This window comes from Cupriavidus sp. P-10 (assembly GCF_003402535.2).
Lineage (GTDB): Bacteria > Pseudomonadota > Gammaproteobacteria > Burkholderiales > Burkholderiaceae > Cupriavidus.
Genome location: NZ_AP025173.1, coordinates 342,369 through 426,976 on the forward strand (window position 1 = coordinate 342,369; position 84,608 = coordinate 426,976).

Here is an 84,608-nt window from a genome sequence, read left to right on the forward strand (position 1 = left end):
GGCGCTCAGCGTTTGGACGAGGCCGTGTAACCCGGCCCGCAAAGAGGTGGAGATCGCCATCTCAGGGACGTAGTGCATGCATGCGACCGACGTCACCCAGACGACGCGCCCCCAGCCGCGCTCCTCCATCGATGGCAGCAGCGTGCGAACCAACGTCAAGGGTGCGGCCCAGAGCGTTTCAAATGCCTCAAACCACGCGCTCTCAGGTACCTCGGCAGTACGCCCCTTGGCCGGGCCTGGCCCATTCAGCACCAGAATGTCCGGGCGGATCCCAGCTCGCTCCAGTGCCTGAACACATCCCGCAATCGAGCGTCTGTCCGTGAAGTCGAGATGGGCTACGCCATCGACCACACCGGCGGCGGGATTCGCTCGCGAGCTGGTGGCGACCACGCGCACACCTTGATCCCGCAAAGCCTGCGCGACGCCGCCGCCAAGCCCTCCTGTCCCACCGCATACGAGTGCTGTTCTTGTCTCCATGGCATGTGCCCCTAGTTCAATTGCATTGCGGCAAATGGTAGGAAGGCGCATGGGCCAGTGCGAGTCGGGGGTGCTTCTATCAGATATGAGCGCCCCTTATAACTGAACGCGACGACTGCGACGCCCCTCGGTGTTCTCGGGCACCCCGCGCTGCATCGCGCCAGATATTGATTTCAGAAAAGTCCGGTATGTCCCCATCTGAAGGACAACCGGGCCCGCGCCTCCTAGAGTGATGCACTCCAAAACACACTTCGGAGACCCGGATGAAAGCCTATGTGCTCGCATTCATTGACGTGGAAGACCCGTCAAGCTATGCCCCCTATGCAGCAGGCGCTCCCGCAACGATCGCGGCCCATGGCGGCAAGTACCTCATCCGCAATGGCGCCAAGGAACTGCGCGAAGGCACACTTCCGGCCGACCGCCTCGTCGTGCTGGAGTTCCCATCCGTGGCGCAAGCCCGCGCCTGGTACGAGTCACCCGAATACCAGGCGCTGGTACCGATTCGCCAAGGCGCCTCGAAAGGTTCGCTGGTGATCGTGGAGGGCTTTGGCGAAGCGCCGTGACATCGGCTTGACGATCCTCAGGTTCACGTCCACGCCCGTACCACGCGAAGAAGGATTCCTGCGTCCATGCCGGTCCTTGACACCATAGATCGGCGCATCCTCGCTGCCTTGCAGCGTGATGGGCGGATCTCGAACAACGATTTGGCCTTGGAAGTGGGGCTGTCTCCTTCTCCCTGCCTGCGCCGGCTGCGCATGCTGGAGGACACAGGAGTGATCCGCCGCTACACTGCCGTGCTGGCTCCATCCGAAGTGGGCTTGCCTCACACCTTCTTCGCACGGATCTCGCTGCGAGCGCAAGACGGGGACACCACCCAGCAGTTCGCCGCTGCGATGTCGGAACTGCCCCAGGTGCTGGAGTGCTATCTGATGTTCGGCGACTGCGATGCGCTGTTGCGGGTCGTCGCCAGCGATCTCGAAGACTATCGACGATTCCTGGCCCAACACCTGACCCCTGCCAACGGAGTTCGGCGCGTCCAGACCGAAATTCCCTGCACGGTGGTCAAGCAAACGCTTGAACTACCGTTGCATTGGCACGGAGCCCCTTCAGGCGAGGGGGGCCGGCAGCCATGATTTCCTACCAGCCCGCGACGTTCAACGCAACTCACGAAGGCTTGCCTTCGAACCTCGCCCTGGCTCTAGCCTTCCATCTCTCCAGGTTTGGCGCCAGCCCCAAGGTCAACCTTCGACATGCCATCATTGAGCAGGTTGATGTGGTGCAGCAGGGCGATCTTGTCGTCGAAGCGAAAGCTTGCAACCGCCTGGCGATAGAACTCGTAGATTCTTGGCTGGATATCGCTCCAGAACGCTCGCCCCGAGGGCAGCAACACCACTTTTTTGGCACGCCTGTCGGCGGGATCGACGACGCGCTCCACGTGCCCCTCACGCTCGAGACGCTTGAGAACCCCATCCAGACTTTGACGGCTCACGACCAGATAGTCCGCGAGATCGGAAAACGACATTCCGTCCTTCACCTGCGGGCGCGACAGAGCCCCCAGCGTAGCCCACTGAACTGTCGTGATGCCAAGCTCCTTGACGGACTGGCGATCCAAGGTATTGCCAGCCTGGAACAGGCGAAAAAACAATCGGTTGTGAACCGCGGAGACCGATTGATCGTAGTTGTCGTTATCGGATATGGGCATGTATGTATTCAGACAGTTTCAAAGACTCTGACAGGTAGGGCCAACGTCAGCTTTATCCGTCTGCGTGGAAACCTCAGTTTCTAGATCCTGAACACCTGGAATCCGAGTCAGATGCTCGATCTGGAACTGCCGACACTTCCCAAAAGCGGCGGCCCCCACTCGGAGCATGAAAGTTCAGGCCTCAGCCATCAGGTAACAGATCGCCGCACGCGGACGACGGATGGCCACCGTGCCGCGATTCATCGAGGCGCGTCTCGCCTATGCCCTGCGAGCATCGACAGCCCCTCGCTCATCTTAGCGGCATTACGCGAGGATATTGACATAATTTTTGACGCATTTGAAGGCCACGCCCTAAGCCCCGCCAGGTGCTCGCCCAGCCATTCAGCGCTGCTCATGCCGCCGCGGCGGCAGCCCAGATCGCCGGCGTTGCCAAGGTGATCCACGCCGACGGCGCCAGCCTCAAGGACGGCCTGGCCGAAAACCTGGCCGCCCAGGTGCTCGCCATCGCCAGCGGCTACAGCCATGTCCTGTTCCCCGCCACCGCCTGCGGCAAGAACGTGGCCCCCCGCGTCGCCGCCAAGCAGACGTGGCGCAGATCAGCGACATCACCAAGGTCGACAGCGCCGACACCTTCGAGCGCCCCATCTACGCAGGCAACGCCATCGCCACCGTGCGGAGCAGCGACGCCGTGAAAGTCATCACGGTGCGCACCACGGGCTTTGACGCCGCGGTCCCCACGGGCGGCAGCGCCGCCGTCGAAACCGTCGCAGCGGCCGCCGACAGCGGCAAGAGCAGCTTCGTGGGCCGCGAAGTGACCAAGAGCGACCGCCCCGAACTCACCGCCGCCAAGATCATCGTCTCGGGTGGCCGGGCCCTCGGCAGCGCCGAAAAGTTCACGGAAGTCATGACCCCGCTGGCCGACAAGCTGGGCGCGGCCATCGGCGCGAGCCGCGCGGCCGTGGACGCGGGCTACGCCCCGAACGACCTGCAGGTGGGCCAGACGGGCAAGATCGTTGCGCCGCAGCTCTACATCGCTGCCGGCATCTCGGGTACGATCCAGCACTTGGCGGGCATGAAGGACTCCAAGGTGATCGTGGCGATCAACAAGGACCCCGAGGCGCCGACCTTCTCGGTGGCCGACTACAGCCTGGAAGCGGATCTCTTCGAGGCCGTTCCAGAGCTCGTCAAGCAGTTGGGGTAGCGTACGATGGGCCGCCTGGCCTGCGCGACAGGCGGCAGTAGTCCTTGCATCCGAGCCGAGACTCCCTCGGCCAGTACTCGGGCGGGAGCTACATCCCCGCGTAGTTCGGCCCGCCACCGCCCTCGGGTGAGACCCAGACGATGTTCTGGGTCGGATCCTTGATGTCGCAGGTCTTGCAGTGCACGCAGTTCTGCGCGTTGATCACCAACTGGTCGGCTCCGTCCTTGTTGACGAACTCGTACACGCCGGCCGGACAGTAGCGGCTTTCGGGGCCGCCGAACTTGGCCAGGTTGACGCTGACCGGCACGCCGGCATCCTTGAGCGTCAGGTGCGCGGGCTGGTCCTCGGCGTGGTTGGTGTTGCTGATAAACACGCTGGAGAGCCGGTCGAAGGTCAGCACCCCGTCGGGCTTGGGATAGCTAATCTTGGGGCAATCGGCCGCCGGCTTGAGGTACAGGTGGTCGGCCTGCGTGCGGTGGATGGTCCAGGGCGGGGTACTCACGCCGACCTTGGGCAGGAACCACTGCTCGATGCCGGTCATCAGCGCGCCGATGGTGCTGCCCTTCTTGAACCACTGCTTGAAGTTGCGCGACTGGTGCAACTCGGTGCGCAGCCAACTCTGCTCGAAGGCCGCCGGGTAGGCTGCCAGTTCGTCACCGGCGCGGCCCACCGTCACAGCCTCGAAGGCCGCCTCGGCGCACAGCATACCGGTCTTGATGGCCGCGTGGCTGCCCTTGATGCGCGCTGCGTTCAGAAAGCCCGCGTCACAGCCGACCAGCGCGCCGCCCGGGAACACGGTCTTGGGCAGGCTCAGCAACCCGCCGGCAGTGATGGCGCGCGCGCCGTAGCCCACGCGCTTGCCGCCCTCGATGTGCGCCTTGATCGCCGAGTGCCTCTTCCAGCGCTGCATCTCCTCAAACGGCGAGAGCCAGGGGTTCTTGTAGTCCAGCCCGGTCACGAAGCCCAGCGTGACCTTGTTGCCTTCGAGGTGGTAGAGGAAGCCGCCGCCATAGGTGTCGTTGCCCATCGGCCAGCCGGCGGTGTGCACCACCAACCCGGGCTTGGCTTTGTCGGCTGGGATCTCCCACAGCTCCTTGATGCCAATGGCGTAGCTTTGCGGGTCCTTGCCCTCGTCGAGCTTGAAGCGGGCAATGATCTGCTTGCCCAGATGGCCTCGCGCGCCCTCGGCGAAAACCGTGTACTTGGCATGCAGCTCCATGCCGAGTTGGAAGTTCTCGGTCGGCTCGCCGTCCTTGCCGATGCCCATATTGCCGGTGGCCACCCCCTTGACGGAGCCGTCTTCGTTGTAGAGTACCTCGGCGGCCGCGAAGCCGGGGAAGATCTCCACGCCCAGGCCCTCGGCCTGCTGGCCCAGCCATTGCGTGACGGCCCCCAGATTGACGACATAGTTGCCATCATTGTGGAAGTTGCGCGGCACCAGGGCGTCAGGCGTGCGCTTGTGGCCGGTCTCGGAGAGGAATAGCACGTCGTCGCCGGTGACAGGCTGGTTCAGCGGCGCACCCTGTTCCTTCCAGGCCGGAAAAAGCTCGGTGATGGCCTTGGGGTCCATCACGGCGCCACTGAGAATGTGCGCGCCCGGTTCGGAGCCTTTTTCCAGCACGCACACGTTGATTTCGCCGCCCTTGTCGGCGGCCAGCTGCTTCAGGCGGATCGCGGCCGATAGGCCTGCCGGGCCCGCGCCGACGATGACCACGTCGTATTCCATCGCTTCACGCGGGCCGTAGGTGCTCAGAATGTCTTCAGGGCTCATTGGTGGGTAGTCTCCAGCGATTGTTCTTGTGCTGCTGTTCGGAACTCGGAAAAGCGACACGCAGCACAGGACGGTGCGGCGATCGGTCAGCTTGGGGCGTCAGATTTTTTCGAGAATCACGGCAATGCCCTGGCCCACGCCAATGCACATGGTGCACAGCGCATAGTGGCCCCCCAGCGTGTGCAGTTGGTTCACGGCGGTGGTGGCCAGGCGTGCGCCCGAGGCGCCCAGCGGATGGCCCAGCGCAATGGCGCCGCCCCACTGGTTGACGCGCTTGTCGTCGTCGGCGATGTCGAGGTCGCGCAGCACGGCCAGGCCCTGGGCGGCAAAGGCTTCGTTGAGCTCGATCACGTCCATCTGGTCGAGCGTCAGGCCGGTGAGCTGCAGCACCTTGCGCACGGCCGGCGCGGGGCCGAAGCCCATGATGCGCGGCGCCACGCCGGCCGTGGCCATGCCGACCACGCGGGCGCGGGGCACCAGGCCGTATTGCTTGGCGGCTTCCTCATTCGCCAGCAGAAGCGCGCAGGCGCCGTCGTTCACGCCGCTGGCGTTGCCGGCCGTGACCGTGCCATCGGGGCGCACCACGCCCTTGAGTATGGCCAGCGCCTCCAGCGTGGTGGCGCGGGGGTGCTCGTCCTGGCTCACGGCGATGGGGTCGCCCTTCTTCTGGGCAATGGACACGGGCACGATCTCCTGGGCCAGGTAGCCAGCGGCAATGGCAGCGGCAGCGTTCTGCTGGCTGGCCAGGGCCATTCGGTCCTGCGCCTCGCGCTCGATCTTGAAGTCATCGGCCACGTTCTCGGCGGTCTCAGGCATGGAGTCCACGCCAAACTTCGCCTTCATCAGCTTGTTGACGAAGCGCCAGCCGATGGTGGTGTCGTACACCGCGTTGCTGCGACTGAAGGCGCTCTCGGCCTTGGGCATGACGAAGGGCGCGCGGCTCATGCTTTCCACGCCGCCGGCGATCATCAATCGGGCCTCGCCGGCCTTGATGGCGCGCGCGGCCGAGCCCACGGCATCCAGGCCCGAGCCGCACAGGCGGTTGATGGTGGCGCCGGGCACGTCGATGGGCAGGCCGGCCAGCAGCGACGACATGCGTGCCACGTTGCGGTTGTCCTCGCCGGCCTGGTTGGCGCAGCCGTAGAGCACGTCGGCCACGGCGGTCCAGTCCACATTCGGGTTGCGTTCCATCAACGCCTTGATGGGCACAGCACCGAGGTCGTCGGTGCGCACGCCAGCAAGAGCGCCGCCGTAGCGGCCGAAGGGGGTGCGCACGGCGTCGCAGATGAAGGCTTGGGAAGTGTTCATGATGATTTTTGAATCAGGTTGAAAGCAGCGGATCGAGATCGCCCAACGAGAAGCCGTGACCGGCCTCTTCTGCCAAGTGCTTGAGGTCGGCTTCAAGCCGGGCTCGCTCCTGCTGGCGAGCCCAGAACACCGGGCCGCCCTCCCAGCGCGGAAAGCCATAGCCCTGCACCAGCACCACGTCGATGTCGCTGGGGCGGCTTGCCACGCCTTCGGCAAACAGCAAGGCGGCCTCGTTGACCATGGCGAGCAAGGCGCGGCGCTGGATCCCTTCGGGTGCAAGCGTGCGCCGGTTGATGCCGCGCTGCGCGCTCGCCTGCAGGATCACGTCGCGCACAGCCGCATCGGTGGTTTTCACCTGCTTGCCGTCCACGTAGGCGTAGTAGCCCGCGCCAGTCTTGCGCCCCAGGCGCCCGGCCTCGCATAGCCGGTCGAGAATGGCCACGTAGCGCTCGCGCGGATCGCGCGTCGCCGCCTGCGCCTTGCGCATGCGCCAAGCGATGTCAAGGCCGGAAAGATCGGCGACCGCGAATGGCCCCATCGCAAAACCCAGCCCAGTGAGCGCATTGTCCACGTCCTCAGGCCACGCGCCGTCTTCGAGCATGAACTCGCACTGGCGGCGATAGGCATTGTAGATGCGGTTGCCGATGAACCCGAATGCGTTGCCGGTCAGCACCGGCATCTTCTTGAGGGTCGCGCCAAGCGCCATGCCGGTGGCCAGCACATCGGGGGCGGTCTTTGCGCCGCGAACCACCTCCAGCAACTTCATCACGTTGGCCGGACTGAAGAAATGCAGCCCCAGCACGTCCTGCGGGCGTGAAGTCGCCGCGGCAATCGGATCGATATCGAGGTAGGACGTGTTCGTCGCCAGCACCGCGCCCGCCCGCGCATGGGTATCGAACTTGCGGAATACCTCCTGCTTGACGGCCATGTCTTCGAAGACAGCCTCGATCACCAGATCGGCCTGCTGCAGGCGTTCCCATTCGAGGCTGGTCTGCAGGCGTGCCTCATTGGACGACGCGGCCTCGGCGGAGAGCTTGCCCGCCGCCACGCGCTCACGGTAGTGATCGCCAATGTGCTGCCTCCCGCTTTCGAGCGCGGCCTCATCCTGCTCCAGCAGCAGTACGGACAAGCCGGCATCGAGCGCCGAGATGGCAATGCCTGAGCCCATCGTTCCGGCCCCGATCACAGCGATGGAGCGCACCTCGCGCGCGGGTGCCTGGAGCGCCGGCGGCAGCTTCGTAGCTTCCCGTTCAACCTTGAACTGGTAGCGCAGCGCTTGGGCCACCGTCGTGGGCACGAGGGCCAGAAACAGCTCGCGCTCCTTCTGCATGCCTTCGTCGAACGGCAGCGCGGATGCGGCCAGCGCGTCGAGCAGCGCGCCGTATGCTGGCTGCAGCTTTTGGCGGGCCGTGAGCTTTGCGCGTTGCGCGGCCACCGTTGCCTGGACTTCGGTGGCGTCGACCTCGCCATCCAGCGCCCGTGGGTAAGGAAGCCCCTTTTCAGCGAGCATCGTCGCGAGAGCGGCGGCTGCGCCAACCGTGTCCCCAGCCACGACGTCGTCGAACAGGCCCGACTTGGCGAGTTGGCGGGCGCTCTGGGGCTGCCCGCCGGACATCAGCGCATGGGCGGCAGCAATGCCCACCAGCCGGGGCAGCCGCTGGGTTGCACCCGAGCCGGGAATCAGGCCCAGGGTGATCTCCGGCAGACCGATCCGGGCCTTTTCCTGCGCGACGCGCCCATGGCAGCCCAGAGCGAGTTCAAGGCCACCGCCCAGGGCGACACCGGTGATGGCCGCCACGACGGGCTTGCTGCTCGCCTCGATGCGGGTGATGACCGTGCGCAAAATGGGGTCCTGCAGCTGGCGCGGCGTGCCGAACTCGGTGGCGTCCGCACCGGCGGAGAATGTCTTCTCATTGCCGGTCAGCACGATGCCGCGCACTGCGGAATCAGCCAACGCGGCATCGAGTTGCTGCACGATGCGTTCGCGCAGCGCGTGGCCCAGGCTGTTGACGGGCGGGTGGACCAGCGTGATGACGGCGATGCCGTTGCGGATGTCAAGCATGGTCAACCTCACGCGGCCTTCATCAGATGCTTGCCGACGACGAGCTGCTGGATCTGCGTGGTGCCCTCATACAGGCGCAGCAGGCGCACGTCGCGGTAGAAGCGCTCGACTGGGAACTCGTTGATGTAGCCCGAGCCGCCGTGGATCTGCACGCCGCGATCGGCCACGCGACCCACCATCTCGGTCGTGAACAGCTTGGTGCAGGAGGCTTGCATACTCACCTCCGGATCGCTGACGCCGGATGGCTTGGCGTCATAGCGGCGCGCAGTCCCCTGCACCAGCGCCCAGCCTGCCAGCAGCTCGGCCTGGCTGTCGGCCAGCATGGCCTGCACCAGTTGGAAGTCGCCAATGCGCTGGCCGAACTGCTTGCGCTGCTGCGCATAGGCCACGCTCTCTTGCAGAATGCGCTGCGCCATGCCGCACGCCAGGGCCGAGATATGCAGGCGGCCGCGGTCGAGCACCTTCATCGCCGTCTTGAAACCCTTGCCCGCCTCGCCACCGATGATGTTGGCGGCGGGAACGCGCACGCTGTCGAGGTTGACATCGCAGGTCCGCGTGCCTTTCTGCCCCATCTTCTTGTCGGGCTTGCCGAGCGTCAGGCCCGGCAGACCGGCCGGGACGATGAAGGCCGAGATGCCGCCCGCCCCCGCGCCGCCGGTGCGCGCCATCAGCGTGAAGGCGCCGGCGCGCGGCGCATTGGTGATGAAGCGCTTGGTGCCGCTGATGAGGTAATCGCTGCCGTCGGCCACGGCCTTCGTCTTCAGCGACGCCGCGTCCGATCCGGCGTCGGGTTCGGTCAACGCGAACGAGATGATCAACTCGCCACTGGCGATGCGCGGCAGGTATTCGGCCTTCTGTTCGGACGTGCCATCCATCAGGATGCCCTGCGAGCCGATGCCGATGTTCGTGCCCGCCACCGAGCGGAACGCGAGCGCCGTCTGGCCGAGTTCGTAGGCCACCTCGCACTCCTGGGCCATCGACAGCCCGATACCGCCGTACTCCTCGGGAATCGAGATACCGAACAGGCCGAGCTCCTTCATGTCGGCCACGATGTCGGCCGGCACTTCGTCGTGCTCCTCCAAATGGTTTTCGGCGGGCACCAGCCGCTCCCGGACGAAGCGTTGGACGCTGTCCTTGAGCAGTTGGAAAGTTTCCTGATCAAGCGCCATGGGAATCTCCTTTGAATGGGAGGGATTGTTTAATGATCGAATGAATTTGACAATTAGAAAGAGAGTGAACACTCTGTTCAATATTTTTTGACAGATCAACGGCAGCGCACTCACACTCTTCGTCGACATCGTGGAAGCGGGGAATCTCAGCCTGGCCGCGCGGAACATGAAGATGAGCCGGGCCAATATCAGCTATCACCTGACCCAGCTTGAAAAATCGGTCGGCATGCAGCTGATGCGGCGCACGACACGGCGGGTCGAGCTCACGGAGGTCGGCCAACGCCTCTACCACCATGGGTGTGTCATTCGCAATGAAGTGTTGGCGGCCAAGGAGTCGGTGGCCATGTTCGGCAAAGGCCTGTACGGCTCGGTCCGGCTCAGCCTGCCAACCGGCTTTGGGCACATAGTGATGTCCGGCTGGCTGATCGAGTTCAAGCGCCTATATCCCGACATCGCTCTCGATCTGCTGTTCGACAACCGTGTCGACGACCTCTTGCGCGAGGAAGTGGACGTGGCGATTCGGGTGATGTCCGACCCCCCGCAACAGATGGTGGCAATCGAGCTAGCGCAGGTGCGCTGCGTCACCTGTGCGTCGGTCGAGTACGCCTGCGGGCACGCCATGCCGTCGCGGCTGGAGGAACTTGGCGGTGTCCCTCTGATCACGTCGGCCGTGGCTGGACGCAATCTGAGGGTCTCGGCATACTTGGGCGAGGAACGGCGCGAACTGACCCTGCATCCGTAGAACAAAGGAAGAGTGTCACCGTTTCCGAAGGAATGTCGTCAATTCGCGCGGCAACGGCGCGGCAACCGGGCGTACCATCAAAAGAATCAAGGACTTACGCCCAGCGAACTAATATTGTCACCGGCTGAGGGTCGCGAAGTGTCAATCGAAGGCGTGCAAATGCCTGCACGGACCCGGAATGCTACGCCGGCTCCATCTGGCGAGCCGACATCGGAGAGCCGAAAGAGGTAAAGGTCCCTCTACCCATGGCTCCTGCATCCCAGGCCTTGCTCAAAGTACGAGCGCGCGAACGCTTTGCGTTGGTCCGGCCTCATGGGCCGTGGTCGGTCGGGTCGCCAGGCCCCGTTGCCATAGAATGCATGACAATGCGCGCAACGGTGTGGTGCCTCGAGAAGCTGCACATTCAGGCAATACGGCGCTTGATGTCCGCACTGCCTACATGCCGACTCCACAGGGCAACGATGCGCAGGACATCGACTCGCTGTCTCTAGTTGGTGCAAGAGGGAGTGGTACCCACGCACCATACAGAAATGGCAGTAGCGAAACACTTCGCTATAGCGTCGCTGATTGGTTTGCTCGATGAGTGCCATGTGCAGCGATTTGGTTGGCAAGCCCAGCGCTTCGTTCAGCCGAACGACATCGATGAATCCTCTCTGCGGCGGAAGGCTCTCGTAGGGATCGATGTCCAACCTTACCAACCGCATCACAGCGACGCCTGACAAGGCATTCGCCACTTTGAGTTTCCAGAGGATCGAGACGAGCGATTCCCGTGGATCGATCCACTTCTTGTCGAACACGTAGCCCAGCGCCGGAGTGAGCTTCGCCTCGTCGAGCGTGAGGATAGGGAAGCGGGCCACCTTAGAATGCCCTCACAAGGCAGCGGAGACGAGCACACGACCGATTGCATGGCGTGACTGGACGTAACCGGAATGCCGTACCGCGTGCGCCCATAGCGCTGGCTCGGGACAGTAGCCCGGGCAATCCCTGAGCTCGCTATCCTTTAGCAGGATCTCTACGGCACGGACAAACGACTCCATTGGGATCTCGAGAGCCCCAGGCAAGCTGGCCTTGTGGTGCGCCGTCTCGAACGCGTCCCACAGCGCGTCGGCATCGCTGACCAGTCGATAGCCAGCATCAAAGGCTTGCGGAACGTAAAATCGGGTAAAGCTCCATTCGCTACGCTCGGGATAAGCCGTCTCGTCATAGCCGCTCAAACACGTTGCCACGTCCTTCGCATTTCGTATGCCGTAGAAGGCCAATTCCTCGACCATCAGCCGCGCGACAATCTGAGTTTTCCCAGCCAACTGCATGGCCGTTTTCTGAGCGAGCAATTCCTGTTGCCCGACGAGGAAGGTGAACAACTTGATCTGCTGTCGATCCAGCGCATCGTGAACATCACGCAGCCATTCGTATTCATTGTCGTTGTAGCGCTGCGCCTCATCACAGAAAAGCAGAACCGTCCCACTTCCTGCCCGAGCGGCGGCCTCACGAATCCTCAGTGCGAGGCGCATACGTTTGGCCGGGTTGGCGCCAGCGTTAGGATCCGGGTCGCCAACCGCTTCAAGCAGGTTGGCGAAGAATGGTCCCTCGGCATGCCTCGGCTTGTGTTCGCATCGTGCGTGGTAGCTGGTCATCCGTGGGTGTTCGCGTGCCAACAGCAATCGCACGTACTCGATCGCCCGTGTCTTACCGATGCGCGACGGGCCGTAGATCAGGGCGCCCATAATTCTGTAGCGCAGACATCGAGTGACCAGTTCGTAGAGCTCTTCGATGGCCGGCGTGGCGATACGATAGTTGCCGGTGACCAAGGGGTGCAGCGATGGATCGATCGGACGCGGTATCTGAAGCGACATGATGACTCCCTCGCGGAGGACAGGGTTAAAAGACTTGGCCGGTACCGATAGACAGCTTCTTCGGTCGAGTCGGTGTTTTTTTCTGCTCGGAAGCCTTGTCTACTTTCTGCTCTGACGCGGCGTTCGTTGCGGTCTGCGCGGCGGATGCTCCCCGCCCCATCGCAGTTCGCGCCGTCGGCGCGGATGACAGAATCCGCTTTGCTTCCGCCAGTTCGGATGCCGCCTTCCGTGACTTCTTTGCCTGCGCCATCTTTCCGTCGACGTAGTCTCCGATGGGATCCGCATCAACGGGCCCACGCGACCGCTTCTTGTCTTTCTTCTCCTGATTGATTTGCTGGCGTAGTTTCAGGTTATGCCGTATCACGCCCCAAGCCCCTTGCGCCTCCAAGACCCCAAACTCAGCGCCGTCTGGTTGGAACGCGCGGACACAGCGAAGATCATCGGCATTCAGGTAAATAAGCAAGCTCTTGCCGATCAAATCCGTGCTGCACGCAAGGACGTTGCTTGTGTAGCGCACACCATACAAGTTGATGTGCGGTCGAACGCCCTGCTGGAGATATGCTCGTACGGTGCAACGCTTGGCCGATTGCATTAGACAAAGGGTACGGCGACGATGCTCGGGCAGCCATGTCACCAACTGTTCCTTGCCGCGAATGAAATACTCCATCGCTTCAAGCGGCGTGACATTGTTCAGGCCGGCATGCGGCGTGCCGTTGTAGCTCGCAATAGCGTATTCGACCAACTCCTCTAACTCGTCAAACGACACATACAAGCGTAGCTTTCCCTTCGGATCGGCCAGCGCGCGCCGCAAATCACGGGGATGCGAACCCGTGTAGCCAGGCAATCTGGAAGACAGCCTGCTCGCAATAGTCCCGAAGAAGCGTTCGATGTAGGGGCGATCATCGGGACTGTACTTCGGTCCTGTGTCTGCGCAACAGCCAACGAACTCACACAACGCGTCGAGCGTCTCCTTGGCGAGATTCGCCTTCGCGTTGTCCAGCTTCATCCATTCCCAGGTTGTATACGCCAGCTCTGGGAGGCGCTGTGAGGGAAAGCCGTCGTGCGGACCGTAGGCCAAGCCAGGAATCGTGAAGTCGCGCAGTCGATGCGGCTCCAAGGCCGACTCGATGGTCTTGATGACGTCGTAGCGGCTATACTCGCGGCCAATATGCGCAAGCCAAGAACGATCTGCTGATACTCGCAGGCTGTGTTAAAGCAGACACCTCCAAACACATAAGAGGATCTGGGCGATGATCGCAAGAAGAACCACCATCCGGCAACTACCGCTTACCGAGGTCGTTGACCGCGACACTCCCGGCGCGACGCCGGTTAGCATCACCACACCCGAGGGTGGCACCGTCTATCACACGGTCCCGCTCGCAGACCCCGCCACCGGCAAGCGGCGCGACGCACGACCGCAGTGGATCCCAAGCACCTTCCCTCTCTTTCCCGTTGTCCGACTTGCTGACGGCGCGCCGTGGGCTGAAGCGAACATCTGGCTCATCGATATGCTGGAGTCGAAGTCCTCGCCCAATATGCTGACGTTCGCCAGCATCGCTGACGATCTGGTGGCGTTCCGTCGTTACCTGGACGACGAGGATATCGACTGGCTAACGTTCCCCGCAAACAAGCGACAACGGCCGACCTACCGCTATAGCGCATCGATCAGGCTGGCCGTGCAGGCGGGCGAACTGTCTGCGGGTGTCGCGAAGCGTCGTATGGGTGCTATAGCCCGCTTCTATCGCTGGCTCATAACCGAAGCCGGCTTCAGGCCCGCGAACGCGCCGTGGGTTGAATCTGATCGCTTCATTGAGGTCAAGGACCAGAAGGGATTCAGCGGCGTGATCGAGGTCAAGACCACTGACCTGTCGATCCGCTGTCGCCGCGCGGAAGACCCGTGGGACGATCGCATTCAGGACGGCGGGCGCCTGCGCCCGCTCTCCTCTTCCGAGCAGTCGGTGTTGCTTGAATCGTTAGCCGCTCTCGGCAACATCGAGATGACGCTCGTTCATCTGTTCGCTTTGTTGACGGGCGCTCGCATCCAGACGGTATTGACCGTGCGCGCGAAACACGTAATGCGCAAGCCAGGCGAGTTTCACGGCGACGACATCCGTCTCGCCTGCGGGCCGGGTACGGGCATCGACACGAAGGGCGGTGTCAAGGGCGTGTTGCACCTGCCCCGGGGTTTCTACGAGCGGCTGTACATCTACGTGCACAGCGATCGTGCGCGCAAGCGTCGCCAACTGGCAGACGGCGGAGATGACCACGACCAGCCGCTCTTTCTGAGCCATCGCGGTGCGCCGCTCTACGATGATCTCGCATCGCGCGGCCCGGTCAGCACTGGCCCAAAGGTGCGCCGTCACGTCAAGACTGGACAGGCCGTGCGCCAGTTCATCAAGGACGAACTATTGCCCATGATGCGCGAGCGGCTCGGCAACCTCAGGTACGAGTTTAGCTTCCACGACCTGCGTGCAACCTTTGGGCTGAACATGGTCGACGCGATGACCGCGAATGAGACCAGGTACACACGGGCGCTCGATCAGTTGCGGCAGCTGATGTGGCACGCACGACTGTCCACCACCGAGGGCTACCTCAGCTACCGCGAGAACCGCAAGCTGTTCGACGCTGTGCAGGACAGCTGGGGCACACACCTGTCGACGCTGGTCACGCGCGCCCTAGACACCGGGGTGGCAGTATGAGCCGGGTGTACGAGGAAGTTCGCATGCCACTCGCGGTGGGCACGACGCTGCTGCATCCCGAGCGCGCGCTGCTAAAGTGGGAAGGAATTCGCACCCGTTCCGATATCGGGCAGATCTGCTACCTGACGCGTGACACGTCGAACACGCGGCACGCGCGGCACACGTTCGATCCCAGAAGCTTTAGCAGCGAACGCACTAAGGTTGTACGCCTGCTGGTGACGCAGCTTTCCGAGCGTTTGACCCTTGGCGCCTTGCGTCCGGAGACTATCTACGGTGCTCTGCGCGGCGTGCTTGACTTCGCCAACTGGGCCGACAGGCTGGGATTGCATCAGGTTCTCTGTGACGAGAATGCTACGGCGGAGGCAGTTCATCGCTTCTTTCGCGAAAAGCGTGAACAGGTCTCACTAGGCAAGCTGAACCACAATACCGTCGCGGGCATTCAGCCTAATCTGTTGTCGATGCTTCGTGAGTTCTTCAGAAACGACGACTTCTGCGCCGATGCGAGGGTGCTGCGCCAGCAATGGTATGCTAATGGAACGACAGTTGTGCCCGACGCCGAGGCACAAGCCGCCTTGCTCGCGTGGGCTGACGCGCTCTTCAGCAGCATCAGCACGCTGGTGCTCGACTTCAAGCCTTATCCGTTGCGCGTGACCACGGCGCGAGGTGAGAATCTTTGCCTCGTTCCGCACACACATGGCCGCAGAAAAGGGCACGACTCGTACGGCTTGCTTGGCTGGAATCTGGAGACGGGACAGCTGCGCACCCGGGAAGAGATCACGAGGCGCTTGGCCGAGGCTGGAGCTAACAATCCTCGCCATCGTTCGTGGGGCATCGCGTGGTTAACTGCCAAACATCTCGTGGCGGCCAACGAAGACGCACAGTCACCGATCCGTCGCTCGCACGCTTCGTTGGCGGCCTTTTGCTTCGCCACGCTGTTTCTGGCTGAAACGGGCGTCAGCCTCGCGCAGCTGCTGGCAATGAAATGGAGCCCGGAGCTCGCCGCGACCCTGCAGGATGCATCTGTTGTACGTCAGAAGTTTCGCGAGGTTAAGTACCGTGCAGGTGGAAGGGAAGTTGCGTTCACCGTCTCGCTGGCCTTCATGCCAAAGCTCAAGGCGTATCTGGCATTGCGCAGGTATCTTGTGCAGGACGAAGACTGTGACGCGTTGTTCGTCGTACTCGGGCATCATGCGCAGCTACGGCGGCTAACGGCTCTCTCAGCCCAGTTCCTTGATCGGCTTTATAGTCGGCTCGAGACGCTCGGGATTGTGCTGCCGCGCATCAGCGCTCGTCAGTGGCGTGCGGCGAAGCAGGATTGGGCGGTGAGCAATCACGGTCCTGTCGTTGCAGCCAGGCTGATGGGCCACTCCTTGGCCACGGCGCTGCGCTCGTACTCGAACGGCACGGACACCGCGCACAAGGCTGAGATGGGTGCATTCCTCGCTTCAGTCGAGAAGACGGTGCTGAAGGCTGGCAACGACCCGGCGGGCTCCATCAAGAGCGCGGTGGGCGTCTGCATCGAGTTCCACAAGCCCGCGCCGATCGCGGCTTCGGTCACCGTACTGCCTGACTGCCGCTCGACCGAAGGGTGTATCTTTTGCGATCAGTACCGCGTGCACGCTGACGCCGCCGACATCCGCAAGCTGCTGAGCTGCCGTCACTGCGTCAGGCTCGTAAGCGGGCGTGCTGACTCGTTCGAGCAGTACGAGAGCTCGTTCGGCGCGGTGCTGCGAAGGGTCGACTTCCTCCTGAATGAAATACGGAAGCGCGACGCCGCGCTGGTCGGTCAGATCGAGCACGACGTTGATATTGATGGAAACCTGGACGCTTTCTGGTCGACCAAGCTTGATCAGCTTTACGAATTGGGAGTGGCATGAACAATACGCTGATCGCGGCGCTCGCCGAGCGCCCAGACTGGTATCGGATCGAAGACGATGCGGTCGTGACACCCGACAAGGCCGGGAAAGCTGCTTCGCTGTTTGGTGACGACGCCTGGGACATCCGTGCATATACGATTGGATCGCGCCGCACCAGTATCCACTTTAGGGGTCATCCGCTTAACGACGCAGGCCGCACCCTTTCAGACGCGACTACACGTCAGTGGAAGCAGGTCATGTACTTTCTGATGCACGAAGCGAGCGAGACGGTACCTGCGTCCAGTACTCTTCAAGGTTGCTCAGTTTACCTGAAGGACTTTGCTTACTTTGCCGCCGAACGCCAGCTTACTCTTTATGAGGGGCTATCCAGCGTCGCCGTTGTTCTGGACTATGCGGCACAAGCCGGGATGGACATGAAGGCCCAACGCCTTCATTCGATTCTGGCGAAACTTTACCGAGTGGGCGCCGAGGCCACAGGGCTGCGCGTGCCATTGGCCCAACTGCATAAGCCCCTGCTCGAACGCTCCGCGCAACACGCCGGAAACTCCCAATACGCGGTCATCCCGACGCGGATTTACCAGCACTTCCTGTCGACCTGCGAGCATGATCTCGGGATCGCCGAGAGCGTCGCGAACGCGCTATCGGACTACCTCGCGCGCGCATACGCTGGCGAACGCCCTGACGTCTGTGCCTCACTGAAGACGGCTGCTGTCCACTTCGGGTGCACGGACTCCCCTTACGTCGTGATGTCGCTTGTGGCCTCGATCAGCGCGTTATGCCAGCTGGTCATCCTGTCGTTCACCGGCATGCGCGCGATGGAAGCAGAGAACCTGCCGTACGACTGTCTGAGGGAGACCCGGCTGGATGGTGTGATGCACTACGCCATCGAGGGCGTGACGACCAAGCTGTCCGGCGGGCGTCCCAAACGCGCATGCTGGGTGACGAGCCCGCTCGGTGCTCGCGCCGTCAGGCTCGCGCAACGGCTGTCGGGCGAAGCGCATCGTGCGCACGGCGCACCAGGCTACGCCGAATCGAAGGACGGTTCCCACCTGCTGTTCTGTCGGATGGGTCTGCATCTCAAGTACGTGGCAAACCGGGCGCCCACTACCATATATATCGAAGTCGAAGCTTTTCGTGAGCGCGTCTTCCCGACGATCACGGCCGAGGACATCGCTGAACTGAAGCGTGTCGACATGCACCGCGCATGGGAAGACGAACCGAAGTACGCGGTCGGGCAGCAGTGGCCGTTCACGCGTCATCAGCTTCGCCGCTCGCTCGCGCTGTATGCGCAACGCAGCGGCCTCGTCACGCTACCGACGCTCAAACGTCAGTTGCAGCACATCACGCAGGAAATGAGCATGTACTACGCTCGCGGCTCGGCGTTTGCGCAGGGCTTCATTGACACCGACAAGGCTCACTTCGCGAAAGAATGGGCCGAGGCACAGGGCCTGTCCGAGTACCTTGCGTACGCTGAGCAGGTGCTGTTCTCTGACGAGCGGCTGTTCGGGGGGCACGCAGCATGGACACAGAGCCGTGCCGTGCAGGCGTCGCCTGTGTCGGTCTACTCACGCGAGCAGACGGTGAGGATGTTCGGGAAGGGCGAACTGGCGTACCGTGAGACGGTGCTTGGCGGGTGCGCCAGCGTCGAGCCGTGCAAGTCGACGCCGCTCGATTGGATGCGTCTGGATTGCCTTGAATCGAACTGCCGTAACCTCGTGATCGTGCCGTCGAAGCTTCAGCGCGTGATCAAGGCACAGCGCACCACAGTCGAGAAGCTGCGCGCTGTCGATGAGGCGAGCGTCGAATGCCGCATCGAGGCACAGACGCTGCAACGACTTCTTGACGCGCAAGAGAAACTGATGAAACCGGAGGCCGCATGAGCGATGCCATGACCGACTACTACGCCGCCCTTGAGCGGCTGAAGAAGCGCAAGGGTGCGCGTATCAACAACGATACCGTGGCGATCGAGGCGGGCCGCAAGAAAGGCAGCATCAAGAAGTCGCGTCCTCAGTTTGCCGAGCTGATCGCAGCAATCGATGCGGCCAACGCCGTAACCGAGCGGCCAAAGCTCGAACTGACCGAACGTCTGAACCGAGCGAAGGGCAACGCGAAGGATCTGCAGGCACAGCTTGACGAGTCGCTGGCTCGCGAACTCGCCCTGCTGCGCCAGGTATTCAGCCTGCGCAAGGAGCTGGCCGCGCTGCGTGGCGGTAGTGTCCTGCCCTTGCAGTCGCGCTAGATCTCGAAATACGATATAGCAAACTTGTGGAGGAAGATGGACACGCGACGGACGTTGTGTCCACTTTTTCTCCCAATCTAATGGACGTCTCGCGGTCTGCCGATTCCAGTAATTTCAAGGCTCGGCCTGATGTCCATCTTTTTTCTCTTGCGCGTAGGCCAAGCCCAAGGTGAAAGCCCAGCACCGCACGCGTGCAGACGTCGATGATCGCAAGTAACCAAACGCGTTCGATCTCGAATTCATGCTCAAAGCCCAATGCATCGCGTACGACCACCTTGAGACGGATATCGAGTCGGTGACCGTCGAATTCTACGACCTGGTAGGGGCGCATGGCCGGCCGACTTTCCGCCTGATCGTAGTGCGGAAGCCCCTTCAGGTGCGTGGCGCCTGCCGCCCGTGCCGCGGTGCGGAAACTGCGCGACAACTCGTCTTTAAGGCGCGCGGATAGCGACCGAATGGCACCGCCTTCCGTATTGAAGGGGTAATCCACCGCCGTCAGGCCGAGGGACCGGCATTGCAACAGAAACTCCCCGTGCAGGGCATGCAGGCCGACCAAGCGCGTATGAAGTCGTCCATTGGTATGCACCTGTTTGAGCAACACGCGGCGCTGTTTTATTTTTAGGAGCAGCCATCCTGCCAGCGCCGGATAGCTTTCTAAGAAGAGCGCGAACGCGCCTGCTTTACCCCGTCCATCTTCGCTGGGCCGACCATTGACGGGACTTATGCGGACGTACTCATTGACCCGCACGTACCTCAGCAAGGCGCGGAATCCAAAGATGCGTCCGTCAGGATGCAGCGCCAAGCCTCGCTCGAGCCACCGATAGAGCTGTCGACGGTCCACGCCGGTTGCCTTCTCAATTTCCTTGACACTTTCGCCGCTCGCATAACGCTCGATGGCCTGCACTCTTACCTTCGTGACCTCTCGCACTTCGGCGTCAAGCTCCGTCCACGCTATGCTAGGCCACGCGTTCAAATCGAGGGATTGGAACTCAGGCTTTCGGCGCGGCATCATCAGGACTCCCTGACTGCAAACTTCGTCATCCACGACAATGCGTCGGTTCGCAGTTCCTCAGCATGCACGCGACCGGTATGCAGCAGATTGAAGATGGCGGCCCGCACGAGCACGGGGTCACCTTTCGAGAACTCTCGCTCGATGGCTGAAAGCGTCTTTCGACTGGCGACAAAGCGCTCGACCGCATCAAGCAAGGACACCGACACGAGACCTTGCGTGGCTATGATACTCGGCAGCATACGCAGCCAGTTTTCTATCCAGACGCGTGAAGCGGCGTGTTCGGCCGCGTCGACCAACCGGACATTGACCGTATCAGCGTTCAACTCGAGGCCCTCCTTCGCTTCTTCATCGATCACTGGATCCGGCAGGAGGATCAACTCTTGACGATCGGAGTACGAGACCAGGAAGTCTGCTAAGTGCCGCCTCTCTCGAAACTGAATGAATCCGGGGCGCTCACAAAAGTGGCCGATTGCCGGATCGGATTCGATCAAGACCCATTGATCGAGCGCACAGCGTCGGTAGAAAGTCAGCCGCCGCTTCAGCTTTGGACTGAATGCTTCGAAGCGGTGCGCACCGCGCGGGCGGACGAGCGCAACCGGCTCCGCTATATGCAGAGAATCTTCCATGAGATCAATGCCTTACGAGCGGGATTCGAAGTCTAGGACGCCAATTGACGAAATTAATCCGGACTAATGCGAATTGACGATTTTGCTTCGTGGGGAGTGCAAGCAATAGTGTCAATTCACCGGCCGGATTTCTATATTCGACGCGGGTTCCAGCTGGATTCCGGAGTGACAGACTTGCTCCGTTCTACGATGGAGGAACCTCGCCATCGAGGAGCCAAAGAGTGCGGACCACGAGCGGTTCGTGAAGGCGCTGTGCAAGATCGAACCCGTGGTGGGCGAGGTCCGCAGTCTCGCGCGGGAGTTTCTCGGACTCATGCACCGGCGAAGTGTGCTGCATTTCGATCGATGGTTGAAACGTTTGTCGTGCTGCGACGCTGAGGAAATGCCGCGGTGACCGCCTGGCTTGCCCGCTACGCAGACAGCACCGCGACGCTCACCACGTATCGCCGCGAGGTGGAGCGGCTGATCCTGTGGGCCGTGCTTCAGTTGGGCAAGCCCTTGTCCTCGCTGACCCATGAAGACCTGCTTGCCTACGAGCGCTTCCTCGCCGATCCGCAACCGGCCGCGCGCTGGGTGCTGACCGGGACCAAGAAGCTCGCGCGCAATCATCCGGACTGGCGCCCGTTTGCGGGGCCGCTGTCGCCCGGCAGCGTGCGCCAGGCGCTGGTGATCCTGAACGCCTTGTTCGCCTGGCTGACCGAGGCGGGCTACCTGGCCGGCAACCCGCTCGCCCTCGCCCGCCGCCGCCGCGCCCCCGCCCAGGCGCGCATCACCCGCTATCTGAGCCACGACCTGTGGGAGGTGGTCAAAAACACGGTCGCAGCAATGCCGGCCGAGACGGCGCGGGAACGCCTGCACGCGGCCCGTTGCCGCTGGGTGCTGACGGTGCTTTATCTGGGCGGCTTGCGCGCCGCCGAGCTGACGGCCACCCCCATGGGCGCGTTCTTCTGCCGGCGCGATGCCCAGGGCATCGAGCGCTGGTGGCTGGAGGTCACCGGCAAGGGCAACAAGACCCGGCTGGTGCCGGCGACCGACGAGTTGATTGCCGAGTTGGCGCGCTACCGCCGCGCCCACGAATTGCCGCCTACCCCGCAGTTCGGGGAGACGCGTCCGCTGGTGCTGCCGGTGATTGGAAAAGCGGGCAGCGAGAAACCGCTGTCACGCGGCGCGCTGCACCTGATCCTGAAAGAGGTGTTCGGCATGGCCGCGGCGCGCCTGCGTGCGCGCGGGCCGGAATGGGAGGCGCAAGCCGCGGTGCTGGCCAGTGCCTCGGCGCACTGGCTGCGCCACACCGCCGGCTCGCACATGACCGACCAACAGGTCGACCTGCGCTTTGTGCGCGACAACTTCGGGCACAGCTCGCTGTCGACGACGAGCGGCTATCTGCACAGCGAGGAGGATGCTCGCCATCAAGCCACGCAGGAGCGGCATCGGATCGGCTGGGGCAGCAAGAGGTAGACGCCCGTGGAAATTATTTCACCATCATGAAACTATAGTGGGCACCAACAGGCGCGCTATGATCACCCCCTATCATCTCACCGGCGTTGCAACCGGCCCGCCACACATGGGGATGCGCCATTTGTCGAACGACGCCCGCACTCCCCACCAGCCAAGGCACACCATCATGGATCTCGAACTCCGCAATCAACGGGTGCTCATCACCGGCGGCAGCCGCGGCATCGGCCTCGCTTGCGCGGTCGGCTTTCTGCGTGAGGGCGCGCGCGTGGCCATCGTTTCGCGCAGCGCAGAAAACTTGGCGAAGGCCTGCGCCAAGCTGGCCGAAGGCCAGGGCGAATTTGCCAAGGACGTGGTCGCGGTATCCGCCGATCTGACCCATATCGCCGAGGCCGCACGCGCGGTGGAAGAAGCGGTGGCAGGACTTGGCGGCATCGACATTCTGGTGACCTCGGCCGGCGCGGCCAAGCGCCGGCCGCCGGACGAGCTGACCCCACAACTGTGGCAGGAAGCCATGACCGCCAAGTACTTCAGCTACATCAATGTGATTGACCCGGTGGTCAAGCGCATGGCGCAGCAAGGGCGCGGCGCCATCGTCAACATCGTGGGCATGGGTGGCAAGATGGCCAACCCCGCCCACCTGGCGGGTGGCGCAGCTAACGCTGCATTGATGCTGGCCAGCGCCGGACTGGCCAATGCCTACGGCAAGCAGGGTGTGCGCGTCAACGCGGTCAATCCGTCGGCTACGCATACCGAGCGCTTGCAGCAGGGCATGGAAGTGGATGCGCGCATCGGCGGCATGACAGTGGAGCAGGCGCTGGCGCGCGCCAACGCGCGCACCGGCCTGGGCCGCCTGGCCACGCCGGAAGAGGTGGCGGACGCTGTGCTGTTCCTCGCCTCGCCACGGGCCAGCTATATTTCGGGCTCCATCCTGTCGATCGATGGCGCTACCACGCCGATGGTAGTCTGAGGTTGCCAGCCTATCGCGTAGGGGCGCATGGCCGCGCAGCGCGTGCGGGGGCGCGCGCCGGGATGGGAACCGCAAGCCGCGGTGCTGGCCAGCGCCTCAGCGCACTGGCTGCGCGCGACAACTTTGGGCACAGCCGACGACGAGCGGCTACTTGCACAGCGAAGAGGATGCGCGGCATGAAGCTACTCAGGAGCGGCATCGGATCGGCTGGGGCAGCAAGAAATAGCAGCCTGCGCCGAACCTTCACCATCGTGAAATTTCGGCGCCATCCCATTGATACAAGCTTCCGTTCAAGTTTTTGGTCGCATCAAGGCGATTAATTGCATTTTATAAGAGCTGCTTACGGAACATGAGGGGTAAGCGTCCAGTTCTTCCGCCTTGAATCGATCCACGGGATCCTGCATCGTCCCCACGATGGAGGATCGTGGGGACGATGGATCGAGTGTCGACAACTATCGAGCGGCCGCGCCGCAGAGAGTACAGCGCCGAGTTCAAGGCGACGGTACTGGAGCAAGCTCGCCAGCCTGGGGCATCGGTAGCCGGCGTGGCGCTCAGCCATGGGCTGCACCCGAACATGGTGCACAGATGGGTCAGAGAGGAACGTGAACGCCAGATGCGGGCAACGCAGCGCGAGGGCCGTGCGTTTATTCCACTGCATGTTCAGCCTTTGACACCAACCATGCAGCCGGCCTAGGCGGTCCCATGCGAGACGCCAGCTCCGGTAGCTCCCGACGCCATCCGCATCGAGATCCAGCGCCCAGGCGGCACGCTGGTTGTGCACTGGCCTCTGTCAGCGGCACAGCAATGTGCCCAACTGCTTCGGGACTGGCTGCGATGATCCGCATCGACGCGCTGTGGTTGGCCGTCGAGCCCATCGACATGCGTGCCGGCACCGAGCGGCTGCTGGCGCGCGTGGTACAGGTCTTCGGCGCAGCCCAGTCTCATCACGCCTACCTGTTTGCGAACGCCCGCCACACCCGCGTCAAGCTATTGATACATGACGGCTTTGGCGTGTGGTGCGCCGCTCGCCGCCTCAACCAGGGACGATTTGTCTGGCCTGCGGTACAGGCCGGCGCCACCGGCGCACAACTGACGCAGGCGCAGTTCGACGCCCTGGTCCTCGGCCTGCCTTGGCAGCGCCTGGAGGACCTGCGCGCCATTACGCGGATATGAGGATGATCACGGCGCGTTGACAGCATAAATCCGGATGGTGGTAGTGCCCGGTGGCTGGCACGATGGCTCCATGCTGAACCTGCGCCAACTACAAGATCAAGGCCTTCAGGACCTCGCGCCCGAGGACGTGCTGGCATTGGCGCAGCAGATGCTCGCACACATTCAGCAGCAGGAACGCGAGATCAAGCTCAAGGACGTCAAGATCGAGAAGATCACCTTCGAGCTGGCGCGACTCAAGGCCTGGAAGTTCGGGGCCAAGACCGAGGCGATGAGCGCTGAGCAGCGCCGGCTGTTCGAGGAGTCCCTGGCCGAGGACGAGGCCAGTCTGCAAGCGCAGTTACAGCAGGCCAAGGGCGAGCCCTCTGTTGAAGACAACACCAGGTCCACGCGCAAGCCCCGTCGCCAGCCACTGCCGGCCCACCTGCGCCGAGTCGAGCATCACCACGAACCCGAGGATACTCACTGCCCAACACCGGGCTGTGGACGGACCATGGTACGCGTGGGTGAGGACGTCAGCGAGAAGCTGGATATCGTGCCGGCGGAGTTCTTCGTGCACCGCCACATCTATGGCAAGTGGGCCTGCCGCTGCTGCCAACGCCTGGTGCAGGAACCCGTCGAACCCCAGATCATCGACGGTGGGCTGCCTGCAGCCGGGCTGGTGGCGCACACGCTGATCAGCCGCTTCGTCGACCATCGGCCTTACTACCGGCAGGAGACGATCAACGCCCGTTCGGGCGTACACACGCCGCGCTCAACACTGGCTGCCTGGTCCGGGCGTGCTGGTGCGGCGCTTGAACCGCTCTATGAAGCGCACAAGCGCTTCGTACTTGCAGCAAGGGGGCTGCACGCCGACGAGACGCCGGTGGCATTGCTCGACCCGGGAGCCGGCAAGACCAAGCGAGCGTACGTCTGGGCCTACTCGCGCGGCGCCTTCGATCCACTGCCTGGCGTGATCTACGACTTCTGTATTGGCCGAGGCGCGCAGTACCCGATTGCCTTCCTGGGAGGTGCTAGCGAAGACCGCAACGAGCGATGTTGGCAAGGTACCTTGGTGCGCGACGAATACGCTGCCTATGACAGCGTGTTGCAAGCCAGCCCCGGTCGCGTAGCGGCGGGATGTCTTGCTCATGCCCGACGTCGGTACGACGAACTGCTGCGGAACCAGGGCAACAGCACGGTCGCCCCAGAGGCGCTGCGTCGCATCGCGCAGATCTACCGTCTTGAGCGCGAGCTCGCCACGCTGAGCAGCGAGCAACGTCAGGCCAGGAGGCACAGCGACGCCAAGCCGCTGTGGGAGCAACTGCATGCCTGGCTGCAACTGGAGCGGTCACGTGTGCCTGAGGGCAGCATCACAGCCAAGGCGCTCGACTACAGCCTCAAGAACTGGCCGACGCTGACGCACCACCTCCTCGATGGAGAGGTCAGTGTGGACAACAACAGCCTAGAAAATCTGATCCGCCCCTGGGCCCTAGGAAGGCGCTCGTGGTTGTTCGCTGGCAGCGAACTGGCCGGTCAGCGCGCCGCGGTCGTGATGAGCCTGGTGCAATCAGCCAGGCTGCAAGGGCACGATCCATGGGCCTACATCACCGATGTGCTGACCCGCCTGCCCACCCATCTGAACAGCCGCATCGACGAGCTGCTTCCCCACAACTGGCGTCCCGCACGCTGAGCGCGTCTGCTCAATCACGCGACAAGTGCGGATCTGACCCAATAGGACTGGGGTCATAGAGTCGCTTTTACAGCAGGTACTCCAGCGCCCGGATGCCGGCGCCCGCTTGTCATTGCGATTCGTCTCGATTTGCCTCGACCAGCCCACGCGTGTAAGGACCGCCGGGCAGCCGTCAAAAAAGCGCTGTGCAGACACGGCATCGAAAGACTCCAGAAGAGACCGAACACTACGGTCCTGGACGCGACCTCCGTAGTCTCTACTGGGGCCAGGCCCCAACACCTTGACTGCTCTCGGGAGAGCTAGCGTTCTCTTCGCTGCGTCGGACCCGTCGCGATGAAAGGATGCTTAGAAAGCGGTGAAGCCCGTCAATGCGGATATCTCGCGCGTTGTCCGCAAGACCGGTATCAGGACAGGTGGAGGTTGATCGGTGCGAGTTTAACTTGATAGGACTGGGTGAACGATGACCTCATGTCCACGCGTCGCGGGCGCTCAAAGTGAGCGCTCATCTCATGGAAGAGCGCGCATCATGTTTGTTGAGGAAGCACAACAGCGCTAGGCCGGTCAATGCCGCTGCTGCTTCGATTCCAAGCAACATTCGAACGAGATCATTTGGCCAACCGTCAGCGGAAATGCTGACCAGCCGCCCGAGCACCAGGCCGCTGGTGAACACGACGTTGATCCACATCGCGGGCTTTCGCCACGCCTTCGAGAGTAGACCCAGGGCCAGCAACAGACTGATACCGAGATGCATGCCACCGTAGTTGGCACGGATCTCATTGAAGGCATTCACCGAATGGGGTTGCATATCGAGGCCCGCCATTGCCGTAACGGGGTCGTGAAACGTATGCAAGCCAATTAGCAGGAAAGCCAGTGCCGAAACGGCCAGGTATATTTGAGAGAGGCGATGCATGAGTTGGCTCTCAGGTAGCGGATGTTGACGGAGTGGGTGTCGACTCACTGCCGGTCGGCTCGTTCCTGTCCACCGTCCATGTGTGGATGGGTTCATGACCACGGCGCACCCATTCCGGCGGCCGCCACAGGTGTTGCAGTCGCTGCCACACGGGCCCCGGTGACATCACGTCACGCCACATGTCGACAAACTCGTGGAGATTCAGCACCAGGATATTGTAGGACTTAATCTGTTGGGTGATGCCGTATTGCACCGTCTCCCGTTCTTCTTCGAAAGTGCCAAACATGCGATCGAAAATGATCAACATGCCACCGTAGTTCTTGTCGATATATTGGTCGTTTCGGCCATGATGGGCACGGTGATGGGACGGTGTATTGAAGATGTACTCAATCCAGCCAGGAAGGCGGCGGATCAGTTCGGTATGAATGAAATACTGATAGGACAGATTCACGGCCAGGATGAGTGCGACTGCGGCCGGCGGCACACCGAGGAGCACGGGAGGAAGGAAAAAGATGAAACTCCCAGCGACCACATTGAGCATCGATTGTCGTGCCGCCGTAGTGAAGTTCATGCTCTCGCCGGTATGATGAACGACGTGCGCCGCCCAAAACCAGCGGATTCGATGGCTGGCGCGATGAAACCAGTAGTAGCAGAACTCGACCGACAGAATGATTGGGAGAATGGTCCAACCGTCCACCGGGATATCAAACAAACGTTTTGAATATACCCACGCATAGATGGATCCTGTCACAAGAGCCACTCCCAGGGGCTCCATGATCTGGTAAGTGGTGCCCAATGCGATGTTCGCCCACACCTCCTTCCAGTTCAGTGTCGATTCGGCTCTACGCCTTCGATTGATCAGGGTCTCGAGACTGAATGCAATGATGAAGAGAGGAACCATGCTGAGCATGAACGCCTGCTTCCAATCCACGGACTTCCCAAATATGGAATGCAGCCAGTTCATCATATCGGACGGCAATTTAGACTCCTGTTCGCTTGGCTTGCCGACAGTTTGATCAAACTGGTGACCCTCCGCATTGACAGTCCTCGACACTTTCTTGACACTTCGCGACATTGTTCATTGTCATCCCATGTCCGCGCCCACCGCTTACTACGCCAGCACCTACGTGAACCTGCTTTTCGACTACTTGCAGGACCAAGGGCTGGATGCCGTGCATGTGCTGGGGGAATCCAGCCCTAATTGCCAGGAAGTGCGACTCTACGCGCTCGATCACTGGCGGCGTTTGCTTGAGCGTGCCGCCGAGGTTTGCAATGATCCGCTCCTCGGATTGCACGTTGGCCAGCGCATTGCGCCTGCGCATCTCGGCGTGCTTGGATACGCACTTGGGGCTTGCCCTGACGTCGGGGCTGTCTTGCAACGCTGGCAACAGTACGACCGTGTGGTTGCAAACGTAACGCCGGCGGAGCTAAGAACCGAAGGTAAGTCCGTCGTGATGACGTGGCCCCGTTCGACGGAACCAACGGGGCCGCTCGTTGACGAAACGGCCTTGGCTGCGATGACCCGTTTCACGCGAGCCATGACAGATGGTGATGTGAGGCTGGAGGAGGTGTGCTTTGTTAACGCAACACCTCAAGACACCACCCCTTATCTTGCATACTTCGGCTGCCCGGTGAAGTTCGACCAACCGGAGACGAGTCTGCGCTTCCCCGCCGACCTTTTGCAGGCGCCTCTGCGTCAACCTGATGAAGCGCTACTGCGAATCATGGAGCTTCAGGTACAGGCTGTGTTGGGTGCCATGCCGAAGATGGATGACATGGAACATGCCATCAGGCAAGCGGTAGCCGGGCTCGCGCGTCAAGGCGAAGTGAGCCTTGAAACAGTGGCTTCCTCCATGCACATGACCCCCCGCACGTTGCAGCGGCGACTCGACAAACTGGGTCTGAAATTTCGCGAGCTACGTGACGACACGAGACGCCGGATTGCAGAGAATTACCTAAAAGATCCACGGCTTTCGCTCGCTGAGGTGGCCTGGATACTTGGGTACTCGGAGCACAGTGCATTTACTCGCGCATTCCGGAGATGGACATCGCAGAGCCCGCAAGCCTGGCGCCGCGAAATGGATGCGTGATCCGCTACGGGCAACAACGCAGTCGCCCATGTGATTGCAGCGCTGAAGGTTTTAGGCTGGCCTCCTGGGCCCAAGTCCCAAGCTCTCGCACCGGGTTGCATGGCCTTCCATCGCCGCTACGGCGGAGTAAGCGACCCGCCCTGGCCCGTCGCCTCACGTGGCGGAGAAGCTGTTGAGCTTCTACCCGACTCATCTTTGAGACGACGGGAAAGCAGGTACTTCCATGCCGTCTACTTACTGCGAATCACCTCGGTGATTGGCTCGAAATAGCAACCATATTTGACATCGCCTACCGTGTCACTCATTTGCATCTCCGCTGTGTTGACGCGAGCCTGGATCCCATCTGTGACGACCTGCGGGTCAGCGGCTTCGCAGTTATAGAGTGCCAGGTACTGCCACGGATGAGGCCCCGCTTTTCGCTGCTGCTCCGTGCGACTGAAGCGCTGTGCACTCACCACGCCCGGTACACGCAACACGTCTGGAAGGTGCTGCTCGGTATACCAGCGATTGAACTCTTCTTCACGCCCCGGAACCGCGTTCGTGAGTACCAAATAGGTGAACTTGACCATTCTTATCTCCTTAAGGTTATTGAAGTACAGGGAATGTCCAGCGGCCGATGCCCTGTGACGCGCCCGTGATGGGTATGTGTTGACTGGCGAGTCCCTTGTTCACGTGGTCCTCTTTGCTGGAACCCGCGCTTTGGCATTCCGGCGGTTTCGGCGCTTGAGAGAAAGGGTGTGGCCCAACGCTTCCATCAAACGACGCAAGCCCGTAGACGTTCCCGTTCGATGCTGGGAAATCTATGCTGCAACCTTTCGTCCCCGTGTAAGGGGACAACCGGGAAGAAGGCGACGGAGCAAGCTCCAATCGCCAGTGAACAGAGTTCTCCGAAAACTTCAACGAGCGGATGTGCGTGAATTTCGTATCAAGTCTGCGGCCTTCTCTGCCATGGCCATAATGGGAAGGTTCGTGTTCCCACTGATGATCGTGGGCATCACAGATCCATCAATTACTCTCAAATTCTCAACCCCGCGAACTTTCAACTCCTCATCAACAACAGCGTTGTCGTCGACTCCCATGCGACACGTGCCAACCGGGTGATAGATGGTTTCCGCATGCGAGCGTATCCATGCCTTACGGGCTGCACCGGTGGAGAAAGCATCGATGTCGAGCCTTCGTTTGATGTACTTCCGGAGCGCCGGCTGGTCGACAATCTCGCACGTGCGTTCCACGCCGCGCACCAAACTCTCCAGGTCAGACTCGTCTGAGAGGAAGCGAGGGTCGATTCGGGGAGAAGCGGACGGATCTGAGGAACGCAGTCGCAGCACGCCTCTACTTTTTGGACGCAGCTGGCATACGCGGACTGCAAATCCGTGGGGAACTTTTTCGTTCGGCGGTGGATTACGCATCGCAATGATCAGATGGGCCTGCCACTCAGGCAGATCCGGATTTCCGCCGGAGCTGTAGAATGCTCCTGCCTCAACGCCTTGAGAGGAAGCCGGCCCGCCTCCTGAAAGAAGATAGCGAGCTCCTGCCATTCCGCCTCTTACCAGGCCGATATAGGGCGTAAGCGTATTGGGCTGCGACGCTTCTAAGCGAATCGCGCAATCAAGATGGTCCTGAAGGTTCTCACCGACGCCTTGCAGATCGACCACGGGAGCGATACCAATCGACTGCAGATGTTTGGCCGGTCCGATCCCCGACAGCATCAGGAGTTGCGGTGAGGCAATGGCTCCTGCTGTCAGAATCACTTCCCGGTCCGCGCGAAGCTCCACCTCCTCCCATCCATCCTCAATCACTACGCCTTGCGCTCGCTTTCCAGCAAGGAGAATCCTGCGGACTTTACAGTTCGCCATTAATGTCAGATTGGATCGGTTACCTGCTCGATCCAGGTAACGATAAGCGCCGGATCGCTTTCCCTCGGCAATCGTAAGCTCGTAGAATCCTGCGCCTACCTGCGACGCGCCATTGAATCCGTTGTTCTCGGGCATACCGGCAGATACTGCGCTCTCTATGAACGAAGTCGATATGGCGTTTTGCTGCGTGCCGTATGACAGGCGAATCGGACCCGCGTACCCGCGATCGTCATTCCTCGCCTTCGTTACCAGTGATGCATCCTCAATCTTTCGAAAATAAGGACGAAGGGATTCATAGTCCCAGCCCGACAGGCCCTGAGATGCCCAGTTGTCGTAATCGGATCGGTTCCCCCGGATAGCAATCATGGAATTGATCGAGGATGAACCGCCCACCACCTTGCCCCGGGGTATATAAATATTCCGATTGTCCAGCTGTGTCTGGGGCTCCGTCCAATAGCGCCAGTTGAATTTTTGACTCTTATAGAGAACCCGGATCCCTGCCGGCATCTGAACAAAGATGGATGACGCGGGAGCGCCCGCCTCTATCAGCAGTACCTTGACGCTGGGATCTTCACTCAGCCGAGAAGCGAGAACACACCCTGCCGAGCCGGCGCCGATAACAATGTAGTCGTATGTAGCGGTTTTCATAATCAGGAGATCACTCAACGCGAGCCGATGCCTTGAGCGCCATGCGCACGCGGCGAATGTGCTCGTCCGACTGTCCGAGCTCGTCAATCGGTACTCGTGACGTTTCAGGAGACGCCAAGATGGCAAAAATAGACAACACCGCGCCTCCCATCATGAAATAGGCGGGTGATGAAGGGTTTCCGGTCAGCTTCGTCAGAGAAGCGCTGATTAAAGGAGCGGTGCCGCCAAATAGCACCATGGCCATGTTGTAGCCTATCGACATGGCGCTGTAGCGTGTGCGTGTCGGAAACAGCTCCGTCATCATGCAGAACGGCGCGCTGCCATACATCCCTATCAGTACACCGACGCTAGCCATCGTGGCAATTACCACCTCTGGTGTCGAGCCCACGACGATCCGGAACAAAGGAAGCGCAACGACGAGGTATGCCAATGCCGCCGTAAAGGCGACGGGTCGTCGACCCACGCGGTCGGATAGCGCTGCAGCGAATGGGATCACAATCACTGAACCCAGAAAGGCCAGGCCGGACGCCGCTAGAGCTTGCCCGCTACTCAACCGACCAGTTGACACGAGATATGACGGGAGATACGCCAGGATCAAGTAGTAAGGGATGCCGTGTGAGATCGCTACGCCAAGACATTTGACAATGCTTCGCCAGTCGTCACGAAGGGCCTCCCGCAATGGTGCTTGTGCCGCGCCCTCGCGTTCCAAGTGCAACCGGAATGCCGGTGTTTCCTCGATGCGCAGCCGCAGCCAGAACGCACCCAACCCAATCGGGCCAGCGATCAGGAAGGGCAATCGCCAGGCCCATGCCTCAACTGCCGTCTGACCAAAAATGCTGGTGATCGCCAGAACAAGACCGGATCCGCTCAACGCACCAATTCCAGCCGACATACCAAAGAACCCGATCACAACGCCACGCCGGCGTGTCGGGGCGTACTCGGCAAGGAATGCGAGTGCTCCACCTGCTTCGCCTCCCGCGGAAAATCCCTGAATCATGCGTAGGGCTACCAGCAGCAAAGGAGCGGCGATGCCAATCGCCTCGTATCCCGGTAGGACACCGACCAACACCGTCGAAACGCTGATCAAACCAACGACAATCGCGAGCGTATCGCGCCGTCCAAGCCGGTCTCCCAGCGATCCAAAAAACAGAGCGCCGAGTGGTCGGGTAACGAATGCGACGGAGAATGCCGCGAAAGCCGCTATCAGGCTAACGATCGGGTCGCTGCTTGGGAAGAACACCTTCGCCAGGGTGGCGGATAGATAGCCATACAACGAGTAGTCAAACCACTCCAGCATGTTTCCCACGGCGGCACCGGAGATCGGCTTGAGAACATCCCGGACCCGCTGGGGGGTGGGGGTCGAACCTCTTCGGGGATGATGTTGCATTGATTTTGTCTCCACTTCTATAAGCAATGTTTGAAAAACCGAAACGCGCTTACTCTTATTTGTCGTAAATATTAGGTAGCCTACCTATTACAATCAAATAGGCGTTTACCCTCCCATCAACGAAGTCAGGTGGCTGATTTTGAGCCGCAAATGGCACTTTTACACTTTATCTTGACAGACCATCGTGGCGACCTATGCTCCATGTAATCGATTGCATCGTGGAATGGGCTATGCGCCGATGCGAACGAGTGTTGAAAGACCTGCTTTTTTCTTGCGGTGGCCCCCCTAACTAAAGTCGATCACCCCGGAGGTAGCTATGTCACTGATGGCAGCGGTACGCGAGGCGTTCAATCAATGGGAGCGCTTTCGATTCATGTCGATGTTCGAGTACCTCAGTGCCGAGTTAGGGGAGAGCTGGAGCCTATTTATTTGATTTGTAGGCTGCCAAAGCGAGGTCGCTTCGGCTTTCTCGCTTGCCTTCTTGCACCGGCTTCACTGTCCCCCCGCGCCTCTTTAACAACGCGTCGTGAGGCTGCCCCCTTGGTCAGCGAGTGGTGGCGATCGCACACTTCTAACCCCACGTCCATGCGGGTGTTTTTTCACGCCTATGCATAGGTAAGAACCGAAGCCCTGCGATCCCGACCTCACGGAAGGTCCCGGCGTCAAAGGTGGCCTCCAGCAGGTCCCAAGCGGGCCTCCGGCCGCGCCTCACTCGGTACCGACCTCTGTCGTCAGCCAGCCCGGCCGGACCGCATATCTACCCTGGGACGAGCTATAACAACCAGAAGGCAAACAGTCCTCGCGCATACCCAGTGGGTCACCGGCGGCATATCTTGACCACTGAAATCGGCGGTCGCCCGCCTTCAGGCCAACTGGGCTCCCCCAGTCTAGCCACGCCCTCCTCTCCCACCCCTGGTCCCGCTCGAGATTTGTGACGCGAGGTCAATCCTCTGCACCGATTAGGGTAAACCCCTTTTGCACATAGTAGGTAGGCTACCTAATATGTACTCACAATTTCCCATCGGAGACATATTCATGACCGCCCCCCAAACCCCCACGCAGTCGACTGGCTGCCCGTTTCACGCGGCCTCACCTGCGCAGTCCACGTGTCCGATGCACGCTGGCGGGGACAGCGGCATCCCCGACTTTCCGCCCGAACGGGTCGATCCTTTGTCGCCGCCGCCGGTGTACTTCCAGATGCAGCAAGGAAGCGGCTTGGGGCAAGCTAGGCTCTGGGACGGAAAGATCGCCTGGCTGATTACGCGCTATGACGACGTCCGCTCGGTCCTGTCTGACCCTCGCTTTAGTTCTGACATTACGAATCCCGGCTATCCCACTGTCAGTGCTGCAATGAAAGTTGCCCGGGGTAGTAACCGGACCTTCATCACCATGGATGCACCCAAGCATGCAGAGCATCGGCGCATGCTGACAGGTGAATTCTCGATCCGCAAAATCGAGGCCCTTCGCCCGCGGATTCAGGCGATCGTAGACAAGCTGCTGGACGACTTCGCAACAAAGCCTCAACCCTCCGACCTGGTTAGCGCCTTTACGTTGGCTACGCCGGCATTGGCGATCTCAGAGTTGCTTGGCGTTCCGTACGAAGACCATGACTTCTTTCAGGAACTGGCGATGGTCCTGACGTCGAGTAGTGCGACGCTTGAGGAGGCCATCGCCGCAAATCATGAGTTGTGCGAGGTGTACCTGAAGGGCCTGGTGGCGAAGAGATCGGAGAACCCCGGGGAAGATATCCTCAGCCGCCTCATCGTCAATCACGTACGAAAGGGCGATATCACCGAAACGGACGTTGTTTCCCTTGCAAGGCTCTTGCTGATTGCCGGCCACGAGACCACGGCGAATACGACCGCAATGGGAGTGCTTTTCCTCCTGCAACGACCGGATATCTGGAATGAGCTTCGACAAGACACAAGCCTCGTTCCAAATGCGGTGGAAGAAATTCTGCGCTATCTGGATGTCACACATTCAGGAAAGCGTCGTGTCGCGACCGAGGACATTGTCGTGAACGGACAAATGATCCAGGCGGGCGACCCCGTTGTAGTGCTGAGTGTCTCGGCCAATCGCGACAGCTCGAAATTTGAAGATCCGAATGTGTTCGACCTTCGCCGAGATTCAAGGACGCAGGTCTCGTTCGGATACGGCCCGCATCAGTGCATCGGTCAACCCCTCGCACGGCTCGAAATGCAGATCATGTTCACCGCCTTGCTGGAGCGGTTTCCGAACCTCGAGCTTGCTGTTCCCGTGGAAAGCCTTGAGTTCAAGGGCGATTCACTCATGTATGGCGTCAAGGAACTCCCTGTTCGCTGGTAATCCCGACTTAAATGAGAAGCATCATGAAAATCACAATCTACCCCGAAAAGTGCTGCGGTTCTGGTCAATGTGTCGTCAACGCGCCGGATCTGTTCGACCAAAAGGACAATGGCATCGTCATTCTCTTGAACGCAGAGCCGTCGGCTGACCAATTCGAATCAGCACGCCTGGCGGCTGGCATCTGCCCAGCGCTCGCCATCGAGATTCACGAGGATCAGTGATGAACTCCCCCGAGCACATCGTCGTTGCCGGCGCCTCGGCCGCCGGCATCACGGCAGCACGAGCGCTGCGCGCACAGGGCTGGGGAGGGCGGCTCACGCTGATTGGAAAGGAAGGCGGCATGCCCTATGACCGCCCTCCTCTTTCAAAGCGGCTGATGGCAGGAGAATGTCCGGTAGAGGCGCTCAACCTTGTGTCCGAAGACGGCATGAAGGCGCTGAACCTGCACTACCTGGACGGGACATCGGCCACCGGCCTCGATACGGACGCCAGTTCACTGCAACTCAGCAACGGCTCCACACTTCAATATGATCGCTTGCTGATCGCCACGGGCGCGGACGCTCGAGTGATTCCCAACCTCAGCCAGGCGGCGAACTGCTACAGCCTGCGCAACTTAAACGACGCGCTGGCGATTCGGGAACATCTGACTGCCGGAAAGCGGGTACTAGTAGTCGGCGCGGGCTTCATCGGCACAGAGTTAGCGGCGATTGCAAAGACCAGCGGCTGTGAGGTGACCGTCATCGACAAGTCGAAAGTTCCTCTCGGGGCGCGAGTCGGGGATATCGTTGGGAAGCGGATCGAAAAACTCCATGAAGCCAACGGCGTGGTTTTCCACAACGACTGCGAACTCAGGGAGGTGAAATGGCGTGACCGCACCATTACCGAAGTCCGCTTGGACACTGGGGTTGTGATTGCTTGCGACGTAATTGTTGTGGCTATCGGCGCAGTTCCCAGCGTGCAGTGGTGCAGCGGATTAAACATCCGCAGCGGCGTAGTCTGCAATGAATACTGTGAAGCAGCCCCGAACGTATATGCCGCCGGCGATGCTGCAGAGTGGTTTCACAAAGGCTACGGCGAGCACATGCGTATTGAACACCGGACGAATGCAAGCGAACAGGCGATGGCCGCGGCAAAGAACATGCTCGGCTCTCGCGTTGAATACGCTCCGCTGCCGTTCTTCTGGTCGGATCAGTACCAGGTCCAAATCCACAGCTACGGACGCATCGGCCCTCAATACACCGTTGAAGTTGTCGAAGGGGATCAACTGAAAGACGACTCCTGCATCTTTCGCTACTACCAGGGAGACGTTTTGATGGGCGTTCTTAGTTGGAACGCCAGTAGAAAAGCGCGTGAGCACATCAAGCCGTTGAAGGAGGAGTGGACGAAGAGCCACGCTCCAGCTGCGGTAGCAGGTTAAGGCTGTATTTCATAATAAAAGAGGAGACAACATGACAAAACCCGCTTCGGCTATCCGCAGAGCAGTCCTACTCTGCTCCCTGGCCCTGCCCTCCATCCTGTACGCCCAGCAATCTGGCCCGTTGCCGGTCCGGCTCTTTGTTGGCTACGGACCGGGCGGTGGCACCGACGTAGTTGCACGCGCAGTTGGCGAAGAGCTGGCAAAAATCTGGAATCGGCCCGTAATCGTCGAAAATCGGCCAGGCGCAAACGGGGCGATCGCCAGCAAGGCTGTCGCGCGAGCTGAACCGGACGGTTCGATCCTTCTGGTCATGCCCCCGTCCACGTTGATCATCGACGCAAACTTGCGCCCCACTGTTGCTGTCGATCCCACCAAGGAACTCACCCTTGTGAGCGGGCTAGCCGCAACCCCACTCGTTGTGGTGACCCCGGCTTCCGCGCCATACAACAACCTCGCTGACCTCATTAAGGCAGCTCGTGCGGCCAACGGGAAGTTCACGTACGGATGGGCCAACTTGGGCATGCGTGTCGGTATGGAGGAGTTCGCGCAAAAGACCGGGGTAAAGATGACCCCAGTCGGCTACAAGAGTGCTGGGCAAAGTGTCCCCGCTATCGTTTCAGGCGAGATCGATATGCTCATGATCGATATGGCACCGATCGCGCAACTCGTTAAGGCTGGAAAAGTGAAGGCCTTTGCCGTGTCGACGCCAGAACGCTCGCCTATGCTGCCAAACGTCCCTACATTCAAGGAAGCGGGGATTGACGTCCAGCTTACGGGAACCATCGCCCTGTATGCGCCTGCCAAGATGCCCCAGAACGCAATCAAAAAAATGCAGAGCGATGTCGCTACGATTTTGAAGAACGGCGAGCTTCGCACGCGGATGCAAGGCACTGGAATGGAAGTCATTACGCAGTCCCCGGAGGATTTCGAGGGCTACCTTAAGCAGCGCAAGAAGAGCATTGATGCAGTAATTAAGGTCGGTGATTTTAAGCTCGAATAGATCGACCTCCGTCACAAGCACAGAATTTCGTAGCTAACCTCTTAGTCATTGGAGTACACGCTGTGTATCCAGAATTATCCCTTTACATCAATGGCGAATTTCTCGGCATTGAAGGCCGGCGACACCAGGACGTAGTCAACCCTGCGACGGAGGAGGTCGTTGGGCGACTGCCGCTCGCCACCCGCGAGGACCTCGACACCGCCGTCGAGGCGGCTCATCGAGCTTTCCTGACGTGGCGCGACTCATCGCCTTTGGAACGCAGTGCAATCTTGCGTAAAGTTGCGGAGCTCGCCCGTCAAAGGGCGCCGGAAATCGGCCGCAACATGACCATTGACCAGGGGAAGCCTCTGCACGAAGCCGTGGGCGAAGTAACGGTTTGTGCAGAGCATGCGGACTGGCATGCAGAAGAGGCTCGGCGGATCTACGGCCGCGTGATCCCCAGCCGCAACCCTAACGTCCGCCAGCTCGTGCTACGTCAGCCGGTCGGAGTCTGCGCAGCCTTCACCCCTTGGAATTTTCCCTTCAATCAGGCGATCCGGAAAATCTCTGCCGCGCTTGGCGCAGGCTGTACGATCATTCTGAAGGGACCAGAAGAGACGCCGAGTGCCGTGCTGGCGATCGCTCAACTGTTCCATGATGCGGGCCTTCCTCCTGGTTGCTTAAACATTGTATTTGGCGTCCCGGCGGAGGTGTCAGCACACCTCATTGCATCTCCGCTGGTCCAGAAGATCTCCTTTACGGGGTCCACTGCTGTTGGCAAACAACTAGCAGCTCTCGCAGGATTCCATATGAAGCGAATCACTATGGAGCTTGGTGGTCACTCCCCTGCAATCGTCTTCGACGATGCGGATGTCGATACCGCCGCCGAGATGCTTGCAAACTACAAGCTGCGAAACGCTGGTCAGGTATGCGTCTCGCCCTCCCGCTTCTTCGTCCAGCGCGGGGCTTACGATAGGTTCCTCAGGCGTTTTACGGACGTCATTGGCGCAGTGCGGGTCGGCAACGGTATAGACAGCTCGACACAGATGGGACCGCTCGCAAACCAACGCCGTGTTGCTGCAATGGAAGGGTTGATTGCCGACTCCAAAGCGCGCGGCGGAAAGGTTGTCGTGGGAGGGACCAGGTGCAGCGACACAGGACATTTCTTCGCGCCCAGCGTCGTTATAGACATTTCAGACGACTCCATGCTCATGACTTGCGAGCCATTCGGCCCTGTCGCCCCGGTTGTAGCATTCGACGATCTGGATGAGGTGCTGGCACGGGCGAACAAACTGACTTACGGCCTGTCGTCTTACGTGTTTACCGAGTCAGCGAAGACAGCGCATGCTGTCTCTACCCGCCTTGAGGCCGGCATGGTCAACATCAACCACTTTGGAAGCGCTCTCGCCGAAACACCGTTTGGAGGCATTAAAGATAGCGGTATCGGGAGTGAGGGTGGGACCGAGACGTTCGACGGCTATCTCGTCACGAAATTTGTAACTCAAGTGTAGATCGGGGGCCGCAAAGGGCGATACGTCGCCCTTTCCCCCGAAGCTACGTTCCCAGTCAGGTTTTGGCGCCTAAGTGAGTGTTAGGCGCCTTTTTTATTAGCGTATAGGTCGCGGCAGTGCGGCCCATATTGGGCGATGCGGTTGCTCTCGGCGACTCTGACAACTCCCTGCATGGCTCCGCAGTTGCAGCGCAAGCGCGGCCGGCTAGCGATAAGCCTTCTCGAATCGTGTCGTCTTCCAGGAAGATTTCGTTGGTATTACTCGTGGTCCAGCCACGGTTCTCTTTTGAACATCTTATCGATGATGGGGAACATCGCGATCACCGTCTGCAACTCCTCGGGCGTCAATCCCTCCATGCGCTTGCCCAGTGCCGCCGTCCGCTGTGCGGCCAATTTGCCGGCCACAGCCCGGCCTTCATCAGTAATCTGAATCATGTTGTTGTACGAGCCGACGGGTGCGGAGCGCGCGATTAACTCGGCGTCGACCATCCGCCCGACAATCTGCGTCATCGTAGGCAATCTGACGCCTTCATTCCTGGCCAGATCGCTAACTCGCATCGGCCCTCTTACGAGCAATGCACTAAGAACAGCGCTCTGCGCGGGGGGCACGTGCGCCGCTCTCATTTCCCGCCGCAGCGCTACAACGATCCGCATCAAGCGGGGTCTAAGTTCGTCCGCAAGCATTTCAACCGTAGGTTCTGTCATGTCTACAAAAAGGGGGCAATCACTGAGCAGATGATATAACGATTCAGTGAAGAATGATCGCGCGAAGTACCTGGAGGCACCGAGTCGATATGGTCCGACTGGTGAGGGTAGCGACCACGCAGACAGCGGCGGCGCGTGAAGGGGTTCTGTGCCTGTGGCCGGGTAGCAACTCAAGGCCGGGCCTTGTCGCGTTCGTTCGCGATGGCCGGAGCACCAATCTTGATGGAGAGGGATGACGAGACGAGGCGCTGGCTGGCGCTCTCGTCTCAAGGCGTCGACGCTTGATCCGCCGACGCGCGGAGCTTGCTAACTCAGCTTGACCAGGTCCTTCTTGTACGTCTTCGCCTTGTTAATGTAGTCGTCAGCGTTCTTCTCGATCGCAGCTTTGACTTCCTCCGTTAGTTCACGTACCTGCTTTGCAGGTGTGCCCATGACCAAGCTTCCTGCCGGGAAGTTCTTGCGCTCGCCGATCAAGGATCCGGCCCCCACGAGGCATTGTTGTCCGAGTTCGGATCCATTCAGGATCACAGCCTGAATGCCGACCAGACTACGTGCTCCGACCTTGCAACCGTGAAGCATCGCCTGGTGTCCAATGGAGACCATCTCGCCTACCTCGACGGGAAAGCCAGGATCGGTGTGCAACACAGCCCCCTCCTGGACGTTCACGCCTCGCCTAATCGTGATCTTTTCATTGTCGCCGCGGATCACAGCGCCGGGCCAGATGGACACGTCTTCGGCGATTTCCACGTCGCCGATGATTACCGCATGCTCGGATACATACGAGCTCGGATGAATTGTCGGTTCTTTCTCTCCAATTCGATAGATCGCCACAAAATGCTCCTCTTATCTTGATGTGACTAACTTTTCGCCGACCGCGTTACTTGCAGGAGGCGAAACACTACTGCATGGGCCGCTCTCGCAGCCCGTGCCGACTTCGACGCCGTTTCTTGCCCTGCCGCTAGATAAATACTTGTTCCTCTGGTTGGACTGCCGGCTCGATTGCATCATCCAGTACCTCGATCCAGTGCTTTACTGGCGTGGGCGTTCCACTTTGCAAATGCTGGATGCAACCGATGTTCGCGGACACGATGCAGTCAGGTTGCTTCTCGCTCAGATGCTCGATCTTGCGGTCTCTGAGCTGGAGTGAAATTTCGGGCTGCAGAACGGAGTAGGTGCCGGCTGAGCCGCAACAAAGGTGACTCTCCACGCTGGCACGATGAACGGAAAAGCCCAACTGTCCCAGATGCTCCTCCACCACTCCCCGCAGCTTCTGGCCGTGTTGCAGCGTGCACGGCGGATGGAACGCCAAGGCCGGCTTGTCGCACGCTTTGACTTTGCCGCGCAGTCTTGGCAGAAGTTCAGGAAGCAATTCGCTCAGGTCGCGGGTCAACTCGCTAACCCGAGCTGCCTTCTCGGCGTACTCCGCGTCATGCTTTAGCAAGTCGGCGTAGTCCTTCACGGTCGCGCCGCAGCCGGACGCGTTCATGACAATTGCCTCGACTTCACCGCTGGAAATCGCCGGCCACCAGGCGTCGATGTTTCTGCGCATATCATCGAGGCCGCCCTTGTGATCTCCGGTGTGCAGCCGGATCGCGCCACAGCAACCGGCTCGAGGAACACTTACAACCTGAAAGTCGGCTGCATCGAGTACCCGCGCGGTCGCAGAATTGATGTTCGGCATCATCGCCGGCTGCACACAACCTTCGAGCATGAGCACTTTCCTGGCGTGGCGGCGCGTTGGGCGCTGACCCGCAGGTCTGCTCGGCGTAAGCTTGTTGGCGAGCTTGGAAGGAAGTAGCGGCCGAACCATTCGGCCAATCTTCATGGCCGGCAAGAACAATGGCGAAGTTAGCCCCTCACGCAGCAGCCAACGCACCGCGCGGTCTTTTGGCGGACGAGGAATTCGCTCATCGACTAGCTTCCGCCCAATGTGAACTAGCTTGCCGTACTCGACACCGCTGGGACAGGTGCTTTCACAGTTCCGGCACGTCAAGCAGCGGTCTAGATTCTGTTGGGTGCTTGCTGTGACCTCTTCCCCCTCAAGCAACTGCTTCATCAAGTAGATGCGTCCCCGGGGTCCGTTACGTTCATCGCCCAGAAGCAGGTAAGTCGGACACGTTGCCGTACAAAAGCCGCAATGCACGCACTTGCGCAGAATCTCTTCGGCCTCCGCCCCTTCTGGAGTGTTGGCAAACTCATGACTTAGTTTTGTCTGCATATGGAGCCCCTTACAGGCCGGGGTAGAGCCGACCAACATTGAAGATGCCATCGGGATCAAACGCTTGCTTGAGATTGCGATGAATCTCGAAGAGCGCATCGCTCGGTGGCGTGAACACGCCGCTCCTATGATGCGGATCCCTGAACAGCGTGGCGTGACCACCAAGCGATGACGCCATTTCCCGAACGTCCTCGATGGGATCGTCGGTGTATAGCCATCTCAATGCACCACCCCATTCAATAAGCTGATTCGCGGCCAAGAAGGGTTGGGAGACTGCCGGAACGGAAACACGCCAGAGAGGCGCGTCGCTCTGTGAAAAGAAGTCGTGGCGGTGGTCGCGGACGGCATCCCACCAGGACAACGCTTCGTCTGGTTCCAGCTCAGTCCCGCCCAAACGCTTTCTGGCTTCCGTGACAGCAGAGGCTGCACCACTCAGTCGGAGGAACAGCTTTCCGTCGTGCCAGGCACTCGCATTGACTGGCAATGCTTGCCGAGTCAGCCCGTTTAAGAGAGACAACGCCCCTGCTTCGTCGCGTTCGATGACCAGGGTGATCCTCGATGAATGAATGGGCAGAACCTTCAGCGAGACCTCACAGATAACACCGAGTATTCCCATTGAGCCGGCCAGGAGACGCGAAACGTCATAACCGGCAACGTTCTTCATCACTTGCCCGCCGAATGTCAGAAGCTCGCCTTTGCCGTTAATCATGGTCGCGCCGAGAACGAAGTCCCGAATGGACCCTACCCCGACGCGTGCTGGCCCGCTCAGACCTGCCGCGACCGCTCCTCCGACAGTACTTCCTTTAGCAAAGCGTGGCGGCTCAAAGGCAAGGTACTGATTGTGCTCGGCCAGCACGGCCTCAAGTTCTTCTAGCGGTGTGCCTGCACGAGCGGTGACAACCAGCTCAGACGGTTCATAGCTGCAAATTCCGCTGAGGCGCCGGACATCACACGGTTCACCCGACGGCTCTTCACCGTAGAAGCATTTCGTACCGCCGCCAACGATGTTGAGAGAGGTCTTCGTTTTTCTTGCATGCAGGACTGTCTCAATCAGATGAGACACTTCCGTGGGGATCGTCGTCATTCTAGAACCTCGGGATTTCTGGATGCGGCAGCATCCCACGCCGAACAGTCATGCGACCATATTCGGCACATCGATGCAGCGTCGGAATTACCTTCCCAGGATTCAAGAGCGATTGCGGATCGAATGCACGTTTCAGCGCAAACATTTGTTCTCGCTCTGCGCCTGAGAACTGAACGCACATTGAGTTCAGCTTCTCCACGCCCACACCGTGCTCTCCGGTCACCGTCCCGCCAAGCGTGACGCTTGTTTCCAGAATCTCTGCGCCGAATTGCTCCGCCTGGTGCAGTTCTTCGGGATTGTTGGCGTCGAAAAGGATCAGCGGATGTAGATTCCCGTCGCCGGCGTGGAACACGTTCACGCAGCGAAGCCCATAGCGCACCTCCATCTCGCTGATTGCTCGAAGGATCGCAGCGAGACTCTTGCGAGGAATCGTGGAATCCATGCACAGGTAATCCGGGCTCATGCGCCCCGTCGCGGGAAATGCATTCTTTCGCCCGCTCCAGAAACGAAGACGCTGCGCCTCGTCCTGACTTGCTTCAAGACGAGTGGCCCCGCTGGCGGTGAGGACGGCATTCATCTTCACAATCTCGTCCTCGACCTCCAACGCCGTCCCATCACTCTCGCACAATAGGATTGCGGCCGCGTCCAGGTCATAGCCAGCATGCACGAAGTCCTCTACGGCGGCGGTCATCGGCTTGTCCATCAGTTCCAGGCCGGCTGGGATGATGCCGGCCGCGATGACGTTGGCTACGGCGTCACCAGCGGCTTCGACGGTGTCGAAGCTTGCAACGATGCATCGCGCAAGTTCTGGCTTAGGAATTAACTTGACGGTGACTTCCAATGTCACTGCGAGCATCCCTTCACTGCCTACAACGACGCCGAGCAAATCGAGCCCAGGGACATCAAGGGCTTCCGATCCAAACTCTATCGCCTCGCCCTGAATGGTGTATCCCCGTACTTTCATTACGTTCTGCAACGTGAGTCCGTACTTGAGGCAATGGACGCCTCCGGAATTCTCGGCCACGTTTCCACCGATCGTGCAGGCAATCTGGCTGGACGGATCGGGGGCGTAGTACAGCCCATACGTAGCGGCTGCCTCACTGATTGCGGCGTTGCGTACACCGCATTGGACCACTGCGGTACAACTCACAGGATCTACCCTGACGATCCGGTTAAAACGAGCGAGCGAAAGGAGCACGCCCATCTCATGTGGGAGCGCACCGCCTGACAATCCCGTGCCTGCGCCCCGAGCCACGACGGGCGCACCGAGCGTCTTGCACGTTCGCAGAATGGCAACAACCTGCTCTTCTGTTTCGGGAAGCACCACGACGAGCGGCTGCGCCCGATAGGCCGTAAGGCCATCGCATTCAAATGGCTGGGTGTCCTCGCGCTGCGACAGGATAAGGTCCCTAGGCAGCACGCCTTCTAGCGCGGAAACCACTTCCGCACGCCGGGCTTCCCTCCGCTCAGCGTCAGTAGGATGTGCCAACCAGCCGTCACGCGTCGCATTCATGACTTTGCCCTCCTGGTGCGATGAAGCTGCGTCGTGCTGTGCCGGTCTATTGGATAATCAGTGCGGAGCGACGGCGCGACCGTAGCGAGCCGGCGAACCGCGCAATCAGCCTGGACGGATGCTGCAGCTCCAAGGCGGAGCGTTGCTTCCGGGCGCTGAGGCTCAAACGTTGAGCGATGAATGCGATGCATTGTGTGGGGAGGTTCTAATACACTTCTGTCAAAGGCGTCGACGAGACGCCATGACTTGACTGTAGACAATCACGCGATATAGCAGGTTGAGAGTTATTTGCGGTTGAGTTGCAGAAAACTTGATTGCCGTGTTTGGGCCGCTCAACTTAGCGAGTCGGTGAGCCACTCCATAAAGGCGGCGCACTCCCATCTCTCCAGGGCCCCAGGTTCCCAGCATAAGTAGTGCGCCATCTGTGAAGGCACGGATCGATCCGATATGCGGATGAGTCGCCCCCCCTCTAGCCATGACTGCGCCATACGGGTCCTCACTAGTGCCACGCCGAACCCGCACGCGGCTGCGTCATAGAGAAGCCCTAGATCGTTGAATTGAGCGCCCACATGCGGCTCCGTTCTCGTCAATCCACATGCGGAGAACCATGTCGTCCAAGGCTCAAGCGGGCTACGTATCAGACGCGCCTGGTCGATTTCACCCGCCATTTCGAAGCCTTCGAAGGGGCCGAACTCGTTGAGATAGGTAGGGCTGCAAGCCGGCGCCACCTCCTCCGAGAGAACGACGCGATGATCGACGTCCGCATATCCGCCCGCGCCGTACCGGATTTCCAAATCGGATGGCTCGGCTGTGACGTCCAGGAATGGGATGGAGACCTGCAAGATAAGGTCGATGTCCGGATACTTGTTGCGGAACAGTTCCAGTTTGGGCATCAGGAACTGCCTGGAGAAAGTTGGGGTCACCGCGACCCGCAGTCGCGTGGAAGAGGCTTTTCCATTTTTGACCGGCATCTGCTGTAGCGCAGCGAGGCCGCTTCGGACATTCGCCAGGTACGCTGCACCATGTGCAGAAAGCGTGAAGTCACTCCGCCCGAAGAGTTCAACACCGAGGTGAGATTCAAGCTGGCGGATTCGATGACTCACGGCGCTGGTTGTTACACACAACTCGTCGGCGGCACGTGTGGCGCTCCGAAGCCTTGCAACCGTCTCGAAGGTGACAAGACATTGAATGGGCGGGATGTGTTGCAGGGCCATATCTTCTCTCCGTTTGGTGGGCTACCCAGGGCGGATATGCCGCATGTCATCGCTTGAGGCCTAGGGAGCGGCCACACTTCTTGCTGCTCTGTCGCTCGAGCACCATGCCAACGCTGCAACGAGCAAGCGCCCCCAGATTGCTTGCTCAGGATCGACTCACTGGGTCCTCAGGCAAGGACGTACCTGACGCCCTGCAAGGGAAGACCACCAAGTAAGTCGCTCTCCAACCCACAGTGACCTCGCCGCGGGAAGGTCTCTTAGCGATCCGACCTCTTCGTCGACTCCTGCTCCAACCCATGGCCGCGACTGCGTTAACTGCTTGACATTATGCCGCACCAATCTAAACTTATGTAATCGATTGCACGCAGTGCTGTTTTCGCCTCATCACCGTACTGGCATTGGTTATTTACAGTCTCTGACGCAGGTTACCGTAACGTATGTAATCGATTACCACATCACACAGGAGGCAACAATGCAGGAACGTCGTCGTAAGTTTTACGGGTGGGGCTATGAGGGTGACACCGTCACGCCGGACGAAATCCGGGAGTTCGAGGCAGCGTGGACACGCTTGCTGGGTGTCGAGCACTTCGAAGCGACACCTTTTCCGACGCCCGAAGAAATTTCGCTGCGCAAACCTCGCGTACAGCTGCCCGCGTCGCTTCGCGAAATCTGCACAAGCGATCATTACGACCGCCTGTATCACACCTACGGCGCGGGCACCATGGATGTTGCGCGCGCAATGCGCCGGGAATTTTCCAACCCGCCGGACGTCATCGCCTACCCGCGCACTGAGCAGGACATCGTGGACCTGTTCGACTGGTGCGGGCGCCAGAACGTTGCTGCAGTTCCGTACGGCGGCGGCACCAGCGTCGTGGCCGGCGTGAATCCGCCCGAGCACGATCGTTACCGTGGCGTGGTGTCCATCGACATGAAGCACTTCAACAAAGTGCTGGAGGTAGACCAAACATCGCAGGCCGCGCGCATTCAAGCGGGCGTCCTTGGCCCGGAGCTGGAACGACAGCTCAAGCCCACCGGCCTGACCATGCGATTCTTCCTGCAAGCGTGGGAGTTCTCGTCACTGGGGGGTTGGATCGCAACGCGAGCAGCAGGCCACTTTGCGACCGCGTTCACTCAGATCGACGACCACGTCGAGAGCATGCGAGTGGTAACGCCCCAGGGTGCCATTGAATCCCGACGTTTCCCGGTATCGGGTTCGGGACCCAATCCGGATCGACTTTTCCTCGGCTCCGAAGGCGCACTGGGCATCATTACCGAGGCGTGGGTCAAGCTTCACCGCCGGCCGGTCTTCCGCAAGCAGGTGACCGTACGTTTCCGTGACTATGCGCGCGCTGTCGAGGCCACACGGGTACTGTCTCAATCTGGACTGAACCCTGCCAATGCCCGCCTTGTGGAACGCGAAGAAGCCTTGTACACGGGTTCGAGCGACGGCAGCTATGACATTCTCGTGCTGGGATTCGAGTCCGCCGACCACCCGGTCGAGGCACGCCTGAAGCGAGCACTGGAAATTTGCGCGGAGTGCGGCGGCGAATGGGACGATGATCCGGTCAGCGGAAACCAAGGTGGTGCGGACGCTGCGACATCGAGCTGGCGAAACAAGTTCCTGCGCGGCCCATACCTGCGCGAGTACGCCATTGCTCGCGGCGTCATGCGCGAGACCATGGAAACCGCGTGCACGTGGGACAAGTTCGCCGCTCTTCACGCGCACGTCAAGGCAGAAACGCATCGGGCCATTCGCGAAGTTACCGGCCGCCCGGGTTCGGTGACTTGCCGCTTTACCCACCTCTACCCTGATGGCCCTGCGCCATATTTCACGTGGTTTGCCTATGGCGATAAGGCTCGATTGCCCGAGCAGTTCCAAGCGATCAAACGCATTGGAGAGCAAGCCATGGTGGACGCAGGCGGTACGGTGACCCACCACCATGCGCTTGGTCGGGACCATCGCCCTTGGTACGACAAGGAACGGCCGGAGCTGTTCTGCACCGCGCTAAAGGCCGCCAAGCAGGCCTTTGATCCGCACCAGGTCTTGAACCCTGGCGTGCTGTTCGACCCGAGCTAATTAGTTAGAAACTCAAAAAAGAGGAGTAGGAGATATGGCAGGCCCCCTTGCAGGTATCAAGGTCCTAGACTTGAGCCGGATCCTTGCTGGACCCTGGAGCACGCAACTATTGTCCGACCTGGGCGCTGACGTGATGAAGGTTGAGCGTCCCGGCACCGGCGATGACACGCGAGCTTGGGGCCCGCCTTTCCTTACTCGTGAGGATGGCACGACGACGGAAGAGTCGGCGTACTTCCTTTGCGCCAATCGCGGGAAGCGTTCGATCACTCTGGATGTCAGCAGCAAGGTCGGTCAGGATTTGCTGCACGAGCTAGTCAAAGATTGCGACGTCTTCGTTGAGAACTACAAGTTCGGCGATATGCAACGTTACGGGTTGGACTTCAAGACCCTGAGTGAGATCAATCCTCGGCTCGTCTACTGCTCCATCACCGGCTTCGGGCAGACGGGCCCATACCGCAAGCGGGCTGGATACGATTTCGTGGTGCAAGCCATGGGCGGGCTGATGAGCATCACAGGCGAGCGCGACGGCGTCCCCGGTGGCGGCCCGCAAAAATGCGGGGTGCCCATATCGGACTTGATGACTGGCATGTATGCAAGCGTTGCAATTGTCAGCGCGCTATTTGAGCGAGTCGGCAGTGGCCGCGGGCAGTACGTCGATATGAGCCTGCTGGATACGCAGGTGGCGTGGCTGGCAAACCAGGCCTCGAACTATTTGGTGGGCGGGAGCCACCCGCGTCGTTGGGGCAACGCGCACCCCAATCTCGCACCCTATCAGTCATTCCCTGCAAGCGATGGCTCTCTGATCGTAGCAGTCGGTAATGACCGGCAGTTCCGAGCCATGTGCGAAGCGCTGGGTTTAATCAATCTTCCGGATGATGACCGCTATCGACGCAATGCGGATCGTCTAAAGAACCGTGAAAGTCTTGTGGAGGTGCTCTCGGCTCGCTTTGAAGAAGAAGAGAGAGACACGTGGCTCAAACTGCTGGAATCGGTCGGCGTACCTTGTGGCCCGATCCAGAGCATTCCAGAAGCACTGGAGGATCCCCATATCCGGGCGCGTGAAATGGTTTTCTCTTTGCCCCACAGCAGCGGTGCAAGCGCGCCCCAGGTTGCGAACCCTATCAAGTTCTCTCGCAGCAGTATCGACTACCTTCGCGCGCCCCCAGCGCTGGGCGAACACACTGAAACCATCCTGAAAAATGAGCTCGGGAAGTCTGTGGAGCAAATTGAGGCAATGCGCCGCGATGGGACGATCTGACGTGTAATCCGCCCGACCACAGTGATCACCATAAAGATCACGTTCAAAGGAGACAGACATGCATCGATTGCTACGAATTGCGGGGGCATTAGCCGTTTGCGGAGTGACACTGACCATCGGTCTGGCCGCCGCCCACGCTAAGGAATGGCCGGTCCAGCCGATTCGGGTCGTTCTTCCCTATCCCCCTGGCGGCGCCTCAGACGTGACCGCCAGGCTCCTAAGCGCTAAGCTTAGCCAGGCATGGGGAGAGTCTGTTGTTGTGGAGAACCGGCCTGGCGCAAACGGCATCATCGCTAATGAAGCCGTTGCGAAGGCGCAGCCTGACGGCTACACCGTGCTGATGGCCAACCTTGGGCCGAATGCCATCAACCCGGCCGTATACGGGAGACTTCCTTATGACACGCTGAAAGACTTTACGCCAGTTGTCTTGGTGACAAAGGTGCCGCTCATTATCGTCACGGCAGCAAATTCGCCGGTGAAGGACCTGCGCCAACTGGTCTCATTAGCAAAGGCCAAGCCAGGACAGATTACCTTTGGATCTGCAGGCAACGGTTCGGGCAGCCATCTGGCCGGGGAACTCCTTAGTACCATGGCTGGCGTCAAGATGAACCACGTTCCCTATAAGGGAGACGCGCCTTCGCTCACAGACGTGCTCGGTCAGCAGATCAATGTTGCCCTTCCCACCGCGCTTGCTGGAATGCCACATGTCAAGAGTGGAAAACTCAGGGCTCTTGCGGTCACGAGCAAGACTCGATTGCCGGCACTGCCCGATGTGCCGACGGTAGATGAAGCGCTCGGGATAAGCGGATACGAAGCCGTTTCTTGGGGTGGATTTATGGTGCCGACCGGGACCTCACCAGCCATCGTTGCTAAGATGAACAGCCAGTTCAACAAAGCCCTTCAGGATCCGGAGGTCCGCGACAAGCTGATGGCTCAAGGCGCGCAGATCGCAGGCGGCACCCCGGAAGCATTCGATGCGTTTCTGCGCACCGAAGTTACGAAATGGAAGCGCGTGGCTGATTCAGCAAAGGTCCGGCTCGACTAGCCCTCACCGGGAATGCCGGTCCGTCGTCGGGATACCCCCCGACGACGGAAACTGCCTGTGGACTACCAAGGTCGTTACAATGACGGCAGTCGGCCGATATCCCAGGCTGAAGATAACCGCTGATCCGATATGGTGAATGTCAAGCAAGTCGCCCTCCTCGCCGGCGTTTCCTCGGCAACAGTCTCCCGTGCACTGACATCGCCGGATCGGCTGCGACCTGACACGCTGGAGCGCGTGCAGAACGCCATCGCAAGCCTCAACTACGTCCCGTCTTCCTCGGCTCGGGACCTGCGTCAAGGGCGCACGCGATCGGTCGGCATCATTGCGCCGACACTGATGAACGAGCTTTACGCGAAAGCGGTCGATACCTTAGAGGCGCAGCTCGATCGGCTCGGATACACCGTTTTATTGACGTGCCACCGGGACGACAGTGAGACAGAACTACGCTGCGCGCGCGCGCTTTTGGAGCGCAGAGTCGACGGAATCGCCATTATCGGGTCACAGCATCACCCTGACGTCTTCTCGCTAATCCACAAGCATGCCATTCCGTATGTCCTAATGTGGGCCGTCGATCGTGAGGGTATGCATCCCACGGTGGGATATGACAATCGCTTGGCGATGCGCAGGTTGACGAGCTATTTGGTCAAACAGGGACATCGAAAGTTTGCCGTCCTCCCAGGGCCACTAGAGACTCAATTTCTCTCCTCTCAACGACTTCTGGGCATCCAAGACGTCCTCAGTGAGAACGGCATTTCGATACCCGACGACCGCATTCTCCCGACACCGTACGAAGCATCTGCCGTCCGGCAAGCGGTTCGGACCTGTCTCGAGCGTAATGACTCGCTGCCGCATCAGGAACAGCCGACTGCCCTGATATGCATCAATGACTTCGTTGCTGTGGCAGCGATCGCGGAGTGCCGCACATTGGGACTATCGGTTCCGAGCGACATCTCAGTTTCAGGCTTCGGCGACTGGCAGATGGCGGAACTGATGACGCCCGCACTCACGACCGTACACTCGAATCCCGTTCTGATTGGCGAACTTACTTCTCGTAACCTGGTTGATCAGATTGAAGGCGGGTCCAAACGCAATCAGACCGAGTTCGAGCCTGACCTTGTAGTTCGCGAAAGTACGGCGCCGCCCCGATAGTTGGTGAGCCAAACTACGTTTTGTCGCTACGGACGGAACTCAGCCGTCGCTCTAGCTAGGCCCTCACCGGGCACAAAGCGGTCGAAGCATACGTTGTCCAGCTATTAAATGAAGCGCTGCAGACAACGTTCTGAGGGAATTCTTCAGTCATGCGGGGCGCCTAATGGATATCAGTCTCTGCTCCATCCTGATGTCCGCTTAGGGTGGGTCGGTAAGCGCCGGTCATGCCACTGACCTTTGATTGAGGCGTCAGGGTACCGCCGTTGCCAACTAAGTCGAACGTGTCCCAAAAAGCGGACACATTCGTCCCCTCCGGCGCGAGCCAGAAGCGTCACCGCACGAAAAGGGAGTTCGAACCTATTTCGGCCACCCCGCTTTGGCTGCCGCCGCATCCAGCGCACGAGAAAATCGCCCGATGTCTTCCGGCCGGAACTCGGCCAGAAACAGTTCTTTGACCGCCGCCTCGTAGATGCCCCACATCTTCTTGCGCAAGGCCTTACCTTGCCGTGTGACGGACACGAACGCGGCGCGGCCGTCTTCCTCTGACCGGATACGGGTCACCAGTTCTTCACGCTCCAGCCGGTCAATCAGGCGAGTCAGGTTGTACCGCTCGATGGCAAGCACATCGGCCAGCTCATGCATCCGGCGGCTTTCCTCCGGCCCGCTTTCAATCCCCCACAGCACGTCGTACCACGCGTAGACTGGCAGTCCAGCCTCGGCAAGACGCCGATCCACCTCACGTATCAAGGCCCGGTGCGACCGTACAAACGAAAACCACAAATCCGGCTTCTCAGTCGACATGGTATCTCCAATAGTTGCAGTTGCAATTATGCCGCAGAGCGCTCACAATGCCCAGACGATTGCAACTGCAATTCATTTGAAGCGCAATGGCCACGCCTATCCGACCGGGCCTGATGCGAACCGAAGCCCCGTCAATCCCATGGAGACAGAGATGAATGCCCCGGTGTTGCCGCTACACGTATTGCCGCTGGATGTGGACCCGCAGGAAACCCAGGAATGGATTGAGGCCCTGGCCGCCGTGACCGAAGTGGAAGGCCGCGAACGCGCCCACTACCTGATCGGCCGCCTGCATGAATCGGACGCGGCCCGACACGGGGATTTCCATGGCGCAATCACGACGCCCTACGTCAATACGATTGCCGAATCGGGCGAGCAGCCGTACCCAGGCGACACCTCGATCGAGCGCCGACTGGCCGCCATGGCGCGCTGGAATGCCATGGCGATGGTGTTGCGGGCGGGCAAGCACTCCAACGTCGGCGGGCATATCGCCACATATGGGTTCTCCGCTTTCTTCTGATGTCTACGGGTCGACCTTCGATTCTGTTGTTGAGGGTAAACCCCCTTTGCGCCACATAGGTAGGCTACCTAACATTAGCCACCAATCGCCCTCGGAGATATTTCCATGACGGAGTCGCCTGCTCCCACCCCTTCCTCCAACCCATCTTCCGCGGTAGAAGGGCGCTGTCCTTTTGATGCGGCTGCGAACGAGCCGAAATCAGCGTGTCCTTTTCACGCTGAGGGCGACAGCGGCGGAATCCCAGATTTCCCCCCTAAGCGCGTAGATCCCTTGGCGCCGCCGCCGGTGTTCTTCCAGATGCAACAGAAGGGCGAATTGGCACAAGGTAAGCTTTGGGACGGAAAGATCGCTTGGCTTGTCACGCGTTATGACGATGTTCGCGCTGTCTTGTCGGACTCTCGCTTTAGCTCCGACGTCTCACATCCGGGATTTCCCTCTTCCAGCGCCGCAGTAAAGGTTGTTCGGAGTAGTAACCGGACCTTCATTACCCTGGATGAACCCAAGCATTCAGAGCAACGGCGGATGCTGACCGGCGAATTCACGATCCGAAAGATCGAGAATCTGCGGCCGCGACTTCAGGCCATCGTGGACAAGCTCTTGGAAGATTTTGCGATGGGGCCGCAGCCTTCTGACCTGGTTAGCGCCTTTACATTGGCGACACCAGCATTGGCTATCTCAGAGTTGCTTGGTGTTCCATACGACGATCACGACTTCTTCCAAGAACAGGCGATGATCATGACGTCGAGCACCGCGACGAGGGAAGAGGCTAGCGCCGCGAATCAAGCGTTGTGCGAATACCTGCGTGAACTGGTGGCGAAGAGATCCGAAAGCCCCGGGGAGGACATCCTCAGTCGCCTTATCGTTAATCATGTACGGAAGGGCGATATCACTGAAACAGACGTGGTCTCGCTTGGAAGGCTTCTGCTGATTGCCGGGCACGAGACGACGGCAAATACGACGTCGATGGGGGTGCTCTTCCTACTTCAGAGGCCGGACATCTGGGAAGAGCTTCGCCAGAATCCAAGCCTCGTTCCAAACGCGGTGGAGGAGATGCTACGCTTCCTGGATGTCATACAGTCCGGGACGCGACGTGTCGCACTGGAGGACGTTGTCGTGAATGGGCAATTGATCCGAGCCGGTGATCCCGTTGTCGTGCTTAGTATTTCCGCAAATCGCGACCAGGAGCAGTTCAAAGATCCCCACGTCTTTGACCTCCGCCGTGATGCCCGGACACAGATCGCATTCGGATACGGCCCGCATCAGTGCATGGGACAAGTTCTCGCCAGAGTCGAAATGCAGATCATGTTCACCGCCCTACTGAAGCGCCTGCCGAATCTTCGGCTGGCCGTGCCCATCGAGAGCCTCGCGTTCAAGAGCGATTCGCTCATGTATGGTGTTAGGGCACTGCCCGTTAGCTGGTAAATCCACTACGGCGAATCACGATGAAAATCACAATCTATCCCGAAAAATGCTGCGGTTCCGGCCAATGCGTCGTCAATGCGCCGGATCTGTTCGACCAAAAGGATGACGGAATCGTCATTCTTTTGAATGCCGATCCGTCGGCCGATCAATACAAAATCTGCACGCTTGGCTGCTGGGATCTGTCCGGCGTTGGCAATCGAGATTCACGAGGCTCTCTGATGATTCCCCTAACAGGCTGCTGAAGTACTCATCGCGCAAGCGATGAGTACTTCGCCTCAAGGCTGGTAGGTTCGCTATTTCTCACAATCCGGAAGTCGGACCTCCCTGCATCGACTTTTCCTGCGTTTTGACGCCCATTTCCGGCCTCATTACCGCGATTACTGCAACTGCGGACGGATTTGTCCCAGCGAGCGCATGCGCACGAGGTTGTAGGCGGCCATGCTCAGCACAAACATCTGGTCGACCTTCTTCAGGCCGCGCACCATCACCTGACGCATGCGCCCCACGGTCTTGACCCAGCCAAAGCCCTGTTCGATCAGCTTGCGCTTCTGTTGCGAGACCGCATAACCGGCGCTGCTGGCAATGGCATCAGGAACGGCCGAGCGCCGCCCCGAGGTGTTCTGCGCCACGTGGGGCGTCACCTTCATTTCCAGGCAGGCCTGAATGAACTCCTGCGCGTCGTATCCCTTGTCCGCGCCGACGGTTACTTCCACGTTCAGGTCCTCAACCACCTGCCTGGCATCGTTGAGCATTACCTTTGCGGCCTCGCGCTCGGCGTGTCCGTCCGCATTGGTCACCATGGCGCTCACCACCAGGCCGTGGCGGTTGTCGCTCAGGGTATGACCCATGTAGCGCAGCTCGCTGGCTGTCTTGCCCTTGCGGTACAGCTTGGCATCGGGATCGGTCTTGGACTCGTGCGTCTCGTTGCTGCGCTTGCGCCCCTTGAAGTTGCCGCCGTCGTTATCGTCTTGGTCGCCGCCATCCTTGCGCACGAAACTCTTGTGGCCTGCCCACGCCTGAACCAACGTGCCGTCTACGCTGAAGTGCTCACCCGACAGCCAGTTCTTCTTCTGCGCGATGGCCAACACCTCGTTGAAGAACTGGATCACTGCATCATGTTTGATCAGCCGTTCGCGGTTCTTGGTGAAGACCGTGGGCACCCAAACTGGGTCGTCCATCGACAGCCCGATGAACCAGCGAAACAGCAGGTTGTACTGCGTCTGCTCCATGAGTTGGCGCTCGGAGCGAATGCTGTACAGCACCTGCAGCAGCATGGCCCGCAGCAACTTCTCCGGCGCGATGCTTGGCCGGCCGCCCTTGATATCGGCCTCGTACATCTGCGCGAACAACCGGTCCATCTTCACCAGCGCCTGATTGGCCATGGTGCGGATCGAGCGCAGCGGATGGGACTTCGGCACGAAATCCTCCAGCCTCCGCATCGTGAACAAACTCTCGGTGAAGGTGTCTGCGCCGCGCATGAATGTGGGGTTGGATGGGGTCCTCAAACCAACGCTTCAGCCAGTCCTCGCGCTGACTTCCGTTGGAGGTATTTCAGCGGCCTGCTAAGCAAATCGTAGTCATCGGGGCAACGGCCGCCGGCATCACGGCGGCACGAGCAGCCTGCGCGCGCGAGGCTGGGGCGGATGGTACTTCCATCGCAAAAGAGGGCGGCCTGCCCAACGGCCGCCCATCTCTTTCGAAGCGGTTGATGGCTGGCAAACGTTCAGTAGAGCTCCTCTAAATAGATCGCCTAGCGGGCATAAAATTTCATTCCGCAAATAACATCTGCCGAAACTTTAAATCTATTATAGAAAGATGACTCAAAGTCATAGGATTGGCTCCACCCAATTCTGTTCGAAATATCCGGTATAGATCTTTCCAGTCCTGCCAATTCGAACAGCGAACGCATAAGCCGCTGCGTGTTACATATTTCCGTGAAGCAATTGCCCTGGCTGAAGAGGGTCCGCCTGACTCTCGAGGATGTTGTCTGCAAACTATCCGCTATATCTGCAATATTCCAAGCTTCCTTTGGATTCATAAACACCGACAATGAAATTGCCTCCCAAAGCGGCCTGGAATCCCACAGATCGTGCATTGGTTGATCACGCACCACAGAATAACTAGTTACATCCAGATCGAAGCTGCAATGCGAGCTCTTAAAAATAGAGCCGCCCAAGAACAGACTCGCAGGAGAAAAAGCGGGGAGCTTCACGAACTTCCCCTCTTTAATTACGCGTGAATAGCCTTGTCGGCTGATTATCTGCTCGCCACTCAACGAAGTCACTTTCATTGGAATTGGAAGAAAAATATCATGGATCCCGACTTGGCTTCGTGACTGAAGTTGCGTCTGCATCAATTACGCTACTATCCCGGTCCGATACTATGAGCAGCGCGAGGATGTACCACCGCGCTGCCGGAAACGATGAGGGTCACCCGCCATCGCAATTCATCGAGCACTTACTCTTCGCGGCGCCTTAGGCAGCCTTGTCAAGCTCGGGATGCATGGAGTCCGACATCTGCGCCAGATGATGCAGCGTATCTCCGAACACCGATTCCATTTGGGTAAGGCGTCTAAAATAGTGGCTGACGATATACTCATCCGTCATTCCAATCCCACCGTGCAATTGCACGGCCTGCTGGCCGACGAATCGCATCGACCCGCCCAACTGATATTTCGCTTGTGCCATGGCGCGACGTCTCTGGTTCGCCGGCGCGTTGACGTTGAGCGAGGCGTAGTAGCTCATAGACCTCGCGAGCTCTAGACTCATCTTCATATCTGCGACGCGGTGACGCAACGCTTGGAAGCTCGCGATAGCGACGCCGAACTGCTTGCGCGTCTTCATGTACTCCACCAGAGCCTCCAGGGTTACGTCCATCACGCCCACGGCCTCTGCACACGTCATTGCAATGCCAAGATCCACGGCATACGACAGGCAATCCTGGCCTTCGCGGGTGACTAGCGTGCCCGGCGCCTTCGACAACGTCAGCTCCGCGGCGCGCGAGCCGTCGACAGTTTGATAAGGGTGTACCAATACACCTGGGGCGGAGCGCTCCACAAGGAACGCTCCGAGAGTGTCAGCAATCATGGCGGGTACAATGTACGCAGCAGCATGATCGCCAACCGGCACGAGGCTCTTACTCCCAGTAAGCTCCCAACCTTCCGCCGTCTCGACTGCTCGCGTCTCGCACGTATCGATGCGATAACGATTCGCGCGCTCCTGCTGGGCCAGTACGACCAGACTTTCTCCAGAAGCAATCGTAGGCAGCCACGCCGCGCGTACGCTTGCTTCGGCGTAGTTCGACAGCACTGCACCCGCAAGTAGAACTTGCGCCAGCGGTTCGAGTACGATGCCCCGCCCCAGTTCCTCCATAACCACCATAACGTCGACCGGCCCCATACCGACGCCGCCATACTCTTCTGGGACGTAAAGTCCAGTCAGCCCAAGCTCCGCAAGCTCCGAATACGCGTCCGCGGAAAATCCGCCGCTGCTCTCGGAACTGCGACGGTGCTCAAACGTATAGCTACGCTTTACCCACTTTCTTACTGCATCTCGCAGTTGGTCCTGGTCGTCAGTGAATTCGAAATCCATGCTCTACTCCTTTATCCGAGGACCACTTGCGAAACAATGTTACGCTGCACTTCATTGGAGCCACCGTAGATAGTGGTTTTCCGCAGATTAAAATATGTCGCGGCAAGCGGAGCGTTCCGTCGCTCTCCACCTGGGAACTCGCCATCCCACTCCGTCAACATAGCGTCTTGAATAAATGGGAGGCTATAGGGACCTGCAGCCAGCATCATCAATTCACTGTAGCGCTGTTGAATCTCACTGCCTCGGATTTTCAGTAGGCCTGCGATATCCAATGGATTCTTCCCGGATTTTTCTGCCGAGATAACGCGAAGAACCAGCATTTCGAGCGCGATAATATCTACCTCGAGCTTCGAAACCTCGTCTTTGAAACGAGGGTCGTCCATCATGCCTTCTGCAGCCGCGATTCGCTTCAGGCGTCGGAGCTCACGCTTGGCACGCCCGACTTCTGCAATGTTCGAGCGTTCGTGACTGAGAAGGTGTTTGGCATAGGTCCAGCCCTTATTTTCTTCGCCAATCAGGTTCTCAACGGGGACCTCAACATTGTCGAACCAGACCTCATTGACCTCGCACTCGCCGTCCAGCAGCTTAATGGGCCGAACCGTGACGCCAGGCGAACGCATGTCAATGAGCAGGAAACTGATCCCTGCCTGCGGCTTCCCTTCTGTATTGGTCCGGACGAGACAGAAAATCCACTCCCCGTACTGAGCCAACGTGGTCCAGATCTTTTGACCATTGACTATGTACTTGTCTCCCTTTCGCTCCGCTCGTGTCTTGAGCGAAGCCAGGTCGGAACCCGATCCCGGCTCGCTGTAACCCTGGCTCCACCAAACATCGCCCGTCGCAATGCCGGGCAAGAAGCGCGCCTGTTGCTCAGCGTTACCAAATGCCATGATGACTGGTGCCACCATGACAGGCCCATAGGGCACGAGTCGCGGTGCTCCTGCCAACGCGCACTCTTCCTCGAATATGTGCCGCTGCACTGGTGTCCAGCCCGTGCCGCCGAACTCGACTGGCCACTTATACGTCAGCCAACCCTTTTTCCCCAGAATTTGGTGCCAACGCTGCATATCGGTGCGGGATAGCTGCAGTCCGTTGTGCACCTTGTGCGAGATCTCCTTCGGCAAATGGGCGTCGATCCACGCATGTACCTCTTTTCTAAATTCCTGCTCTTCTTCTGTGAAATTCAGATCCATTTCTCAGTCCCCTACTGTGTTAGTTAGTCCTAGCGGCCCACGAAAACGGGAGCGCGACGCTCCTTGGCCGCCAACGCCCCTTCCCGGGCGTCTTCACTCCTGGCCAGCATCTGAGCTTGGTACTGGGCGCTATAGCCTGCCTCAACCAGTCCTACCGGAATCGAGTGTCTCGCCGCCTGTTTGAGGAAACGCAGTACCAGCGGCGCTGCGCTCGCAATCTGACGCGCTGTCACTAGAGCTGCCTCTGTTTCGCTTCCTGGTTCACAGAGTTCGTTTACGAATCCGACTTCATAGGCCCGTTGGGCGGATACCGGGCGCCCGGTCAACATGAGCTCCATCGCGATCTTGTGGGGAATCCGACCGACCAGCGAGCTAATCAAGCCGGCTGCCATGCCTAGGCGACCTTCGGGATAGACGAAGGTCGTTGCCGAAGTCGCTACACAAAGATCGCAGAATGCAAGCATCGATACGCCCGCCGCTATCACGGGGCCATTAACCGCTGCAATAACCGGCTTTCCAATGTCAAATGCGACATTGGGAATGGCATGCCAAAAGGAATCCGGTGGATCGTCCGTGTCGAGGCCTGCCGTAAACACCGACCCCTCTGCACGTAGCAGGGCAACGCGATCCTCTGAGCCCGCGAAGTCTTGCCACGCGTCGTGCAACGCGTCGCACATTTCCGAGTTCAGCGCGTTTCTCTTATCCGGCCGATTCATCGTAATGACCCGGACGAAATTTTCTGATTCGATTTTTATCAACTCGGCCATGGCGTTCTTAACGCTTCTTGTTCAGGAAGGATTTGAAGATTTCCTGAGTGGCTTCGGTATTCAAGAGTTCGGCGAACATCTTCACTTCCAGGTCGAGCGCAGAACCCACAGCGGCACGATTCTCGTGGTTCAACATCCGCTTTGTCGCGCGTACCGAAGCCTTGGGAAGCTTTGCCAGTTCGGCAGCCGTTTCGCGCGCCCGTGCAAGGGCTTCCCCGTCCTGCGTCAGCGACGTCAGAAGCCCGGCATCGAAAGCTTCTTCTGCATCAAAGAACTTTCCAAGCATCAACCACTCACGTGCCTTCCGGACACCTACCAGCGATTCGAGCAGGTAGCTGGATGCGCCCTCGGGGCACAGACCCAGCGATACGAACGGCATGCGGAAGCGCGCATCTTGGGATGCGTAGGCAAAATCGACGTGTTGCAGCATCGTGGCGCCGATTCCAATCGCCAGTCCCTCGACTGCTGCGATTAGCGGCACATCGATCGCGGCCATCTTCCGGAGAAGCGTGACAGCAGGGGAATCTTCATTACCCCGCCGGGTCTGGAAATCATTGATATCGGCACCGACAGTGAAGTGTCCGCCCGCACCATGCACGATGACTGCGGCACATTCCTTGTCCGCGTTGGCCTCATCCAGAAGACGGGTCAGTTCCTGGTACATCGCGGCGCTGATCGCATTGCGCTTTTCTGGACGCGCAATGCAAATCTCCAGGACGTTTCCGACATTATTAGCTTGGATGCTCATGATTGCTCCTGAAGTGTCTTTTTTGACGTTTGGCAACTAATCACCCCACGTTCTTCGAGACCGGCGATGTGGTCCGCGGAAAGTTCTAGCAAGTCGGAAAGCACGTCTTCTGTGTGCTGACCGAGTTTCGCGGGCGCCCGAACGTAGTGCACCGGCGTTTTACTGAATTTGATGGGATTGGCGATGCCCCGTACCGAGCCGATACCTTTGTCAACCGGCACGTCGATCGTCATCTGACGGTGGATGACCTGTGGGTGAGCAAAGGCTTCCTTGTAGGTATTGATACGACCGTGCGGGATATCCGCTGCGGAGAACGCGGCAAGCCAATGCTCGGTTTGGCGCGCCGCAAGAACCGACGACACCTGCGCAATTAGCGCCTCTCGATTCCGAATGCGTCCGGATGCGGAATAGAACGTCGAATCCCGGGCCAGTTCTTTGGCGTCGATCGCTTGGCAAAAGCGTTGCCACTGGGAATCGTTCCCCACAGCAACTACCACCTTACCGTCTGCCGTATCAAAGACTTGATACGGTACGAGAGACGGATGCGCGTTCCCCCACCGGTGCGGTTCGGCGCCATTGATCAGGCACGACAATCCCTGATTCGACGACAAGCCAACCAGACAATCGAGCAGTGCCAAATCGATGTGCTGACCTTCTCCCGTGACATTCCTGTGGTTCAACGCGGCGAGGATCGCGACCGTCGCATACAGTCCCGTCGTCAGATCAGCAATGGCGATCCCGACCTTCTGTGGCCCACCACCAGGCTCGTCATCACGCTCGCCCGTTATGCTCATCAGCCCGCTTTCCCCCTGGAAAACGAAGTCGTAGCCGGGGCGGTCAGCGTACGGCCCGGATTGGCCGTACCCGGTGATAGAGCAATAGATCAGGCGCGGATTGATCTTTTTCAGACTGTCGTAGTCAAGCCCTCGACGAGCCAGATCACCAACCTTAAAGTTCTCTACAAAGATGTCGCACTCAAGAACGAGCTTACGGATCAGATCCGCACCGTCTGGGTTGGCGATGTCCACGCCAACCGATCGTTTGTTCCGATTTGCGGAAGCGAAGTAGGTGGAATCCTCAAGCACTTCCGCTTCACTCGTCATCGCATACGGCGGCCCCCACTGCCGCGTATCATCCCCTCGCGATGGGTGCTCAATCTTGATGACATCGGCTCCCATGTCGCCCAGCATCTGGGTACACCATGGCCCTGCGAGCACTCGCGTCATATCCAATACGCGAATGTTCCCTAGAGCTTGTTTCTGCATAAGAGACATTCCGTCATCCCTCGTTCATTTGGATAGATTTGTACTCGAGGAACTCATCCAAACCGACGTGACCCGCCTCCCGGCCAACACCGCTTTGTTTGAAGCCGCCGAAGGGCGCTACGGGGTTGAATCGGGCGCCGTTAATATCGACCTGTCCTGCACGAATCTTCTTAGCGGCGTCGAGTGCGAGGTCAGGATCGCCCCAAACGGCCGCCGCCAGGCCATACACCGTTGCGTTGGCGATGCGGATGCCGTCGTCGATTTCGTCGTAGGGAATCACGCAGAGCACGGGGCCAAACACCTCTTCCTTGGCCAGATAGTTATGTTGATCTGTGAGAAACACCTTCGGGCTGACGAAGAATCCTGCAGGCGGAACATCCTGGCCTGACGCGATGAGCGTGGCGCCCTCCGCTACCCCTTTTTCCGCTAGTTCCTGCACGCGGTCACGCTGCTTGCCAGAAATGAGCGGGCCGATCCGATGGCCTTCGACGAGGCTGGATCCGACAGAGAACTTGGCGAGTTCTTGCTTCACCAGGGCTTCGACGGCCGACACATCACGCGAGTGAACAATCAACCTGGTCAGCGCGCTGCAAGTCTGACCGTTGTTGAGGAAGCAGGAAGCGAGCGTTCCCTTGACGGCCACAGTCAGGTCCGCACCCGGCAATACCAAGGAAGGCGACTTGCCGCCCAATTCCAGCGTCACCTTCTTAATGGTCGACGCGGCCAAGCAAGACACTGCACGACCCGCTTCCGTGGATCCTGTGAAGCTAACCATGTCCACGCCGTCAGCTCGCGCCAACGCTGCGCCCACTACCGCACCCAAGCCGTTCACAACGTTCACCACGCCCGAAGGAAAGCCTGCGTCATTGATGGCATCGCAGATAAGGCGCGTTGTTCGGGGCGTCAATTCACTTGGTTTGAGCACGACTGTGTTCCCGGCCAGAAGCGCGGGCACCACCTTCAGAATGATCTGATGAAGCGGGAAATTCCATGGCGTGATACATGCCACGACGCCGAATGGCTCCCGGACGATGACAGATGGGCCCGTTCGCGATTGCCATGGAAATCCTTCCGCCAGCTTTACGAAGTTCCCAATGTTCCGAATGGGCGAGTCGACTTGAACGATGCGTGAGATCTTCAAGGGCGTGCCAACCTCAGCCGCGATAGCATCGGCCAACGACTCCTGCCGATTTGTGAGTTGGTCTTTTAGGCGATTAAGAATTGCGCATTTGTCCGACACGGATGTTGCGGACCAGCTGGCCAATGCGTTCTGCGCGGCACCCAAGGCGAGACCGACGTCCTCCTCGGTACCTGGAAGAATTTGGGCCGATACCAGGCCAGTATTCGGGTCCTCTACGTCGATGAGCTGTGTGCCAGAAGCACGGCGCCACGATCCCCCGATGTATTGCTGATCGAAGATCTCCGGCATCACGACTGCACCTCTGAAATCTCTTCGACTTTCTCGGGGCTACCGGACCATCCCCACGCCAACGAGGTTCGGGATACACCAAGTAGGACGCCATTCAGCGCGCTCGGATGGATCCAGAGGCCGTCCTGCTCGGGCTTGCCCGTGTCGGTCCTTCGGGTCCACTTTGCGTTGCGCGATTCGAGTCGCCTGATTACGTCCGCCAAATCATGCGTTTCGATGTAGCACATGTAAAGTGCGTCACCTCGCTTGCCCGAAAACCTGCCCATGGCAAAGGCGGGATCATGCGCTTCAGCCAATTCGATGCGATCGAGACGATCCGGCGCGAACATCAGCAGCGTGCCTTCATAGCCAAATCGCGCGAACGTGATGTCTACTGCCTTGTCGCGCTGCAGGCCCAGTTTTCGCGCGTAGCAATCCGCGACTTCTCGCCAGTCGGTGCTGAGAACCATGGTGAGCTCGTACAGAAACGACACAGGACCATTCGCTCGAACCCGCGCTGCCGCTTCGCTGACAACGAGTGGCATGCCATAGAGGCCGCCCGCGTTCAAATAGAGACGGCCGTCGGCTTCAGCAAATCGGATACCTTGCTCGGCAAGGAACCTCTGGCATTCAGCCAGGCTAGCTGTCGAGACCCCTCCAAAGAAGAGGCCTTCCCCGAAGCTATCAAGATGATCACTTACGACCCCTGCTCCCCGCGGGGTCCAAAGTTCGACCGTGCTTTCGCCGATTACCAGGCTACGGCCACGGGCATTCAGATGGTCGCTTGCAAGCTCATCAAGATACTGCGCCCCAAGTACTTCCCTGTAGTTCTGCTCTGCTTGATCGAGGTCGCGCACCGCAACGAGGATTCTGTCAACCGAGTTCAACATTGCTTCTTCCTTAAAGTAACTGACCTACTGCACGGTGATGTGCGCGGTACGAATGAGCTTTTGCCATTTCGCCGACTCCTGCTGGATGAATCGGCCGAACTCATCTCGTCCTGCGCCAGAGATGATTCCGCCGATGTCGCCAATCTTGCTGCGGACGTCAGGCATCTTGAGTACAGCTTGAATTTCGGCATCCAAACGGGTGACGATCGGCTTCGGCGTTGCGGCAGGTACCAAGACGCCGAACCAACCAGTGATCTGATAGTTGCTCAGACCAGCTTCAGTCATCGTTGGGACGTCCGGCAGCAACGGGGAACGGACAGCACTCGTGATGGCGAGTGCGCGAACCTTTCCGCCTTTTACGAGATTCAATGCCGAAGGCATGTTGTCAAACATGATCGGTACATGGCCTGCCATCGTGTCGTTCAGGCCGGGGCCGCTACCGCGGTATGGCACATGAACCATGCGCAGGCCCGCTGTCGAAGCGAACAGTTCACCCGCCAAGTGCAAAGATGTTCCGTTGCCAGGCGTTGCGTACGACAAGGGATTGGGCTGTTGCTTCGCGTACTGAACGAGTTCCTTCACCGATTTGACCGGCAGTTGCGGGTTGACCACCAGCAGGTTGGGAACCTCCGCCAGGAGCGTCACCGGCGCGAGATCTCGCGTGGGAGAAAAGCGAGCGTCGGGAGTAAGCGTGGGGTTGATGGCAATAGGACCAATATTGCCCATAACGATGGTGTATCCATCAGCGGGCTGTTTCGCAACATAGGCCGTGCCAACATCGCCCCCAGCGCCTGGCTTGTTCTCGATCACCACGGGCTGCCCGAGTCGTTCAGAGAGCTTGGCACCGACGATACGTGCCAGCATGTCAGTGGTGCCGCCCGGCGGATACGGCACGACCCACTTGATCGGGCGACTCGGCCAGGACTCGCTGGCGTTCGCAACAGATTGACCGGTCGCTGCCCAGCACCCCACCACAGCGGCGCTCAAGCCCAATATCCATCGTTTCATTCGTTGTCTCCTGACCTCAAGAAGCAGGTTGCATCTCAAGGGCACCTGGCTTATGATGTTCACTAGGTGAACTAGCGGTACACAGGGTGTACGAATGAAGAATAATAGATCGATCCAACGCTGTCTAGCGGTGCTGCGCGCTTTCCGAGAGAACGGGCGACCTACGTTGGCGGAGTTGTCGCGTGCCGTAGACCTGCCGCACCCGACCGTTCTGCGCTTTCTATTGACTTTGGAGGAGGAGGGATATGTCGCGCGCGAGGGCAACCAATGGCGCTTGACTACCCGAGTCTTCGAAATCGGCTTTGCTGCTTTGGAAAGTTTGGGAGTGACAGACTCGGTTCAGCAGATGCTCCAGCAACTGGCTGACACGTACGCAGGAACATCCAACCTGGGTGAAGCGAACCCCGACGGGGTGATCATTATTGGAAGGGCGATGGCACTCGCGGAACGCCGTCGCCTCGTGGTGATGAATCTCCGGGTTGGAAGCATCCTGCCTCCAAGTAGCGCGCTCACACAGGCGTTGACCCTCGGGGTCGGTGAATGGGCGATGGTCGAGTATCCAGAGAGCAATCAGATCTCAGTTGCAGTCCCGCTTGCTCGGGTTGGCAACCGCCAGCTGGCTATCGGGATTTCCACATCGCCAGCCGAGGCGACACCCGAAAGGATCGAGAATGAAATCATTCCAACACTTCAGAATGCCGCAGCGATGGTCTCAAGGCTTGTTGGGATGGGGCCAGCGTAGGGAGTTCGCTCATCGCCCCGGGTGCGGAACCGTCGACTGATCAACACGAATCTGCCCGCTTGGCCGCTGGGATCTGTCCGGCGCTTGCAATCGAGGTTCACGAGGATCTCTGATGATTTCCCGTGAGCACATCGTAGTCGTCGGGGCACCCGCCGCCGGCATCACGGCATCACGGCATCACGGCGGCACGAGCGCTGCGGGCGCAAGGGCTGGCCCGGACGCCTTACGCTCATCGGAAAAGTAGGCGGCTTACCCTAGCATGGCGCTCATTGGACACGCCGACGAGGCCAGTTTCGCGACGGCTTGTGAAACGCGACGCATCATACTGACGCACGATTCTGATTTCTTGGATGATCAGCGCTTCCCATTTCACCGTAACCCAGGCGTGGTCGTTCTACTAGCTGCAACTGGCAATGGGACGCTGGAAATCGCATTAGCAGATCACTTGCGCATACTAACGCCCCGTACGGCAACGCCCATGTTGGCGCCAATATCTTCGCAACAGACGATCGAGAATGGACCGTCCGCAGGCATACTCGCGCCGAAGGAAGGCACGTTGAAACCCGCATCAAGCTGCATCCAGGAGATGACGCCCTAATTTGGGAGTAGCGGAGGCGTACCTAGCTACGCAGACGATTCTGCGACATGAAAGTTGCCGGGCAGGATCAATCTTCGAAGCTGTTCTGATGCGTGGTGTCTGCGACACTGCCGCTTTGGCTGGCGGTCAACGTAAAGGCATTGAGATCTGGGGCCGCTCAGTAGCCAGTACTTTGAGCCCGCATCCGATACTCCAGATCAATGCGGCCACCTTGGTTGTCAGCGTGCTCGTACTGATGATGGCGCGACAACCCGGTGTTCTGGCGATGCACAACTGTCATAGTTGCTGCGGCGCGATCCGTCACTAGGGAATCGCCTTATGTGGACGCCTCCCGGATTGCAAGCCGATTGACATGGTGGTCGACAGGTGAAGGCAGCACGCCTATGTCCGGCCCTTTTGTGCAGGCCGCTCAGCCTGCTGGCCCATATGGAATTCGCTGGCGAGGTCCTCATCTGATCATCGAGCGTTGCTGCTCACATTCCCTATCGGGTTTTCCTCGCCCCGGTCCAACCTGTTAGCCATCATGCGATCAATGCTTGCGCTCCTTGAGAAGAAGTCAGTTCAGGCGGGCCACGCACCTGGCTATGCAGCCATGGCGGGTGCCGTGTATCTCGTATCCCTTGCTAGCACCGCCCAGATGGTCCGGGCGAGTTTGTTGGCTACGGCAGCCACCACTACATTGAAAGGACGTCGCTGAAGCAATCCGTCGAGCCAGGCGGTTCATGCGCCTTTGATGATCACCGATCTGGCGCCGTGTATGAGTAGGGTGCGCAGGTAGGTGTCACCTCGCTTGCTAATGCCAAGCTGGCGCACGTGACCACCGGTGCCCGTTTGTTTCGGTACCAAGCCTAACCAGGCAGCGAACTCACGCCCGGAGCGAAACGTTTTGGCATCGCCGATCGCAGCCACCGCAGCCGTGGCGGTTAGCAGCCCCACGCCAGGAATTTCAGCGATCTTCTGGCATTCCTGATTGTCGCAAAGCGCAACCTTGAGCCGACGTTCCAGCACAGCGATTTCCTTGTCGGTTGCCTGCACGCGTGCCCATTGCTCTCGTAGGCTGTCGATCAGTATGGCTGGCAAGCGATTCGCGATCTTGGCAAGCGCACCAGAAATTTTTTCGGCAAATTCCCGATATCCTTCCGGAAGGACTTCACCAAACTCATAGAGTAAGCCGCGCAATGCGTTCGTCTGCATGATCCGGAACTTCATCAGTTGAGCCCGGATGCGGTGCAGCGCCAGAATGGTCTGTTGCTGCTCGCTCTTGATCGCAACAAACCGCGCCTCGGGCTGCTGGACTGCTGTCCAGATAGCTCTGGCATCGGCAGCGTCGGTTTTATTACGCAACACAAAGGGACGAACCGATCGCACAGAGATGAGCTTCACTTCGTGGCCGAGCTTCTGCAGTTCTCGTGCCCAATGGTGGGCGCTGCCGCAAGCTTCGATGGCAATGAGTGAACGCTCCCGCTGAGCAAGGAAGTCGGTGACCTGGCTCCGCTTCAACTTGATGCGCTCGATTTCACCAGTGTTGGCATTCACCGCATGAAGTTGGAAGACATGCTTGGCAATATCCATGCCGATGACGGTAAGCTTCATTTTGGATCGTCCCGATCAGGGTCGTTTGCAATCGACACCTCCACTTTGGCATAGGGATGCCATGGCAGCGAGGACCCTTACAGTTACTCTTGCAGGTAAGCGGCGCCCCGTTGCCGGGGGGAGGCGTCCATACCGTCTGATTAAATCAGTGCGCGAGTCATCGAGGCATTGGGTGAGCGCGTTGTCATGAGCGTGTCCATGATTCAGGTCCTGTGATGAAGCGACAGATCAGTTTTGCGGAAGCGGAAAGTCACGGCAAGAAGCGTGTGACGCGCCGCCAGCGCTTCCTGTCGGAGATGGAGAGCGTGGTGCCGTGGGCGCGCCTGATTGCGGCGGTCGAGCCGTACTACCCCAAGGGCAAACGTGGCCGGCCGCCGATCGGCCTTGAGCGGATGCTGCGCATTTACTTCCTCCAGCAGTGGTACGGGCTGTCGGACGAGGCACTGGAAGACGCGCTGTACGACAGCATGGCGATGCGGGCGTTTGCCGGGATCGACCTGGCAGTCGAGGCGGTGCCAGACGCGACCACGCTGCTGAAGTTTCGCCGCCTGCTCGTCGAGCATGAACTGACGCGAAAGCTGTTCGACGAGATCGGCATCATGCTGTGCGAGCGGGGACTGATGATGAAGGAAGGCACGATTGTGGATGCCACCATCATCGAGGCGCCACCGTCGACCAAGAACAAAAAGAAGAGCCGCGACCCGGAGATGCACCAGGCCAAGAAAGGCAATGCTTGGCACTTTGGGATGAAAGCCCATGTCGGCGTGGATGCGGCCTCTGGGCTGGTGCATAGCGTGGTGGGCACTGCGGCCAAGAGTCGGACGTGTCGCAGGCCCATGCCTTGCTGCATGGCCACGAGGAGCATGCGTTTGGCGACGCGGGCTACACGGGCGTGGACAAGCGCGAGGAGATGCAAGGCAAGACCGTGAAGTGGCAGGTGGCCGTCAAGCGCGGCAAGATCAAGGCGATGTGTGACGGAGCCGTCAAGGACTTGCTGATCGCCGTCGAGCGGGTCAAGGCACAGATTCGGTCGCGGGTTGAGCATCCGTTCCACGTTATCAAGAATCTGTTTGATCATCGCAAGGTTCGCTACAAGGGCCTGTTCAAGAACACGGCGCAGTTGTTCAGCCTGTTTGGTTTGGCGAATCTGGTGTTCGCCAGGAGGCTGTTGTTGTCCTCAGAGGGGAGCAATCCGTCCTGAGCGCGCAAAAGCGCGACCAGGAAAGGTGCGAAACGCGAGAAAGACGGCTTGAATCGGCCCATCTCTCCCGGATTGCGAAAGCTGAAGTCCTTGGCTTGTGCAACATCAAGCGCAAACCTCATTGATCAGCAATTCCTTAGTGACAACGGTGCCGCTCATTATCGTCACAGCAGCAAATTCGCCAATAAAGGACCTGCGCCAATTAGTCTCGATGGCAAAGGCTAGGCCAGGGCAGATCACCTTTGGATCCGCCGGCAATGGTTCGGGCAGCCATCTGGCCGGGGAACTCCTTAGTACCATGGCTGGCGTCAAGATGAACCACGTTCCCTATAAGGGAGACGCGCCTTCGCTCACAGACGTGCTCGGTCAGCAGATCAATGTTGCCCTTCCCACCTCGCTCGCGGGAATGCCGCAAGTCAAGAGTGGAAAGCTCAGGGCGCTCGCGGTCACGAGCAAGACTCGATTACCGTCACTGCCCGATGTGCCCACGGTAGATGAAGCGCTCGGGATAAACGGCTACGAAGCCGTTTCCTGGGGCGGGTTCATGGTCCCGAGCGGGACATCACAGGCCATCATTGCTAAGATGAACAGCGAGTTCAACAAAGCCCTTCAGGATCCGGAGTTCCGCGACAAGCTGATGGCTCAAGGAGCGCAGATCGCAGGCGGCACGCCTGAGGCGTTCAATGCGTTTCTTCGCGCCGAAGTTTCGAAGTGGAAGCGAGTGGCAGATTCAGCAAAGGTCCGGCTCGACTAGCCTCACCAGGGATGTCGATCCGTCGTCGGGAACCCCCCGACGACGGAAACTGCTTTCGACTACCAATCGTTACAATGGATGGCAGACGGCCGACATTCCGGCTGAAGATAACATCTGACCCGATATGGTGAATGTCAAGCAAGTCGCCCTCCTCGCCGGCGTTTCCTCGGCAACAGTCTCCCGTGCACTGACATCGCCGGATAGGCTGCGACCTGACACGCTGGAGCGCGTGCAGAACGCTATTGCAAGCCTCAACTACGTTCCCTTCTCGGCGGCTCGCGAACTACGTCAGGGGCGCACGCGATCGGTCGGCATAATTGCGCCGACACTGATGAATGAACTTTACGCCAAAGCAGTAGATACCTTGGAGGCCCAGCTCGACCGGCTTGGATATACCGTTCTGTTGACTTGCCATCGGGACGACAGTGAGACCGAATTGCGCTGTGCGCGCGCCCTATTGGAGCGTAGAGTCGACGGGATCGCAATAATCGGTTCACAACATCATCCCGAAGTCTTCTCGCTGATACACAAGCACGCTATTCCGTATGTACTAATGTGGGCCGTGGACCGCGAAGGAATGCATCCGACGGTGGGGTATGACAACCGCTTGGCTATGCGCAGGCTAACCACCTACTTAGTCAAACAAGGACACCGGCAGTTTGCAGTGCTCCCAGGTCCTCTCGAAACTCAGTTTCTATCGTCTCAACGGCTTCTGGGGATCCGAGACGTCCTCAGCGAGAACGACATTTCCTTACCCGATAACCGCATTTTTCCGACCCCTTACGATGCATCTGCTGTGCGACAAGCGGTGCGCGTCTGCCTGCAGCGCAAGGACTTGCTGTTGCATCGGGAACAGCCGACCGCCCTGATATGCATCAATGACTTCATTGCTGTGGCGGCGATCGCGGAGTGCCGCACATTGGGACTTTCGGTTCCGAGCGACATCTCTGTCACAGGCTTCGGCGACTGGCAGATGGCGGAACTGGTAACACCCGCGCTAACGACAGTGCACTCGAATCCCGTTCTGATTGGCGAGCTTACTTCGCGCAACTTGATTGAGCAGATCGAAGGAGGAGCCAAAAACATCCAGACCGAGTTCGAGCCTGACCTAGTAATTCGCGAAAGTACTGCGCCACCTCGATAATAGATGGCGGCCTCAAATCAAAAGTGCAACACCTTGCCATCATGCATTACTGTCCTGATCGTCCCAAGACTTCCCATAGCCGCATGATTTCGCGAGCCTTGGTCTGACGGTCGATGACGTCCGCTTTTCCATCGAGGCCCATCGCCTCACGAGGGAATTCCGCACATCCTGCCGGTGCAAGTTGGACGATCGAGATGCCCTTTCAAAACGGCATAAAGCTGCCTTGCGGCAGCGACGCGTTCTTGTGGCGTTGTTGCTTGTGACACGATCCCGTTCCCCTTTGATGCAGTGGGTAGGATTTTATCGCGCGAGACCTATGTGCCACACGGGCAAATGGGGCACGAAGCAACTGTAGGCGCAGGCAGGACATGGTTCCAGATGGATCGCGGCGATCCAATCGGGTTACATGGCGGTTACATAGACCGCAAAATGCACAAGGGTTTACAGGAAAACCCCTGTAAACCCTTGATTTTATTGGTGCGGCTGCAGGGCTCGAACGCGCCGCCCGATTTCCCGACACAGCGCCGGCAGCGCCACTATGGATTCAAAGATCCATCGCGCAGGCAGCCCAATGAGGCCCGCCACATCAGCTCGATTCGGTCTGTGCAACTTGCGCAATTTGCTCCTTCAGCCATTGCAGACCAGACATGTGTTGTTGTTGACGGTGCCATATCAAGCTGACCTGCACCGCAGGCGTTTCGAAAGGAAGATCCGCGAGCTGCAAGCCATAGTTGTGCACGAAATGCCTGGCCAAGTGCCAGGGCACGGTACCCAGCAAATCGGTGCTGGCGACGATGGCTGGAATGGTCAGGTAGTGCGGAACTTGCAACTGCACATGGCGCTGCACTTTGGCCGAGCCCAGGACGATCTCGAGCGGACTGCCGCGGCCGGCCCGCGGCAGGAGCGAGACGTGCTGTGCGGCCAGATACGCCGTCTTGTCGAGGCCTTCCTTGAATGCAGGGTGGCCCGGTCGGCCGATAACTGCGAGGCGCTCTTCGTGAATCGGTTGGTAGAGCAAATCGGCGTCGTCGAAGTACAGGTAATCAATCGCCAAGTCCAGATCTCCGCTGGCCAGCCGCTGCGGGATCAGGGCACCTTCGTCCGACAGTACCTGCAGCTTCACCTGCGGCGCCAGCGCCATCAGCCGGGTCATCAGGCTCGGTAACAGCCGTAGCTGCCCATAGTCATTCATCGACAGTCGGAAGGTTCGCTCCGTGTCCGGCTGAAAACTCTCTTGAACGGCAAGCCCTGCCTGCAGCAAGCGCAGGGCTTGCCGTACCGGCACGTGCAGCGTCATCGCCCCGGCAGTGGGCTCGAGTCCCTTAGCGGTACGGCGGAAAAGAGGTTGCCCCAGTTGCTCGCGCAGACGACTGAGAGCATTGCTCACCGCCGGCTGGCTCTTGTGCAGTCGCTCGGCCGCGCGTGACAGGTTGCGCTCCTGCATCAGCATGTCGAACACGAAGAGGAGATTGAGATCAATCTGCTGCAAATTCTGATTCATCAATAATTCTCATCATCAATATCCATTGGAATGAAAATGATCGCACCAATAGACTACAACACCAAGCGACCTACTGGCGCCAGACGTCAGAAAGGTCCGCGGGGGCTTGGCGGAACTGGCCACGTATCGCGAGCCCGACAGCGCAACAGTCTTTGAGAGCCGATCATGTCTTTTGATACCCAAACCTTCCGGAAGAAATACCGGGCGAACATTTCGCCTTACTACAACCCCTGGCTGCATGCTGGCTTCGTTCTTGTTTTCGGCGTGACCTTGATCCTCTTCTTGCTGAACAAGTTGGACCACGTCAGCGCGGTGGAGTGGCTAACTGTGCCGGCGACCTTAATTTTCTACAGCAGGGGCGAGTACCGCACCCATAAGGGTCTCGGGCACAACAAGAAGCGATTCGCGAAGGCGTTCTACCAGCGCCACACGGGCGACCATCATAGTTTTTTCGCAGATGACCAGATGCGCTACGAGTTCGCCAAGGACTGGCGGGTGATTCTGTTCCCGGCATGGCTGATCGTTGTCTACAGCATTGGCGCGCTGCTCGCTTGGTCGATCATCGGCCTGGTCAATGCGAACGTCGCTGCGCTGTTTGCCGCCACGCTACTGGGCGGTTATCTCAGCTACGAGATCTTTCATGCCTGCGAGCACCTCCCGCCGCAGAATCCGATCTGTCGCCTGCCGTGGATTCGCCACATGCGGCGGTTGCATGAATTGCATCACCGCCGTGACCTGATGCAGACCAAGAACTTCGCCGTAGTGTTTCCACTGTGGGACTGGATCTATGGAACCCTTCATTGGGAGCCCGAAGAAGCAAGCGAGAGCCTGGTCCCCACCGTCAAGATGCAGCATTCCATTGATATCGCCCGGACGCCAAGCCAGGTACTGGCCTACGTGAGTACTCCGCTTCGTTGGCATGAGTGGCATCCTTACCACGTAGCGGTCACCGGGCAGGGAGGGTCGCTGCCGGTTGGGAGCCACTTTGCGTACGTCGGCGGCCGTGCAGGCAAGTTGCAGTGGGAAGTCGTGGAAAGTCTTCCGGATCGGCTCTGGCGAACCCGGGCCCGTGGCAACCGGGGTCTTGAGATGTTCGTCACGTATGAGTGCATCGGCACAGCCACTGGCACGCGCTTCGTGCGGACGCTGGAGTATCGGTTTTCCAGTGTGGTGGCCCGCATGGCTGATCGGCTGGTTTTGCGTAAGCGAATCGAGCGCGACTCTGTTGCCTTGCTTCACAAGCTGCGCAGCGTCTCCGAGAGCGTTCTTCCCGCGGCAGAAATGGATTGTGCTTCCAAACAGGCGACATGAAGGGCATGGGGGCATGCAGGCTCCACCGCGCGTGTCGGCCTGAATCGCCCCGGCTTTCGAGGAGGCCAGTTGGTTTGAGTTGAGGCTGCCACAGCTGCGTCGACGGGATTCAGAACCAGGCAGTCGAAGCAGTATGGGAGCTGATCTCGGTCTGACACCCACGCCATAGGTGTTTGAAGTGCCTCGAGCCTTGGCATACCAATATGAGTCAGCATCGCAAGGCGGCACAGTGCCTGCTCGTCCATCGGGGGAAATAGCAGCCAGCCAGAATTGGTCAACGCCGGAAACGCACCAAGGTCGCCAATCTGCCACAACTGGTCAACACTGATCTGATACCTTGCGGCCAGGCGACCGAGCCAACCGCCAAACGCTTCGTCATCGAATGGACGCGGAGCAACGGGCCAAGGCCTGACACCCTCAGGAGAGCAGGGTTCGCGCTGCATTCTCTATGTGACCCAGGTCGATGGCCTCCTTCCCATCCCGGATCGCGAGTTCTGCGGAAACAGTCAAGACACGCGACACTTCCCCGGTTAGCCCTCCACTTGCAGTCAGAATGGCATGTACGATCTCTCGCCGTGCGAGATTCGACGGACGTCGAAGCGGCAAAATCATCTCGAAGGCTGCGAGAAGAGAACGAAATGCCTCCGTCTCCTGCCATCTCGGCACCTCGAAACGGGCGAATCGACTGACCATCTGAGGATCCGTTTGGAGCGCCAAGACGGCGTCTTGAGTGCCAACGAGGACAACCGCGATTTTCAAGTCATTGGCGAGGAACTTCAGCAGATTCAGGGATGCACGCTGCTCCCGATAGCCTGCCAACAAGTGATGAACCTCGTCAACGATCAGCATGCGCGCCGAAACTTTTCGAAGCAGTTCGCGACTCAGTTTCTCGAGTGCTGATAGCCTTGCCGCGGCGTTGAAGGGAGCGCCCAGCTCGAAGAGCAATGAGGAATAGCGCCGCCGTGTCCGCCAACAACGCGCCGCACGCTCGCGGTGGGGCTGGATGCGCTGCCGCATTGCGGGCAGATCTGCGCAAGCCGTTGCCCACACTCCTCGCAGAACCTGGCTCCCGCGGGGTTTTCGAACTGGCAATTCGTGCAGCGCATCTCGCCTCCCGACTGCCTGTGCCTGCCACGCAGCCATTACAGGCGCAATCCGGGCAGTTGGCAAGGCGGCGCTGTGGCAACCGATGACTTCTGCCAAGCTTGGGGCGGCACCGCGCGTATTATCAGGCTTGAATTTGTTCGGTGGTCGGGAAAATCATGGATCTTCTGTTGCCCCCAGTCCGGGCGCGGAGGTCACGTGACCATCCACACTCACACCGTGGCAGTCGGCAAATCCCTTTGAGGTCACTCTGCGATCGCAATGATCTGATTCAATTGCTCGCAGGCGGCAGCAAAGACCTCCAAAGGCGCCTGCTTCCAGGGGTGGGCCTTTGCGTTGCGGGCTCGCCAGTCAAATGACTTGGGCTGATGGGCCAGAACGTAGCTGTCCTTCCCCTTCGGTCCCTGAAACCTGATCGCAAACGGATTGGTGTCGTTGTAGGCCGCCGTGGTCATCGGCAAGCCAATCACGATACTGGTCCGCTCATTGAACGGCCGCGGAGAAAGCACAAGCATCGGATGCATATCCTTCATCTCACGGCCGGCTTGCGGATTGCAGTCGATCCAAATGATGTCGCGTCGCTCAGGTGCCCATACCTTGCCCGCCATCAGATAGCCTCCGCGCCGACACGCTGCGTGGCCATGGCTTCACCCCCATGCTTGATAGGATCAAACAGAGCCAACTTCTCCGCGAGCGTGAGGGCACGACGTCCAACGGGCCGTACCGTGACACCAATCTCTTCGACCGAGACCTCGACTTCCTGACCCTCAGCGAAATGGGCCGAGCGGGCCACTGCGGTCGGAATCCGGACGGCCAAGCTGTTCCCCCACTTTTGGATCGTCAGAGTTGCACTTTTTCGCATGATCAAAGCCTTCCAAGAACGTTGATACAAGTCTAAACAAAACCACTAGAAGTTTCAACGCGTATAGACGTTCTACCTCGAACCGCACCCACAGCTTGCCCGGCGGCGTACGACGGGCGATTGATGCTGTCAGAAACCGGCGCTAGTTCCCCTTCTGTCGTAGCGCCCGAGGCCGGGATCTGGCGCGGCGTCGCGTCCGCAGGCGACCACATCGTTTTGACGGCAGAGGCGTAAGCGATCTGGCCCGGAGCGGTGGCCGCCCTGCCCTCGGGACATTCGCACGGCACGGTCATGGGCGTGGCGTACAGTCCTGGGTGAGGCCTAGCCGCCGGCACAAAAATAATTTACATTGCGCTTTAGTCAGCATTTCGGCCCGGCTCCGGATGGCTCCTGCTGAATATTGTTATAGTTCAAGCACTTACCGCTGCCTCCATGGTTCTGGATCCCAGCCTCAACGCCGTCACCAAGCTCACCCGCACCGAGTTTGCCGTGGTCCGTGCCTATGCGCAGGGCATGCGGCCGGTGGACATCGCCAACCGCTACTTGCTGGACCCGGATGAGGACGAGCACCTGAGCGAGGCCCAGGCGATCCAGCGGATCCTGGCCTTGCGCGACCGGCTGGTGCAGTTCGCCTTGCAGCATGGCCGGCCCGAGATTGCCGGCATGTTCGAGGCGCTGCGCGCGCGTTCAGGGGTGGGCATGTCGCGGCGGGTAGACGCCGTGTCGGCGCTTGAGCAGCTTGGACAAGGCTACCCCCAGCCCCAGCACGAGGTGTCGCTCTGGTTCAAGCCGAGCCTGGCACGCCGACTGATGGCCGCCGAGATCCGGCGGATCGAGGACCTGACGTCCTTGGCAAATCGGCGCGGCAGCAGCTGGTGGCGTGCCGTGCCACGCATTGGCGCGCAGTCGGCCGAGGTCATCACGCACTGGCTGGTGCGCCAGCGCTCGGCCATGGGCGCCGCGGCGGTCAAGGCCTATGTGCTGCCGCCTGCCGCCCACGCCCACCGCGACGCGCTGGTGCCCTTGGCCTTGGCCCCCGGTATGCCATATCCCGTGCCACTCGAGCACATGCTGGTGCCAGCCTCAAATACCGCGACAGGGCCGGGGCTTGCCGCCGATCTGGCGTTCGTACGCGGCTGGCTACAGGATCGTGCGCCACATACCCGCAACAGCTACCGGCGCGAGGCCGAGAGGCTGCTGTTGTGGAATGCAGCGCGCAAGAAGGGGCTTCAGGCGTTGGAGGCCTGCGATCTGGAGGCGTATGCGGAATTTTTAGCGGACCCTCAGCCGGCGGCGTTCTGGTGCGGCCCGAGCGGGGCGCGCGACAGGATGCACTGGCGGCCGTTCGAAGGCCCACTGGGGACCAGTTCGGTGGCGGCCGCGTTACGGGTGGTTCGGGCGCTGCTACGCGCAATGGTCAAGGCCGGGCATCTGGCGGGCACCCCGCTCATCCCAAGGCAAGCCGCCGCCGCTGCGCCCACGGCGCTGCGCGCGCCGTCCGTCCAACCCGACGCGGAGGCGTTCCTGGTCTGGCTGGGGGAGGCGCGCCAGGGCCCGAGGCATCGGGCTGCGCTGGCTGCCATACATCTGATGCGCGACGCAGGCTTGCCACTGAGCGAGCTGGCCGCACTGCGCTGCGCCAGTCTGCAGTCGAGTGCCGAGGGCACCTTCCTGCGACGCCCGGGTGCGCGGCAGCAGCTGGTGGCCCTTGACACGGCCGTCCGACAGGCCTTGCAGGCGCATTGGGTCGATCGTGGCTGGCCAAGCATGATGCCGCCGGCGCAGGCAGCCCTGTTGGCGCCCACGATACAGCCTGCCACCGCGCGCGGGCGCAACAAGCGGCTTGCGGGCGTGGCGGGCGGGTACTCGGCCACCGGCCTGGATCAATTGCTGCGTAGTCTGTGGCGGCGCTTCAGCGAGCAGCGCGGGGTCCCATCGGAAGGGTTCACGCCCGGCCAGCTTCGCACGCGCGCCAGCCGGGCCTGAGCTGCTAGCGCCTGGATGCCAAGGCCAACCGAAGCGCCGGAGGCGAAATCCCTCCCCCCACCGCGGGTCCATACAACACAAGCAGCTCACAGAAGTCTACTGGCCGACAATCCCGACTGGAGTGCTCGTAGACCTCGGCCTGCCTTGTCACTTGGCTTATCATTATCCGAATTTTGGAAAGTGAGTGTACACTTTGTATGGGTTACGCGGCATTGCCGGCCTGACCGGCCTAATGTAGGGAGGCGCCAACCGGTCGCTTGCTGCATCCTAGTCCGCCATGCCCCCCCGGCAGCTTTTCACTGGCAGGAGGGGTGCTGCGGCCCATCCTCCGAACGTGCGGCGGGGCTGCGTGTGCGGCGATCGGTTCGACCGTCAGCTAGTACGAATCTGGCACTACATCAAAGCTGCTATAGGGGAATAGCCGCGCGTGCATCCCCTGCCCGGTTCCACCACCTGCGTTGGCATGCCATGCGTTCGGCCGATTACTTGGCACTTGGAAGGCTGCCGATGCCAGCGGCATGGCCAGGGGTTCTTGCCGGACGGACTCTATCGGATGCTGACAACGACGCTGCTTCGCCTCGCGGTAGACAGTACCCTGCCGCTTGACGAGGCCGAGCGCCGTTTGCTGCGCAGGGCCGCACCCAATGCGCTGCGACCCACCTTCGCCATTCAGGCAGTGGCCAACGATATCCCGCCCGACGTCGTCCAAAGGCTGCTTGGCCAGGCATCGCTGCAGACGAGTTCGCTGCCTGTCCGCTGGGGAGAGGAAGCGCAACTTACAAAGCATCGCGAGCGGTCGTGAACCTCACAGGTCGTCGCCGACGGATCCAGCCATTCTCATTTCCAGCGGGGCGAGAATATATCAATGGGGTTACGTGGGCGCCGACGATTGCGATCGCTACAAGAATTTCCTAGCGCAGCCGGATGCGCTCTGGATCGGCCCCAAGACTTCGCTAACTGCAGCGTGCTGACGCCCGTTCGCCGGACCGCTAAAGGGGGAATCCCAGCGCTATGCGGTGCGCGCGGATTTGTTTCTGGTTGGCCGGCGTGCGCTATTTGGGGCGGCAACCCCTGGCTGACAGCGAAAGAGCCAGTTGCAGCACGGCGCGAGATCCCCTTTGCAGTCGACAAGGCGTTGTCTGGAGAGTCGTGGGAAGCCCTCGCGAGGCGAGACGGTATCCTTGGCTATGGCAGGGCACTCCTCGGCAAGCGAAGCAAATGGCGCACGGTGCGCCTGCCCACGCGCGTCATTGACGCATTGCGAGCGGGTTGGGTTGATGGCGTACGTTATTTTGAGAATCCGGGAGACCAGGAGCTCTCCCTGCTCTCCCCTGTGGTGAATGCCTTCTACGCCCGCAGCACAGTCAATCCACATTAAGCTAAGCGCGGAGATACCAGCACTGACGGGGCCATGGTTTTCCCCGGATGGGCTCTACCGAATGCTGTCAACGGGCGTTGCAGCGCATCGCAGGGGATACGACGTTACTTCTTCATCAGGTGGAGCGGCAGCTGCTACGCCCCATCCATTGCGGAACACCTTCCTCGCCACCCATGCGGTAGCCAATGATGTCCCGACAGATGTCCTTCAAAGGCTGCTGGACCATGCCTCATTGCAAACGACTTCGCTGTATGTGCCCTCGGAGAGAAAGCGCACCTTACATGAAATCGCCAAGCTTTTTGAGAGCCATACGTGACAACAAGGGAAGAGTGCAATCCCAAGCGAACAGGATGATCGCTGCCATAGCGTCAACAGGGACGAGCCAACCCGCGTAGGGTCGGGCTGACCAAAACGCTCTAGTTGTTACACGAGCCGGTAATCAAGCTAGAGGCCAGCGGGGTACCAGCCGGCTACTGCGCCGCGGTTCACCAGAATGATCTCATTGGGAACGTGCCCCAGCTGCAGCACACTTCCTCCCCACTAAGACAAATGTCCGTCATCCGACAGGTGGGATTCAGCAGAGGCCCACGGCTTCATAAGCGACGGGATACTTGGCACCGGCCCATCCGACCTAGCGCGCATGGCGCCAAACCGGCAACGGCCGAGTTTTCGCACCAGAGTCGAATGCGATGACTGGCGAGGCGTGTGAGCTCCTTTAGCATTGGGCGCGTAGCCTGTCCGGCGTCTTGGCCCTGCACCGTGGCCAAAGTTGCAGCGAGGCCGCCCTCAGCCGACAAGCCCGCCGACCGCGCGGTTGTCTGTTCCGGCGTCGAGATCTGCGATGGCAGTGAGGAGCATCCTCATGCTTCTATATCCGGCCTTCGTGGCCCTTTCTCACTGCGGCAAGAACACCAAGATTGTGGGTCGCGGCGGGTAGCTTCTTGTAAGGTCACCAAATTGTAGTGTTTCGAGACTTTTACAAACGCAAAATCACCGTCTGTCCGGTTGCGACGTCGTGTGCCGCTAAGCATAGCTACGCACAGTGCGGCTTGCGCACAAGAGGACGGAGGTTCCGGAGTGTGCCTAATAGGCACACGTTCTTGGCGCCGTCACAACGGGCATAACCACAGGATGACTAGCCTATACACCATTGTTAGGCTGCGGGAGCGGAGCTCGTCTCGGCCTCCAGATGACCTTGTCATTCGAACAATGGGAAGGTGGGCCCTCACTGTGCCTAATAGGCGCGCTCAGCGAACGGCGCCAGGAGTGCGCCTATTAGACACACCGACGGTAGGCTGCGGTCGAGGGCGAGTGGGCCCGGCTCTAGCGGCGCCGTCAGCAGACTGGGACGCGTCCACGGTTGCGCGTGCCACAACCTCAGGCGGACCCACCGTCCTCTGGGAATTGGGTAACTTAAAGAGATACCTTTCCTCTAACACGGTAGTGGACGCCATTCTGTTGCGTTGGGACGGCCGGGTTACGACTTCAACTCATCATTGAGTTCGTTCGCGCTTCTATCCCCTGTAGGGATTTCGGACACGCCATGGGCCCACGGGTAAGCATTTCAGCCCGACTGAGACGACAAACACACTGGCCGGTAACGGCTTTTCGCCGGACAGTACTTGTTAGGTTCAAACGGGGTTGACGACCAGAGTACCGACTTGCCCGGCAAGCGTGTGGCGCGGCGCGCTTGTAGGTTCCATTCGTCTGTCACCTTTCCCACGCAGCCAGCCGCAAAGCTGATGCCCATTGACGTCCTGCAGCGCCTCCTCATATACGCTCCCAACAGACGACTTCATCCACGTCCAGGCAGAGCGCGCACGCGGCACAGACGAAGTGACGAAATATCTCAGCAACTGAAGTCACGCGATACAAGTTGTGCCTAATAGGCACACCTCGCGCCACCGCCGATTATGCCTAGAAGCACAGTTCTGGCGGCCGTAGGCACCCTCGCTCTGAGTCGGCCTTTTAGGCACACTTAAGCCGTAAAAAAACCCGCCATTGGCGGGCTTCTGATGTGACTAAACTGCGCATCAATTTGGAGTGCCACTGAATAGTTCGCTGATGAACTGGCGAATCCGCGTCTCCTGGGAGTCGGATAGAACTCCGGTTTTGATTTTTACTGTAAAGTTCTTTATATCCTTTGTGATGCTGCCCGCGTGGTTCTGACCAGCAAAGAACTTTTCGATGGAGCGCTCGCGAGCCGCTGAGCCCGACACTTTTTTAGTAGCCAATGCGGTTACGGCCGCGGCGAGCTTGCCCTGATCAAGATGGCCCCCGACGACATCGGTCCATAGTTCTCTAGTTGCCGACACACCCGCCTCTCCGTGTTTCTTCAGGCAAGACGCCAGTGCATCTGCGGCGTTACTCCCAAGAAGACTTGGCTGCAGGTCCAAGTCATGCTTCACGAAATCGGGCAAATCATAGAAAGCCATGAACTTGTAAAGCCCTCGCCTGGACAAGCCTACCGCCTCCGCAAGTCGTGTACGGTTCGGGAACTCCTTTTCCGAACGTTGAATAGACAAGGCGATCTCGTAGTCGGAAAGGTCGTCTCGGCCGATGTTTTCGACCAAGGCCAACACAATCATGTCCGCGTCGCTGCAGTCGACGACGACAGCCTTGATGTTCTCGAGCCCCAACATCTTATGTGCACGCCACCGGCGCTCACCGGCCACAAGTTGGAAACCTGGCTCAACGCGACGTACTACGATAGGCTGCAGTAACCCAACCTCGCGAATCGATTCAGCAAGCTCTGTCAGCTTGAGTTCATTGAAGGTGCGCCGCGGCTGCCAGGGGTTGGGAACAATATCCGCAACCGGCAGTTCCGAAGGCAACCCCGTCGCCTCTAACTCTTGAACCCTCAATTGCGCGGCAGCCAATGCGCCCGCCATACCTGGCGCTGTCTCAGTCCGATTTGCTCGACGAGTGGCATCCGGCTTACGGTCCGCCGTTGAGCGGATGTTCGCCGTCTTGGCGAGCATTTGTTCGCGAATGTTGCTCATTGTGCAGGCCTCCACTGTTTCACAAACATGTCGTCAACCCAACGGCAGTAATCCACCAGCGGCTGCCGAACACGCTGAAGCGACTTGGCTTGGCTGTGTGAGCTGCTGATGTCAAACACCGTGGTAAATGCCAGTGCGCCGGAGCTCATCACTGAGCTGGCAGGCACTTCAAAAGGGGCGAGCCAATGCCGATATGCACCTTGAGCCCAAGTTCGCACCACAGGAGCTGCCGATGTGGGCCCATAGTTAACTCGCGTCAAGAGCACTGACACGAAGTCGTACTTCTTATCGGCTTCGAATCTCATGAATGACTTTGCGACATCCGAAAAGAGTCGCCAGAACGACAAGGAGCTAAAGAAGTCCAGGTTTTCCGGCACCATGGGCATGACCATGGCATCGGCCGCCATCAATGCGTTCAAGTTGAGGTAGGACAGCGACGGCGAAGTATCCAGAATAATGTAGTCATACTTCTTTCGCAGTGGCTGGAGACCATCACGGAGTACCTGCCAGAATTTGAATCCTGGCACCTTCATCTGCATAGCAGGGAGGTGGTACTCCGCACCCACTAGTTCCGTGTGAGCCGGAATAACGTCCAGGCCATCCCAGTATGTCGATTGCAACTTCGCTTCCAAGCCACCTTCGACATCCTGGTTGTAAATGAAAGGCAGAATTGAGTCATCGGCGAATACCTCCTTCTCCGCGTACAAGCCGCACAACTCAGAAAGGGACGCCTGGGGGTCCAAATCGACGACCAGCACCTTACGGCCACGCAAGCTAAGGCCTTGCGCTAAGCACATAGTCGTAGTCGTTTTTGCGGACCCACCCTTCAATTGCGAAGTGATAATAATCTTGCCTTCGAAATCGCTAGGTCCAGCAACCAGCGGGGTCTGGTAGATGTCCGATACTTGTTGGACCCAATTTCTTGCCTCAGCCAAAGTAAACGTTCGGCCGCGACCAACGGTCTGCCCTTCAGGCAGCACACCGTCGCTATTCTTCGCCATGTGCAAGACCTGCTGACGGCTCAAACCACACAGCTCTGCAATTTCTGAAGTACTAAACATCGGTGCCGTCTTACGTGGCCGCGGCGCAAGAATCTGGTCACGTAACTCGACTGCGTAGTCGGTCACCACATCTGCAAAATCGCTAATCTCAGCTAGGGTGACCGTCGGGTCTATGGGCATCGGTTGACTGATATTCGCCATCGCAGCTCTTTTTCCGAAATTTGGACAAGCGCAGAATACAGCAATTGAGCAAACGCGTCCGCATATTTTGTGTAATCCGCGACACAGCGAAATCACTAAAGTTTACGAAACTAAGCTACAAGCCTTTGATTTACAACGTTTTCGGAAGATATGGGAAGAGGTGGCGCAAACGACTCAAAGAACTTTTGGAAGTCGCCAAGGAGCCATAAAAGGTGAGAGCCAAGTCCTCTCACCTCTCACCTTAGCCGTGTTCTTTGGTACAAAATCTCTCACCCAATCCCGCATCCATCGCCAGCGATGTGCTGTTCGATCCACACTTCAAAGCTCAAGATGAAACCTAAGGTGAGAGTTTTTGTAAGCCACGCGACGCCTACGCACAGCATCAACAGAACTCCGAACAAAATCTCTCACCCGATCGACTGGTCCGCAGAGTTAGAAGCCACTTCCTAGAACCAGGGGGCTGTAAAAGTGAGAGATTTTGTGCTCTGCCAAGCCAATCAAGAAGCCTACGCGCGCTGAGGTGGCCACAAGCAGACCACCAGCGAACTCTCAAAACGAGCCTAGGTACAAAATCTCTCACCTTTTGAAGGCTTCATCGCTGTTCAAAAACTCAAGTGCGATCGCAGGTTACAAAATCTCTCACCTTCGGATAACACCTTGACTTCAGCGCCCGAACAGCTGCGGCACAAAATCTCTCACCTTCAATGGATCTCGCGTGGGACTCAGTCACCTGCAGCTCCCACCCATGGCGACCGAATTTTGACTGGCGTCTGTTTGTTTGTTTGTTTGTGTTGTAAACAAAGAAAAACCAACAAACCTACAAACAGAGCAGGGTGATCCTCATAAAAATCAAAAACTTATCAGCCAAAAGTGAGGGATACGCCTACCGCAAGGTGAGAAACTTTGTTCCCTCAGGTGGTAGTTGTATACGTCTAAAGGGAGAGATCGCGGAGCCGAAGGTGAGAAAAGAGACCAGATAGGTAGTTCAGGTGAGAGATTTTGATTCACTCCTGTGGACATCTCTCGTATACGCTTGTTTTATAAAAGCAATTTCAACCAGCCGACGATCGTGAGGTGAGAGATTGTGTACCAAGGTGAGAGATCATGTACCTCGGCCGACACGAGGCACCTATTCCAGGTGAGATGAGTCCACATTGACATCTCACCATCACCTGACTAAAGTCTCGTGCAATTCATAACGTAAACAAGCTGCCCTCTCAGGAATCCCGGC

At 59.4% G+C, this 84,608-nt stretch carries 69 protein-coding genes and 8 pseudogenes (1 of these 77 only partly in view); 37 read left to right on the plus strand and 40 right to left on the minus strand.

The features are described 5' to 3' along the window. Nucleotides 1-528, minus strand: partial view of an SDR family oxidoreductase gene (locus tag CTP10_RS39125; RefSeq protein WP_081050222.1) — the 5' portion only. The gene continues 264 nt to the left of window position 1, outside the view; only the first 528 of its 792 coding nucleotides appear in the window; the start codon lies at nt 526-528; its stop codon lies off the left edge, out of view. 212 nt (nt 529-740) lie between these two features. On the opposite strand from CTP10_RS39125, the gene CTP10_RS39130 reads away from it, so the two are divergent. Then, entirely contained in the window at nt 741-1,040 is a 300-nt protein-coding gene (locus CTP10_RS39130) for a DUF1330 domain-containing protein (protein ID WP_058697499.1), read from the plus strand. Nucleotides 1,041-1,106: 66 nt separating this feature from the next. Next, entirely contained in the window at nt 1,107-1,610 is a 504-nt protein-coding gene (locus tag CTP10_RS39135) for an Lrp/AsnC family transcriptional regulator (protein ID WP_058697498.1), read from the plus strand. A 65-nt stretch (nt 1,611-1,675) separates the two neighbouring features. Here the strand turns inward: CTP10_RS39135 and CTP10_RS39140 are convergent, their stop codons facing one another. Beyond that, nucleotides 1,676-2,179 carry a MarR family winged helix-turn-helix transcriptional regulator gene (locus tag CTP10_RS39140; RefSeq protein WP_058697497.1) on the minus strand — a complete coding sequence of 168 codons (504 nt, stop codon included), beginning with the start codon at nt 2,177-2,179 and terminating at the stop codon, nt 1,676-1,678. A gap of 386 nt (nt 2,180-2,565) precedes the next feature. On the opposite strand from CTP10_RS39140, the pseudogene CTP10_RS39145 reads away from it, so the two are divergent. After that, nucleotides 2,566-3,380 (plus strand): annotated as a pseudogene (locus CTP10_RS39145) (electron transfer flavoprotein subunit alpha/FixB family protein); the annotation flags it as partial. Nucleotides 3,381-3,468: 88 nt separating this feature from the next. On the opposite strand, the gene CTP10_RS39150 reads toward CTP10_RS39145, so the two are convergent. The 4 genes from CTP10_RS39150 to CTP10_RS39165 form a co-directional block, all read right to left on the minus strand. Further along, nucleotides 3,469-5,151: an electron transfer flavoprotein-ubiquinone oxidoreductase gene (locus CTP10_RS39150; protein WP_058697496.1), complete on the minus strand. Its 1,683-nt coding sequence runs from the start codon at nt 5,149-5,151 to the stop codon at nt 3,469-3,471. A 99-nt stretch (nt 5,152-5,250) separates the two neighbouring features. Next, the gene (gene pcaF, locus CTP10_RS39155) at nt 5,251-6,459 is read right to left on the minus strand and encodes a 3-oxoadipyl-CoA thiolase (RefSeq protein ID WP_058697495.1); all 1,209 of its coding nucleotides are present in this window, start codon (nt 6,457-6,459) and stop codon (nt 5,251-5,253) included. Nucleotides 6,460-6,472: 13 nt separating this feature from the next. Then, nucleotides 6,473-8,521 (minus strand): 3-hydroxyacyl-CoA dehydrogenase NAD-binding domain-containing protein, encoded by a 2,049-nt coding sequence (locus CTP10_RS39160; protein WP_058697667.1) that lies wholly within the window; start codon nt 8,519-8,521, stop codon nt 6,473-6,475. A gap of 8 nt (nt 8,522-8,529) precedes the next feature. Then, on the minus strand, nt 8,530-9,690 hold the full coding sequence (locus tag CTP10_RS39165; protein ID WP_058697494.1) for an acyl-CoA dehydrogenase family protein: 1,161 nt from the start codon (nt 9,688-9,690) through the stop codon (nt 8,530-8,532). A gap of 94 nt (nt 9,691-9,784) precedes the next feature. Here CTP10_RS39165 and CTP10_RS39170 point away from each other — a divergent pair. Further along, nucleotides 9,785-10,429: pseudogene (locus tag CTP10_RS39170) on the plus strand (LysR family transcriptional regulator); the annotation flags it as partial. Nucleotides 10,430-11,301: 872 nt separating this feature from the next. Here CTP10_RS39170 and CTP10_RS39180 read toward each other — a convergent pair. Together CTP10_RS39180 and CTP10_RS39185 are read right to left on the minus strand one after the other, a co-directional pair. Then, nucleotides 11,302-12,285 (minus strand): ATP-binding protein, encoded by a 984-nt coding sequence (locus CTP10_RS39180; protein ID WP_058697493.1) that lies wholly within the window; start codon nt 12,283-12,285, stop codon nt 11,302-11,304. Nucleotides 12,286-12,439: 154 nt separating this feature from the next. Next, nucleotides 12,440-13,453 (minus strand): annotated as a pseudogene (locus CTP10_RS39185) (integrase); the annotation flags it as partial. 82 nt (nt 13,454-13,535) lie between these two features. Between CTP10_RS39185 and CTP10_RS39190 the strand changes: the two are divergent. Genes CTP10_RS39190 through CTP10_RS39205 form a run of 4 tightly spaced genes read left to right on the plus strand, consistent with a single transcriptional unit; the run spans nt 13,536 to nt 19,100 of the window. Continuing rightward, nucleotides 13,536-14,984: a site-specific integrase gene (locus tag CTP10_RS39190; RefSeq protein ID WP_058697492.1), complete on the plus strand. Its 1,449-nt coding sequence runs from the start codon at nt 13,536-13,538 to the stop codon at nt 14,982-14,984. A 23-nt stretch (nt 14,985-15,007) separates the two neighbouring features. Beyond that, nucleotides 15,008-16,861: a hypothetical protein gene (locus tag CTP10_RS39195; protein WP_058697491.1), complete on the plus strand. Its 1,854-nt coding sequence runs from the start codon at nt 15,008-15,010 to the stop codon at nt 16,859-16,861. Beyond that, entirely contained in the window at nt 16,858-18,741 is a 1,884-nt protein-coding gene (locus CTP10_RS39200; RefSeq protein WP_116318642.1) for an integrase, read from the plus strand. Before CTP10_RS39195 ends, CTP10_RS39200 begins: the two co-directional genes overlap by 4 nt. After that, nucleotides 18,738-19,100: a hypothetical protein gene (locus CTP10_RS39205; protein ID WP_058698246.1), complete on the plus strand. Its 363-nt coding sequence runs from the start codon at nt 18,738-18,740 to the stop codon at nt 19,098-19,100. The genes CTP10_RS39200 and CTP10_RS39205 overlap by 4 nt, the downstream gene beginning before the upstream one ends. Here CTP10_RS39205 and CTP10_RS39210 read toward each other — a convergent pair. Beyond that, entirely contained in the window at nt 19,036-20,145 is a 1,110-nt protein-coding gene (locus tag CTP10_RS39210) for a helix-turn-helix domain-containing protein (protein ID WP_327077467.1), read from the minus strand. The two genes, CTP10_RS39205 and CTP10_RS39210, sit on opposite strands and share 65 nt — an antisense overlap. Next, a complete protein-coding gene (locus CTP10_RS39215; RefSeq protein WP_058698244.1) occupies nt 20,112-20,738 on the minus strand; it encodes a hypothetical protein in 627 nt (208 codons plus the stop codon). Before CTP10_RS39215 ends, CTP10_RS39210 begins: the two co-directional genes overlap by 34 nt. 384 nt (nt 20,739-21,122) lie before the next feature. Between CTP10_RS39215 and CTP10_RS39220 the strand changes: the two are divergent. From CTP10_RS39220 to tnpC, 6 genes and pseudogenes are all read left to right on the plus strand, one after another. Beyond that, nucleotides 21,123-22,196, plus strand: a pseudogene (locus CTP10_RS39220) (tyrosine-type recombinase/integrase); the annotation flags it as partial. Between the two features lie 166 nt (nt 22,197-22,362). Next, on the plus strand, nt 22,363-23,163 hold the full coding sequence (locus tag CTP10_RS39225) for an SDR family oxidoreductase (RefSeq protein ID WP_058698243.1): 801 nt from the start codon (nt 22,363-22,365) through the stop codon (nt 23,161-23,163). A gap of 27 nt (nt 23,164-23,190) precedes the next feature. Then, nucleotides 23,191-23,389 (plus strand): annotated as a pseudogene (locus CTP10_RS39230) (tyrosine-type recombinase/integrase); the annotation flags it as partial. Between the two features lie 207 nt (nt 23,390-23,596). Next, the gene (tnpA, locus tag CTP10_RS39235) at nt 23,597-23,857 is read left to right on the plus strand and encodes an IS66-like element accessory protein TnpA (RefSeq protein WP_233528040.1); all 261 of its coding nucleotides are present in this window, start codon (nt 23,597-23,599) and stop codon (nt 23,855-23,857) included. 140 nt (nt 23,858-23,997) lie between these two features. Further along, nucleotides 23,998-24,336, plus strand: a complete 339-nt coding sequence (tnpB, locus tag CTP10_RS39240) for an IS66 family insertion sequence element accessory protein TnpB (protein WP_058698242.1) — start codon at nt 23,998-24,000, stop codon at nt 24,334-24,336. Between the two features lie 70 nt (nt 24,337-24,406). Continuing rightward, entirely contained in the window at nt 24,407-26,005 is a 1,599-nt protein-coding gene (tnpC, locus tag CTP10_RS39245) for an IS66 family transposase (RefSeq protein ID WP_058698262.1), read from the plus strand. 502 nt (nt 26,006-26,507) lie between these two features. On the opposite strand, the gene CTP10_RS39250 is transcribed toward tnpC, so the two are convergent. Together CTP10_RS39250 and CTP10_RS39255 are read right to left on the minus strand one after the other, a co-directional pair. Next, entirely contained in the window at nt 26,508-26,915 is a 408-nt protein-coding gene (locus CTP10_RS39250) for a DUF4345 domain-containing protein (protein ID WP_058698241.1), read from the minus strand. A gap of 10 nt (nt 26,916-26,925) precedes the next feature. Next, the gene (locus CTP10_RS39255; RefSeq protein ID WP_334223343.1) at nt 26,926-27,882 is read right to left on the minus strand and encodes a sterol desaturase family protein; all 957 of its coding nucleotides are present in this window, start codon (nt 27,880-27,882) and stop codon (nt 26,926-26,928) included. Nucleotides 27,883-27,973: 91 nt separating this feature from the next. On the opposite strand from CTP10_RS39255, the gene CTP10_RS39260 reads away from it, so the two are divergent. Continuing rightward, nucleotides 27,974-29,005 (plus strand): AraC family transcriptional regulator, encoded by a 1,032-nt coding sequence (locus CTP10_RS39260; protein ID WP_271816295.1) that lies wholly within the window; start codon nt 27,974-27,976, stop codon nt 29,003-29,005. Between the two features lie 230 nt (nt 29,006-29,235). On the opposite strand, the gene CTP10_RS39265 is transcribed toward CTP10_RS39260, so the two are convergent. The 3 genes from CTP10_RS39265 to CTP10_RS39275 form a co-directional block, all read right to left on the minus strand. Continuing rightward, entirely contained in the window at nt 29,236-29,574 is a 339-nt protein-coding gene (locus tag CTP10_RS39265; RefSeq protein ID WP_052495067.1) for a DUF4286 family protein, read from the minus strand. A 327-nt stretch (nt 29,575-29,901) separates the two neighbouring features. Continuing rightward, nucleotides 29,902-31,509, minus strand: coding sequence for a GMC family oxidoreductase (locus CTP10_RS39270; RefSeq protein ID WP_058698260.1), 1,608 nt, complete (start codon nt 31,507-31,509; stop codon nt 29,902-29,904). A gap of 10 nt (nt 31,510-31,519) precedes the next feature. Continuing rightward, nucleotides 31,520-32,896 carry an MFS transporter gene (locus CTP10_RS39275; RefSeq protein WP_070940839.1) on the minus strand — a complete coding sequence of 459 codons (1,377 nt, stop codon included), beginning with the start codon at nt 32,894-32,896 and terminating at the stop codon, nt 31,520-31,522. Nucleotides 32,897-33,931: 1,035 nt separating this feature from the next. Here CTP10_RS39275 and CTP10_RS39280 point away from each other — a divergent pair. The 5 genes from CTP10_RS39280 to CTP10_RS39300 all read left to right on the plus strand — a co-directional run bounded on the left by CTP10_RS39280 (nt 33,932) and on the right by CTP10_RS39300 (nt 39,128). After that, entirely contained in the window at nt 33,932-35,221 is a 1,290-nt protein-coding gene (locus tag CTP10_RS39280; protein ID WP_196765234.1) for a cytochrome P450, read from the plus strand. A gap of 23 nt (nt 35,222-35,244) precedes the next feature. After that, complete coding sequence (locus CTP10_RS39285; RefSeq protein ID WP_043355325.1) at nt 35,245-35,442, plus strand: ferredoxin; 198 nt, start codon at nt 35,245-35,247, stop codon at nt 35,440-35,442. Further along, nucleotides 35,442-36,638, plus strand: a complete 1,197-nt coding sequence (locus CTP10_RS39290; RefSeq protein ID WP_058698238.1) for an NAD(P)/FAD-dependent oxidoreductase — start codon at nt 35,442-35,444, stop codon at nt 36,636-36,638. Before CTP10_RS39285 ends, CTP10_RS39290 begins: the two co-directional genes overlap by 1 nt. A 31-nt stretch (nt 36,639-36,669) precedes the next feature. Continuing rightward, nucleotides 36,670-37,638, plus strand: a complete 969-nt coding sequence (locus CTP10_RS39295; protein ID WP_043355327.1) for a Bug family tripartite tricarboxylate transporter substrate binding protein — start codon at nt 36,670-36,672, stop codon at nt 37,636-37,638. A gap of 62 nt (nt 37,639-37,700) precedes the next feature. After that, a complete protein-coding gene (locus CTP10_RS39300; protein WP_058698237.1) occupies nt 37,701-39,128 on the plus strand; it encodes an NAD-dependent succinate-semialdehyde dehydrogenase in 1,428 nt (475 codons plus the stop codon). Between the two features lie 257 nt (nt 39,129-39,385). On the opposite strand, the gene CTP10_RS39305 is transcribed toward CTP10_RS39300, so the two are convergent. The 6 genes from CTP10_RS39305 to CTP10_RS39330 form a co-directional block, all read right to left on the minus strand. Next, on the minus strand, nt 39,386-39,832 hold the full coding sequence (locus CTP10_RS39305) for a MarR family winged helix-turn-helix transcriptional regulator (protein WP_081050314.1): 447 nt from the start codon (nt 39,830-39,832) through the stop codon (nt 39,386-39,388). 306 nt (nt 39,833-40,138) lie between these two features. After that, entirely contained in the window at nt 40,139-40,663 is a 525-nt protein-coding gene (locus CTP10_RS39310; RefSeq protein ID WP_058698235.1) for a gamma carbonic anhydrase family protein, read from the minus strand. Nucleotides 40,664-40,790: 127 nt separating this feature from the next. Further along, complete coding sequence (gene glcF, locus CTP10_RS39315; protein WP_043358198.1) at nt 40,791-42,050, minus strand: glycolate oxidase subunit GlcF; 1,260 nt, start codon at nt 42,048-42,050, stop codon at nt 40,791-40,793. A 10-nt stretch (nt 42,051-42,060) separates the two neighbouring features. Next, complete coding sequence (glcE, locus tag CTP10_RS39320; protein WP_058698234.1) at nt 42,061-43,134, minus strand: glycolate oxidase subunit GlcE; 1,074 nt, start codon at nt 43,132-43,134, stop codon at nt 42,061-42,063. Nucleotide 43,135: 1 nt separating this feature from the next. After that, nucleotides 43,136-44,647 (minus strand): FAD-linked oxidase C-terminal domain-containing protein, encoded by a 1,512-nt coding sequence (locus tag CTP10_RS39325; protein WP_043355338.1) that lies wholly within the window; start codon nt 44,645-44,647, stop codon nt 43,136-43,138. A 332-nt stretch (nt 44,648-44,979) separates the two neighbouring features. Beyond that, a complete protein-coding gene (locus CTP10_RS39330; protein ID WP_058698233.1) occupies nt 44,980-45,861 on the minus strand; it encodes a LysR substrate-binding domain-containing protein in 882 nt (293 codons plus the stop codon). A gap of 472 nt (nt 45,862-46,333) precedes the next feature. Between CTP10_RS39330 and CTP10_RS39335 the strand changes: the two genes are divergently transcribed. From CTP10_RS39335 to CTP10_RS39350, 4 genes are all read left to right on the plus strand, one after another. Continuing rightward, the gene (locus CTP10_RS39335) at nt 46,334-47,938 is read left to right on the plus strand and encodes an FAD-binding oxidoreductase (RefSeq protein WP_043355342.1); all 1,605 of its coding nucleotides are present in this window, start codon (nt 46,334-46,336) and stop codon (nt 47,936-47,938) included. Between the two features lie 34 nt (nt 47,939-47,972). After that, on the plus strand, nt 47,973-49,196 hold the full coding sequence (locus CTP10_RS39340; RefSeq protein ID WP_058698232.1) for a CaiB/BaiF CoA transferase family protein: 1,224 nt from the start codon (nt 47,973-47,975) through the stop codon (nt 49,194-49,196). Between the two features lie 58 nt (nt 49,197-49,254). Beyond that, nucleotides 49,255-50,241: a Bug family tripartite tricarboxylate transporter substrate binding protein gene (locus CTP10_RS39345; RefSeq protein ID WP_043355346.1), complete on the plus strand. Its 987-nt coding sequence runs from the start codon at nt 49,255-49,257 to the stop codon at nt 50,239-50,241. Between the two features lie 129 nt (nt 50,242-50,370). Continuing rightward, entirely contained in the window at nt 50,371-51,390 is a 1,020-nt protein-coding gene (locus CTP10_RS39350) for a LacI family DNA-binding transcriptional regulator (RefSeq protein WP_058698231.1), read from the plus strand. Nucleotides 51,391-51,747: 357 nt separating this feature from the next. Here CTP10_RS39350 and CTP10_RS39355 read toward each other — a convergent pair whose 3' ends face one another. After that, nucleotides 51,748-52,191: a MarR family winged helix-turn-helix transcriptional regulator gene (locus tag CTP10_RS39355; protein ID WP_043355349.1), complete on the minus strand. Its 444-nt coding sequence runs from the start codon at nt 52,189-52,191 to the stop codon at nt 51,748-51,750. A gap of 151 nt (nt 52,192-52,342) precedes the next feature. Here CTP10_RS39355 and aceE point away from each other — a divergent pair. The 3 genes and pseudogenes from aceE to CTP10_RS39370 form a co-directional block, all read left to right on the plus strand. After that, nucleotides 52,343-52,699: pseudogene (gene aceE / locus CTP10_RS39360) on the plus strand (pyruvate dehydrogenase (acetyl-transferring), homodimeric type); the annotation flags it as partial. A gap of 114 nt (nt 52,700-52,813) precedes the next feature. Further along, a complete protein-coding gene (locus tag CTP10_RS39365) occupies nt 52,814-54,130 on the plus strand; it encodes a cytochrome P450 (protein ID WP_081050313.1) in 1,317 nt (438 codons plus the stop codon). A gap of 20 nt (nt 54,131-54,150) precedes the next feature. Next, nucleotides 54,151-54,372, plus strand: a complete 222-nt coding sequence (locus tag CTP10_RS39370) for a ferredoxin (protein WP_199414552.1) — start codon at nt 54,151-54,153, stop codon at nt 54,370-54,372. Between the two features lie 135 nt (nt 54,373-54,507). On the opposite strand, the gene CTP10_RS39375 is transcribed toward CTP10_RS39370, so the two are convergent. Then, complete coding sequence (locus CTP10_RS39375) at nt 54,508-55,608, minus strand: IS5 family transposase (RefSeq protein WP_058698229.1); 1,101 nt, start codon at nt 55,606-55,608, stop codon at nt 54,508-54,510. A gap of 62 nt (nt 55,609-55,670) precedes the next feature. Here CTP10_RS39375 and CTP10_RS41530 point away from each other — a divergent pair, with 62 nt between their 5' ends. Further along, nucleotides 55,671-55,871, plus strand: coding sequence for an FAD-dependent oxidoreductase (locus CTP10_RS41530; protein ID WP_369597129.1), 201 nt, complete (start codon nt 55,671-55,673; stop codon nt 55,869-55,871). 9 nt (nt 55,872-55,880) lie between these two features. Here the strand turns inward: CTP10_RS41530 and CTP10_RS39380 are convergent, their stop codons facing one another. The 9 genes from CTP10_RS39380 to CTP10_RS39420 form a co-directional block, all read right to left on the minus strand. Beyond that, entirely contained in the window at nt 55,881-56,483 is a 603-nt protein-coding gene (locus CTP10_RS39380) for a hypothetical protein (protein WP_143010733.1), read from the minus strand. 121 nt (nt 56,484-56,604) lie between these two features. Next, nucleotides 56,605-57,720 (minus strand): acyl-CoA dehydrogenase family protein, encoded by a 1,116-nt coding sequence (locus CTP10_RS39385; protein ID WP_058698228.1) that lies wholly within the window; start codon nt 57,718-57,720, stop codon nt 56,605-56,607. Between the two features lie 11 nt (nt 57,721-57,731). Beyond that, the gene (locus CTP10_RS39390) at nt 57,732-58,913 is read right to left on the minus strand and encodes an acyl-CoA dehydrogenase family protein (protein ID WP_058698227.1); all 1,182 of its coding nucleotides are present in this window, start codon (nt 58,911-58,913) and stop codon (nt 57,732-57,734) included. 29 nt (nt 58,914-58,942) lie between these two features. Beyond that, nucleotides 58,943-59,680: an enoyl-CoA hydratase/isomerase family protein gene (locus tag CTP10_RS39395; RefSeq protein ID WP_058698226.1), complete on the minus strand. Its 738-nt coding sequence runs from the start codon at nt 59,678-59,680 to the stop codon at nt 58,943-58,945. Nucleotides 59,681-59,687: 7 nt separating this feature from the next. Beyond that, nucleotides 59,688-60,428 (minus strand): enoyl-CoA hydratase/isomerase family protein, encoded by a 741-nt coding sequence (locus CTP10_RS39400; RefSeq protein ID WP_043355358.1) that lies wholly within the window; start codon nt 60,426-60,428, stop codon nt 59,688-59,690. Continuing rightward, on the minus strand, nt 60,425-61,693 hold the full coding sequence (locus CTP10_RS39405) for a CaiB/BaiF CoA transferase family protein (RefSeq protein WP_058698225.1): 1,269 nt from the start codon (nt 61,691-61,693) through the stop codon (nt 60,425-60,427). The genes CTP10_RS39400 and CTP10_RS39405 overlap by 4 nt, the downstream gene beginning before the upstream one ends. Before the next feature lie 13 nt (nt 61,694-61,706). After that, nucleotides 61,707-63,122: an aldehyde dehydrogenase family protein gene (locus tag CTP10_RS39410; RefSeq protein WP_043355360.1), complete on the minus strand. Its 1,416-nt coding sequence runs from the start codon at nt 63,120-63,122 to the stop codon at nt 61,707-61,709. Continuing rightward, nucleotides 63,122-63,991, minus strand: coding sequence for a VOC family protein (locus CTP10_RS39415; protein ID WP_052495072.1), 870 nt, complete (start codon nt 63,989-63,991; stop codon nt 63,122-63,124). Before CTP10_RS39415 ends, CTP10_RS39410 begins: the two co-directional genes overlap by 1 nt. A gap of 24 nt (nt 63,992-64,015) precedes the next feature. After that, a complete protein-coding gene (locus CTP10_RS39420; RefSeq protein ID WP_058698224.1) occupies nt 64,016-64,999 on the minus strand; it encodes a Bug family tripartite tricarboxylate transporter substrate binding protein in 984 nt (327 codons plus the stop codon). Between the two features lie 94 nt (nt 65,000-65,093). Here CTP10_RS39420 and CTP10_RS39425 point away from each other — a divergent pair, with 94 nt between their 5' ends. Together CTP10_RS39425 and CTP10_RS41535 are read left to right on the plus strand one after the other, a co-directional pair. After that, on the plus strand, nt 65,094-65,741 hold the full coding sequence (locus CTP10_RS39425) for an IclR family transcriptional regulator (RefSeq protein WP_043355366.1): 648 nt from the start codon (nt 65,094-65,096) through the stop codon (nt 65,739-65,741). Nucleotides 65,742-66,000: 259 nt separating this feature from the next. After that, on the plus strand, nt 66,001-66,339 hold the full coding sequence (locus CTP10_RS41535) for a DUF5615 family PIN-like protein (RefSeq protein ID WP_377747427.1): 339 nt from the start codon (nt 66,001-66,003) through the stop codon (nt 66,337-66,339). A gap of 582 nt (nt 66,340-66,921) precedes the next feature. Here CTP10_RS41535 and CTP10_RS39430 read toward each other — a convergent pair. Then, nucleotides 66,922-67,932, minus strand: a pseudogene (locus CTP10_RS39430) (IS110 family transposase). A 215-nt stretch (nt 67,933-68,147) separates the two neighbouring features. Between CTP10_RS39430 and CTP10_RS39435 the strand changes: the two are divergent. From CTP10_RS39435 to CTP10_RS39445, 3 genes are all read left to right on the plus strand, one after another. After that, a protein-coding gene (locus tag CTP10_RS39435) for an IS5 family transposase (RefSeq protein WP_412459421.1) occupies nt 68,148-69,133 on the plus strand; the annotation gives its coding sequence in 2 pieces (ribosomal slippage) (nt 68,148-68,745 and nt 68,745-69,133; 987 coding nt in all). A 121-nt stretch (nt 69,134-69,254) separates the two neighbouring features. Continuing rightward, the gene (locus CTP10_RS39440) at nt 69,255-69,887 is read left to right on the plus strand and encodes a tripartite tricarboxylate transporter substrate-binding protein (RefSeq protein ID WP_233528039.1); all 633 of its coding nucleotides are present in this window, start codon (nt 69,255-69,257) and stop codon (nt 69,885-69,887) included. 124 nt (nt 69,888-70,011) lie between these two features. After that, the gene (locus CTP10_RS39445) at nt 70,012-71,031 is read left to right on the plus strand and encodes a LacI family DNA-binding transcriptional regulator (protein ID WP_058698223.1); all 1,020 of its coding nucleotides are present in this window, start codon (nt 70,012-70,014) and stop codon (nt 71,029-71,031) included. 586 nt (nt 71,032-71,617) lie between these two features. Here the strand turns inward: CTP10_RS39445 and bsrA are convergent. Continuing rightward, nucleotides 71,618-72,532 carry a LysR family transcriptional regulator BsrA gene (gene bsrA, locus CTP10_RS39450; RefSeq protein ID WP_058698222.1) on the minus strand — a complete coding sequence of 305 codons (915 nt, stop codon included), beginning with the start codon at nt 72,530-72,532 and terminating at the stop codon, nt 71,618-71,620. A gap of 165 nt (nt 72,533-72,697) precedes the next feature. On the opposite strand from bsrA, the gene CTP10_RS39455 reads away from it, so the two are divergent. Beyond that, nucleotides 72,698-73,843: a sterol desaturase/SRPBCC family protein gene (locus tag CTP10_RS39455; protein WP_058698221.1), complete on the plus strand. Its 1,146-nt coding sequence runs from the start codon at nt 72,698-72,700 to the stop codon at nt 73,841-73,843. Between the two features lie 417 nt (nt 73,844-74,260). Here CTP10_RS39455 and CTP10_RS39460 read toward each other — a convergent pair whose 3' ends face one another. From CTP10_RS39460 to CTP10_RS39475, 4 genes and pseudogenes are all read right to left on the minus strand, one after another. Continuing rightward, nucleotides 74,261-74,860 (minus strand): TniB family NTP-binding protein, encoded by a 600-nt coding sequence (locus tag CTP10_RS39460; protein ID WP_081050312.1) that lies wholly within the window; start codon nt 74,858-74,860, stop codon nt 74,261-74,263. Between the two features lie 23 nt (nt 74,861-74,883). Beyond that, nucleotides 74,884-74,949 (minus strand): annotated as a pseudogene (locus tag CTP10_RS39465) (zinc-ribbon domain-containing protein); the annotation flags it as partial. A gap of 243 nt (nt 74,950-75,192) precedes the next feature. Then, a complete protein-coding gene (locus CTP10_RS39470; protein ID WP_058698219.1) occupies nt 75,193-75,555 on the minus strand; it encodes a type II toxin-antitoxin system PemK/MazF family toxin in 363 nt (120 codons plus the stop codon). Further along, nucleotides 75,555-75,809 carry an AbrB/MazE/SpoVT family DNA-binding domain-containing protein gene (locus CTP10_RS39475; protein ID WP_058698259.1) on the minus strand — a complete coding sequence of 85 codons (255 nt, stop codon included), beginning with the start codon at nt 75,807-75,809 and terminating at the stop codon, nt 75,555-75,557. Before CTP10_RS39475 ends, CTP10_RS39470 begins: the two co-directional genes overlap by 1 nt. A 432-nt stretch (nt 75,810-76,241) precedes the next feature. Between CTP10_RS39475 and CTP10_RS39480 the strand changes: the two genes are divergently transcribed. The 3 genes from CTP10_RS39480 (at nt 76,242) to CTP10_RS39490 (ending at nt 79,489) form a co-directional block, all read left to right on the plus strand. Beyond that, entirely contained in the window at nt 76,242-77,795 is a 1,554-nt protein-coding gene (locus tag CTP10_RS39480; protein WP_058698218.1) for a phage integrase family protein, read from the plus strand. A gap of 553 nt (nt 77,796-78,348) precedes the next feature. After that, on the plus strand, nt 78,349-78,597 hold the full coding sequence (locus CTP10_RS39485) for a hypothetical protein (RefSeq protein WP_058698217.1): 249 nt from the start codon (nt 78,349-78,351) through the stop codon (nt 78,595-78,597). A gap of 637 nt (nt 78,598-79,234) precedes the next feature. Further along, complete coding sequence (locus CTP10_RS39490) at nt 79,235-79,489, plus strand: tyrosine-type recombinase/integrase (protein WP_233528064.1); 255 nt, start codon at nt 79,235-79,237, stop codon at nt 79,487-79,489. A 1,717-nt stretch (nt 79,490-81,206) separates the two neighbouring features. Here the strand turns inward: CTP10_RS39490 and CTP10_RS39495 are convergent. Next, on the minus strand, nt 81,207-82,175 hold the full coding sequence (locus CTP10_RS39495; RefSeq protein WP_058698216.1) for a ParB/RepB/Spo0J family partition protein: 969 nt from the start codon (nt 82,173-82,175) through the stop codon (nt 81,207-81,209). Beyond that, a complete protein-coding gene (locus CTP10_RS39500; protein ID WP_171514465.1) occupies nt 82,172-83,377 on the minus strand; it encodes a ParA family protein in 1,206 nt (401 codons plus the stop codon). The genes CTP10_RS39495 and CTP10_RS39500 overlap by 4 nt, the downstream gene beginning before the upstream one ends. Between the last annotated feature and the right edge of the window lie 1,231 nt (nt 83,378-84,608).

Coding starts and splice junctions, on each gene's coding strand:
- CTP10_RS39160 (WP_058697667.1), bottom strand. CDS start 8,521: ATGCTTGACATCCGCAACGGCATCGCCGTCATCACGCTGGTCCACCCG.
- CTP10_RS39365 (WP_081050313.1), top strand. CDS start 52,814: ATGACGGAGTCGCCTGCTCCCACCCCTTCCTCCAACCCATCTTCCGCG.
- CTP10_RS39480 (WP_058698218.1), top strand. CDS start 76,242: ATGGTTCTGGATCCCAGCCTCAACGCCGTCACCAAGCTCACCCGCACC.
- CTP10_RS39285 (WP_043355325.1), top strand. CDS start 35,245: ATGAAAATCACAATCTACCCCGAAAAGTGCTGCGGTTCTGGTCAATGT.
- CTP10_RS39255 (WP_334223343.1), bottom strand. CDS start 27,882: ATGATGAACTGGCTGCATTCCATATTTGGGAAGTCCGTGGATTGGAAG.
- CTP10_RS39330 (WP_058698233.1), bottom strand. CDS start 45,861: ATGGCCCTGCAACACATCCCGCCCATTCAATGTCTTGTCACCTTCGAG.
- tnpC (WP_058698262.1), top strand. CDS start 24,407: ATGCTGAACCTGCGCCAACTACAAGATCAAGGCCTTCAGGACCTCGCG.
- CTP10_RS39425 (WP_043355366.1), top strand. CDS start 65,094: ATGAAGAATAATAGATCGATCCAACGCTGTCTAGCGGTGCTGCGCGCT.
- CTP10_RS39275 (WP_070940839.1), bottom strand. CDS start 32,896: ATGCAACATCATCCCCGAAGAGGTTCGACCCCCACCCCCCAGCGGGTC.
- tnpA (WP_233528040.1), top strand. CDS start 23,597: ATGGATCGAGTGTCGACAACTATCGAGCGGCCGCGCCGCAGAGAGTAC.
- CTP10_RS39405 (WP_058698225.1), bottom strand. CDS start 61,693: ATGCAGAAACAAGCTCTAGGGAACATTCGCGTATTGGATATGACGCGA.
- pcaF (WP_058697495.1), bottom strand. CDS start 6,459: ATGAACACTTCCCAAGCCTTCATCTGCGACGCCGTGCGCACCCCCTTC.
- CTP10_RS39180 (WP_058697493.1), bottom strand. CDS start 12,285: ATGTCGCTTCAGATACCGCGTCCGATCGATCCATCGCTGCACCCCTTG.
- bsrA (WP_058698222.1), bottom strand. CDS start 72,532: ATGAATCAGAATTTGCAGCAGATTGATCTCAATCTCCTCTTCGTGTTC.
- CTP10_RS39325 (WP_043355338.1), bottom strand. CDS start 44,647: ATGAATGCGACGCGTGACGGCTGGTTGGCACATCCTACTGACGCTGAG.
- CTP10_RS39400 (WP_043355358.1), bottom strand. CDS start 60,428: ATGAGCATCCAAGCTAATAATGTCGGAAACGTCCTGGAGATTTGCATT.
- CTP10_RS39380 (WP_143010733.1), bottom strand. CDS start 56,483: ATGCAGACGCAACTTCAGTCACGAAGCCAAGTCGGGATCCATGATATT.
- CTP10_RS39340 (WP_058698232.1), top strand. CDS start 47,973: ATGGCAGGCCCCCTTGCAGGTATCAAGGTCCTAGACTTGAGCCGGATC.
- CTP10_RS39485 (WP_058698217.1), top strand. CDS start 78,349: ATGCTGACAACGACGCTGCTTCGCCTCGCGGTAGACAGTACCCTGCCG.
- CTP10_RS39150 (WP_058697496.1), bottom strand. CDS start 5,151: ATGAGCCCTGAAGACATTCTGAGCACCTACGGCCCGCGTGAAGCGATG.
- CTP10_RS39470 (WP_058698219.1), bottom strand. CDS start 75,555: ATGGCGGGCAAGGTATGGGCACCTGAGCGACGCGACATCATTTGGATC.
- CTP10_RS39345 (WP_043355346.1), top strand. CDS start 49,255: ATGCATCGATTGCTACGAATTGCGGGGGCATTAGCCGTTTGCGGAGTG.
- CTP10_RS39195 (WP_058697491.1), top strand. CDS start 15,008: ATGCCACTCGCGGTGGGCACGACGCTGCTGCATCCCGAGCGCGCGCTG.
- CTP10_RS39350 (WP_058698231.1), top strand. CDS start 50,371: ATGGTGAATGTCAAGCAAGTCGCCCTCCTCGCCGGCGTTTCCTCGGCA.
- CTP10_RS39130 (WP_058697499.1), top strand. CDS start 741: ATGAAAGCCTATGTGCTCGCATTCATTGACGTGGAAGACCCGTCAAGC.
- CTP10_RS39455 (WP_058698221.1), top strand. CDS start 72,698: ATGTCTTTTGATACCCAAACCTTCCGGAAGAAATACCGGGCGAACATT.
- CTP10_RS39265 (WP_052495067.1), bottom strand. CDS start 29,574: ATGGTCAAGTTCACCTATTTGGTACTCACGAACGCGGTTCCGGGGCGT.
- CTP10_RS39140 (WP_058697497.1), bottom strand. CDS start 2,179: ATGCCCATATCCGATAACGACAACTACGATCAATCGGTCTCCGCGGTT.
- CTP10_RS39385 (WP_058698228.1), bottom strand. CDS start 57,720: ATGGATTTCGAATTCACTGACGACCAGGACCAACTGCGAGATGCAGTA.
- CTP10_RS39500 (WP_171514465.1), bottom strand. CDS start 83,377: ATGGCGAATATCAGTCAACCGATGCCCATAGACCCGACGGTCACCCTA.
- CTP10_RS39445 (WP_058698223.1), top strand. CDS start 70,012: ATGGTGAATGTCAAGCAAGTCGCCCTCCTCGCCGGCGTTTCCTCGGCA.
- CTP10_RS39290 (WP_058698238.1), top strand. CDS start 35,442: ATGAACTCCCCCGAGCACATCGTCGTTGCCGGCGCCTCGGCCGCCGGC.
- tnpB (WP_058698242.1), top strand. CDS start 23,998: ATGATCCGCATCGACGCGCTGTGGTTGGCCGTCGAGCCCATCGACATG.
- CTP10_RS39205 (WP_058698246.1), top strand. CDS start 18,738: ATGAGCGATGCCATGACCGACTACTACGCCGCCCTTGAGCGGCTGAAG.
- CTP10_RS39415 (WP_052495072.1), bottom strand. CDS start 63,991: ATGTTGAACTCGGTTGACAGAATCCTCGTTGCGGTGCGCGACCTCGAT.
- CTP10_RS39475 (WP_058698259.1), bottom strand. CDS start 75,809: ATGCGAAAAAGTGCAACTCTGACGATCCAAAAGTGGGGGAACAGCTTG.
- CTP10_RS39355 (WP_043355349.1), bottom strand. CDS start 52,191: ATGTCGACTGAGAAGCCGGATTTGTGGTTTTCGTTTGTACGGTCGCAC.
- glcF (WP_043358198.1), bottom strand. CDS start 42,050: ATGCAGACAAAACTAAGTCATGAGTTTGCCAACACTCCAGAAGGGGCG.
- CTP10_RS39375 (WP_058698229.1), bottom strand. CDS start 55,608: ATGCGCGGCGCAGACACCTTCACCGAGAGTTTGTTCACGATGCGGAGG.
- CTP10_RS39305 (WP_081050314.1), bottom strand. CDS start 39,832: ATGACAGAACCTACGGTTGAAATGCTTGCGGACGAACTTAGACCCCGC.
- CTP10_RS39390 (WP_058698227.1), bottom strand. CDS start 58,913: ATGGATCTGAATTTCACAGAAGAAGAGCAGGAATTTAGAAAAGAGGTA.
- CTP10_RS39370 (WP_199414552.1), top strand. CDS start 54,151: ATGAAAATCACAATCTATCCCGAAAAATGCTGCGGTTCCGGCCAATGC.
- CTP10_RS39335 (WP_043355342.1), top strand. CDS start 46,334: ATGCAGGAACGTCGTCGTAAGTTTTACGGGTGGGGCTATGAGGGTGAC.
- CTP10_RS39200 (WP_116318642.1), top strand. CDS start 16,858: ATGAACAATACGCTGATCGCGGCGCTCGCCGAGCGCCCAGACTGGTAT.
- CTP10_RS39215 (WP_058698244.1), bottom strand. CDS start 20,738: ATGGAAGATTCTCTGCATATAGCGGAGCCGGTTGCGCTCGTCCGCCCG.
- CTP10_RS39410 (WP_043355360.1), bottom strand. CDS start 63,122: ATGCCGGAGATCTTCGATCAGCAATACATCGGGGGATCGTGGCGCCGT.
- glcE (WP_058698234.1), bottom strand. CDS start 43,134: ATGACGACGATCCCCACGGAAGTGTCTCATCTGATTGAGACAGTCCTG.
- CTP10_RS39270 (WP_058698260.1), bottom strand. CDS start 31,509: ATGAAAACCGCTACATACGACTACATTGTTATCGGCGCCGGCTCGGCA.
- CTP10_RS39250 (WP_058698241.1), bottom strand. CDS start 26,915: ATGCATCGCCTCTCTCAAATATACCTGGCCGTTTCGGCACTGGCTTTC.
- CTP10_RS41535 (WP_377747427.1), top strand. CDS start 66,001: ATGGCGCTCATTGGACACGCCGACGAGGCCAGTTTCGCGACGGCTTGT.
- CTP10_RS39135 (WP_058697498.1), top strand. CDS start 1,107: ATGCCGGTCCTTGACACCATAGATCGGCGCATCCTCGCTGCCTTGCAG.
- CTP10_RS39280 (WP_196765234.1), top strand. CDS start 33,932: ATGACCGCCCCCCAAACCCCCACGCAGTCGACTGGCTGCCCGTTTCAC.
- CTP10_RS39165 (WP_058697494.1), bottom strand. CDS start 9,690: ATGGCGCTTGATCAGGAAACTTTCCAACTGCTCAAGGACAGCGTCCAA.
- CTP10_RS39420 (WP_058698224.1), bottom strand. CDS start 64,999: ATGAAACGATGGATATTGGGCTTGAGCGCCGCTGTGGTGGGGTGCTGG.
- CTP10_RS39490 (WP_233528064.1), top strand. CDS start 79,235: ATGCTGTCAACGGGCGTTGCAGCGCATCGCAGGGGATACGACGTTACT.
- CTP10_RS39190 (WP_058697492.1), top strand. CDS start 13,536: ATGATCGCAAGAAGAACCACCATCCGGCAACTACCGCTTACCGAGGTC.
- CTP10_RS39460 (WP_081050312.1), bottom strand. CDS start 74,860: ATGCGGCAGCGCATCCAGCCCCACCGCGAGCGTGCGGCGCGTTGTTGG.
- CTP10_RS39225 (WP_058698243.1), top strand. CDS start 22,363: ATGGATCTCGAACTCCGCAATCAACGGGTGCTCATCACCGGCGGCAGC.
- CTP10_RS39495 (WP_058698216.1), bottom strand. CDS start 82,175: ATGAGCAACATTCGCGAACAAATGCTCGCCAAGACGGCGAACATCCGC.
- CTP10_RS39295 (WP_043355327.1), top strand. CDS start 36,670: ATGACAAAACCCGCTTCGGCTATCCGCAGAGCAGTCCTACTCTGCTCC.
- CTP10_RS39395 (WP_058698226.1), bottom strand. CDS start 59,680: ATGGCCGAGTTGATAAAAATCGAATCAGAAAATTTCGTCCGGGTCATT.